This is a genomic window from Flavobacterium sp. GNP001 (genome assembly GCF_054343775.1).
The window spans coordinates 2,537,546-2,652,888 of the sequence record NZ_JBTGUX010000001.1 but is presented as its reverse complement, the minus strand read 5'-3'; the positions used below and the strand labels follow the sequence as shown (position 1 = coordinate 2,652,888).

General features: G+C 35.5%; 89 protein-coding genes and 2 tRNA genes (2 of these 91 running past the window's edge). 63 read left to right on the top strand and 28 right to left on the bottom strand.

What is annotated here, in order from left to right:
* Window positions 1–379 carry the 3' portion of a leucyl/phenylalanyl-tRNA--protein transferase gene (gene aat, locus ACXX8U_RS11310; RefSeq protein WP_458565931.1) on the top strand. The gene continues 260 nt to the left of window position 1, outside the view, so the window shows 379 of its 639 coding nt (coding positions 261–639); its start codon lies beyond the left edge, outside the window; the stop codon is at window positions 377–379.
* Window positions 380–491: 112 nt separating this feature from the next.
* On the opposite strand, the gene ACXX8U_RS11305 is transcribed toward aat, so the two are convergent.
* From ACXX8U_RS11305 to rplM, 7 genes are all read right to left on the bottom strand, one after another.
* Window positions 492–1,091 carry a DNA-3-methyladenine glycosylase I gene (locus ACXX8U_RS11305; protein WP_458565930.1) on the bottom strand — a complete coding sequence of 200 codons (600 nt, stop codon included), beginning with the start codon at window positions 1,089–1,091 and terminating at the stop codon, window positions 492–494.
* Window positions 1,088–1,741 (bottom strand): queuosine precursor transporter, encoded by a 654-nt coding sequence (locus ACXX8U_RS11300; RefSeq protein WP_458565929.1) that lies wholly within the window; start codon window positions 1,739–1,741, stop codon window positions 1,088–1,090. Before ACXX8U_RS11300 ends, ACXX8U_RS11305 begins: the two co-directional genes overlap by 4 nt.
* A gap of 388 nt (window positions 1,742–2,129) precedes the next feature.
* Window positions 2,130–3,503 (bottom strand): S8 family peptidase, encoded by a 1,374-nt coding sequence (locus tag ACXX8U_RS11295; RefSeq protein ID WP_458565928.1) that lies wholly within the window; start codon window positions 3,501–3,503, stop codon window positions 2,130–2,132.
* A 457-nt stretch (window positions 3,504–3,960) separates the two neighbouring features.
* Window positions 3,961–4,923 (bottom strand): translation elongation factor Ts, encoded by a 963-nt coding sequence (gene tsf / locus ACXX8U_RS11290; protein ID WP_306263978.1) that lies wholly within the window; start codon window positions 4,921–4,923, stop codon window positions 3,961–3,963.
* A 125-nt stretch (window positions 4,924–5,048) separates the two neighbouring features.
* The gene (gene rpsB, locus ACXX8U_RS11285) at window positions 5,049–5,828 is read right to left on the bottom strand and encodes a 30S ribosomal protein S2 (protein ID WP_236362603.1); all 780 of its coding nucleotides are present in this window, start codon (window positions 5,826–5,828) and stop codon (window positions 5,049–5,051) included.
* A gap of 220 nt (window positions 5,829–6,048) precedes the next feature.
* The gene (rpsI, locus tag ACXX8U_RS11280; RefSeq protein ID WP_166133017.1) at window positions 6,049–6,435 is read right to left on the bottom strand and encodes a 30S ribosomal protein S9; all 387 of its coding nucleotides are present in this window, start codon (window positions 6,433–6,435) and stop codon (window positions 6,049–6,051) included.
* Complete coding sequence (gene rplM, locus ACXX8U_RS11275) at window positions 6,435–6,890, bottom strand: 50S ribosomal protein L13 (protein WP_166133019.1); 456 nt, start codon at window positions 6,888–6,890, stop codon at window positions 6,435–6,437. Before rplM ends, rpsI begins: the two co-directional genes overlap by 1 nt.
* Window positions 6,891–7,233: 343 nt before the next feature.
* Here rplM and ACXX8U_RS11270 point away from each other — a divergent pair, with 343 nt between their 5' ends.
* Window positions 7,234–8,256: a LacI family DNA-binding transcriptional regulator gene (locus tag ACXX8U_RS11270; RefSeq protein WP_458565927.1), complete on the top strand. Its 1,023-nt coding sequence runs from the start codon at window positions 7,234–7,236 to the stop codon at window positions 8,254–8,256.
* A gap of 69 nt (window positions 8,257–8,325) precedes the next feature.
* Here ACXX8U_RS11270 and polA read toward each other — a convergent pair whose 3' ends face one another.
* Complete coding sequence (gene polA / locus ACXX8U_RS11265; RefSeq protein WP_458565926.1) at window positions 8,326–11,163, bottom strand: DNA polymerase I; 2,838 nt, start codon at window positions 11,161–11,163, stop codon at window positions 8,326–8,328.
* Between the two features lie 317 nt (window positions 11,164–11,480).
* Between polA and ACXX8U_RS11260 the strand changes: the two genes are divergently transcribed.
* From ACXX8U_RS11260 to ACXX8U_RS11250, 3 genes are all read left to right on the top strand, one after another.
* Complete coding sequence (locus ACXX8U_RS11260; protein WP_458565925.1) at window positions 11,481–12,974, top strand: phage tail-like protein; 1,494 nt, start codon at window positions 11,481–11,483, stop codon at window positions 12,972–12,974.
* A gap of 265 nt (window positions 12,975–13,239) precedes the next feature.
* Complete coding sequence (locus ACXX8U_RS11255) at window positions 13,240–14,472, top strand: metallophosphoesterase (protein WP_458565924.1); 1,233 nt, start codon at window positions 13,240–13,242, stop codon at window positions 14,470–14,472.
* Between the two features lie 73 nt (window positions 14,473–14,545).
* Complete coding sequence (locus tag ACXX8U_RS11250) at window positions 14,546–14,842, top strand: thioredoxin family protein (RefSeq protein WP_236362613.1); 297 nt, start codon at window positions 14,546–14,548, stop codon at window positions 14,840–14,842.
* Window positions 14,843–14,857: 15 nt separating this feature from the next.
* On the opposite strand, the gene ACXX8U_RS11245 is transcribed toward ACXX8U_RS11250, so the two are convergent.
* Window positions 14,858–15,499, bottom strand: a complete 642-nt coding sequence (locus ACXX8U_RS11245) for a polysaccharide deacetylase family protein (RefSeq protein WP_458565923.1) — start codon at window positions 15,497–15,499, stop codon at window positions 14,858–14,860.
* A gap of 140 nt (window positions 15,500–15,639) precedes the next feature.
* The gene (locus ACXX8U_RS11240; protein WP_458565922.1) at window positions 15,640–18,951 is read right to left on the bottom strand and encodes a glycosyltransferase family 117 protein; all 3,312 of its coding nucleotides are present in this window, start codon (window positions 18,949–18,951) and stop codon (window positions 15,640–15,642) included.
* 256 nt (window positions 18,952–19,207) lie between these two features.
* On the opposite strand from ACXX8U_RS11240, the gene ACXX8U_RS11235 reads away from it, so the two are divergent.
* The 4 genes from ACXX8U_RS11235 (at window position 19,208) to infB (ending at window position 24,238) form a co-directional block, all read left to right on the top strand.
* Window positions 19,208–19,278, top strand: a tRNA-Gln gene (locus ACXX8U_RS11235).
* A gap of 241 nt (window positions 19,279–19,519) precedes the next feature.
* The gene (rimP, locus tag ACXX8U_RS11230; protein ID WP_187038231.1) at window positions 19,520–19,984 is read left to right on the top strand and encodes a ribosome assembly cofactor RimP; all 465 of its coding nucleotides are present in this window, start codon (window positions 19,520–19,522) and stop codon (window positions 19,982–19,984) included.
* A gap of 13 nt (window positions 19,985–19,997) precedes the next feature.
* A complete protein-coding gene (nusA, locus tag ACXX8U_RS11225; protein ID WP_210787906.1) occupies window positions 19,998–21,251 on the top strand; it encodes a transcription termination factor NusA in 1,254 nt (417 codons plus the stop codon).
* Between the two features lie 113 nt (window positions 21,252–21,364).
* On the top strand, window positions 21,365–24,238 hold the full coding sequence (gene infB / locus ACXX8U_RS11220; protein ID WP_458565921.1) for a translation initiation factor IF-2: 2,874 nt from the start codon (window positions 21,365–21,367) through the stop codon (window positions 24,236–24,238).
* A 353-nt stretch (window positions 24,239–24,591) separates the two neighbouring features.
* Here infB and ACXX8U_RS11215 read toward each other — a convergent pair whose 3' ends face one another.
* Window positions 24,592–24,981: an SPOR domain-containing protein gene (locus tag ACXX8U_RS11215; RefSeq protein ID WP_458565920.1), complete on the bottom strand. Its 390-nt coding sequence runs from the start codon at window positions 24,979–24,981 to the stop codon at window positions 24,592–24,594.
* A 215-nt stretch (window positions 24,982–25,196) separates the two neighbouring features.
* On the opposite strand from ACXX8U_RS11215, the gene ACXX8U_RS11210 reads away from it, so the two are divergent.
* The 10 genes from ACXX8U_RS11210 (at window position 25,197) to queG (ending at window position 38,644) form a co-directional block, all read left to right on the top strand.
* On the top strand, window positions 25,197–26,540 hold the full coding sequence (locus ACXX8U_RS11210; RefSeq protein ID WP_458565919.1) for a c-type cytochrome: 1,344 nt from the start codon (window positions 25,197–25,199) through the stop codon (window positions 26,538–26,540).
* Between the two features lie 29 nt (window positions 26,541–26,569).
* A complete protein-coding gene (locus ACXX8U_RS11205) occupies window positions 26,570–29,626 on the top strand; it encodes a TAT-variant-translocated molybdopterin oxidoreductase (protein WP_458565918.1) in 3,057 nt (1,018 codons plus the stop codon).
* Window positions 29,627–29,663: 37 nt separating this feature from the next.
* Complete coding sequence (nrfD, locus tag ACXX8U_RS11200) at window positions 29,664–31,067, top strand: NrfD/PsrC family molybdoenzyme membrane anchor subunit (RefSeq protein ID WP_458565917.1); 1,404 nt, start codon at window positions 29,664–29,666, stop codon at window positions 31,065–31,067.
* Window positions 31,060–31,584, top strand: a complete 525-nt coding sequence (locus ACXX8U_RS11195; RefSeq protein WP_306263946.1) for a DUF3341 domain-containing protein — start codon at window positions 31,060–31,062, stop codon at window positions 31,582–31,584. Before nrfD ends, ACXX8U_RS11195 begins: the two co-directional genes overlap by 8 nt.
* Window positions 31,585–31,591: 7 nt before the next feature.
* Window positions 31,592–32,137: a c-type cytochrome gene (locus tag ACXX8U_RS11190; RefSeq protein WP_210787901.1), complete on the top strand. Its 546-nt coding sequence runs from the start codon at window positions 31,592–31,594 to the stop codon at window positions 32,135–32,137.
* Between the two features lie 27 nt (window positions 32,138–32,164).
* On the top strand, window positions 32,165–33,547 hold the full coding sequence (locus tag ACXX8U_RS11185; RefSeq protein ID WP_458565916.1) for a quinol:cytochrome C oxidoreductase: 1,383 nt from the start codon (window positions 32,165–32,167) through the stop codon (window positions 33,545–33,547).
* Between the two features lie 19 nt (window positions 33,548–33,566).
* Complete coding sequence (locus ACXX8U_RS11180) at window positions 33,567–34,724, top strand: cytochrome c oxidase subunit II (RefSeq protein ID WP_210787899.1); 1,158 nt, start codon at window positions 33,567–33,569, stop codon at window positions 34,722–34,724.
* Window positions 34,725–34,753: 29 nt separating this feature from the next.
* The gene (locus ACXX8U_RS11175) at window positions 34,754–36,550 is read left to right on the top strand and encodes a cytochrome c oxidase subunit I (RefSeq protein WP_306263939.1); all 1,797 of its coding nucleotides are present in this window, start codon (window positions 34,754–34,756) and stop codon (window positions 36,548–36,550) included.
* 112 nt (window positions 36,551–36,662) lie between these two features.
* Window positions 36,663–37,685, top strand: coding sequence for a Holliday junction branch migration DNA helicase RuvB (gene ruvB / locus ACXX8U_RS11170; protein ID WP_166133055.1), 1,023 nt, complete (start codon window positions 36,663–36,665; stop codon window positions 37,683–37,685).
* A gap of 35 nt (window positions 37,686–37,720) precedes the next feature.
* Window positions 37,721–38,644, top strand: a complete 924-nt coding sequence (queG, locus tag ACXX8U_RS11165) for a tRNA epoxyqueuosine(34) reductase QueG (protein ID WP_458566405.1) — start codon at window positions 37,721–37,723, stop codon at window positions 38,642–38,644.
* A gap of 2 nt (window positions 38,645–38,646) precedes the next feature.
* Here the strand turns inward: queG and ACXX8U_RS11160 are convergent, their stop codons facing one another.
* The 5 genes from ACXX8U_RS11160 to ACXX8U_RS11140 form a co-directional block, all read right to left on the bottom strand.
* Window positions 38,647–39,675 (bottom strand): LacI family DNA-binding transcriptional regulator, encoded by a 1,029-nt coding sequence (locus ACXX8U_RS11160; RefSeq protein WP_458565915.1) that lies wholly within the window; start codon window positions 39,673–39,675, stop codon window positions 38,647–38,649.
* A gap of 192 nt (window positions 39,676–39,867) precedes the next feature.
* A complete protein-coding gene (locus ACXX8U_RS11155) occupies window positions 39,868–40,887 on the bottom strand; it encodes a LacI family DNA-binding transcriptional regulator (protein WP_458565914.1) in 1,020 nt (339 codons plus the stop codon).
* 204 nt (window positions 40,888–41,091) lie between these two features.
* Window positions 41,092–41,979 (bottom strand): carbohydrate kinase family protein, encoded by an 888-nt coding sequence (locus ACXX8U_RS11150; protein WP_458565913.1) that lies wholly within the window; start codon window positions 41,977–41,979, stop codon window positions 41,092–41,094.
* 8 nt (window positions 41,980–41,987) lie between these two features.
* Window positions 41,988–43,310, bottom strand: a complete 1,323-nt coding sequence (locus ACXX8U_RS11145; protein WP_458565912.1) for a sugar porter family MFS transporter — start codon at window positions 43,308–43,310, stop codon at window positions 41,988–41,990.
* 42 nt (window positions 43,311–43,352) lie between these two features.
* The gene (locus ACXX8U_RS11140; protein WP_458565911.1) at window positions 43,353–44,942 is read right to left on the bottom strand and encodes a glycoside hydrolase family 32 protein; all 1,590 of its coding nucleotides are present in this window, start codon (window positions 44,940–44,942) and stop codon (window positions 43,353–43,355) included.
* 243 nt (window positions 44,943–45,185) lie between these two features.
* Between ACXX8U_RS11140 and ACXX8U_RS11135 the strand changes: the two genes are divergently transcribed.
* The 28 genes from ACXX8U_RS11135 to ACXX8U_RS11000 all read left to right on the top strand — a co-directional run bounded on the left by ACXX8U_RS11135 (window position 45,186) and on the right by ACXX8U_RS11000 (window position 88,394).
* Complete coding sequence (locus ACXX8U_RS11135) at window positions 45,186–47,144, top strand: kojibiose hydrolase (RefSeq protein ID WP_458565910.1); 1,959 nt, start codon at window positions 45,186–45,188, stop codon at window positions 47,142–47,144.
* A 552-nt stretch (window positions 47,145–47,696) separates the two neighbouring features.
* Window positions 47,697–50,672, top strand: a complete 2,976-nt coding sequence (locus tag ACXX8U_RS11130; protein ID WP_458565909.1) for a SusC/RagA family TonB-linked outer membrane protein — start codon at window positions 47,697–47,699, stop codon at window positions 50,670–50,672.
* 10 nt (window positions 50,673–50,682) lie between these two features.
* The gene (locus tag ACXX8U_RS11125) at window positions 50,683–52,230 is read left to right on the top strand and encodes a RagB/SusD family nutrient uptake outer membrane protein (RefSeq protein ID WP_458565908.1); all 1,548 of its coding nucleotides are present in this window, start codon (window positions 50,683–50,685) and stop codon (window positions 52,228–52,230) included.
* 157 nt (window positions 52,231–52,387) lie between these two features.
* Entirely contained in the window at window positions 52,388–55,705 is a 3,318-nt protein-coding gene (locus tag ACXX8U_RS11120; RefSeq protein ID WP_458565907.1) for a VCBS repeat-containing protein, read from the top strand.
* The gene (locus tag ACXX8U_RS11115) at window positions 55,698–58,958 is read left to right on the top strand and encodes a VCBS repeat-containing protein (protein ID WP_458565906.1); all 3,261 of its coding nucleotides are present in this window, start codon (window positions 55,698–55,700) and stop codon (window positions 58,956–58,958) included. The genes ACXX8U_RS11120 and ACXX8U_RS11115 overlap by 8 nt, the downstream gene beginning before the upstream one ends.
* Window positions 58,959–58,962: 4 nt before the next feature.
* A complete protein-coding gene (locus ACXX8U_RS11110) occupies window positions 58,963–60,348 on the top strand; it encodes a vanadium-dependent haloperoxidase (RefSeq protein WP_458565905.1) in 1,386 nt (461 codons plus the stop codon).
* Window positions 60,348–61,265 carry a GyrI-like domain-containing protein gene (locus ACXX8U_RS11105; RefSeq protein WP_458565904.1) on the top strand — a complete coding sequence of 306 codons (918 nt, stop codon included), beginning with the start codon at window positions 60,348–60,350 and terminating at the stop codon, window positions 61,263–61,265. Before ACXX8U_RS11110 ends, ACXX8U_RS11105 begins: the two co-directional genes overlap by 1 nt.
* A gap of 134 nt (window positions 61,266–61,399) precedes the next feature.
* A complete protein-coding gene (locus tag ACXX8U_RS11100) occupies window positions 61,400–62,704 on the top strand; it encodes an MFS transporter (RefSeq protein ID WP_458565903.1) in 1,305 nt (434 codons plus the stop codon).
* Window positions 62,705–62,720: 16 nt separating this feature from the next.
* Complete coding sequence (locus ACXX8U_RS11095; RefSeq protein ID WP_458565902.1) at window positions 62,721–63,647, top strand: carbohydrate kinase family protein; 927 nt, start codon at window positions 62,721–62,723, stop codon at window positions 63,645–63,647.
* Between the two features lie 5 nt (window positions 63,648–63,652).
* A complete protein-coding gene (locus ACXX8U_RS11090; protein WP_458565901.1) occupies window positions 63,653–65,389 on the top strand; it encodes an alpha-amylase family glycosyl hydrolase in 1,737 nt (578 codons plus the stop codon).
* Between the two features lie 25 nt (window positions 65,390–65,414).
* Complete coding sequence (locus tag ACXX8U_RS11085; protein ID WP_458565900.1) at window positions 65,415–66,629, top strand: MFS transporter; 1,215 nt, start codon at window positions 65,415–65,417, stop codon at window positions 66,627–66,629.
* Entirely contained in the window at window positions 66,626–68,494 is a 1,869-nt protein-coding gene (locus tag ACXX8U_RS11080) for a trehalase family glycosidase (protein ID WP_458565899.1), read from the top strand. Before ACXX8U_RS11085 ends, ACXX8U_RS11080 begins: the two co-directional genes overlap by 4 nt.
* A gap of 62 nt (window positions 68,495–68,556) precedes the next feature.
* On the top strand, window positions 68,557–68,982 hold the full coding sequence (locus ACXX8U_RS11075; protein WP_458565898.1) for a CBS domain-containing protein: 426 nt from the start codon (window positions 68,557–68,559) through the stop codon (window positions 68,980–68,982).
* Window positions 68,983–69,139: 157 nt separating this feature from the next.
* Entirely contained in the window at window positions 69,140–71,437 is a 2,298-nt protein-coding gene (locus ACXX8U_RS11070) for an NADP-dependent malic enzyme (protein WP_458565897.1), read from the top strand.
* Window positions 71,438–71,524: 87 nt separating this feature from the next.
* A complete protein-coding gene (gene ruvA, locus ACXX8U_RS11065) occupies window positions 71,525–72,106 on the top strand; it encodes a Holliday junction branch migration protein RuvA (protein WP_166133092.1) in 582 nt (193 codons plus the stop codon).
* 24 nt (window positions 72,107–72,130) lie between these two features.
* Complete coding sequence (gene sov / locus ACXX8U_RS11060; RefSeq protein WP_458565896.1) at window positions 72,131–79,276, top strand: T9SS outer membrane translocon Sov/SprA; 7,146 nt, start codon at window positions 72,131–72,133, stop codon at window positions 79,274–79,276.
* 93 nt (window positions 79,277–79,369) lie between these two features.
* On the top strand, window positions 79,370–79,750 hold the full coding sequence (gene gcvH, locus ACXX8U_RS11055; protein WP_306263891.1) for a glycine cleavage system protein GcvH: 381 nt from the start codon (window positions 79,370–79,372) through the stop codon (window positions 79,748–79,750).
* Window positions 79,743–80,126 carry a VanZ family protein gene (locus ACXX8U_RS11050; RefSeq protein ID WP_458565895.1) on the top strand — a complete coding sequence of 128 codons (384 nt, stop codon included), beginning with the start codon at window positions 79,743–79,745 and terminating at the stop codon, window positions 80,124–80,126. Before gcvH ends, ACXX8U_RS11050 begins: the two co-directional genes overlap by 8 nt.
* Window positions 80,127–80,301: 175 nt before the next feature.
* Window positions 80,302–81,045 carry a deoxyribose-phosphate aldolase gene (gene deoC, locus ACXX8U_RS11045; protein ID WP_458565894.1) on the top strand — a complete coding sequence of 248 codons (744 nt, stop codon included), beginning with the start codon at window positions 80,302–80,304 and terminating at the stop codon, window positions 81,043–81,045.
* A gap of 19 nt (window positions 81,046–81,064) precedes the next feature.
* A complete protein-coding gene (remB, locus tag ACXX8U_RS11040) occupies window positions 81,065–83,188 on the top strand; it encodes a gliding motility outer membrane protein RemB (RefSeq protein ID WP_458565893.1) in 2,124 nt (707 codons plus the stop codon).
* Between the two features lie 105 nt (window positions 83,189–83,293).
* Entirely contained in the window at window positions 83,294–84,196 is a 903-nt protein-coding gene (cyoE, locus tag ACXX8U_RS11035) for a heme o synthase (RefSeq protein ID WP_458565892.1), read from the top strand.
* Between the two features lie 2 nt (window positions 84,197–84,198).
* Window positions 84,199–84,786, top strand: a complete 588-nt coding sequence (locus tag ACXX8U_RS11030) for a cytochrome c oxidase subunit 3 (protein ID WP_166133103.1) — start codon at window positions 84,199–84,201, stop codon at window positions 84,784–84,786.
* A 42-nt stretch (window positions 84,787–84,828) separates the two neighbouring features.
* Complete coding sequence (locus ACXX8U_RS11025; RefSeq protein ID WP_458565891.1) at window positions 84,829–85,806, top strand: cytochrome c oxidase subunit 3; 978 nt, start codon at window positions 84,829–84,831, stop codon at window positions 85,804–85,806.
* A gap of 18 nt (window positions 85,807–85,824) precedes the next feature.
* Window positions 85,825–86,175 carry a cytochrome C oxidase subunit IV family protein gene (locus ACXX8U_RS11020; RefSeq protein WP_458565890.1) on the top strand — a complete coding sequence of 117 codons (351 nt, stop codon included), beginning with the start codon at window positions 85,825–85,827 and terminating at the stop codon, window positions 86,173–86,175.
* A 78-nt stretch (window positions 86,176–86,253) separates the two neighbouring features.
* Window positions 86,254–86,895 carry a hypothetical protein gene (locus ACXX8U_RS11015; RefSeq protein ID WP_458565889.1) on the top strand — a complete coding sequence of 214 codons (642 nt, stop codon included), beginning with the start codon at window positions 86,254–86,256 and terminating at the stop codon, window positions 86,893–86,895.
* A 12-nt stretch (window positions 86,896–86,907) separates the two neighbouring features.
* Window positions 86,908–87,594: an SCO family protein gene (locus ACXX8U_RS11010; RefSeq protein ID WP_458565888.1), complete on the top strand. Its 687-nt coding sequence runs from the start codon at window positions 86,908–86,910 to the stop codon at window positions 87,592–87,594.
* Between the two features lies 1 nt (window position 87,595).
* Window positions 87,596–88,138: a DUF420 domain-containing protein gene (locus ACXX8U_RS11005; RefSeq protein ID WP_458565887.1), complete on the top strand. Its 543-nt coding sequence runs from the start codon at window positions 87,596–87,598 to the stop codon at window positions 88,136–88,138.
* Entirely contained in the window at window positions 88,128–88,394 is a 267-nt protein-coding gene (locus tag ACXX8U_RS11000; protein ID WP_458565886.1) for a CAMCR motif-containing small membrane protein, read from the top strand. The genes ACXX8U_RS11005 and ACXX8U_RS11000 overlap by 11 nt, the downstream gene beginning before the upstream one ends.
* A gap of 23 nt (window positions 88,395–88,417) precedes the next feature.
* Here ACXX8U_RS11000 and ACXX8U_RS10995 read toward each other — a convergent pair whose 3' ends face one another.
* Window positions 88,418–89,815: a DUF4403 family protein gene (locus ACXX8U_RS10995; RefSeq protein ID WP_458565885.1), complete on the bottom strand. Its 1,398-nt coding sequence runs from the start codon at window positions 89,813–89,815 to the stop codon at window positions 88,418–88,420.
* Between the two features lie 190 nt (window positions 89,816–90,005).
* On the opposite strand from ACXX8U_RS10995, the gene ACXX8U_RS10990 reads away from it, so the two are divergent.
* From ACXX8U_RS10990 to tsaB, 3 genes are all read left to right on the top strand, one after another.
* On the top strand, window positions 90,006–91,442 hold the full coding sequence (locus ACXX8U_RS10990) for a TolC family protein (RefSeq protein ID WP_458565884.1): 1,437 nt from the start codon (window positions 90,006–90,008) through the stop codon (window positions 91,440–91,442).
* 5 nt (window positions 91,443–91,447) lie between these two features.
* Window positions 91,448–92,755, top strand: a complete 1,308-nt coding sequence (locus ACXX8U_RS10985; RefSeq protein WP_458565883.1) for an efflux RND transporter periplasmic adaptor subunit — start codon at window positions 91,448–91,450, stop codon at window positions 92,753–92,755.
* 87 nt (window positions 92,756–92,842) lie between these two features.
* The gene (gene tsaB / locus ACXX8U_RS10980; RefSeq protein WP_458565882.1) at window positions 92,843–93,514 is read left to right on the top strand and encodes a tRNA (adenosine(37)-N6)-threonylcarbamoyltransferase complex dimerization subunit type 1 TsaB; all 672 of its coding nucleotides are present in this window, start codon (window positions 92,843–92,845) and stop codon (window positions 93,512–93,514) included.
* Between the two features lie 19 nt (window positions 93,515–93,533).
* Here tsaB and ACXX8U_RS10975 read toward each other — a convergent pair whose 3' ends face one another.
* The 3 genes from ACXX8U_RS10975 to ACXX8U_RS10965 all read right to left on the bottom strand — a co-directional run bounded on the left by ACXX8U_RS10975 (window position 93,534) and on the right by ACXX8U_RS10965 (window position 96,218).
* Complete coding sequence (locus ACXX8U_RS10975; RefSeq protein ID WP_458565881.1) at window positions 93,534–94,358, bottom strand: mechanosensitive ion channel family protein; 825 nt, start codon at window positions 94,356–94,358, stop codon at window positions 93,534–93,536.
* Between the two features lie 137 nt (window positions 94,359–94,495).
* Window positions 94,496–95,119 (bottom strand): hypothetical protein, encoded by a 624-nt coding sequence (locus tag ACXX8U_RS10970; RefSeq protein ID WP_458565880.1) that lies wholly within the window; start codon window positions 95,117–95,119, stop codon window positions 94,496–94,498.
* A 199-nt stretch (window positions 95,120–95,318) separates the two neighbouring features.
* Complete coding sequence (locus tag ACXX8U_RS10965; RefSeq protein WP_458565879.1) at window positions 95,319–96,218, bottom strand: NifU family protein; 900 nt, start codon at window positions 96,216–96,218, stop codon at window positions 95,319–95,321.
* Window positions 96,219–96,365: 147 nt separating this feature from the next.
* Between ACXX8U_RS10965 and ACXX8U_RS10960 the strand changes: the two genes are divergently transcribed.
* On the top strand, window positions 96,366–97,367 hold the full coding sequence (locus ACXX8U_RS10960) for a PorP/SprF family type IX secretion system membrane protein (RefSeq protein WP_458565878.1): 1,002 nt from the start codon (window positions 96,366–96,368) through the stop codon (window positions 97,365–97,367).
* A 5-nt stretch (window positions 97,368–97,372) separates the two neighbouring features.
* Window positions 97,373–97,894 carry a gamma carbonic anhydrase family protein gene (locus ACXX8U_RS10955; RefSeq protein WP_458565877.1) on the top strand — a complete coding sequence of 174 codons (522 nt, stop codon included), beginning with the start codon at window positions 97,373–97,375 and terminating at the stop codon, window positions 97,892–97,894.
* A gap of 1 nt (window position 97,895) precedes the next feature.
* On the opposite strand, the gene murI is transcribed toward ACXX8U_RS10955, so the two are convergent.
* The 8 genes from murI to ACXX8U_RS10915 all read right to left on the bottom strand — a co-directional run bounded on the left by murI (window position 97,896) and on the right by ACXX8U_RS10915 (window position 106,210).
* Complete coding sequence (gene murI, locus ACXX8U_RS10950; protein ID WP_458565876.1) at window positions 97,896–98,675, bottom strand: glutamate racemase; 780 nt, start codon at window positions 98,673–98,675, stop codon at window positions 97,896–97,898.
* A 103-nt stretch (window positions 98,676–98,778) separates the two neighbouring features.
* Window positions 98,779–99,279 (bottom strand): OmpH/Skp family outer membrane protein, encoded by a 501-nt coding sequence (locus ACXX8U_RS10945; RefSeq protein WP_458565875.1) that lies wholly within the window; start codon window positions 99,277–99,279, stop codon window positions 98,779–98,781.
* 25 nt (window positions 99,280–99,304) lie between these two features.
* Window positions 99,305–100,324, bottom strand: a complete 1,020-nt coding sequence (locus ACXX8U_RS10940; protein ID WP_458565874.1) for an OmpH/Skp family outer membrane protein — start codon at window positions 100,322–100,324, stop codon at window positions 99,305–99,307.
* 35 nt (window positions 100,325–100,359) lie between these two features.
* Complete coding sequence (locus ACXX8U_RS10935; protein WP_458565873.1) at window positions 100,360–103,095, bottom strand: BamA/OMP85 family outer membrane protein; 2,736 nt, start codon at window positions 103,093–103,095, stop codon at window positions 100,360–100,362.
* A complete protein-coding gene (gene uppS, locus ACXX8U_RS10930; protein WP_166133143.1) occupies window positions 103,028–103,768 on the bottom strand; it encodes an undecaprenyl pyrophosphate synthase in 741 nt (246 codons plus the stop codon). The genes ACXX8U_RS10935 and uppS overlap by 68 nt, the downstream gene beginning before the upstream one ends.
* A 3-nt stretch (window positions 103,769–103,771) precedes the next feature.
* The gene (gene porG / locus ACXX8U_RS10925; RefSeq protein ID WP_458565872.1) at window positions 103,772–104,446 is read right to left on the bottom strand and encodes a type IX secretion system protein PorG; all 675 of its coding nucleotides are present in this window, start codon (window positions 104,444–104,446) and stop codon (window positions 103,772–103,774) included.
* 169 nt (window positions 104,447–104,615) lie between these two features.
* Window positions 104,616–105,500, bottom strand: a complete 885-nt coding sequence (locus ACXX8U_RS10920) for an NAD kinase (RefSeq protein WP_458565871.1) — start codon at window positions 105,498–105,500, stop codon at window positions 104,616–104,618.
* A gap of 50 nt (window positions 105,501–105,550) precedes the next feature.
* Window positions 105,551–106,210, bottom strand: coding sequence for a CBS domain-containing protein (locus ACXX8U_RS10915; protein ID WP_458565870.1), 660 nt, complete (start codon window positions 106,208–106,210; stop codon window positions 105,551–105,553).
* A gap of 115 nt (window positions 106,211–106,325) precedes the next feature.
* On the opposite strand from ACXX8U_RS10915, the gene ACXX8U_RS10910 reads away from it, so the two are divergent.
* The 11 genes from ACXX8U_RS10910 to clpP form a co-directional block, all read left to right on the top strand.
* Window positions 106,326–107,039: a pyridoxine 5'-phosphate synthase gene (locus tag ACXX8U_RS10910; protein ID WP_458565869.1), complete on the top strand. Its 714-nt coding sequence runs from the start codon at window positions 106,326–106,328 to the stop codon at window positions 107,037–107,039.
* 148 nt (window positions 107,040–107,187) lie between these two features.
* Window positions 107,188–107,967 carry an alpha/beta fold hydrolase gene (locus ACXX8U_RS10905; protein WP_458565868.1) on the top strand — a complete coding sequence of 260 codons (780 nt, stop codon included), beginning with the start codon at window positions 107,188–107,190 and terminating at the stop codon, window positions 107,965–107,967.
* A 40-nt stretch (window positions 107,968–108,007) separates the two neighbouring features.
* Entirely contained in the window at window positions 108,008–108,352 is a 345-nt protein-coding gene (locus tag ACXX8U_RS10900; protein ID WP_458565867.1) for a phage holin family protein, read from the top strand.
* A 723-nt stretch (window positions 108,353–109,075) separates the two neighbouring features.
* Window positions 109,076–109,462, top strand: a complete 387-nt coding sequence (locus tag ACXX8U_RS10895) for a heavy-metal-associated domain-containing protein (protein ID WP_458565866.1) — start codon at window positions 109,076–109,078, stop codon at window positions 109,460–109,462.
* Between the two features lie 84 nt (window positions 109,463–109,546).
* Window positions 109,547–110,017 carry a TlpA family protein disulfide reductase gene (locus tag ACXX8U_RS10890; protein WP_458565865.1) on the top strand — a complete coding sequence of 157 codons (471 nt, stop codon included), beginning with the start codon at window positions 109,547–109,549 and terminating at the stop codon, window positions 110,015–110,017.
* 5 nt (window positions 110,018–110,022) lie between these two features.
* Window positions 110,023–110,538: a heavy-metal-associated domain-containing protein gene (locus ACXX8U_RS10885; RefSeq protein ID WP_458565864.1), complete on the top strand. Its 516-nt coding sequence runs from the start codon at window positions 110,023–110,025 to the stop codon at window positions 110,536–110,538.
* 6 nt (window positions 110,539–110,544) lie between these two features.
* Window positions 110,545–111,348, top strand: a complete 804-nt coding sequence (locus ACXX8U_RS10880; RefSeq protein ID WP_458565863.1) for a hypothetical protein — start codon at window positions 110,545–110,547, stop codon at window positions 111,346–111,348.
* Window positions 111,349–111,583: 235 nt separating this feature from the next.
* Entirely contained in the window at window positions 111,584–112,318 is a 735-nt protein-coding gene (locus ACXX8U_RS10875) for a DUF3347 domain-containing protein (protein ID WP_458565862.1), read from the top strand.
* Between the two features lie 217 nt (window positions 112,319–112,535).
* Window positions 112,536–112,607, top strand: a tRNA-Glu gene (locus tag ACXX8U_RS10870).
* Between the two features lie 435 nt (window positions 112,608–113,042).
* On the top strand, window positions 113,043–114,368 hold the full coding sequence (locus ACXX8U_RS10865) for a trigger factor (protein WP_458565861.1): 1,326 nt from the start codon (window positions 113,043–113,045) through the stop codon (window positions 114,366–114,368).
* Window positions 114,369–114,788: 420 nt separating this feature from the next.
* Window positions 114,789–115,343, top strand: partial view of an ATP-dependent Clp endopeptidase proteolytic subunit ClpP gene (gene clpP, locus ACXX8U_RS10860; RefSeq protein WP_166133171.1) — the 5' portion only. It continues 120 nt past the right edge of the window; the window shows 555 of its 675 coding nt (coding positions 1–555); its start codon is at window positions 114,789–114,791; its stop codon lies off the right edge, out of view.

Below are 115,343 nucleotides of genomic sequence, written 5' to 3'. Positions count from 1 at the left end.
TCAAAATTTTAGAGACGTGATTTCCTACTGTCAAAAAGTAAAACGCGACGGTCAAAACGGAACTTGGATTACTAATGACATGATTGATGCTTATTGCAAATTGCAAGAATTAGGCATTGCAAAATCAGTTGAAGTGTGGCAAGATGACATCTTAGTTGGCGGTTTGTATGGCGTTGATTTGGGTCATGTTTTCTGCGGCGAAAGCATGTTTTCGTTAGTTTCTAATGCTTCCAAAGTGGCGTTTATTGCTTTGGTAAACCACTTGAAAAATGAAAATTATAAGCTGCTCGATTGCCAAGTGTATAACCCACATCTCGAAAGTTTAGGTTGTCGAGAAATCCCTCGAAATGAGTTTATGCGAATTTTGCAGCAGCAGTAGGGCCTATTTCCAGCTGTTTGTTACAAGTCCTCCTTCAAAGGCTTGTTTTTTCTAAAGCCATCAAAGGAGCTTCCTGCCGATCGCTCTTTGCTGTCTCGAAAAAATAGCCTTTTCAGTCCGGGCTTTTCACGTTCATCTGGGGCAGTACGTTTCGTTTCCAACAATTTTCTACATGATCATCAACCATGCCTGTGGCTTGCATGAAGGCATACATAACGGTGGAACCCACAAATTTAAACCCTCGTTTTTTTAAATCTTTACTTATAGCATCAGAAATTGGGGAAGTAGCAGGAACTTCTTTTAAGTTTTTTGGGGAGTTGTTAACCGGTGTGTGATTTACAAAAGCCCAAATGTATTGCGAAAAGCTGCCAAATTCTTCTTGAATTTTAATGAAGTTTTGAGCGTTGGTCACAGCCGAATAAACTTTGAGTTTGTTGCGAATAATACCTGCGTCTTGCAATAATTCACGAATTTTGTCATCTGAATAGTGCGCAATCATGTTGTAATCAAACTGGTCAAAAGCAGTTTTGAAATTTTCTCTTTTGTTCAAGATGGTAATCCAACTTAGGCCTGCTTGAAAGGTTTCAAGGAGTAAAAATTCGAATAGAGTAGTGTCATCATATACGGGAACGCCCCATTCTTCATCATGGTATTTCATGTATAAAGCACTAGAATGACACCAGCCACAACGTATTTTATCAGCGGTAATCATTCTTTTTCGGTGGCTAAATAATTTTTGATCATGTAGTGACCTAGATAAATTAAAGGAGTCAAGAGTATGGCCGTTCCAAGCTTAAAAGTGTATCCTGTTAATGCTGAGGTTAGGAAGGTTTCAAAGTTCATTTTACCTGGCAACCAAAAAGCAATTCCTAAAACAATAAAAGAATCAAACAGTTGTGAAATGATGGTGGAACCCGTAGCTCTTAGCCATATTTTGTTGTTTCCAGTTCGATTTTTAAAAAACCAAAAAACAGTAACGTCTATTAATTGCGATACAAGAAAAGCGATAATACTACCCACAATAATCCACATGCTTTGACCGAAAACGGCGGTAAATTGGGCATCGTTCACAGGGCTAATTCCTTTAGCAGCTGGAATACTCATGGCCAGCAGTAAAATAATAAACGAGTAGGCAATTAATCCAGCAGTAATCAGGGATAGTTTTTTTACTCCTTTTTCGCCAAAATAATCATTAATTAAATCAGTAGTTAAAAACACAATAGGCCAAGGTAAAATACCGATGCTCATTACAAACGGACCTATTTGAATAAGTTTCCCACCGATCAATTCAGCAGTAACAGCATTAGTGATAAATATTCCAGCAAGGATGATAAAGACAAGTTCTTTTTTGGTTTTGAACATAGAATTAACTTTTGCCAAATTTAATCATTTAATTGAATTTTCAGATGAGGGTATTTTCAATTAAAAAACCCCATTTCAACAAAATTGAAATGGGGTTGTATTTTAATTTGATCGCAAGTATGATTGCATCAAATATATTTATTACCCTAAAGAAGCTCTTTTGAAACCTATTGCAATAGGATCTGTTTCTTAAAATTTAGATAAGCAGCAAGGTTTACTTTGTTATCGTTGAAAAAATCTTGGTTTACTAAAATAGTAGTAGCAAACAACACACGGGTTACACTATTATAAATAATTTAGATTTTATCGATGATTCATACCTCTGCTCTTGACCATAAAAAAAAGAGTACAACTAGTGTACTCTTTTTGTGTTATTATAGTTAAAACATTAGAAACCGCTTACGTTTAATCGGCCGCCTGTTGCACATTTTCCTGAAAGTGAAGCAGTAGGTGTAGCGGTATTTAAAAGTGCTGCTTTAATTTGCGCTGCCGTTGCTCCAGGGTTTAATGATGCGTATAAAGCAGCTGCTCCAGAAACATGTGGCGTTGCCATAGAAGTTCCGTTATAACTTGCGTAGCCAGATATATTCTTACCTTTAGATCTCACAGGAACTGTTGACCAAATTCCTGAACCAGGAGCTCCAACATCAACAGATGTAGCACCATATTGAGAAAAACTAGATAGGGCACCAGTGCTTGTGATAGATGCGACCGCAATAATATTTGCATTAGGGTAACTTGAAGGGTAACTTGGTGTAGCATCATTGTTAGTTCCGCTATTTCCTGCTGCAGCAATAAACAATATTCCAGCAGAATTGGCTCTTTCAATTGCATCCTGAAGGGCTTGTGAGAATCCTCCTCCTCCCCAAGAGTTATTAGTAGCCACAATGTTTAAGCCTTGTCTTGTTTTCAAATCAGTGAAATAGTCAACTGCCTTTATTGCATTTGCAGATGTACCACCTGTTGATCCTAAAAATTTAGCATTTAGCATTTTAACGTTCCATACAACTCCAGCAACTCCTTTTCCATTACCACCTACAGCTCCAATGGTTCCTGCAACATGCGTTCCGTGGTCGTCGTCAACTCCGTCAAAAACACTGTTGTTGTTTCCTGCAAAATCCCAGCCATAGACGTCATCAACAAGTCCATTTCCGTCATCATCAATTCCATTTGCAGCTACTTCTCCAGGATTTTTTCCAGCATTTGCTGCTAGATCTTCGTGGTCATACATATAGCCTTCATCAATAATTCCAATATATACAGTTCCTGATCCTAACTTATTGTTTGCCCAAGCAACGGCTGCATTTGAACCAAATTGATTTGATGGAGTAGTTGTAGATCCTAACATCCCCCAAAGAGAACTATTGGTATAGTAGGTGTCATTTGACACTGCCTGGTGATTGTAAATCCAGTTAGGTTCTGCATATTCTACTTCTTTTAGGTCTTTAATTAGTTCAATGGCCTCCATTGTCCCAAGATCTGAATTTACCAATAAAAGTTTTCCATCCTGGCCTTTTGTCTTTGCATTAAAAGACTGCATAGATTTGGTACTAATTACCTCAACTGTTGATCCACCAATGAGAGACAGCACGGTACTAGCTGTTCTGGCACCTTTTTCTGTAGGTTTGAATTTAATAAGCAATTGGTTTGCGACGTAAGCAGGTTGCACCTTGTTTTGAGCTTCTGCTGTAGTGTTATTGTTTTCGTCACTACAAGAGGAAATAGTAAGTAGGGCTAAGGCGCCCAATAATAATTTTTTCATAATTTTATGATTTGGTTAACAGTGGTAAATGTATTAAAAAAAAGATAATAACAAAATATTGGCAATAAAAATGTTGATTATCCCTATAAAATTAAGTAAAATTTTGATTTTTAATCAATATTTGATTACAGATAATAAATTCAACAAGGGGAGTAAAAATTGAATTTTTACATTTGTTTGGTAAAAATGTACGTTGATGCCGTTATGTATTGACTCATTGAAATTGCAGTTTATTGAATATTTTTCTATGGTTACTTTATTCTAGTTTTAAGGTGGGATTGTGAATGTGCCGAGAAATAGCTAGTAGATCTACAATGTTCCCTCACATGCTTAATAATGTTCGAAAAGGCAAATTTTGATTCTGTATAAAAAAAAGCCCCATTTCAAATTAATTTGAAATGGGGCTTTGTATTAAAAAATTGAAATCAAATAGCAACTACTCGAAATCAAATTGTGACTATCCTAAAGAAGCTCTTTTGAAACCTGTAATTTCAACATTGAAACCTTTAACATAATCACCTACTTTTTTACTGTCATCTTTGATGAAGTTTTGATCAAGTAAAGCTTTTTCTTGGTCTAAAGTAGTGTTGTCAGAGATAAAACGTTGGATTTTACCAGGAATAATTTTGTCCCAAATTTGCTCTGGTTTACCTTCAGCTTTTAATTCAGCTTTAGCATCTTCTTCAGCTTGTTTGATAACTTCTTCAGTTAATTGAGAGAAAGAAATGTATTTAGGAACATTTTTTAAAGTTTTTCCTAAACGTTTTGCTTCTTCATTTTCTTTTTCAATGATCGCAATACGAGCAGCCAATTCAGACTCAACAAAAGCAGGATCAAAATCTTTGTAAGATAATGTATCAGCTCCCATTGACGCTACTTGCATAGAGATATCTTTAGTCAAAACTTCAGCATTTGGTACAGCTGCAGAAATAGCAGTTAATGCAGCAATTTTGTTTACGTGAACATAAGATCCAACAAAAGCACCTTCTAAAATTTCAAAACCACCGATTTCGATTTTTTCACCGATAACACCAGTTTGCTCAATTAATTTTTCAGCAACAGTAATTCCATTGAAATCTGATGCTAAAAACTCTTCTTTAGATGAGAAGTTGATCGCTTTTTCAACTAATTCTTTAGCCAAAGTAACGAAAGATTCATTTTTACCTACGAAATCTGTTTCGCAGTTTAAAGTGATGATTGCTCCTTTAGTTTTATCAGCATTGATAAAAGAAACAGCAGCTCCTTCAGAAGACTCACGGTCAGAACGGTTAGCAGCAACTTTTTGTCCTTTTTCTCTAAGGTTTTGGATTGCTTTATCGAAATCTCCCTCCGCTTCAACTAAAGCTTTTTTACAGTCCATCATTCCGGCACCTGTAGTTTGTCTTAATTTGTTTACGTCTGCAGCAGTAATTGTTGCCATAATATTTTGAATTTTAATGTTAAAAGTAAAAATTCCAATTTTCAAATCCCAAATTCCAATGTTATCAGAAAGTTATTTTCTGATTTTGGAATTTGGAATTCAAAATTTGGAATTCAAAATTTGATTTATTCTTCAGTTGCAGTTGCAGCTGGAGCCTCTGCAGTTTCAGTAGCTGGAGCAACAACTTCAGCAGTAGCTTCAGTTTCTTTTTCAGTACCTCTATCAGAAAGACCTTCGATAATTGCAGCAGTTACTAAAGTTAAAATTTTATCAATTGATTTAGAAGCGTCATCATTTGCAGGAATAACATACTCTACTTCACGTGGATCAGAGTTAGTATCAACCATTGCGAAAACTGGAATGTTTAATTTTTGAGCTTCTTTTATAGCGATATGTTCTGCTTTGATATCTACTACGAACAATGCAGCCGGTAGTCTAGACATGTCAGCGATTGAACCTAAGTTTTTCTCTAATTTAGCACGAAGACGATCAACTTGCAAACGCTCTTTTTTAGATAAAGTCATGAAAGTACCATCTTTCTTCATTTTATCAATAGTAGCCATTTTTTTAACAGCTTTACGGATAGTTACAAAGTTAGTTAGCATTCCACCAGGCCATCTTTCAGTGATATAAGGCATGTTTGCAGCTTTTGCTTTATCAGCAACGATATCTTTTGCTTGTTTTTTGGTAGCAACAAATAATATTTTTCTACCTGATGCAGCGATTTTTTTCAAAGCTTCATTAGCCTCTTCAATTTTTGCTGCTGTTTTATATAGGTTGATAATGTGAATACCATTACGCTCCATATAAATGTAAGGAGCCATGTTCGGATCCCATTTTCTAGTCATGTGTCCAAAGTGAACACCTGCTTCTAGTAAGTCTTTAACTTCTATTTTGTTTGCCATTTTTGTTCTAGTTTACGTTCTGTTGATTAGCAATAAGCTTCTTTGATACGACTTTCAGACTTGTGTCTGCCTGACTTTCAGCTTATTTAGATGCTAAACTATTTCCTACCTCGGTAGGAGAGCAACAACAACTGTGTTTTTAAATGTATACTGAAATTTTTCCAGCATTTTTTTAATAATTTCAAGATATATGAAAATAGATCTTGAAACGAATTTGATATTAACGTTTAGAGAACTGGAATCTCTTACGAGCTTTCTTCTGACCGAATTTCTTACGTTCAACCATTCTTGGATCTCTTGTTAATAAACCTTGTGGTTTCAAAATCCCTCTGTTTTCAGCATTAACTTCACACATTACACGTGCTAATGCCATTCTTACAGCTTCTGCTTGACCATTTGATCCACCTCCGTAAACGTTCACTTTTACATCAAAGTTACCTACATTCTCTGTCATAGACATTGGTTGTAATACTTTGTACTGTAAAGTTGCAGTTGGGAAATACGTTTCGAATGCTTTTTTGTTTACAGTGATTACTCCTGTTCCTTCTGAAACGTAAACACGTGCAACAGCCGTTTTTCTTCTACCGATTTTGTGAATAACTCCCATTACTTAAGATCGTTAAGGTTAACTGTTCTAGGTTTTTGAGCGCCTTGTTTGTGCTCTGATCCTACAACAACATTTAAATTTCTAAAAAGTTCAGCTCCTAATTTGTTTTTAGGTAACATTCCTTTTACAGCTTTTTCTACTAATAATGCAGGGTTTTTCGCTTGCAATACTTTAGCAGTTAAACTTCTTTGACCTCCTGGGTAACCAGTGTGACGGATGTATGTTTTTTCATCCATTTTGTTACCTGTAAGGTTGATTTTTTCTGAGTTGATAACAATTACGTTATCACCGCAGTCCACGTGTGGTGTGTAACTTGGTTTGTACTTACCTCTTAAAATCATTGCGACTTTTGAAGCAAGACGACCTAAGTTGTGACCCTCTGCATCTACAACAATCCACTCTTTAGTAACGGTGGCTTTGCTTGCTGACTGTGTCTTGTAGCTTAATGCGTCCATAATATATTTTTAATTAAACATTCCATCCCCAATAAAGGGGTTGCAAAAGTACAATTATTTATTTTAAATGCAAATACCTGAAAAGATTATTTTAGAAACGGTTGTGTGCTGATTATCAAACGGATATTAATTGTCTGTTTGGTTTGCCTTATTTCTTTTTTGTTTTAGGTAACTGCTTTGCATTCAATAGATTTTATTTTTCGTAGTATTTTTTGGTTTTTCGCGTTTTTCTGTGCTAAATCAGTATCAAAAATGGTTATTTTTGTCAATTAGACACATTGTATTTTAATTATTCTTACATTGTGTTCGTTTTTTAAAACTAACTACGCACAATCTAGCTCCTATGAAAGCCAAAGCAACTCTAAAACAAATTGCCAAAGAACTCAATGTTTCTGTTTCTACAGTTTCTAAAGCCTTAAATGATAGTCCGGAGATTAGTGACCAAACTAAGATTAAGATAAAGGAGTATGCCAAGCTTAAAAATTACAAGCCGAATGTGATTGGTTTGAATTTGAAGAACAGAAAAACAAAGACTATAGGTGTTATTATTCCCAATATCTTAAATTCTTTTTTTGCGAAAGTGTTTAGCGGAATTGAAAAAGTTGCTGATGAAAAAGGATACAACGTTATTATGTGTATCTCCAACGAATCGTCAGAGAAAGAAGCACATACACTTGAAATGTTGAGTAATGGTACTACGGATGGATTTATAGTTTCAGTTTCTGAAGAGGCGCAAAAAAATGAAGATTACCAGCATTTTTCTGCAATTATAAATGATGGTACTCCAATTGTAATGTTTGACCGTATTGCCGAAGGGGTCGATTGCGATAAAGTTATTGTAGATGATTTTGATTCTGCACTCAACGCTACGCAACATTTAATTGATTTGGGTTGTAAAAAAATTGCTCTTTTCTCATCTGTAGATAATCTGAGTGTTGGTAAATTGCGTGCCGAAGGTTATTTGAAAGCTTTAGCCGATAATAATATCGCTGTAGATGAATCGATCATCATTCGCACCGATGCGGAAGAAGATTTAAAAAGTAAGGTTGATGCTGTTTTTGCTCAAGGCATTGATGGTATTTTTGCTTTAGAAGAAAATGATTCAGTAGCAGCTTTGCGTTTTGCAGTTAAAAAAGGGTTCCGAGTTCCAGAGGATATTTCGATCATTGGATTTGCTGACGGAATTTTGGCTTCGCGCCGATTATCTCCAAGTTTAACTACTGTAAGTCAGCACGGAATTGAAATAGGAGAAGTAGCGGCTACATTACTAATTGATCGTTTAGAATCAAATGAGGAACATTTGCCTTATGAAACCAAAGTGATTAAAACTAAGCTGAAAGAACGCGAATCTACTCGATTGGCTTAAATTAAAATTTGTGTATTTGATATAAAAAAACTCTAATCAGTTCGATTAGAGTTTTTTTATGTCTGCTTATTAATGTGCTTCGAGCCAATCTTTTCCTTTTCCAATCTCCACTTCTAATGGAACAGTTAGTTGAAAAGCGTTTTCCATTTCGTGTTTAATCATGGGTTGAATAGCATCTAGTTCGTCATTGTGTACATCAAAAACAAGTTCGTCATGTACTTGAAGGAGCATTTTGCTTTTCCAGTTTTCATCGGTCAACTTTTTATGAATGTTGATCATGGCAATTTTTATGATATCAGCTGCGCTACCTTGAATTGGTGCGTTGACTGCATTTCGTTCAGCTCCACCACGAACAATAGCGTTTTGCGAGTTGATATCTTTTAAATACCTGCGACGTCCTACAATAGTTTGCACATAACCATTGTCTCGAGCAAAATCAACTTGATCTTGAATGTATGATTTTAATTTAGGATACGTTTGGTAATAAGCTTCAATCAAATCGGCACTTTCCTTACGAGACAAGTTGGTTTGATTACTCAATCCGAATGCCGAAACACCATAAATAATTCCGAAATTCACTGTTTTGGCATGACTACGTTGTTCGCGAGTCACTTCTTCTAACGGTACATTAAATACTTTTGATGCAGTTGATTTATGAATATCTTCTTTATTTTGAAAAGCTTTTATCATATTCTCTTCGCCACACAAAGCGGCAATAACGCGAAGCTCAATTTGAGAGTAATCCGCCGAAACTAAGGTATAGTTTTCATCTCTAGCAACAAATGCTTTCCTGATTTGGCGACCACGTTCGGTACGAATTGGGATGTTTTGTAAGTTAGGATTGTTTGAGCTCAAACGTCCTGTTGCTGCTACCGTTTGCATGTAATCTGTATGGATGCGTTTTGTAACAAGATCTACTTGATTAGGTAAGGCATCTACATAAGTGTTTTGTAGTTTTACTAGTTGACGCCAATCTAAAATATCTTTTACAATTGGATTGTCGGCGGCTAAATAACTTAAAATTTCTTCGCCAGTGGCATATTGTCCTGTTTTGGTCTTTTTTTGTTTAGCGCCACCTATTTTCAATTTGTCAAATAAAATATCTCCCAGTTGTTTTGGCGAGGCTAAATTGAATTTTTCGCCTGCGGTTTCGTAGATGTTATGTTCTAGCTTTTTTATGTCTTCTGTTAGGTTTTGCGAAAGCGATTGCAAGAAAGCTACATCTACACGAATGCCTTCGCGCTCCATATCGGCTAAAACTTTAACTAACGGAATTTCAATATCGTCAAATAATTTTTTTGTTCCCGTGTTGTCTAATTCGGTTGTGAATAATTCTTTAAGTTGAAAGGTAACATCGGCATCTTCAACAGCATATTCTTTGATTTCCTCAAGCGCCACATCGCGCATTGATTTTTGGTTTTTCCCTTTTTTGCCAATAAGTTCTTCAATTGATTGTGGACTGTATTGCAAATAGGTTTCGGCTAAAATATCCATATTGTGACGCATGTCAGGATTGATCAAGTAATGCGCAATCATGGTGTCGAATAGTTTTCCTTTTACGGTTATACCATAATTAGAAAGTATTTTGAGGTCGTATTTTAGATTTTGACCAATTTTTTCAATGTCTTCGTTTTCAAAAAACGGAATGAACTTGGCGGCAAGTGCTTGTGCTTCCTCTTGATTTTCGGGAAACGGAACATAAAATCCTTTTCCTTTCTCGAACGAAAATGAAATACCTACCAATTCTGCATGCAGCGCATCAAGGCCAGTAGTTTCGGTATCAAAACAAACAGAACTTTGATTTTGTAAATTTTGCAACAGCAAGCGCAATCCTAAATCACCTTGAATGATTTGATAGGCGTGTGGTGTTGTTGCTAATGTGTTATAAAAAGAAGTGCGACTAGTAGCGTCTTCATCTGTTGTTGCTGCTCCAAATAAATCGAATTGGTCGTCGTTTTTAGAGCTTTTTTTGTAGAGCTTTGCATCGTTAGCAACTTCAGTTGTGTTGTTGTTTTGCGATTGATTTTTAAAAATGGCATCAAATTGCTCGGCCATTCGTCTAAATTCTAATTCGTTAAACAGTGCATCTGTTTTTTCAACATCAGGAGTAGATAATTCATAATCAGCCTCGTTAAAGGTAACGGGACAATCTAATAGGATGGTTGCTAGCTTTTTAGAAAGTAAACCCAACTCAGCATTCGCTTCAATTTTGGTCTTGATAGCGCCTTTGAGTTCATGTGTATTGGCTAACAAATTTTCGATAGAACCGTATTCGGCTAAGAATTTTTTAGCAGTTTTTTCGCCCACACCCGGTAATCCTGGAATGTTATCGGCAGAGTCGCCCATCATTCCTAAGTAATCAATCACTTGTTCGGGTCTTTCAATTTCAAATTTTTCAAGTACCTCTGGAATTCCCCAAATTTCAATGCCATTACCCATTCGGGCAGGCTTGTACATAAAGATGTTTTCAGAGACTAATTGTGCAAAATCCTTGTCTGGCGTAACCATATAAACTTTAAAATTTTCTTTCTCGGCTTGTTTGGCTATCGTACCAATTAAATCATCAGCCTCGAAACCCGCTACTTCAATTATAGGAATGTGCATGGCTTTCAGCAATTCTTGAATATAAGGAACGGCAATTTTAATAGCCTCTGGTGTGGCATCCCTATTGGCTTTGTATTCAGGGAAAAGTTCGTTTCGAAGCTCGCTACCTCCTTTGTCAAAAGCTACTGCCAAATGATCTGGTTTTTCTCTTTTGATTACATCCATTAACGAATTCATAAATCCCATAATGGCAGAGGTGTCCATGCCTTTGGAGTTAATTCTCGGATTTTTAATAAACGCATAATATCCTCGAAAGATTAAGGCGTAGGCATCGAGTAAAAAAAGTCTTTTTTGTGCTGACATAAGTGTGAATTTGTAAAGATTCCAAAAATACAAAACTTCGAAGACAAAGTATGGAGCGGTTTGGAAATCTTTTTGGAGGAATTTCAAGATTTGAATTTTTAAAGGGGAGGAATTTCAAAATGATTTGAGGTTGGTAGCCAGTTAAATTCTTAAAATATAAAAACCTCTCCTTTGAATCCTCTACTACTGTAAGAAAATATAGTTGTATTAATAAAATAAGTGCTTTTTATCGTGATTATTTGCATTTTATCGATTTTAATTATTATTTTTGATTGAAAGTTTAGAACAGATTACAAACAACTCAAAATACCTCTGTCATGAAAAAAAAATACTTCTCCTTTAAAATTTTATCTAGCTTTTTTATCTGTTTTATGATTTTTACAGTAAATAGCTATGCACAAGTGGGTGTTGGTACAATTACTCCAGATGCAAGTTCGGTATTGGATGTTTCATCAACCACTCAGGGAATGTTGACGCCAAGAATGACAACGGCGCAAAAAAATGCAATCGCTTCACCAGCGGATGGATTAATGGTGTACGATACTGATTTGAAAGCTTTTTGTTATTACAATCAATCAGTGACTGCTTGGACGCAAATGAATAGTGCAACTACAGGTCGATTAAAATTTAAAAGAATAAAATCTACTGATGTTCTGGCTACTGTTTTGGCAACAGAATTAGCTAATGGTGGCGGCTCCAAATATCTTTTAGATAGTACTACTTATTATGAAATAAATGGTACTATAAGTGTTGATCACTCTATTGATTTAAACAATGCCTATTTAGTTGGACTGGACGTAAATACGGATGTACTATTTAAATCAAGTGGTACCTTGTTTGTTGGTGCGACGGGAGGAACCGTAAAAAATTTAACTATTGCAGGAGGTAGCGCTGTTTTTAATTTGGTTGCTACGGGTAACACACAAAGCTTTATATTTAGAGATTCTATAGTTTCTGGTTCATCAAATGTTGGAACAATAAGTGGTTTTGGATTAGTTTTTTTCTCGGTGATCAATTATGTGGGAAATACTACAGGAATTACTTATGCTAACTCAACTAGAGTTTTATTGAGCAATACAGCATGGTTTGGCGATAATACAGGTACTTTTGAAAAGTTTTCAGGTACGTTCTCTTTGATCCAAAAACAAGGTGGTTTCTGTGAAGTAAATGGTACAGCCGTGGGAGTAGATGTTTTTGATAGTCCAACAATAACGGGAGATGCCGTAATGGAAACGGTTGTTTTTACTGGAACATTATCAACTGGCAAGTATGTAAAGGGCTATAGTTCGGGTAGTTTTTCAGGATATAATTTTAACAACAAATGGAATGTTCGCTGTGCGGGAATACCAACCGAAACAGATGCTGTAGCCACGGGAGAATTTAGTGTTAACCTCACTCCAGGCTTTGGTGTTCCAATTACAGTGAGTAATTCAGGAATTCCGACCAAAATAGCAATCACGACTTCATCTGCAGCTAGTTCTACTTTTAGATTTTCAACTAGTTCTAATGACGGTAAGCTTGTGTATACTGGTCTAAAAAAACGAATTGTAAAATTTACAGGAAGTTTATCGTTTGCTGCTGATAATCCGGGGAAAACGGGGATCTACATTTTTTACATTGCCAAAAATGGAGTTGTAGAAGGTAAATCTAAAATATATTCATACACAGGTTTAACTACCGACACGGTAGCAGTTCCCTTGTCAGCATCTGTAGAAATGAATGCGAACGATTTTGTTGAAGTTTATGTTGATTATTTCACAGGATCAGCAGGTGCAATAAAAATAACTTCATTAACATTAACCGCTTTCTAACGCTATAGAAATTGCATGTCTTTGCTGTTCTTTAGACTTTCTAGATTAGAATTTAAAGGCAAACTAATAGAATTTTCCTAATAGTTACGAAGGAATTGTCGAATATAGCTTTGAGTGTGATGATTTGAAAAAAAACTGAAACAATTTTTGTGTCAGTTTTTTTATGATTGGGGTAAAATATTTTCAGTGAATTTTAGTTAAATTTAAACTAATAAAAATTTATTAATATTTCTTAATTTGTTATTTTGCTGAAAAATAGTCGGTAATGATTCGTCTCGTATTTATAAGTTTAATTCTTTTTATCTTAGAATTATACACCTATCAGTTTCTTAAAACTTTGATTAAAAGCAAACCACTTTTAGTCTCATTACAAGTGTTAAGTGTTCTAATTTTAATCTATATCGTATATGCGCTCACTCAGTTTGATCGTAGTGTGGGGCAAACTCAACAAACAATGTTTACCATGGGTTTGTTGTTGGTAATATATGTGCCTAAGCTACTCATTACTATATTGCTATTGGGTGAAGACGTTTACAGATTGTTTGTGGGGACTATTAATTTTTTTGGAAACTACGATAAAGACGCTGCTTTCTTTGATTCCCGCCGAAAATTCGTTAGTCAGATAGGTTTAGGTCTCGCTGCAGTTCCTTTTCTATCACTAATTTATGGCGTAACTATTGGGAAATATAATTACAAGGTAATTAAACAGCGTATATTTTTTCCGGATTTACCCGATGCATTCGATGGTTTTACGATCACTCAAATTTCGGATGTTCATAGTGGTAGCTTTGATAATCCTGATAAAATACAATTTGCTATTGATTTAGTGAATGAGCAAAATTCAGATATCATCTTGTTTACAGGAGATATTGTCAATACACATGCTAAAGAAATGCATCCCTGGATTGAAACTTTCAATAAAATTAAAAGTCATCCTTTTGGTAAATTTGCAGTACTTGGTAATCACGATTACGGCGAATATGTAACTTGGCCTAACGAGGCAGAAAAAGAAGCCAATTTTCAGGCTATAAAAAAACTATACGGCGACATTGATTTTAAATTGTTGCTAAACGAGCATACGTTTATCAAAAAAGGAGCAGATCAATTGGCTTTGATTGGAGTAGAGAATTGGGGACATAATTTTAAACAAGCTGGTGATTTAAAAAAAGCTTCGGGTTCATTAACCAAACAAGATTTTAAAATATTAATGAGTCACGATCCTTCGCATTGGGACAAAGTTGTTCAACATGACGATAAACACTATCATCTTACGCTATCTGGACACACGCATGGTATGCAGTTTGGTATAGAGATTCCTGGTTATTTTAAATGGAGTTTAGTGCAATATGTGTACGCACAGTGGGCAGGATTGTACGAAAACCTCGGACGATACGTTTATGTTAATCGTGGATTCGGTTTTCATGCCTATCCAGGTCGAGTAGGTATCATGCCTGAAATTACAGTTATCGAGCTAAAAAAAGGTGTAAGTATCGCATAATTGGTTAAAAATGCTACATTTGTAATACAACTAACTTTTTGTAGTTAATTTTCAAAATTAAATTTTTGGTTTTATGTCAAAATTTGGAGAACTAATCAATACTCGAATTCCAGTACTGATAGATTTTTATACCGATTGGAGTGAGCCTTCAGTATCGATGCATCCTGTAATAAGAGATGTGGCGGCAGCGCTTGGTGATAAAGCAAAAGTCATAAAAATTGATGTCGATAAAAACAAAGAGTTGGCAGATGCATTACGCATTAAAGGGCTTCCTACTTTAATGATTTATAAAGAAGGCCAAATGGTTTGGAGACAATCAGGTGAGTTGGATGCCAATACCATAATTAGTTTAGTACAAGAGCAAGTTTAAAATTGGTGTACCGAATCACAACGGTTTACATTTGAAATTATGCTGTTGTAAATAGTCTAAAATTTTTGGTAATACGTACTGTAGATTATTGAATGCTTTTTTGCTATCGTGAAAAACGATAATACTTCCTGGCCGAATTCCGGTTAATACATTTTTTAAGCACTGTTCTTTGGTAATTGTGGTGTCAAAGTCTGCGCTTAAAATATCCCACATTACAATTTTATATCCCAATTGACGAGCTGCCTGAGCTTGGCTCGGTTTTATTTTGCCGTAAGGCGGTCTAAATAATAACGGCAATTGATTTGTAGTGGTTACTTTGTCAAGTTCCATTTGACAACTTATAATATTATCTTCATATACTTTATTTTGAGTTTTCCAGCCGTTTAAATGATTTTGGGTATGATTGCCTATGCGATGACCTGAGTTATTAATTTGTGCAATAATTGCTGGATTTGCAGCCACATTATCTCCAATACAAAAAAAGGTAGCTTTGCTATTGTATTTTTGTAATTGAGCAAGGACCCAAGGCGTAATTTCTGGAATAGGACCGTCATCAAAAGTTAAATAAACTACACGCTCTTTTGTGTCAATACTCCAAACGTATTGGTGAAATAAACGCTTGATAAGCCAATTTGTTTTAATCCAATATAAGTTCATAAGACGCAGTTTGTTTGTGAATTTTGGAAAGACTAAGTTTAAAAGTAAAGTTATAGTAATGCTTTTAAATAAAAAAGAGTGTTTTAGTGATAGTCTCTAAAGGCTATTCTAAAACACTCTTTTGGTATGTGATCTATCTTTTATTCCAAATCACGTTGAAAACGCTCAAACATTTTAATATAAGTGTTAAAGCTAACTTTGTTTTTGTTGTAAAAAGCCAAATCGCCATTTGTTTTCATGACTGTTAACAAACTTCTGTATCGTTCAATATCAGTAATAATTGGGATTGCAATACTTGACTGTTCAGATGATTTTAATCCGCCATAATAATTCAAGTTTTCTTGGTATTTTTTAACCAATTGGTTCAATAGCTGTTGTGCCTTAGCAGTTTCACCAACTTTATAATAACCATCTGCAAAGGGTTCTACTAGTGAGTAATACCCAAAATATTCAAAAGGCATTTTAGTCATCGCTAATTCAATGATGTTTTTTGCCTTGTCTTTTTTGCCTTCAGCAATAAGTTGCAACATAAGTCTAGAAAGATTTGCTCTGTAGGTTATACTGTTGCGTCTGGTTTCTGGATCGTGGTAAATGTTTGGACTTTCGCCATTACCCCAATCCCATTTCATTACTTTGGCATACATATTATCAGTATCAAGCTGACCCATCTCAAGCGGACTAGCATCTTTTGCTAATGCGGTTTTAATTGGAACCAATTTGTAGACCATACCCTCCAATTGAAGGTAATCTTTCAGCCAAAGATAATCTTCGCTATCTGATGAGCCTCCACTAAAATAGATAGGTCGTTTCCAGTTGTTATTAGCAATAAGATCCAACATCATTAACCTATTTTTGTATAACGCGTTTCCTTTAATTTCGATATCTAATGATGATACTATTGAATCATTAAACTTAGGATTAACCACTTTGTTTTTAATGATGACATTTTTGTCTACAGGAATTCTGATTTTGTTTGTTGGATAAAAATGAATAGTTTGTCCATTTTGCATGTCAACTGTTGATTGCGGATTTTTGATAAAACTAATCAAATCCTTTACGTCCCAGCGGCTGTCTACTTTTGGTATATGAGCTACATAATCTAACTTGTCACCTACATAATCATCATGGGTAAACGATATAGGCAATGGGTCCGACTCGTAGGTTTTGGTTTTCATTTGGTCAATATACCAATCCGTCATAAATAGACTTGTGTTTACAATTTTGACATCAGTTCGTATGCCTTCTATTTCTTGGGCATACCAGAGTGGGAAGGTATCGTTGTCACCAATGGTAAATAAGATGGCATTTGGGTCGCACGATTCTAAATACGCTTTTGCCATTGCTACGGCAGTATGTTTGCCAGAACGATCGTGATCGTCCCAGTTTTGTGATGCCATTAATACCGGTGCAGCTAGTAAAGTAGCAGCAATAAGTGCTGGTCCTGCAATTTTTGGAGCTAAATATTTTTGAGCGCTCTCGTACAATGCGTATACTCCAAAACCAATCCAAATAGCAAATACGTAGAATGATCCAACGAGGGCGTAGTCGCGTTCTCTTGGTTCAAATGGTCTTTCGTTTAAGTAAATCTTTAAAGCGATTCCGGTAAATAGAAACAAGGAAAGCAGTACATAAAAGCTTTTACGATCTTTACTAGCGTGATACATCAATCCGATAAGACCTAAAATAAATGGTAAAAAGAAATAAACATTACGTCCTTTATTGTTTAGTACATCTGATGGTAGATTTTCTTGGCTACCTAAATGTAGTTCATCGATAAACGAAATTCCGCTTAACCAGTTCCCGTCTAAATAATCGTAGCGGCCTTGTACATCATTTTGACGTCCTACAAAGTTCCACATTAAATACCTCCAGTACATGTAACCAAATTGGTATTCAATCATGAAACCTAAGTTGTCTGCAGTGGTTGGTTTTTCAACAATTAAATAGTCGCCATAGCTCTTCAGGAATTTTACATAACCTTCGTTATCAATTTGATTTTGAGCATAAGCTTGTCTGAACTCATTTACAATTTTTTCCGTTTCATTTTTTAATTGCGCAATGGCTTTATTGTAATCCTCTTCACTTAACTGACTTGGATCAATACCATATTTACCTAAATCGTCTTCGTAAGGATAGTCAGGATTCAATCTGAACGCTGGCGGATTACTAAAATTCATGTAGTTTTCGATATGACCATCGCTCCACATTCTTGGTAGAATAGTTTTGTGATTGTCATCAGAATTTTGAGCAGCGTTTTTAAAGTTGTTTACAATAACATATTTTCCTGTTTTGTAATCGCGCTCGTAATTAGGAGCTTTATCCAAATAGGGTTTGTCTTTGTCTAAACCAGCAAAATTTTCAGTGTATTGAGGTCCGTAAAACAAAGGGTTTACTCCATATTGTTCTCTGTTGTAGTAGGCCAAAACTTCGCGTGCATCAGACGGTTTGTTTTCGTTGATTACGGTGTTAGCATTTGCTCGAATAGGGAGCATCATCCAGGTAGAAAATCCAATTAAGATAAAAAGAACGCAAAGCAGTACTGTGTTGTAAGTCGCTAATCCTTTCTCCTTGGTGATTTTTAAGCCAAAGTAAAAGAACGCCACCAACAATAAGGTTACAAATATAGTTCCTGAGTCAAAAGGTAATCCCAAACTGTTTACCATGAACACTTCGGTTTTTCCAAAGAAACCCATTGTAAGAGGTAATAAAAGTTTGAAAATGAAGAGTAATATTGCAATTACAATGATGTTTGCTAAGATAAAGTTTTTAATAGTAACAACTTTGTAGTTTTTAAAAAAGTATAAAAAACCAATGGCAGGAATAGTTAACAAGGCCATAAAGTGCACTCCAAATGAAAGTCCAACTACAAGTGAAATGATCAACAACCATTTATTTCCTCGTGGATTATTCATGTCTTGTTCCCATCGCAATCCTAACCAAAATAATAAAGCAATAAATAGAGAGGCCATGGCGTATACTTCGGCTTCAACGGCATTGTACCAAAAACTATCCGAAAAAGTATAGGCAAGTGCCCCTACAAAAGAACTTCCTAATACAACTATATCATTATATTTATGATTATCTTGATTGAATGTGTTACTTGTTTCTGTGGCAGATACAATGCTAATTAATTTTTTTAACAAAAGTGTCGATGACCAAAACATAAATAAGATGGTAAAAGCACTTGAGAAAACAGACATCATGTTAACCATTAACGCCACGTGAGTTGGATCGGTAGCAAACATCGCAAAAAAAGCACCCATCATTTGGTATAAAGGCGCTCCTGGTGGGTGACCAACTTCTAGCTTTGCTGCTGTGGCTATGTATTCGCCGCAATCCCAAAAGCTCATTGTAGGTTCAACTGTCAAAGTGTAGGTTAATAATGCGATCCCAAATGTGAACCATCCTAAAATGGTATTCCATTTTTTGAAATTGAATACTGCTTTATCCATGAACTATTTTTTAATTAAATTGTAGGATACAAAGAAAATGTTTTTTTGTTTAACCTTCGTTGCATTAACATTATTTTCTGGAAAAGAGTATCGATTTAATAACTCCTTGACAATGAATTATTTTGACCTAAGCTCTCGTTTTAGCTCAAAAAAAAATCAATTTTTTTTCATAAAAAGTTGAAAAAAGTTTGCGCAAACTAAAAAATAGTCTAAATTTGCACTCGCTAAGGAACAATAGCGACTTAGTAATCAAATTTGGTCTATGGTGTAATGGTAACACAACTGTTTTTGGTGCAGTCTTTCTAGGTTCGAGTCCTAGTAGACCAACAAATAAAACCTCTCAATTTTTGGGAGGTTTTTTTGTTTTAGAATAATTTTGTTTGAGTAGTAAAATAATATTTTTAGATATTCAGCTCCAATTAAGATGTAATTTTATGAAATATAAGCAATAAGCGCTCTTTTAAGGCGCTCTGTTATTTCAAATTACAAAAAAAAGACTATCTTTGCACCGTTATTTATTAAAATCTAGATAATGAGGGGACTAAATGTCCCCTCTTTTTATAAAAATATGACATTTAAAGAAAAAGTAAATTCCGTATTAAACGAAGCCTTGGCAGAGAAGCCTGCTTTGTTTTTAATAGATCTTGTGATCACCGATGCCTACAAAGTAATTGTCTCGCTTGATGGCGACCAAGGCGTTGTATTGCAGGATTGTATTGATGTGAGTCGTTATATCGATAATCATTTAGATCGTGAGGAGCAAGATTATTCTTTAGAAGTAGCCTCGGTTGGAGTAGGATCTGCTTTGAAAATGGTACGTCAATATAAAAAAAATATTGGTCGTACATTAATCGTAAAGACTGGTACAGAAATAATTGAAGCAGAATTAGTAGATGCTAATGATGATTTTGTAATTTTGTCCTGGAAAGCAAGAGAACCAAAAAAAATAGGGAAGGGAAAAGAAACAGTTCAGAAAGAATTACAACTTTCTTACGCAGACATAAAAGAAGCAATTGTTACAGTAACATTTTAATTAAAGAATTCGCATGGAAAATTTAGCATTAATCGATTCATTCTCAGAGTTTAAAGATGATAAACTTATTGATCGTGTAACGCTTATGGCAATTTTGGAAGATGTATTTAGAAATGCATTAAAGAAAAAATACGGTTCAGATGATAATTTCGATATCATTATTAATCCTGATAAAGGAGATATGGAGATATGGCAAAGAAGAGTAATCGTTGCGGATGAAGATTTAGATTTCGATCACTTAGAAATTACTTTAACAGAAGCTAGAAAAATTGAGCCAGATTTTGAAATCGGCGAAGAGGTTTCGGAAGAGGTGAAATTAATTGATTTAGGTCGTAGAGCTATTTTAGCATTGCGTCAGAATTTAATTTCGAAAATACACGAACACGATAGCACGAATTTATACAAGCAATTCAAAGATTTAATTGGCGATATCTACACTGCTGAAGTGCACCATGTGCGTCCTAGAGTAGTTATCTTGGTTGATGATGAAGGAAATGAGATTGTATTACCAAAAGAAAAACAAATCCCATCTGACTTTTTCCGCAAAGGAGATAATGTAAGAGGAATTATTGAAAGCGTTGAATTAAAAGGGAACAAGCCGCAAATTATTATGTCTAGAACTTCTGAGAAGTTTTTAGAAAAATTATTTGAACAAGAAATTCCGGAAGTTTTTGACGGTTTAATCATGGTTAAAAAAGTGGTGCGTATTCCTGGTGAAAAAGCAAAAGTAGCTGTTGATTCATACGATGATCGTATTGATCCAGTAGGTGCTTGTGTGGGAATGAAAGGATCACGTATTCACGGGATTGTAAGAGAGTTAGGTAATGAGAATATTGATGTAATCAATTACACAACCAACTTGCAATTATTTATTACAAGAGCTTTAAGTCCAGCAAAAGTATCTTCAATTAAAATTAATGAAGAAACAAAAAGAGCTGAAGTTTTCTTGAAATTAGAAGAAGTTTCAAAAGCCATTGGTCGTGGTGGTCACAATATTAAATTAGCGGGATTATTAACTGGTTATGAGCTAGATGTAATTCGCGAAGGAGATGTGGCTGGTGCTACAGCTGATGAAGATGATGTTGAATTAACAGAGTTTTCAGATGAAATTGAGGATTGGGTTATTGAAGAGTTTGCAAAAATTGGTTTAGATACTGCAAAAAGTATCTTAAGTCAAGATGTAGATGATTTAGTGCGTAGAACTGACCTAGAAGAGGAAACAATTCTAGATGTAATTAGAATATTGAAAGAGGAATTTGACAGTTAGTCATTAGTTCTTCAACGATAAACATGCCACTTTACAAAACAATATCGCAGCGATAGGTATCGAAGTGATAGTAAAGTGAGGAATAACAAAAAAGGTAAATATAAAAAGGTTTTATGTCTGAAGAGAGAATTATTAGAATAAACAAAGTTTTAAGGGAATTGAATATTTCTTTAGAAAGAGCTGTGGATTATCTAAAAGATAAGGGAATTGCTATGGAAGCAAATCCAAACGCAAAAATTTCTGGAGAAACATACGATGTCTTGTGCGGTCAATTTGCGGGTGACAAAGGGAATAAAGAAGCTTCGAAAGAGGTAGGTGAAGAAAAAAGAAAAGAGAAAGAAGCTTTACGTTTAGAACGAGAAAAAGAAATCGAAGACAAACGTAAATTGGATGAAGAGCGAGCAAAACAACAAGAGGTAATCAAAGCAAGAGCAGTTTTATCTGGTCCTGTTCAAGTTGGTAAAATTGATTTGAATCCGAAAAAAGCGACCATCGTTCCCCCTGCAAAAACTGTAGAGAACACTGTTCCTGCTGCTGCAAAAACATCAGAGCCGGTAACTCCAAAAGAAGTTCCAGCTGAAAAGGTTGCTGCAGAAAAAACTTTGGATGAAAAACCTACTTCAGACAAAAAAGAGGTAAAACCGATTGCGGGTATTAAAGAAGTGAAAGTAGAGGTTCCTGTTGAGTCAAAATCGGAAGTTAAGCCAGTGGTTGCGAAAGCAGACGAGGCTCCGGTAGAGGAAACTATCACTACCCAATATCAAAAGTTGTCAGGAACTACGCTTACAGGTCAAGTAATTGATTTGTCGCAGTTCAATAAGCCTAAAAAGAAAAAAGAAGAGCCAAAGATCACACCAAATAAACCAGGTGCTCCCGGTTCTGCGGCAGCTAATGCCAATAAAAATAAACGTAAAAGGATAGCTCCTAAGCCAGGTGCGCCAAGGCCTCCTGCTGTTCCGGGTGCTCCAAATCCAAACAAAATTACGCCTAATACTAGTGGAGGTGGTTTTAACGCAAACCGTAGTGCTAGACCTGGTTTCGTAAAAGGAAACAGACCTGCTATTGTGGCTAAAGTAGAGCCAACAGAAGAGGAAGTTAAAAATCAAATTAGAGAGACTTTAGAAAAACTACAAGGTAAAGGTGGTAAATCTAAAGCAGCTAAATATAGAAGAGATAAAAGAGATACGCACCGTCAAAAATCGGATGATGAGCAAAGAGCATTAGACGAAGGAAGCAAAACAATCAAGGTAACTGAGTTTGTTACTGTAGGTGAAATTGCAATCATGATGGATGTGCCAATTACTAAAGTTATTGGTACGTGTATGTCACTTGGAATCATGGTAACCATGAACCAAAGATTAGATGCTGAAACTTTAACTATTGTAGCTGATGAGTTTGGTTACGAAGTAGAGTTTATCACTGTTGACATCGAAGAAGCAATTCAGGTTGTTGAAGACAGAGAAGAAGATTTAGTTTTCAGAGCTCCAATTGTAACGGTAATGGGTCACGTCGATCACGGTAAGACATCTTTACTAGATTACATTCGTAAAGAAAACGTAATCGCAGGTGAGTCTGGAGGTATTACGCAACATATTGGTGCCTACGGAGTAACTTTAGATAACGGTCAAAAAATTGCATTTTTAGATACACCTGGTCACGAAGCGTTTACAGCAATGCGTGCACGTGGTGCTCAGGTTACTGATATTGCTATTATTGTAATAGCTGCTGATGATGATATTATGCCGCAAACTAAAGAGGCTATTAGCCATGCGCAAGCAGCTGGTGTGCCAATTATATTTGCAATCAACAAAATTGATAAGCCAAATGCTAATCCGGAAAAAGTAAAAGAAAGATTAGCAGGTATGAATTTACTTGTAGAAGATTGGGGTGGAAAAATTCAATCACACGATATTTCTGCTAAAGTTGGTACTGGTGTAAAAGAATTATTGGAAAAAGTGTTACTTGAAGCTGAGATTTTAGATCTTAAAGCAAATCCAAATAAAACATCTTCTGGAACTGTTGTTGAGGCTTTCCTTGACAAGGGTAAAGGATATGTTTCTACAATTTTAGTTCAAAACGGAACTTTAAAAATTGGTGATTATATGTTAGCTGGTAAGCATCATGGTAAAATTAAAGCCATGCATGATGAACGCGGAAATGTGGTTACTGTTGCAGGTCCTTCAACTCCAGTATCTGTACTTGGTTTGGATGGTGCGGCAACTGCTGGTGATAAATTCAACATTTTTGAAGATGAAAAAGAAGCAAAACAAATTGCTGCCAAACGTTCTCAATTAATGCGTGAACAGTCAGTTCGTACACAACGTCATATTACATTGGATGAAATCGGACGTCGTATTGCTTTAGGTCAGTTTAAAGAATTGAATATTATTCTTAAAGGTGACGTGGATGGTTCTGTTGAGGCGCTTTCTGATTCGTTCTCTAAATTATCAACTGAGGAAATCCAAATCAATATCATCCACAAAGGAGTGGGAGCTATTACAGAGACTGACGTTATGTTAGCTTCAGCTTCTGATGCGATTATTATCGGATTTAATGTTCGTCCTGCTGGAAATGCGAGACAGTTAGCTGATAAGGAAGAAATCGATATCCGTTACTACTCTATCATTTATGCTGCTATTGATGATCTTAAAGATGCAATGGAAGGAATGTTAGCTCCTGAAATGAAAGAAGAAATTTTAGGTACTGCGGAAATTAGAGAAATTTTCAAAATCTCTAAAGTTGGTTCTATTGCAGGAAGTATGGTTATGGATGGTAAAATCGTCAAAAATGCCAAAATGCGTGTTATTAGAGACGGTGTTGTGGTACATAGCGGTGAGCTAATTGCTTTAAAACGTTTCAAAGACGATGTAAGAGAAGTAGCAAAAGGTTACGATTGTGGTATTCAAATTAAAGGATACAATGATATCGAAGAAAGAGATATTATTGAATCGTACCACGAAGTTGCTGTAAAAAAGAAATTGAAATAATATTTTTTAAGTTATATTTTAAAAATCCCGATTCGTCGGGATTTTTTTATGTCTAAATTTCAACGGAATTGTATTTTAGGATCTTTATTTCTTTTTGTCAATCTTACTAAAAAATAGTTAGTTTGTAGGGGCAAGTTTAGAATTGTGTTTGTGTTGTTACTGCAAGTAAAAGTAGTTTGGCTATTTAGTAACATAGACGTTGGTTTTCTAGTTGGCTTGCCTATAATTAATGGCTCCCACTTTGCTTTTAATTGGTAGTTGTAATTTAATTTTCGGGTACTTTTTTAGGTTAGTTTTAGCTAAAAAAAAACAACCCTATTTGGGTTGTCTTTTTCAATTTGTTGATTCATAAATTATCTGCTTGGTTTAATCAAATGAACCATAGGATACCTTTTTTTTATCTCAAGTAACAGTTGTTCTGCCTCTATTCTGGTTTTAAAATTTCCTACCCATACCTTGTAATTGGGAGTGAAAAACACAATTGTACCATCGATTCCGGGATATTCTTGTCGGAAAGTAGCTAAATTGGTTTTTGCTTTATCGCTTTCACCACTAAAAATTTGAATTTTATAGCGGTCGCTAATTGCATTGTTTGAACCAGTTTTTCTTTTTTCGTTTAAAATTTGTTCAAATCTTGAGTCTTGCTTAATGCTAATACCTTCTGCTTGTGCGGCTGCGAAATGTGTTGTTAGAAAGTAGGTTAGGATTAAATAAAATCCCTTTTTGAACGCTGAAATTTTCATAACTTGTTTGTTTTTAGGCAAAATTAATATTTAATGATAAAAACCACATATAAAACATTATTTAGAATAAATATAAATTGGAAATAAGGCGATTTTAGGGTTTTGAGAATAGTTCTTAAGTCGTATTTTTGTCGAAGTTTTAAAATAAAGGAGTGGTTTTTCATAAAGTTATTATAAAAAACTGTGCCAATTTTACTAGATAATCATTATACAATATGAAAAAGGTGGGTAACCATAATTCGATCTCAAGAAAATTAGTCTTAGGCTTGTCCTTGTCTTTGATTTTCTCTTTAACTTCATTTGCTCAAGAAGCTCCTGCGGCTGATGCAGCTGCGGCTACTACTGATGTTGCTGCCGCTCCCTCTGGTGGAGATGCTGTAAAAGGTAAGGAATTGTTCAATGCAAATTGTGCGGCATGTCATAAATTGGATGCCAAAGCAACTGGTCCTGCATTACGCGGAATTGCGAACAAGCATGATATGCCATGGTTGTACAAATGGATTAAGAATAGTTCAGAATTGATAAAATCTGGAGATGCTGAAGCTGTAAAAGTTTTCAATGAAAACAACAAGGCGGTGATGTCTGCTTTTCCACAATTGTCAAATGCTGATATTGATAACATTATTGCTTATACTTCAGAGCCTAAAGCTGAAGCTGCTGCTCCTGCTCCGACTGGCGGAGGTACAGCTGTTCCGGGTGGTCCGGTCGCTGATAGTGGCTTATCAAATACTTTGATACTTGGTGCATTGGCATTAGTGTTGGCTATACTTGTTGTGATGTTGTTCTTGGTTAATAGAGTACTAACTAAAGTAGCCAAAGCAAACGGTATTGAAGTTGCTCCAAAAGAGCCAACTACGCCAATTTGGAAAGCTTTTGCAAAAAATCAATTTTTGATTTTAGTTACTGTTGTTTTCTTACTCTTGTCAAGTGCTTACTTCGTTTATGGATTTTTAATGCAAGTTGGTGTGGATCAAGATTACGCTCCTATTCAGCCAATTCACTATTCGCATAGAATCCACGCAGGTGATAATGAAATCAACTGTAAATACTGTCACTCTGCTGCTAGAGTAAGTAAGAACGGTGGTATTCCTTCTTTAAATGTGTGTATGAATTGTCATAAGAACATTGCTGAAGTTGCGGAAACTACTGCTACTCCAGAATACAGTAAAGCTTTCTATGATGAACAAATCCAAAAGCTGTACAAGGCTGTGGGTTGGGATCAGGCTACGCAAACATATACAGGAAAAACGGAACCAGTTAAATGGGTTCGAATTCATAACTTACCTGATTTTGTCTATTTCAATCACTCTCAACACGTAACTGTAGGTGGTATTGAATGTCAAACATGTCACGGTCCAGTTCAAGAATATGAAATTCAGAAACAATTTGCTCCATTAACAATGGGATGGTGTATTGATTGTCACAGAAAAACCGAAGTTAAAATGGAAGGTAACGAGTATTATACTAAAATACACGATGAACTTTCTAAAAAGTACGGTGTTGACAAATTGACTGCAGCACAAATGGGAGGTTTAGAGTGTGGAAAATGCCACTATTAATTGAATTATTAAGTTTTTAATATTTATATATGTCATCAAACAAAAAATACTGGAAAAGTGTTGAAGAACTAGACGAAAATAGTTCTATTGTTGAGGCGCTTAGAAATAACGAATTTGTTGAGCCAATTCCTACTGATGAATTTTTAGGTAACGGTGATGCTTTGTCATCTTCTTCAACTTCACGTCGTGATTTTTTAAAGTACGTTGGTTTTAGTACTGCGGCGGCTACGCTTGCGGCTTGTGAAGGACCAGTAAACAAGTCGATTCCTTACGTTCTTCAACCAGAACAAATCATTCCTGGTGTAGCTGACTATTATGCTACTACAGTTTTTGATGGTTTCGATTTTGCTAACTTGTTGGTTAAAACTCGCGAAGGTCGTCCAATTAAAATTGACAATAATACGATCGCTGGTGCAAAGTTTAGTGCAAATGCAAGAGTGCATGCATCTATTCTTTCACTTTATGATAGTATGCGTTTAAAGCAACCAAAGATTGAAGGTAAAAATGCATCTTGGTCTGCAGTTCAAACTAAATTAAAAACGAGTATTGCTGATGCATCTGCAAAAGGTGGTCAAGTAGTATTGTTAACAAATACATTAGCAAGTCCATCTACTGAAAAATTGATAGGTGAGTTTATTGCTAAAAATCCAAATGCTAAGCACGTTGTTTATGATGCTGTTTCGGAGTCTCCAGCATTGGATGCTTTTGAAATGGTTTATGGGGAAAGAGCTTTGGTGGATTATGATTTTTCAAAAGCTTCTTTAATCGTTTCTGTTGGAGCTGATTTCCTTGGAGACTGGCAAGGTGGTGGATACGGTGCAGGTTATGCTCAAGGAAGAATTCCTAAAGCAGGTAAAATGTCTCGTCATTTTCAACTAGAAGCAAATATGACACTTTCTGGTGCTGCAGCTGATAAGCGTGTACCAATGTCTGTGGCTAATCAAAAACAAGCTTTGGTTCATATTTATAATGTTGTAACTGGTTCTTCTGTTTCGGTTTCTCTTGATGAGAAATTCAAGGCAGAAGTGAATAAAGCCGCACAACAATTGAAAGCTGCTGGATCAAGAGGTGTTTTGGTTTCAGGTATTCAAGATAAAAATGCTCAATTGTTAGTTCTTGCTATTAATAAAGCTTTAGCTAGCGAGTCGTTTAATACTTCTGGCGTACGTCAAATCAGAAAAGGATCAAATGAAAAAGTAGCTCAATTAGTTGCTGATATGAAGTCTGGTGCTATACACACTTTAATTATGAGTGGTGTTAATCCAGTTTATACTCTAGCTGATACTGTTGCTTTTCAAGAAGGTTTAAAAAAGGTTAAAACATCAGTTACTTTTTCTTTGAAAGAAGATGAGACTGCATTGTTAGCAACTGTTGCTGCTGCTGCTCCTCACTATTTAGAATCTTGGAATGATCTTAGTTTAACTAAGGGAACTTATAGTATTACACAACCAACCATTCGCCCATTATTTGATACAATGCAATTTCAAGATGTATTGATGGCTTTAAATGGGACTGTTGGTACTTTCTATGATTACATAAAAGGAAATTCAGGATCTATTATTAGTGGATCTACTTGGAATAAAGTTTTGCATGATGGTGTATTTGTAGGTGCTATTCCTGCAGCTACTGCCGGTTCTGCTGATTATAGTGCTGCTGCTTCTGCATTAGCAACTGCTAAAAAATCAGATTCTTTAGAGTTAGTGTTGTACACAAAAACTGGTTTAGGAGATGGACAACAAGCTAACAATCCATGGTTGCAAGAGTTTCCAGATCCTATCACAAGAGTTTCTTGGGATAACTACTTAACAGTTTCAAATGCTGATGCTGCAAAATATGAGTTGAGTAATGAAATTGTAGCTAATGGTGGTTTGAATGGTAGTTACGCTAGCATTACTACAGCTGATGGTTTAAAGTTAGAAAACGTTCCAGTTATCGTTCAACCAGGTCAAGCAGTTGGTACTGTTGGTTTGGCTTTAGGTTATGGTCGTAAAGCGGCTTTGAAAGAAGAAATGATGGTAGGTTTAAATGCCTATTCTTTATATAAAGGTTTCAGTAATGTGCAAAGCATTACTTTGACTAAAGCAGGTGGTGAACATGAATTTGCATGTGTTCAAGGACAAAAAACTTTGATGGGTAGAGGTGATATTATCAAGGAAACTTCATTAGAAATTTTTAACACGAAAGATGCGCATGTATGGAATGAGGTACCAGTTGTATCTTTAGACCACATGGAAGTTGAAGCTACTAAAGTTGATTTGTGGGATTCATTTGATCGTTCTACTGGACATCACTTTAATTTGTCTATTGATTTAAATGCTTGTACTGGTTGTGGTGCTTGTGTTATTGCTTGTCATGCAGAGAATAATGTACCTGTTGTTGGTAAGGCAGAGGTAAGAAGAAGCCGTGATATGCACTGGTTACGTATCGATAGATACTATTCTTCTGAATCTACTTTCGATGCGGATGTTGAAAGAAAAGAAAATATTGCTGGTTTAACTAGTTCACTTTCTACATTTAATGAAATGGAAAAAGCAGGTGATAATCCACAAGTTTCTTTCCAACCTGTTATGTGTCAGCACTGTAATCATGCTCCTTGTGAGACTGTTTGTCCGGTTGCTGCTACTTCGCACTCACGTCAAGGTCAAAACCACATGGCATACAATAGATGTGTTGGTACTCGTTACTGTGCAAACAACTGTCCGTACAAAGTACGTCGTTTCAACTGGTTCTTGTATAACAAGAATTCAGAGTTCGATTACCACATGAATGATGATTTAGGTCGCATGGTATTAAATCCTGATGTAAATGTTCGTTCTCGTGGAGTTATGGAGAAATGCTCTATGTGTATCCAAATGACGCAAGCTACTATTTTGAAAGCTAAGAGAGAAGGAAGAACTATCGTTGACGGTGAGTTCCAAACTGCTTGTTCAAACGCTTGTTCAACTGGAGCGATGGTTTTTGGTGACGTTAATGATAAAGAGGCTGCAGTTACTAAATTGGCTTCTGATGAAAGAATGTACCATTTATTGGAGCATGTTGGAACAAAACCTAATGTGATTTATCATGTTAAAGTTAGAAATACCTAGTACAAAAAAAATTAATTAAGAATCAATATAAAGGATTATGTCGTCTCACTACGAAGCAACCATTAGAAAACCCTTAGTTATAGGTGATAAAACTTATCACGATGTAACTGTAGATGTAGCAGCTCCTGTTGAAGGAAAAGCGAATAAACATTGGTGGATTGTATTTTCTATCGCATTAATAGCCTTCCTTTGGGGTTTAGGCTGTATTGTATACACCGTATCTACAGGTATTGGAACTTGGGGTTTGAATAAAACCGTAGGTTGGGCTTGGGATATCACGAATTTTGTTTGGTGGGTAGGTATTGGTCACGCAGGAACTTTGATTTCTGCAGTATTATTACTTTTCCGTCAGCGTTGGAGAATGGCTATTAACCGTTCTGCCGAAGCAATGACAATTTTCTCTGTTATTCAAGCAGGTTTATTTCCAATCATTCACATGGGGCGTCCATGGTTAGCATACTGGGTTTTGCCTATACCAAACCAGTTCGGTTCTTTATGGGTTAACTTTAACTCACCGTTACTATGGGACGTATTTGCAATTTCTACTTATCTTTCAGTGTCATTAGTTTTCTGGTGGACTGGTTTATTACCTGACTTCGCAATGTTACGTGACCGTGCTGTAACACCTTTTAACAAAAGAATTTACTCTATTCTAAGTTTTGGATGGAGTGGTAGAGCTAAAGACTGGCAACGTTTTGAGGAAGTTTCATTAGTACTTGCTGGTTTAGCTACTCCTTTAGTATTGTCTGTGCATACCATTGTATCGATGGACTTTGCTACTTCTGTGATTCCTGGTTGGCATACTACCATTTTCCCTCCTTATTTCGTAGCTGGAGCAGTATTTTCGGGATTTGCGATGGTTAACACTCTACTTATCATCATGAGAAAAGTTTCCAACTTAGAAGCCTACATTACTTTACAGCACATTGAATTAATGAACATTGTAATCATGATTACAGGTTCTATAGTTGGTGTGGCGTATATTACTGAGCTTTTTGTAGCTTGGTATTCTGGAGTAGAGTATGAGCAATATGCTTTCTTAAATAGAGCTACTGGTCCTTATGCTTGGGCTTACTGGGCAATGATGACTTGTAATGTTTTTTCTCCTCAATTCATGTGGAGTAAAAAATTAAGAACAAGTATCATGTTTTCATTCGTAATTTCTATAGTAGTAAATATCGGTATGTGGTTTGAGCGTTTTGTAATCATTGTGACTTCATTGCACAGAGATTATTTACCATCTTCTTGGACTATGTTTTCGCCAACATTTGTTGATATTGGAATTTTCATTGGAACTATTGGTTTCTTCTTCGTATTGTTTTTATTATATTCAAGAACATTCCCTGTAATTGCACAAGCGGAAGTTAAAACAATTTTGAAAGGAACTGGAGATAACTACAAGAGAGAAAGAGAAGCAAATAAAGATTCACACCATGAGTAATAAAGTAATATACGCCATTTATAATGACGATGATATTTTGATGGATGCGGTTAAGAAAACTAGAGCAGCTCATCATCATATTGAAGAGGTTTTTACCCCTTTTCCAGTTCACGGATTGGATAAAGCAATGGGAATTGCACCAACAAGATTAGCTATCTGTGCCTTTCTTTATGGATGTGTGGGTATTTCGGTTGCAACTGCAATGATGAATTACATCATGATCCAAGATTGGCCGCAGGATATCGGAGGTAAGCCTAGTTTTAGTTACATTGAAAACATGCCAGCTTTCGTGCCTATTATGTTTGAGCTTACAGTATTTTTTGCCGCTCACTTAATGGTTATTACTTTTTATATGAGAAGTAAGTTATGGCCGTTTAAAGAAGCTGAAAATCCAGATGTAAGAACTACAGATGATCACTTTTTAATGGAGGTGGCTGTTAATAATAATGAGGAAGAATTAGTATCTTTCTTTCAAGGAACAGGAGCTGTAGAAGTAAAAGTAATTGATAAGCATTAATCGAGATATGAAAAGCGCACATAAAATAACACTTTTATTTGGTTTAACTATTTTAGTTGCATCATGCAAAGATAATGCTGCACCTAATTATCAGTATTTTCCAAATATGTACGAGTCTGTAGGTTATGAAACTTACGCTGAGTCAGATGCATTTAAAGATGGTAAGGAAGGACAACTTCCTGCTGCAGGTACTGTAAACAGGGGTTTTGAACCTTATGAATACGAAAATTCTACTGCAGGTTATGAGTTAGCTAAGGCTAATTTGAAATCTCCTTTAGATTCTTTAAGCAGAGATGCTGAAAAGGGAAAAGAACTTTATGAAATTTACTGCATAAGTTGCCATGGTTCTGCCGGTAATGGAAAAGGTAAATTAGTAGAGAGAGAAAAGTTTTTAGGTGTTCCTAGTTACAAGGATAGAGTTATCACAGAGGGAAGTATTTTTCATGTCATAACTTATGGTTTGAATTCAATGGGTTCACATGCCAATCAATTAAGCGCCAAAGAACGTTGGTTAGTTACTGACTATGTTCTTAAACTAAAAAGTGAATTATAATTGTTGAACAAACTCATCTTAATAGATATGTATACATTTTCAAGTAAATTAAAAACCTTTTCGTTCATCCTCATGGCTCTTGGAGTTTTAGGTATTGGATATGGTTTTTATAGTGCTCCCAAAGATATTCAACAGGTAGAGCAATTGCTCGCCGCTGAAACTCATGGTGAACATGGCGGTTCAACGCATGCTGAACCAACTCATGGTGCTGAGGCTACCCATGATGAAGCTTCTGCAGAAAAGGCATATGAAGTAGAAGGTCACAAAGCTCCATCACATGAAGTTTCTGCGGATGCTGAGCACAAAGAGCATTTAAATCATGTTTTACACCAACTTCAAAATAAGCCTTGGTCTGCTTTGTATGTTGCGTGTATCTTTTTCATGCTTGTTTCACTAGGTGTTTTGGCTTTCTATGCAATTCAGCAAGTAGCGCAGGCTGGTTGGTCCCCAGTATTATTTAGAGTAATGCAAGGGATAACTTCTTATTTGCCGGTAGGTGCTGCAATCTTTTTTGTAATCTTAGTACTGTGTGGGCTTCATTTTAATCATATTTTTGTTTGGTTAGATCCAGAGGTTGTTGCTCATGATAAATTAATAGCAAACAAATCGGGTTATTTAAACTTTCCTTTTTGGATTGTTCGTGCAGCTATCTTCCTTTCTGGATGGTGTCTTTACCAATATTATTCACGTAAAAATTGTTTAGCTCAAGATGAGGCTACTGATAATTTAATGTACAAAAAGAACTTTAAATTATCAGCTATGTTCTTGGTGTTTTTTATCGTGTCTGAGTCTATCATGTCTTGGGATTGGATAATGTCTATAGATCCACACTGGTTCAGTACATTGTTTGGATGGTATGTATTCGCTAGCTTCTTTGTAAGTGGTGTTACAACTATTGCTTTAGTTACTTTGTATCTTAAGTCTAGAGGTTATTTAGAATTTGTTAATACGAGTCACATTCATGATTTAGCTAAATTTATGTTTGGTCTAAGTGTTTTCTGGACTTATTTATGGTTCTCTCAATTCATGTTAATTTGGTATGCCAACATTCCTGAGGAGGTAACGTATTTTATTACTAGAATTGAAGATTATAATCTTCCTTTCTTTGGTGCTGTGGTCATGAATTTCTTATTCCCATTGTTGATTTTAATTAATACGGATTTCAAGAGGATTTCATGGGTTTTGGTGATGGCTGGTATAGTGATTTTAAGTGGTCACTATTTAGATTTCTTCAACATGGTTATGCCTGGTACAGTAGGTGATAGATGGTTTATTGGGGTTTCAGAGATTTCTTCAGTTCTTTTCTTTTTAGGATTGTTCATATATGTTGTCTTTTCAGCTTTGGCTAAATCTCCTTTATTGGCAAAAAGAAATCCGTTTATAGAAGAAAGTAAACATTTTCATTATTAATATTTAAAGAAATAAACAGATGACAAGTTTGTTGGTAATCATAGTTTTAGTTTTGTTAGCTGTTGCTTTATGGCAATTGACTAAAATATTCGATCTGACGCAAGTTGGCTCAAGTAGTGATAGTTCAGAGGTCGCAACAGATAATGACAATAATATTCAAGGGTATTTAATGTTTGGTTTCTTAGCCTTCATTTATATTTTTACAATTTACGGTTTATTTAAATGGGGTAATCTTGTATTGCATACTCCGGCTTCGGCTCACGGTGCAGAGGTTGATAATTTAATGAACATCACATGGGTTCTTATTTTTACTGTACAAGCTATTACACAAGTATTAGTGCATTACTTCGCTTTTAAATATAGAGGTAAACAAGGTCAAAAAGCATTGTATTTTGCTGATAATAATAAATTAGAAGCAATTTGGAGTATCATTCCAGCCGTTGTTTTGGCAGGTTTGATTCTATACGGTTTGTATGCTTGGACAAACATTATGTTTGTTGATGAGGATGAAGATACCGTTGTTATTGAATTATATGCACAACAATTTAATTGGAAGGCTAGGTATTCAGGTGCTGATAATGTTCTAGGTAAAGCAAATGTGAGATACATTGAGGGTGCAAATGCTGTAGGTGTTGATTTGAGTGATCCTTATGCTCAAGATGACGTAGTTGTTACAGAATTACACATACCTGTTGGTAAAAAGATTTTGTTTAAAATGCGTTCTCAGGACGTATTACACTCTGCTTACATGCCTCACTTTAGAGCTCAGATGAACTGTGTTCCTGGTATGGTTACTCAATTTGCTTTTGAACCAATTTACACAACTGCTCAGTATAGAGAATTACCTTTTATGGTTGAGAAAGTTGCTAACATTAACGCGTTACGCGCTAAAAAGAGTGCAGAATTAGTTGCTAAAGGGGAGCCTGCTTTAGATCCTTACACATTTGACTATTTGTTATTGTGTAATAAAATTTGTGGTGCTTCTCACTATAACATGCAAATGAAAATTATTGTAGATACTCCTGAAGACTACAAAGCTTGGTTGAAAGACAAAGCTACGGTAGTTAATGAAGTTAAAGCTGCTTTAGCTGAGCCTGCTTCTACTGATGCTGCTGTAGGAAGCGATTCTGCTGCTGTTAAAGGAGATAAAGAAGTTGCTGTTACTGCAATGAAATAATTATTAAAGAAAATTTAAAGTAAACATATATGTCAGCAGAAGGTCACGATCACGCATTAGATCACGAACACGAACACCACCATAAGGACACTTTTATTACTAAATATATTTTTAGTATCGATCATAAAATGATTGCTAAGCAGTATTTAATTACTGGTATCATAATGGGAGTTATTGGTGTCTCGTTATCATTACTTTTTAGATTACAATTGGCTTGGCCAGAAGAATCTTTTAAGATATTTAATGTCTTATTAGGCGATAAATTTGCTCCAGATGGAGTTATGGCTAATGATATTTATTTAGCTTTAGTTACTATTCATGGAACCATAATGGTTTTCTTTGTATTGACCGCCGCATTGAGTGGTACCTTTAGTAACTTGTTAATTCCACTTCAACTTGGTGCTCGAGATATGGCTTCAGGTTTTATGAACATGGTATCTTATTGGTTGTTCTTTTTATCGAGTGTAATTATGGTTGGTTCTCTTTTTGTAGAGGCTGGACCTGCTTCGGCCGGTTGGACTATATACCCTCCTTTAAGTGCATTGCCACAGGCAATTCCTGGGTCAGGTACCGGTATGACCTTATGGTTGGTTTCAATGGCTATCTTTATTGCCTCTTCTTTAATGGGTTCATTAAATTATGTTGTTACAGTAATTAATTTAAGAACTAAAGGAATGACAATGACAAGAATGCCTCTTACTATTTGGGCGTTTTTCGTTACTGCTATTATTGGTATTATATCATTTCCAGTTTTATTATCTGCAGCTTTATTGTTGATTTTTGATAGAAGTTTTGGTACTTCTTTCTTCTTGTCTGATATTTATATTGCTGGTGAAGTTCTACATTATCAAGGTGGTTCACCTGTATTGTTTGAGCACTTGTTCTGGTTCTTAGGACACCCTGAGGTTTATATCATTTTGTTGCCTGCGTTAGGTATCACATCTGAGGTTATTGCTACAAACTCACGTAAACCAATCTTTGGTTACAGAGCGATGATTATGTCAATCCTTGCTATTGCATTTTTGTCTACGATTGTTTGGGGTCACCATATGTTTATTTCAGGTATGAATCCTTTCCTTGGATCGGTGTTTACCTTTACCACTTTATTGATTGCTATTCCATCTGCAGTAAAAGCATTTAATTACATTACTACTCTCTGGAAAGGTAACTTACAATTGAACCCTGCAATGTTGTTTTCAATTGGATTGGTATCTACTTTTATCACTGGAGGTTTAACTGGAATTATTTTAGGAGATAGTACTTTGGATATTAACGTTCACGATACATATTTCGTAGTAGCACACTTTCACTTAGTAATGGGTATTTCTGCTTTATATGGTATGTTTGCTGGTATTTATCATTGGTTTCCAAGGATGTTTGGTCGTATGTTGAATAAGAACCTTGGTTATGTACACTTTTGGGTAACCGCAATTTGTGCTTACGGTGTTTTCTTCCCGATGCACTTTATAGGATTAGCTGGTTTGCCAAGACGTTATTATACAAATACTAACTTTCCATTGTTTGATGACTTACAAAATGTGAATGTTTTGATAACTATGTTTGCACTTGTTGGAGGTGCTTTCCAGTTGGTTTTCTTATATAATTTCTTTAGTAGTATTTTCTATGGTAAGAAATCTGTAATGAATCCATGGAAATCAAATACTTTAGAGTGGACTGCACCTGTAGAACATATTCATGGTAACTGGCCTGGAGAAATCCCTGAAGTTCACCGTTGGCCATATGACTACAGTAACCCAAATCATGAGGAAGATTTTGTACCACAAAACGTTCCTATGAAAGAAGGTGAAGAAGTTCTACACCATTAAAAATATCTTGAAGCCTCTACGAAAGTAGAGGCTTTTTTTATTGTCCTATTTATTATTCTCTTTGTATGTTGTTATGGTTTCATTTTAGTGCTCTCTTTACTATCTTTGTTGTATGAATGAAAATTTAGATCCTACTTCTCGCAGTTTTAGTACGGAAGAACTTGATATTGAAAAGAAGTTAAGGCCTTTAAGCTTTGATGATTTTTCTGGTCAAGATCAGGTACTTGAAAATCTCAAGATATTTGTTCAAGCAGCCAATCAACGTAATGAGGCTCTTGATCATACACTTTTTCATGGCCCACCAGGACTTGGGAAAACTACTTTGGCTAATATTTTAGCTAACGAATTACAAGTTGGAATTAAAATAACATCTGGACCGGTTTTAGATAAACCAGGTGATCTTGCAGGATTGTTGACTAACTTGGAAGAAAGGGATGTGTTATTTATTGATGAAATTCATCGTTTGAGTCCTATAGTTGAAGAGTACTTGTATTCTGCTATGGAAGATTACAAAATTGACATCATGATAGAATCGGGTCCTAATGCTAGGACAGTACAAATTAATTTGAATCCTTTTACACTTATAGGCGCAACCACTCGTTCTGGTTTATTAACTGCCCCTATGCGTGCTCGTTTTGGTATTTCTTCACGTTTGCAATATTACACTACTGAATTATTAACTACAATTGTGGAACGTAGTTCAGCTATTTTTCAAATGCCAATTTCGATGGAAGCAGCAATTGAAATTGCTGGTAGAAGTAGAGGCACACCTCGTATTGCAAATGCATTGTTGCGTAGGGTACGTGATTTTGCTCAAATTAAGGGCAACGGCACTATTGATATTGAAATTGCAAAATATGCGCTTAAAGCTCTTAATGTTGATGCGCATGGGTTGGACGAGATGGATAATAAAATCCTAACAACTATCATTGATAAATTTAAAGGAGGTCCAGTTGGTTTGACTACTTTGGCAACAGCTGTATCTGAAAGTAGTGAAACGATTGAAGAAGTGTATGAACCTTTTTTAATTCAAGAAGGTTTTATTATGAGAACCCCACGTGGTCGAGAAGTTACCGATAAGGCCTACAAGCATCTAGGTAAATTAAAAACTAACATTCAACAAGGTTTGTTTTAATTCTATCGTTGTTAAATAATTTATTAAATATTGTTATTATTACTAAATCAACATATACAGCATTTATTAAAGCCGAAGCCAAAAGGTTGGGATTCATGTCTTGCGGTATATCAAAAGCAGGTTTTTTAGAAACTGAGGCTCCTCGTTTGGAGAAGTGGTTAAAATCAAATAGCCATGGTCAGATGTCTTATATGGAAAATAATTTTGACAAGCGTTTGAATCCTACCTTGTTGGTTGATGATGCAAAAAGTGTAGTGTCGTTGTTGTTGAATTATTTTCCAGATCAATCTCAAATTGAAGATACTTTCAAGATTTCAAAATACGCTTATGGGACTGATTATCATTTGGTGATAAAAGATAAATTAAAAGAGCTATTGTATTCCATTAACGAGAATATAGGCGCTGTGTCTGGTCGAGCTTTTGTTGACTCAGCTCCTGTTTTGGATAAAGCTTGGGCGGCTAAAAGTGGTCTAGGTTGGATTGGTAAAAACAGCAATTTAATTACCCAAAAAGTAGGTTCGTTTTACTTTATTGCTGAATTAATCATCGATCTGGAGCTTGAATATGACACCATTACATCTGATCACTGCGGAACTTGTACCGCCTGTATTGATAGCTGTCCGACACAAGCCATTGAAAGTCCTTATGTCGTAAACGGTAGTAAATGTATTTCCTATTATACTATTGAACTAAAGGATAACCTTCCCATTGAGATGAAAGGGAAGTTTGATGATTGGGCATTTGGTTGCGATGTTTGTCAAGACGTTTGTCCTTGGAACCGTTTTTCTAAACCACATAATGAACCGTTGTTTACTGCAAATCCAGACTTGCTTTCCATGTCAAAACAAGATTGGATCGAAATTACCGAAGAAACATTCAGGGTGGTTTTTAAAAATTCGCCAATAAAGCGTACGAAGTATGAAGGTATTATAAGAAACATTAAGTTTTTGGAACAATAGCGCTATTGCTTTTTCATAGTAGATTCTCTCTCAATTATTTTTGTGTCTAATTCTACTGTTCTAGGTTCGAACTTAAGCCCATCCTTATGGCATACCATTTCTTCAAGAAGTAAATTAAATGACTCAATTCCCATTTCGTGACTCGGTTGATCAACAGTGCTCAATTTTGGTGAAATCACTTGCGACATAAACCAATTGCTAAATCCAATAATTGCAATTCTTTTCGGTATTTCAATTTTTTGTTCGTTTAAATAAGCAATTACACCAACTGCTACAAGGTCTGTAACAGCGAATATTCCGTCAACATCTTTGTGATCGTTCACTATTTTTTCTGCAAACTGACGTCCTTCGTCAAAGGTTACGTTTTCGCAGGTGTACACTAAATTAGCATCAAACGGAATGTGATTTTTTTCTAATGCTTTTTTATAACCAATGTAGCGGTCAATTGCATTTTGCGGATTTAATGGGCCACGTATATGGGCTATCCTTTTGCATCCTTTATCGATTAGATGTTGCACTGCATCGAAAGCTGCTTTTTGATCGTTGATAACGACTTTGTTGCATTTTGAAAGCTTGGCGATTTTATCGAACATAACAAAAGGAATATTTCTATTAATAATTTCCTTTATGTGATCGTCGTTGTTTGATTCGTTAGAAAGTGACATAATGATGCCGTCTACCCTTTTGTTAATCAATAATTCTACTTGTTTTTTCTCTAATTCAAGTGTTTCATTCGATTGTAAAATAATAACCAAATATCCTTTTTTCTCTGCTTCGTCAATGATGGCATTTACTACGTTCGAAAAGAAATGATGAACTACTTCAGGAATAATTAATCCTATAGTTTTCGATTCTTTGGTTCTAAGATTAACTGCAAAACTGTTGGGTTTGTAGTGTAATTCTTCGGCGAGTTCCTTTACTGCTTTTTTTGTTTTTTCGCTTACATCTGGATAGTTTTTCAAAGCCTTTGAAACTGTAGTAATTGATATTCCAAGTTTTTCTGCTATTTCTTTCAGTGTAATATCTTTCATGATGATGCTTATGTGGCAGATCTAAAATCAATAGCAATTGATCTTTGATTTGTGTAGTTAGTTTTTGGTTATCTATTGTTATTAATGATTGTTACATCAATGCCAATTTATCAATATTCGAGGTGCTTTAACGATTTATCTTGGTTTAATTACAAGATATAAATAATATGACTTTCCGTTTAGTGAAAAATACTAGGTCGATTCTCTTTCGATTATTGATGTAGCAATTTCTATAAATTGAGGTGTTACTTTTTGATTCGATTTCTTTGCTGCAATTTCATCAAATAAAATAGCAGCTGCCTTTTGTCCGATTTCAAATCCGGGCTGATTGATGGTTGATAGTTTTGGAGTTATAACCCCAGACATGAACCAATTACTAAATCCTAAAAGTGCTATTTGGTTTGGTATTTTGATCCCAGTTTCACTCAAGTATTTCATGGCGCCAATGGCCACCATATCTGTCACGGCAAAAATAGCATCAGTATCAGGATGCAAAGCAATTAATTGTTTCGCATTTTCAAAACCGTCTTCAAAATCTAAGTTGTTTTCACAGGCAAATACTAAGCTAGGATCGTAATTAATTTGATGATCTTCGAGTGCTTTCTTATAACCCAAAAAACGATCAATGGCGTTTTGTGGTAGGTACGAACCCCTAAAGTGTGCAATTTTTTTGTGCCCTTTCTTAATCAAATAAGCCACCGCATCGTAAGCCGCTTTTTGGTCGTTAATAGTAACTTTTGAACACGGAACAACTTTGGCAATTTTGTCAAAAAGAACCAAAGGCGTTTTTTGTTGTAATATGGCATTAATGTGGTTGAAGTCGCCAGTTTCATTGGATAGTGACATGAGTATTCCGTCTACTCTTTTTTGCAGCAGCAGTTCCAGCTGTTTTTTTTCAAAACTTACTTTTTCGTCTGATTGTAAAATAATAACAAGGTAGTCTCTTTTTTCGGCTTCTTCTAAAACTCCTTTGATCACAGTGGCGAAAAAATCGTGTACCAATGTTGGAATAATAAGTCCAATTGTTTTAGACTCTTTGGTTCTCAGGTTCACGGCAAAACTATTTGGCGTGTAATGTAATTGTTGTGCTAAATCAACAACCGCTTTTTTGGTCGCTGCACTCACATCACTATATCCCTTTAAAGCCTTTGATACGGTTGTTATTGAGATTCCGAGTTGGTTTGCAATTTCTTTTAGCGTTGTGTTGTTCATATTGATTGTGGTCCGTAATGCATTGTCGTTGCAAACGAATATACAATTTATTTATCTCCAATTAGTTTAATAATCAGTTTATGTGAATTTTTTACTAATCTTTAAAAAGTAATACTGTTTTACTGAGATTATTTTTTATTAATGATTTAATAATGATGATTTTCTTAACGGAAGATGGATTGATGAATGTTTACATTTCCTGTTCTAGGTTGGGTTTTGAAAGGACTCAATTTTGGATACTTCTAAAGCTGGATTGGCACCTATATGAGTAGCAACTAAGGCTCCTACGGCACATGCAAAATTAACTGCATCTTGAGGGTTTTCTCCGTTTAGTAATTGAGATAACAGTCCGGCTAAAAATGAATCTCCAGCACCAACTGTATCAACAACTTTTACCTTAAATCCGCTGTGGTAATAAAAATTTCCTTCCATGTATAAAACTGCACCATGACTTCCTTTTGTAACACAAATATGTTTGGTATTGGTTTGTTCAGCAATAAAAAGTATGTTTTGCTCTATGGAGTGGAAAGGCGAATTCATAAACTCGCTTATTTCATACAACTCATCGTCGTTAAATTTGATAAAATTTGCTTGAAGCATTAATTGTTGTAGGAGCTCTTGGGTGTAAAAGGGACTGCGTAGATTAACATCAAATACAGCATATTTAGAATAATTGATGAGTTCTAATAAAGTATTGTGGGTCGTTGAATCTCTACAAGCTAAACTTCCAAAAACAAAAGCATCGGAATTTTTCACAGCGTTTTCATCTTCGGCAATACATTCAATTTTATCCCATGCAACAGGATAATTGATCGTGTACGAGGCAGAACCTTTCTGATCTAATGCTACAATAACCTCACCCGTTTTATAAGTTGGGTCTTTTTGAATGGAGCTTGTTGAGACCCCATTATGACTAATGTAATTGAGTATTTCAACACCAAGTGCATCGGTTCCAATGCGACTGATAATTTGTGTTTCGATACCTAGTGAACTAAGGCGCAGTGCTACGTTTAAAGATGCACCGCCAATTTTTGTATGTGTAGGAAACACATCAAATAATACTTCTCCAAAACAAATTACTTTTTTACCCATAGTATTTATTATTTTGATAAACTTTCAGATAATTCTTCTAGTGTTCGTCCTTTGGTTTCGGGCATTTTTATAAAAACCCAAAGGAGTTGTAGTACCATCATTAAACAAAAGATTGCAAAAACGGTAGTTGTTCCTATTTCTTTAAATAAGAACGGAATAAATGACGGAATCAAAGCAGCCAAAACCCAATGCACTGATGTGCCAAAAGAGCTTCCGGCTGCTCGTAGTTTATTTGGAAAAAGTTCAGAGATAAATACCCAAATTACTGCGCCTTGCCCTATGGCATGTGATGCGATAAATAGGAAGAAAAATAGAGGAACAGCCATTCCTTTCCATTCGTAATAGAAAGCAGTAGTCACAAGTCCTAGTGAGATAATATAACCTACAGAGCCAAGGTACATGAGTGTTTTTCGTCCGAAACGGTCAATTAAAGCAATTCCTATCATGGTGAATATTAAATTGATAATTCCAATTCCAATACTGCTCAAAAACGAAGCTGATTTTTCTAATCCGGCAAGTTCAAATATTCGGGGTGCGTAATATAAGAACGCATTGATACCTGAAAGTTGATTAAAGAAAGCAATAAAAAAGGCTAGTAGAAGTGGTTTTCTATATTTTTTCATAAAAATAGATTCGTTTTTGTCCTCTTGCTGTGTTTCTTTTTCCATCGCACCTATTGCCGTAGCAACTGCTTCTTCAGAATAAATTTGTTTTAAAATGGCTCTAGCTTTATTAACGTCCTTTTTATATTCTAAAATCCAACGCGGACTTTCAGGAATCCAAAAAATAAGTAAGGTGTATATTAGCGAAGGAAAAGCTTGAATGCCTAGCATCCATCGCCAAGAATTAGCACCAATATCTTGCAAGTAATAGTTGGATGTAAAAGCAATTAAGATTCCAAAAACGATATTGAATTGATAGAGCGCAACCAACTTTCCGCGATCCTTTGCAGGAGCAATTTCTGAAACATAGGTTGGCGCCGCAATAGTTGAGGCTCCTATACCAATACCACCTAGAAATCTAAAAATTGAAAACAAAAATGGGTCATTTGCAAAAGCCGTTCCAACAGAGGAAACAAAAAATAATATACCAATAAATAGCAGCGTATTTTTTCTGCCCAAAATATTGGTCGGAAAAGCACCAAATACAGCTCCAATTACAGTTCCCCAGAGGGCTGATGACATCACAACTAAACCGTGAAATAAGTCACTAGAACCCCATAATTGCTGCAATTGTTTATCAGCGCCCGAAATAACAACAGTGTCAAAGCCAAATAGGAATCCCGCAAAAGCAACAATAACAGACCAGTATAAGATTTTCTTTTGATTCATTTTTTTAGTTTTAAAAAATTAATGTGTTTTTTTAAGTATCGGTTACCAAATACTATTGATTTTTGAAATAGAAAACTCCTTTAAGCATTGATCGTTCTTTGAGCTTATGCTCAGTTTTGTATACGGCTGATTCGGGAAAATTTGTGCGGTAAAACTGTAGGTTCCATCTCCCAGAAAAAGTTCAATTGATGACCAATCTAAAAAGATTTGATAGTGAATATTCTTTGATTGCAGTAATGGTGTTTTGGTATTTTGGCTTTGTACTCCAAACGATTTTTCAAATTTTACCTGTCCTGAGTTTCGTCTATCTAGTGTAAAGCTCTTCAGTTGAGCATCGTAATAAACGACCAGAGAATCCTTTACATCATTAGAGAATACTAGTTTTAAATCCTCATTTTTTGCCTCAAAATCGATTTTAGATTGGTTTAGTAAAGCGTAAGTAAATGTTTGTGGTTTATCTTTTTCAATCGTCACTTTGTCTCTCTCAAATGCTACTTTTTCGGATGATTTGAACTGCGAAACAACTTGGCTTTGTAAATTGTAAACTCCATTAGTTTCTGTCAAAGCGAGCGTTCTAGGAAAAGTCATGGCGCTTCTCCAGTTTTTAGTAGGAGTATTGCGAGCATAGGACCAATTGCTCATCCATCCTATAAAAACACGCTCGCCATTTGGTGTATTGTTGTAGGTAACGCCAGCATAATTATCAGTTCCATAATCTACCCATTTAATGTCTTTTTGATCGGTTGTAAAACGTTTTCCGTCGAAATCACCTACAAAATACTGTGTTCCTGATCCACCATTTGGTGCTCCGGGATTGATACTAATTAATAAAACCCATTTTTCTTTATTTGTTCCATTGACCTTTAGTTTAAAAAGATCAGGGCATTCCCAAACTCCGCCATGTGCTCCTACATTTGAACCAAATTCACTTTCGAAATTCCATTGAATTAAGTTTTTAGAGGTATAAAATTGTGCTCTATCGCCAGCAACTAGTGCCATATTCCAAAGTTTCGTTTCAGCATTCCAAAACACCTTGGGATCTCTAAAATCTTTTAAACCTGGATTTTTTATAATTGGATTTTGACTGTATTTTTTCCAGGATTTTCCTTCATCCAAGCTGTAGGCCAAGCCTTGTGTTTGGTAGTCAGTTTTACCAGCTTTCTCTCCATCCATATCATGATAGGTAAAAATAGCTATCATTGGTGGGTTTTGAATACTGCCTAAGCCCGAGCTGTTTTGTGTATCAATAACGGCACTACCCGAAAATATAAGTCCGTTTTGGTCAGGATATAAGGCTATTTTTTCAGGTTTCCAGTTTATTAAATCAGGACTTGTAGCGTGTCCCCAGTGCATCGGTCCCCAAACAATATCCTCTGGATAATATTGATAAAACAAGTGGTAAACGCCTTTGTAATAGACTAAACCATTGGGGTCGTTCATCCATTTTTTTTCTGGTGAAAAATGAAATTGTGGACGGTATTTTTCTTTATATTTTTTTGAATCATCACTTTTTAGGACCTCAGAAGAAGCGCTATCAATAGTTGTTTCCGAATTGTTTTTGCTACAAGAAAAAGCAATAATTAACCAGCTTAAGATAAGTATTCGACTTGCTTTTTCTGTTATCGTATTCATAATGAATTGGTTTTAAAATTAAAGTATTTGTATAAAAATAGAATTCTATTTTGGAAATGTTAAAATATTCCTTTGGAAATTTTGATTTCAAATGCCGAAAACGTTTTCGATTCAATTATGAGCTACTTTCTGTTTTGTTTCATTTTAGTGCAACCTATTTTCTTTAAATTTGAGTGAAAAAGCAAATAAAACCATATGATTACAAGATGCCTTTTGTCACTTTATATTTTCTTTCTAACCTCCATGGCTTGCGCGCAAACGCAAGGTGATGAGTGGAATTTAGTTGCAACCTCGCGCTTCAATTATTTTGGAGTTGCTATGGCAAATGGGCAAATAGGAATTGTAACTGACGATACCCCTTTGCGAACCAAAGAGATTATCTTGAATGGAGTTTATGATGGCAGTCCTGAAAATGGGATTAGCAGAATTGTTCGCGGTATTGAATTTTTGAATCTCAGATTATTTTTAGATCAAAAAGAAGTGCAATCAAGCACAATCGATAATTGGAAGCAAGTAGTGTCTATGAAAAATGGGACTTCCACAACTTCTTTCTCCTTTAATAATGTTGCCCAAGTTACTTATACAATTTTAGCCAATAGAGCAGTTCCTTTTTCTGCAATGGCAATTGTAGAAATCATTCCTTCTAAAGATTTAGATCTAAAAGCAAGCAATTATGTGATTGTTCCTGAAGAATTGAAAGAAGCTAAAAGTCAGTTTAGAATTTTAAAGGATAATCAGTATCGAATGCCAATTTTTAGTACCATTGCAAAAACGCGTACGGGGAAATATACTGTAGCGGCAGCTACAACTTTTTTGTTTGATCAAAAAGCTGAAGATTTGCAGCAAACTGGCAACGAAGTTGGTTTTACTACAATATTACGCAAAGGTCAAAAATACCGTTTTGCCGTGGCAGGAGGTATTTGTACTTCTAAAGATGTAACAGATCCTGTTAATGAATCTGAAAGACAGCCTATCTATGCATTACAAGAGGGAATTGATAAGTTAGTTTCAAAACACCAAAAAGCATGGTCAGTACTTTGGGATTCTGGGGATATTCAAATAGAAGGAGATCTTGATGCGCAACAAAGAGTACGTTTTGCTTTGTTCAACTTGTATTCCTACATCAGATCTGGTACAAGACAAAGTATTGCTCCGATGGGATTGTCATCGCAGGGCTACAATGGTCATATTTTTTGGGACACCGAGTTGTGGATGTTTCCAACACTTTTGGCATTACAACCTGATTTGGCTAAATCATGCTTGGATTACCGTTCCGATCGATTAGAAAAAGCCAAGCAAAAAGCTTTCATTTATGGCTACAAAGGCGCAATGTACCCTTGGGAATCCGATGATACTGGCGAAGAAGCTACACCAACGTGGGCGTTAACAGGTATTTTTGAACAACATATTACATCTGATGTTTCTATCGCATTTTGGAATTATTATGCTTTAACACAAGACAAAGTTTGGCTGCAAAAGGAATGGAATGTTTTAAAAGAAACTGCTGATTTTTGGGTAAGCCGAGTAAGTGAAAATGCTGATGGTAGTTTTTCTATTCTAAATGTAGTAGGAGCTGATGAATATGCTCAGCATGTAGATGACAACGCTTTTACCAATGCTGCTGCTATTGAAGCATTAAAAAATACTATTAAGGCAGCTACAATTTTAAATGAACCAATTGATCCAAAATGGAAAACAGTTGCAGAAAAATTAAAAATTCATTCTAAAGATGGTATTACACAAAATTATAAAGGTTATGATGGACAAATGATAAAACAAGCCGATGTAAATTTGTTAGCTTATCCTTTACATGTGATCACAAATAAAGAACAAATAGAACGTGATTTAGCGTATTATTCAGAAAAAATCGATAAAAAAGATGGTCCTGCTATGGCTTCTGGAGTATTATCTGTTTTGTACGCGCGCTTGGGTGACCGAGAAAAAGCATACGATTATTTTGTAAAATCATATTTGCCTAATAGTCGCCCTCCTTTTGGAGTTTTCTCTGAATCGGCAAACAGCAATAATCCTTACTTTGCAACAGGTGCAGGAGCTATGTTACAAGCGGTAATTTTTGGATTTGGTGGAGTTGAACAAACAGATATAGGCTTTAGGTATAATAAAGGTTTGTTACCTAAGCAATGGAAATCTTTAAAAATTATTGGTTTAGGTACCGATAATAGAACGATTAAGATTAATTAAAATTGTTGTTTTTTGTTGTAAATACAATGTTTCCTGTTGTCCAAGCGGGAAATGTTGTATTTTTTTTGCGGTATTTAGCATCAAATAAAATGTTAGGCAGTACTTGATGCTCTGTGATAAATTTGATAGTTGGGTTATGATATTTAGTTATTCGTAGTAATTTCTTGCTGCTTATATTTTTCTAATTGTTTTATCGACTGATACTTATAAAAATTTAACTTCCTTTTTTTAAAAGTAAACCTTCTTTTTTTTTGAATAATTCGCAATGATTTTGCAAAACTCAAACAGTTTTTGAAGTTTGTGTAACGTTTTTCGTCATTGAAAGAGAAAATTTTAATTATATCGATTTTTTTTACTAGTAATTTTTAAATTTTATTCATTTTTAGTATTAATTTATTGCGGTATCTATTTTAAAATCGAAAACGTTTTCGGCATAACGAAAACGTTATAGTTTGTGAAAATCCTAAATTTATCATAAAATTATAATTATGTTTGATAACTAATATTAAACAAACCAGTAAAACAAATTATTAACCAACTTATTTATTACGTATGAAAAATAGTCTAATTAAAGGCTTGATGTTGTTTCTGACGATACTTTGCACAAGCTTGACCTATGCTCAGGATGTGTCAGGTACGGTTTCTGACAGTAGCGGTCCTCTTCCAGGGGCTTCTGTGTTAGTAAAAGGAACAAAAAACGGAGCTCAAACTGATTTCGATGGAAAATTTACAATCAAGAATGTTGGACCTAATGCAGTCTTAGTTTTTAGTTACATTGGTCTAAAAACACAAGAGATAACTGTAGCCGGCAAAAGCACAATGAATGTGGTAATGAAAGAGGATTCAGCAGAGCTTAAAGAAGTTGTTGTAATCGGTTATGGATCTGTTAAAAAGAAAGATGCAACAGGTGCGGTTGATCAAATTAGCGCCAAAAAATTTGATAATGTAGCATCTCCTTCACCGGCACAACTTTTACGTGGTAAAGTAGCAGGTGTGCAGGTTACACAGTCAAGTGGTGAGCCAGGGGGAGCTATTTCTATTCGTGTTCGTGGTAACACCTCCGTAAGATCTGGAAATGGTCCTCTTATTGTTGTAGATGGTGTACCTCTTGATGGGGGAAATATCTCTGCTAGTGGAGACGGTTTACTTGGAGGGTCAACACCAAGGAATCCCTTAAATTTTGTTAATCAAAACGATATCGAAAGTATGTCTGTTTTGAAAGATGCTTCGTCTACCGCTATTTATGGTGCTCGTGGAGCAAATGGAGTAATTGTAATTACTACTAAAAAAGGAAAATCTAAAGAGCCTGAATTAGCTTATTCAACTTCGGTACAATTCAGTAAAATCGCTGGAGATTTTGGTGTAATGTCAGGTGATCAATTTGCCGCAGCAGGTGGAGATGACCAAAACTCAAGATCGTATAACTGGAAAGATGCTGTTTTAAGGTCAGGAATTACTAAAAACCATGATTTATCTTTCAGTAAATCAACAGAAAACTCAAATACAAGACTTTCTTTAAGTGCCACAGATACAGATGGTATTGTTAAAAATACTGGGTTAGGAAGATATACAGCATCTCTTTACAATTCTAATGACTTTTTTGGAGGAGCATTAAAAGTAGAAACAAGATTAATATATGCTGGTATCAAAGATCAAACTACATTGATTTCTAATGATGCTGGTTTTATTGGTAACATAATCGGATCAGCATTATACTGGAATCCAACTTCACCAATCTACAACCCAGATGGTACTTTTAACGTTATTAGTAACACGTTTTTGAATCCTGTTCAATTGTTAAACTCTTATAATGACTACACTAATACTAGTAAGTTATTTGGTAGTTTATCGGCAACCTACAAAATTAACAGCAATTTTAGCTACAAGTTTCTATTCGGTGTAGAAAATTCAACTTCTACCAGAAAGAGTCAATTGTTGCCAACTATGAATATTCAAGGAGATCAATTTCAAGCTACGGATCCTGCGGATAATACCGTTAAAAGAGGAACTGCTTTTATTTCGACACAAAATAAGTTCAATAGAACTTTCGAACATACTTTAAATTACAACAAAGAATTTACTGAGAATTTTGTATTCGATGCATTGGCAGGATATTCATTTTATGAATATGGTTTTGACGGATTTGGCTCTAGTGCAAAAGGATTCAATATCAATCAGACTAATTTAATTGATAATATGGAGGGTGCACTTTCCAGAGAATATAGAGTTTCATCTGGTCGCAACAAAGTTGATTTACAGTCTTATTTCGCTAGATTTAACGCTACCCTTATGAAAAAATTATTGGTTACAGGAACGATTCGTGTTGACGGCTCTAGTAAATTTGGTGCCAACAACAAATATGGAACGTTCCCATCCGTAGGAGTTGGGTATAAGTTTATAGAGGCAAAGTCAGGACTCGTGAATGATCTAAAACTTAGAGGAAGTTATGGTATTACAGGTAACCAGGAATTTGCTCCTAACTCAGCGGTATCGGCAGGTCAGTTTGGTTTAAATGGTACTCCGGTGACCGTGAATAATGCAAATCCAGATTTGAAGTGGGAAACTACTTCCTCTGTAGGAGCGGGAATTGATTTTGAATTATTAAATAACAGATTGACAGGTTCTTTGGATTACTATAATAAGAATACTACTGACCTTATTTTCCCTAATCAGCCAGATGGATCTCAGCCAGGGACTTATTTTCCTCGTTTGTTAAATGCAAAAGGCAATTTAATAAATAAAGGTTTTGAGATTTCATTGAACTACAAAGTTATGGAGTCAGATGATTTTACCTGGGATGTTTCAGGAAATGCGTCTTTTAACACTAATAAATTCACCAATTTTGCTGGTTTTGTACAAACCGGAGGTTTAAGTGGGCAAGGTTTATCTGGGGCTTACGCACAAGTTATAACAAATGACAAGCCTTTATATTCATATAATCTTTATGAGTGGAGAGGTTATGACGCTTCTGGAAATTCAATTTATGCTGATGCTGCTGGTAATGATACAGGGTTAGGTAATGCAGCTAAAAAAATTCTTGACAAGCAACCGTTACCGAAAGTGAATGTAGGTTTTTCTACAAGCTTTACGTATAAAAATTTCGATGCTTCAGCATCATTTTATGGAGCTTTTGGTCATTATATTTATAATAATACCTCTAACGCATACTTTTTCAAAGGTGCTTTCCTAGGAGGTAGAAACACTACCTTAGAGGCTGCAACATCACCGCAAGCACAAGGTGACCCGAATTCACCAAGTACTAAATACTTAGAAAAAGGTGATTTCTTAAGAATGGGCAACTTAACTTTTGGTTACACATTTAAAAATAATATGATTGAGAAATTAAGAATCAAATCAGCAAGGTTATTTGTTAACGGTTCTAATTTATTTATAATTACTAAATATTCAGGAACTGATCCAGAGGTTGATACTGACAAGTCTTTGAACGGTGTCCCTTCAGCAGGTATGGAATATTTATCTTACCCAAGAGAAAGAAGTCTTGGTATTGGACTTAATGTAACATTTTAATTATAAGACGATGAAAAGAATTAATATTATTAAAGGCATCTTATTGTCTGGTACTCTAGTACTAGGAATAAGTTGTACCAATCTCGAAGAAGAGGTATTGGATGGTTATGCAATTCCTGAGGACGCTAGTACCGGAGCCATCGATCCAGTGCAATTTTTAGCAACTTCGTATGAAGGTTTAAGAAACTTTCAGGGGCAAGGGACTATGTTTGCATTAAATGAAATGTCTTCTGATGCACTAGTTGGTCCTACAAGAGGTGGTGACTGGGATGATGCAGGTGTATGGAGACAAATTCATACGCATACTTGGGGACCAGATCACAATGAAGTACGAGGGGCTTGGAATCAATTATTATCCCAAGTTAATAACTGTAACTTAGTAATTTTTAGCGGTAGCGGAACGGCAAGTCAAAAGGCTGAAGCGCGATTTTTAAGAGCTTTTTATTACTACCATGTAATTGATTTATTTGGTCAAGTACCTTATCGTGAAGCTGGTGAGTCTTCTTTAGCAGATCCTAAGGTTTGGAGCAGATCACAAGCAACTGATTTTGTAATTCAAGAGGTAGAAGCTGTTCTAAGTGCTTTGCCAAATAGAACCGCTGGAAATGCCAATGTTGCAAATAAGGATGCAGCTCATTTTTTATTAGCTAAATTATATTTGAACAAAGGAGTTTTCACTGCAGAAGATGCTGCTGGGCCTTACACATTTGCACCAGCAGATATGACAAAAGTTGTACAAAATGTAGATGCTATAAACGCAAGTTTAGCACCTGACTACTGGGATAACTTTAAGCCAGATAATAATACTTCGCCAGAGATATTATTTTCTTCTAGAAATAGTCCAGGTAATGGAGGAAACATTCAATGTTTTTGGAGAATGGGTATGCACTACAACCAAACACCTGATGGATGGAATGGTTTTGCAACTGTTGCGGAATACTACGATAGATTTAATCCGAACGATAGAAGAGCAAAAAATGCTGACCCAGCTATTATTGCAAACTTCGGTAATCCTGTAGGTTTTCAAGTAGGTCAGGTTTATAAGCCAGGAGGGGCTGTTAAAGTTTTAGATAGAATTAAAACAACAGCTAATCCTAACGGGCAGCCTTTAGTATTTACAAAAAATTTGACTTTAATTACGAGTGGTGCTACTTTAGAGTCTGCAGGTATTAGAGCTCAAAAATATATTCCAGATGTGAGTAGTTTAGGTTCTCCAAACAATGATTTTGTTTTGATGCGTTATTCAGATGCGTTACTGATGAAAGCTGAGGCTATTTTGCGTGGGGGTACGGGAGTTAACGATGCGGCGAAATTTGCACAGTTAATCTCAAGAACAAATGTGGCTGGTACACTTCCAACTACTCTAGATGCAGTGTATGCAGAAAGAGGACGTGAATTGTGGTTTGAAGAGTATAGAAGAAACGACATGATTCGTTTTGGCAAATTTTTACAAGCAAGAGAGCTTAAAGCTTATGTTTCTGATAAAAAATATGCTTTATTCCCTATACCATCCGCTGCTTTATTTAATCCAAACTTAAAGCAAAACCCTGGATATTAAGAGTTGTTTATAATTAATTATTTTTTTGAGTTAGTCATAAAGAGGGTATTTATTACCCTCTTTATTTTTTTATAATTTTATTCGTTATTCTACTAATAATATATAAATTAGGCAATTCTAATACTTACAATTTTCTAATTCAATGTCAAAACCAATTATGTTAAAGCGCTTAGTTGCAAGCTGTATTCTCGCTGTTGCTTTTTTAAATTGTTCCGATAAGAAGCAAGGTGAAGAAGGGTTGTTATTCACTAAGATGAGTAGCTCAGAAACAGGAATTTCATTTCTTAATGAAGTAAAGAATGGAGCTGATATGAACATCTTTAAATACCGTAATTTCTACAATGGCGGAGGTGTTGCAATTGGTGATATTAATAATGATGGTTTTTCTGATGTTTATTTTACCTCAAATTTAGGACCTAATAAACTGTATTTAAACAAAGGTAATTTCAAATTTGAAGACATTTCCCAAAAGGCAGGTGTTGAGGGAAAAAAATCTTGGTCTACGGGTGTTGTAATGGTAGACTTAAATGCAGATGGTTTTTTAGATATTTATGTTTGTAATGCTGGAAATAACTTAGGCGATCAACAAAAAAACGAACTTTTTATTAATAACAAAAACGGAACATTTACAGAGAAAGCAGAAGAATACAACTTGGCCGATACTGGAATTACTACTCATGCTACTTTTTTTGACTATGATAAAGATGGAGATCTCGATGTGTATATCCTAAACAACAGTTTTATACCTGTAAGTAGTTTGAATTATTCAAATAAAAGGGAATTACGCGATAAAGATTGGGATGTTGCCGAAATTTTAAAAGGTGGCGGAGATAAATTATTACGAAATGACAATGGGAAATTTACTGATGTAAGTGCCGATTCTGGAATTTATGGTAGTCTCATTGGATTTGGATTAGGAGTTACTGTTGGTGATGTAAACGGTGATTTATATCCAGATATCTATGTTTCAAACGATTTTTACGAGAGAGATTATTTGTATATCAATAATAAAAACGGAACTTTCACTGAGGAAATTAAAGGATGGACTTCGCACATCAGTCAATCGTCAATGGGAGCTGATATGGCTGATATAAACAATGACGGTAAAGCTGATATTTTTGTAACTGATATGTTGCCTGAACCTGACGAGCGTTTAAAAACTACAACCAATTTTGAAAATTACGATTTATTTGTTCGTAAAGTAAATTTAGATTTTTATCATCAATACATGCAGAATACTTTGCAAGTCAACAATGGGGAAAATCAGTTTTTAGAAATTGCCAATTATGCAGGAGTAGCAAAAACCGACTGGAGTTGGGGTGCCTTATTATTTGATATGGATAATGATGGCTACAAAGATATTTTTGTGTGTAATGGTATTTACAATGACTTAACTAATCAAGATTTTGTTGATTTTTTTGCGAATGAGTTCATGCAAAAAATGGTGGTCACAGGTAAAAAAGAAGAAATTCAAACTATTATTAGTAAGATGCCAAGTACTCCTATTGCTAATTATGCCTACAAAAACAATAAAAATTTAACCTTTAGCAATCAGGCTACAAATTGGGGTTTGGATACGCCAAGTTTTTCTAATGGTGCGGCCTATGCTGATCTCGACAATGACGGAGACTTAGATTTGGTTGTAAATAATGTTAATATGGAAGCGTTTGTTTACCGTAATAACGCGGATAAAAATGCCAAAAACCAATATGTAAAAGTGAAACTAAAAGGGAACGGTCAAAATACTTTTGCAGTTGGTAGTGTGGTGGAGCTTTTCGCAGGATCTGAAGTCATCAGACAAGAATTGATTCCGTCCCGAGGTTTTCAATCGTCAATTGATTACACAATGACATTCGGAATTGGTGATAAAAAAATTGATTCATTGCGTGTTATTTGGCCAAATGGAACAACAGAAACCGTAAAAAAGATTGCTAAAAATGCTGTTTTGAATTTAGATATTGCTATAGCAAAAGGTACTTTTTCACCTAAAGCAAATTATCAAAAAACTCAATTTTCAGCTGTTAATTCCTCTTTTGTTGCGCACAAAGAAAATAATTTTATCGATTTTGATCATGAAGGTTTAGTCTCGAAAATGCTTTCGCAAGAAGGTCCTTCAATGTCTGTGGCGGATGTTAATGGAGACGGCAATGACGATGTCTTTATTGGTGGAGCCAAAGGACAATCTGGTAAAATATACCTCAATTCCGGAAATGGTAATTTTAAAATTTCTTCACAAAAAGACTTAGACCTCGATGCTGCTTTTGAAGATACTGCCGCAAGTTTTTTTGATGGTGATAATGATGGTGATGTTGATTTATTGGTTGGCTCAGGCGGAAACGAAAAAGCAGATCAAGCCAATTACAAGAACAGATTGTATTTGAACAATGGCAAAGGTGTTTTTACTCGAAGTGAAACTGTAATCCCTACCACTTCCAATAATGTTGCTGTTATTGCGGCTTACGATTTTGATCTAGATGGTGACACTGATGTCTTTATTGGTAGCCGAAGTGTTCCCGGTGTGTATGGTATTGATCCTAAACATTTACTTTTAGAAAATGATGGTAAAGGGAATTTTAGGAATGTGATAGATAAAAAAGCTTTTAAAATCAATAACATCGGAATGATTACCGATGCCATTTGGGAAGACATCGACAACGATTCTAAAAAAGACCTGATTTTAGTAGGTGATTGGACTGCACCAATGATTTTTAAAAATAACGGGCGCCGTTTGGTAGAATATAAATCGAATTTATCTACCTACACGGGATTTTGGAATTCGGTATCTTGTGTTGATTTGAATAATGATGGTAAAAAAGATTTAGTCCTCGGCAATAAAGGGACCAATACCTCTTACAAACCAAGTCAAAACAATCCTTTGAAATTATTCACTAACGATTTTGATAATAACGGCACAATCGAACAAATTGCAACTCGATCTATTAACGGGAAAGATTTGCCGATCAATTTAAAACAAGAATTAGCCAAGCAAATTCCGTCTATCAAAAAGAAAAATTTAAGCTACGCAGCTTATGCTACTAAGAATTTTCAAGATTTATTTAGCAAAGAAATAGTTGAAAACTCGATTCAGAAAACGGTTGCTTATCAAGAAAGTTGTGTGGCAATTAATACCGGAAATGGAAAATTTGTAGTTACCGCATTGCCTGCTCAAGTTCAATTTTCATCAGTGAATACCATTGCAACGATGGATGTAAATAACGATGGTTATCTCGATCTTATTTTAGGAGGAAATCAATACGAGTTTAAACCACAATACGGCAGACTTGATGCCAATTATGGTAGTATTCTTTTGGGGTCTAAAAAAGGAACTTTTATAAAAAGTAACAGCACTTCATCTGGATTTTTTGTGAGAGGCGAAATCAAAAAGATACAACTGATAAAAAATAAAAATAAAAAAACATTTCTATTAGCAGCTATTAACAATGATGTTCCAAAACTTTTCAAACTCAATGAATAATATTTTTAGACTCGCCATTGCATCACTTTTAGTTGTGAGTTGCACTAAAAAAGAGGGGCAATTGTTTGATAAATTGCCACAAGAAGAGAGCAATATTGCTTTTAAAAACGAATTGATACCGTCTAAAAATATTTCCATCTTAGACTATTTGTACTATTACAACGGCGGCGGTGTAGCTTTGGGAGACATAAATAACGACGGATTAGTCGATATTTATTTTACATCAAACCAAGGGAAAAACAAACTCTACCTGAATAAAGGAAAAAATAAGTTTGAAGATATCTCTGAAAAAGCCGGTGTGGAAGGCAATAGCGACTGGAATACGGGTACCGTGATGGCCGATGTAAATGGCGATGGTTACCTGGATATTTATGTTTGTGCGGTTGTTGGTATCAATGGTTTTGAAGGTCAAAACGAATTGTTCATCAATAATAAAGACAATACGTTTACGGAAAGTGCAACACAATACGGCTTAGATTTAGATAACTACAGTTCTTCTGCCGCTTTTCTCGATTATGATTTGGATGGCGATCTTGATATGTACCTGCTCAATCACGCGGTGCACAGCGAGCTTTCTTTTGGTAAAGCCGAAACACGCAAAAACAGAAGTTACGAATCAGGAGATAAATTATTTCGCAATGACAACGGTAAATTTATTGATGTAAGTGAACAAGCTGGCATTTTTGGTGGAGCGAATGGTTACGGATTGGGTCTAGCTGTTGCTGATTTTAATTTAGATGGTTATCCAGATATTTATGTAGGTAACGATTTCCATGAAGACGATTATTACTATTTGAACAATGGTGATGGTACTTTTACCGAGAGTCTCAAACAGTTTTTTGGGCATACTAGTCGTTTCTCTATGGGCGTTGATGTTGCCGATGTAAACCACGATGGATTTCCGGATATTCTAAGCTTAGATATGTTAGCAGAAGATGAAAAAGTCCTCAAAGCTTCCTTAGGTGATGACAATATGCAAATGCTAAAGTTGCGAACAGAAAAATTGGGTTATCACAATCAGTATGCGCGTAACATGTTGCAAATAAACCAGGCAGGAAAACATTTTACAGAGACCGCTTTGTTGAGTGGCATAGCAGCGACCGATTGGAGCTGGAGCACGCTCTTTGGCGATTATGATCAAGATGGCGAACAAGATATTTTTATAAGTAACGGTATTCCAAAGCGACCAAATGACTTAGATTATGTAAAATATTACTCTAACGATCAAGTCAAGAAAAAAATAAGCTCGACTAAATTGTTAGATAAAGAAGCTTTAAAGCGCATGCCAGCAGGAAATGTAACTAATTACGTTTTTCAAGGTGCTGCTGATTTGCAATACAAAAATAGATCTCAGGATTGGATAGAAAACGATTCAATTATTTCAAACGGTAGCGCTTATGCAGATCTTGATAACGATGGAGATTTAGATATTGTAACCAACAACACTAACGCTGTTGCATCGCTTTATATTAATTCGACCAATTCAAAAGCCAATTATTTAAAAGTAAAATTGCGTTTTGCGGGTAAAAACTCCTTCGGAATAGGAACTAAAGTAATTACTTATAACAAGGGTAAAAAACAATTTAAAGAGTTACAAACTACACGCGGATTTCAGTCGTCCTCAGAGCCTGCGATTCATTTTGGATTGGGTACTCAAAAAAGTATAGATTCGTTAGTAGTTATTTGGCCTGATAAAACTTTTCAAACGGTTAAGAATGTAAAAGTGAATCAAAGTCTTACTATTACCGCTAATAAAGACAGACGTGCGTTCAATTACTCGAAATTACAACCAACCGCACTGCCTATTTTTAAGAAAGTAGATGGTAATTTAGGTATTGATCATTTGCAACAAGAAAATGAGTATATCGATGTTTTGGTACAAAAATTAATCCCTTTTCAACGCTCTGATCGTGGCGCAGCAACTGCCGTGGGCGATCTAAACGGAGACGGGCTTGATGATATTTTCTTTGGTGGTGCCAAAGGAAAACAAGCAGCTGTTTATTTCCAAAACACAAATGGTTTCAGTTTGAAACAAGACAAGTTACTGGCAAAAGATTCAATTTTTGAGGATGCTTCGGCGGTTATTGGCGACTTTAATCAAGACAAAATCAATGATTTATTTGTTGTTTCAGGTAGCGGTGAAAACGCATCTGATTTGCAAGACCGTTTGTACTTAAATGATAATAAACAATTCAGCCCAGCAACACTTCCCAAACTGGCACAGAATGCCTCAACAGTTCAGGTTTTTGATTATGATAAAGATGGTGATTTGGATGTATTTGTAGGTAACAATTCGGTTACCAATAGGTTTGGTTCGATGCCTGATTGTTATTTGTTAAACAATAATAAAGGAGTTTTTACAGTCGTGAAAAATCCAGTATTTGAGAAAATGGGCATGGTTACAGCAGCCGTTTTTACCGACTTTAATGCTGATGGCACAACGGATATTATCGCTGTGGGTGAATTTATGAAACCAACTTTTTTAGCCAATAAAAATGGAAAATTTACCAATGTAACCGAAACTGTTTTTCCGGAAAAAAACAACGGCATATGGCAGGCAATTATTCCGTTTGATATTGATCACGATGGCGATTTGGACTATTTGGTAGGCAATTGGGGATTGAATTCTAAGTTCAAAGCTTCAACTACTTTCCCAATGAAAATGTACTACGATGATTTTGACAAGAATGGAACCTATGAAACCATTGTAACCATTGAAAAAAATGGTAAATACTACACCATTCATAGTTTAGATGAATTGGTAGAGCAATTTAGTGGTGTGCTCAGAAAGAAATTTAATACCTACAAATCATTTGCAGGAAAAACGGTCGAAGAAATTTTTGATCCTAAAATGTTAGCAAAAGGCGCTTTTTTTGAAGTGCATAATTTAAAGTCAGGGTATTTGAGAAATGACAAAGGCAAGTTTGTATTTGTTCCTTTTACCAATAAAATGCAGGTAGCACCAATTACCACTTTTGTAAAAGCGAAGTTTGATGCTAGTTCTAAACCAGCTGTATTTGCCGCAGGAAATTATTTTGGAGTGACACCGTATCACAGTAGGTTTGATGGTTTTTCTGGAGCATTGATTAAAAGTGATAAAACTATTTTCTTAGGCCATCAAATTGGTATCGATTTGACTAAAAAAGCAGTGAGACATTTGGATATGATTACGGTTAAAGGGAAAAAATACCTTATAGTTACTAGTACGAATACAAAAACAGCCGTGTATCAATTGCCTTTATTAAAAAATTAATATAATGAAACGACAACATCTTATTATATCTCGAAGTAAGTCCATGATGATTGGACTAGTTGTTATTTTAACAGCATTAAGTTCTTGCAAGAAAAAAGAAAGTATAGAAGTTACCACCGATGATTTTTGTGCAGCGGTCGATACCGTAACAGGCATAATGGTTCATGATATCTTTTCACCACCTGTGGCTAGTCGTATTTATGTGTACCCAAACGTTGCTGCTTATGAGATTATAGCGCAAAACAATAGCAATTATAACAGTTTACAAGGTCAGTTGAACGGTCTTGATTCAATCCCAGTTTTAGACCCAAAAAGTGGTGTCAACAAAAACTTGGCAGCCATAATTGCACACATGGAGCTGAGCAAGCAATTGATTTTTTCTGAAGAAGCACTCGAAAAATACCGCGACAGTTTGTACACTAAATGGAGTGATGAAAATTCCGAGGAGTTTGAAGCTTCTAAAACCTATGCCTTGAAAGTAGTAGAGCGTATTGCCGCTTGGATGGCCAAAGACAATTATAAGCAAACTAGAACTTTTTCTAAATATTCAGTAAATGCGGATGAGCCGGGCCGTTGGCAACCTACACCGCCATCATATATGGACGGAGTGGAGCCACACTGGGGAGAAATAAGAACTTTAGTAATGGATTCTGCGGCACAATTTAAGCCAAAAGCGCCATATCCTTTTTCAACGGATAAAAATTCTGCATTTTACAAAGATGCTCTAGAAACCTATCAAATAGGAAATACAATTTCTGAAAAATTACTCGCCATTGAAAAAAACAGAAAAGGAGTTATTCCTGAAGAGTCTGACATTGCTTCATTTTGGGATTGTAATCCGTATGCAACGGTGGTGCAAGGTCACATGATGTTTGCCAAAAAGAAAAACACACCCGATGCACATTGGATTAATATCACCAAAATTGCTCTCAAAAAAACAAAGGCGGATTTTGAAACTACTGTTTTTGCATACACAAAGGCGTCTATTGGTATTTTTGAAAGTTTTATCAGCTGTTGGAACGAAAAGTACCGAAGCAATGTCATTCGCCCAGAAACCTATATCAATCAAAACATTGATGAAAATTGGCGTCCGCAACTACAAACGCCTCCTTTTCCAGAATATACCAGCGGTCACTCTGTTGTTTCGTCTTGCTCTGCTATAATTTTGACTTCTATTTTCGGAGATAATTTTAGTTATGTTGATGATTCAGAGGTGCCTTTTGGCTTACCAAAGCGCTCTTTTAAATCTTTTCAACAAGCTGCAGATGAAGCATCAATTAGTAGGTTGTATGGCGGAATTCATTATCGTGCAGCTATTGAAAATGGAGTCGTTCAAGGTAAAAATATCGGAGATTTTATTACTAGTAAATTAAAAATGAAGACAAAATAATGAGTATTAAAAAGAAAATTTGGATTGGATGCAGTGTGTTTTTTACGGCTTTTTTAGGATGGTACTTTTTAATTAAACAATCAGATTATACCATTCATTTCAAGGTAGAAGCTGCACGAGCAACGGTACAACAAGGAATTAAAGAATGGGCAGCTAGTCGAGAACAAAAAGAAGGAGTGAAATATGTATTAACCCAAAAAAGCGGCTTTTCTCAAGTAAGTTATACCCTAACCCAAGGACAAAAACAAGTGGTTTACGATTGGGAAGTGGTTTCGAAGAATGATTCGGTTGTTTCCGTCAATGTTGGCATTACAGAAATAAAACAGAGTTGGTATAATAAACTGACAGTTCCTTTTTTTGAAACTGATTTTAAGAAAGAGCAGTTGGAAAAAATCACTGATTTTAAAAAAGGTCTTGACGCGCATCTTAAAAATTTTAAAGTAAAAATAGAAGGTCCGGGGAATTCTAATGAGGAATTCGTGGCATACATTGCTCTAAAAAGTGTAGTACAGGAAAAAGCCCAAACCATGATTGCTAATGATGCGATCATAACTGGATTTTTATACACAAACAAAATTAAGATAACAGGAAGACCATACGTTGAGGTAACCAATTGGGATCAAGAAAAAGAAACTCTTGAATTTAACTACTGCTTTCCGGTAGCAAAAAATACCAAGATAATTCCTCACAGTACGGTTAAATTTAAGACCTTGCCAGTAATCAAAGGTTTGAAAGCTACCTATTATGGGAATTTTAGAACGTCAGACCGCGCTTGGTTTGCCCTGCAAGATTATGCAGAGCGAAATAATTTACAGCTAGAACATAGTGTTTTGGAGCATTTTTTAGCTAATCCATTTAATGGTGGTGATGAACTAAAATGGGAAACAAAAGTGATTATTCCTTTTCAAAAAAAATAGCATAACTTTTTTACTTGTTTAATAGCAGTCGAAAACGTTTTCGGGTCTTCCGAAAACGTTTTTTTGTTTATTCTGTTTTTATTTGGCGATTTTAAAATTAAGTTTATGAAAAATTAACAAATTAAGCAACCAGAATGAATTTAAAAGTAAAATTAAGTTTTTGGCAAATTATCAATATGAATGTTGGTTTTTTTGGCATTCAGTACAGTTTTGGTTTGCAACAAAGCGCCGTAAACCCGATATACGACTTTTTACACGCTAGTCCTGATGAAATTCCAATTTTAAATCTCGCTGGTCCGCTTACAGGATTAATCATTCAACCCATAATTGGAGCAATGAGTGACAAAACTTGGCATCCAAGATGGGGTCGACGCAAACCTTACTTTTTTATTGGAGCGCTAGTATGCAGTTTGGCTTTGTTCTTATTTCCGTTTAGTAGTTCACTTTGGATGGCGGCTGGTTTACTTTGGATTCTAGATGTAGGTAACAACACTGCAATGGAGCCTTATCGTGCTTTCATAGCTGACACGTTGAATGAAGAGCAGCAACCTACCGGTTTTCAAGCACAAAGTTTTTTTACAGGCTTTGGGCAATTTTTAGCTTATATATCCCTGTTTTTGTTTCCAATAGTTTTCGTGGGTTACACGGGATCATTACCCACTTGGATTTACGCATCCTTTTTTCTAGGTGCAGTTTTGTCTATTACTTCTATTTGGTGGAGTATGAGCAAAACTCAAGAAATTCCGCCAACTCAGGAAGAATTAGCAGCTTTGAAAGCAGAACCTCTAAATGTTTTTTCACCTTTTATAGATATTTACAAAGCAGTTTTAGAAATGCCAAAAGTGATGTGGCAGCTGTTTTTGGTCTACCTTTTTCAATGGTATGCCATGATGTGTTACTGGCAAAATAACTCTAAAAGTATCGCACTTTCAGTTTGGAATGTTACACCAAGTAATCCTCAAGGATACGAAAAAGCGGTAGAGTGGAATGGGTTAATTGGTGCGTTTGGATTTATAGTGACTTTTTCAATTGCTTTTTATTTAGCCAAACTCGCTAAAAAACATGGTGCCAAAATGATTCATTTTGTCTGCTTGCTGTTTGGTGCAGTTTCGCTTTTGTGCTTTCCATTAGTCCAAAATCAATATTTGTTTTTTGCGGTTGTAATAGGTTATGGAATTGCATGGGCTAGCATGATGGGAATTCCTTATTTAATGGTAGTAGCGGTTATTTCAAAAGAGCGCTACGGAGTGTATATGGGAATCATAAACATGATGATTGTGATACCAATGATTATTCAAAACGTTTCTTTTGGATATGTGCTGCGTAATTTTTTAGATAATGATCCGCGCCAAGCCATAACATTTGCAGGAGTTTTACTTGTTCTAGCAGCATCATCAACTCTTTTAATTAAAGTTAATAAAAATAAGATTCTCGAATAATACAACGATTTATATAATGAAGAAAATAGACATTCTCTGTGTAGGCGAGGTTCTTGTTGATTTTATTGGTCATCAAGAAGGGGTGATGATAAACGAAACTAGAGACTATCATCGGTACTTAGGAGGTTCGCCTACTAACGTAGCGATGAATGCAACTCGATTGGGATTAAATACCATAATGGTTGCTACCGTTGGGAATGACGGTTTTGGGACTTATATTGCTGAGCGCTTGAATGAAGTAGGAGTAAACACTAATCATCTTTCTGTTTTAGATGACAAATCAACAAGTGTGATTTTTGTATCAAGGTCTGAAGGTACGCCTGATTTTATACCCTATCGCTCTGCCGATTGTTGTATTTATGAGCAACAAATCACCAAAGATATTTTGGCTAACACCACTATTTTTCACACCACTTGTTTTGCTTTGAGTAAAAATCCAGCTCAAAAAACCATCCTGAAAAAAGCGCAAGAAGCGTATGATTTGGGTTGTAAATTAAGCATCGATTTAAACTATGCGAGCAAGTTGTGGAAAAGCCAGAAAAAAGCCTTCAAAGTTATTGATGCGTACTGCCAATTTAATCCCTTGATTAAAATAAGCGAAGATGATATGCTACGACTTTTTGAAAAAGAATTGCCACATGAAGAAATTTTTAAATTTTTTCATGATAAAGGAGTCGATACTGTTTGCCTCACTTTAGGTAGTAAAGGGGTAAAGCTTTCGCAAAAAGGTCATCAAATTATTCAAATGCCAGCTATTAAAATTGATAAAGTAATGGACTCTACTGGGGCAGGTGATGCTTTTTGGTCGGGTTTCTTATTTGCTTATATCAAAGAAAAATCAACGCAAGAATGTTTAGATATTGCACTTAAACTGGCAGCTTTGAAATTACAAAATGTGGGTCGTTTGCCAGATAATATTAATATTCTTTCCAAACTATTATAAATATCATGCAGCACAATAGTCCTACAATTAGCAACGGAGTAATGCTCAATGTTTATCCAGATAGTATTGGGGTAAAACTGAGTGATTCTATCTCGATGCTTAAAATGACAGAGTTCAAAGATGTTTTTTCGTTGCTCTACGTTTTGCCAACCTTTTTTAATAGTGATTTAGATCGCGGTTTTTCTATTATTGATTACAATATCAATAAAGAATTAGTCTCTACAAATGATTTAAAAGAACTGGAGGAACTCAATATAAAATTAAAATTCGACATCGTTCTAAATCACCTGTCGGTCGCGTCTCCGCAGTTTAAAGATCTTTTGCAACATGGAAAAGATTCCAAGTACAAAGATTTTTTTATCAATTGGAATGAGTTTTGGCAGCACGACGGCGATTTAAATGAGGAGGGAATCCGAATTCCGAAACCAGAATTTCTCAATAAATTATTCATGAGAAAGTCAGGTTTGCCTATTTTGAAAGTTCGATTTCCTGATGGTTCTGACCAACCGTATTGGAACACTTTTTATCAGCAAATCACATACAATCCGATAACAACCGAAGATTTACAAGCGGTTCAAAATTTACCACAGGAGCAGTATGCAGATGTCTTGGCTGTAGCCAATGAGGCAATTGCAGCACAAAAAGACTTGGCAACTATTAATTTTAAAAATGCTGCTAATTTTAGCTCGCAAATTGTACAAATTATTGAGCAAAAGCGCTCTTACTTGGGGCAAATGGATGTAAATGGAGCTTCAGAATTGGTGTGGCAATTTTATAATGAAACTTTAGAAAAATTGAAGGATTACGGTTGTACAATTCTTCGTTTGGATGCCTTTGCTTATTTGCACAAGCAAGTAGGTGAATCCAATTTTTTTAATAAACCCGGTACTTGGGATTACTTAGAGCGAATCAACCAAATTGCTAAAAAAAATAATTTAATGCTATTGCCAGAAATCCATGCGGAATACGGCTTGCATTTGCATGACGAAGTAGCTACAGAGGGTTATTATATTTATGATTTTTTCCTACCAGGACTCACCTTACACACTATTGAAAATAAAAACAGTGGCGCCTTAAACCGATGGGCCAAAGAAATTGTTGCCAAAGGTTTTAAAACCGTGAACATGTTGGGTTGCCATGATGGTATTCCGGTTTTGGATTTAAAAGGAAAAGAAGTTAATGGCGTTTACAATAAAGGCTTGCTCGAAGATGCTGAAATCGAGTCGATCATGAATACAATCATGGAACGTGGCGGGCGTGTTAAAAATTTATACGATCCATCCGGCAAAAAAATCTCTTACTATCAAATCAACGCTACTTTTTATAGTGCTTTAGGCGAAGACGATCAAAAATTACTTTTGGCGAGAGCCATCCAGATGTTTGTTCCTGGAATTCCTCAAGTATGGTACTTGGATATTTTTGCTGGTAAAAACAATTATGCAGCGGCTGATGCAGGCGGTAGTGCCGGTCACAAAGAAATTAACCGAACTACAATTACTCTTGATGAGGTTAACGAAGGTTTGAAAACTACTGTTGTCCAAAAACAACTTGAAATTATTCGTTTACGAAATACCGCTCTTGCCTTTTCAGGACAAGTGCAAATTGACGATTCTGATGTCACAAAAATTGATATTAGATGGGTAAAAGATCAATCTGTTGCTCATTTAAAAGCTGATTTATTAACGCTAAGTTTTACTATTGAGCATCAAGAAAATGATGCAACGCACATCTTAAATTTTTAACTAAAAAAATATACGAGTTTAGACTATGAAAAAAAGTACAATCAAGTTAGCCATGTATCTCAATTATTTTGTGTTTGCCATCTTGCTCAACAGCGTGGGTATCGTGATTTTAAAAGCCCAATCCAATTATGGTGTTGATGAGGTGCAGGCCAGCGTTTTGGAGGCTTTCAAGGATTTGCCAATTGCAATTGTCTCGTTTTTTATTGCTTCTTTTTTACCTAGAATAGGTTATAAAAAAGCCATGCTTATTGGTCTGGCCTTGGTGACACTGGCGTGTATTGGAATGTATTTTGGAAATTCATTTGCTGCAGCAAAAATTTTATTTGCCACAGTGGGCGTTTCTTTTGCATTGATCAAAGTTTCGGTCTATTCCTTAATTGGTACCATTACAGATAATCAAAAAGAACACAACAGCTTGATGAGTAGTATTGAAGGTGTTTTCATGATTGGTATTGCCTTGGCTTACTTTTTATTCCCAGCCTTTAATTCTACAGCCAATCCTGATGCATGGCTAAATGTGTATTGGTTACTGGCGGGTAGTGCGTTACTCTCGTTTGTTTTTTTGTTTCTCGCCAAGTTTGAAAATCCAAAAGAAATAGCCGGTGTAAATCTTGCTGATGATTTTAAACAAATGTTCCAATTATTAGCCAAACTATTGACCATTGTTTTTGTAATTAGCGCCTTTTTGTTTGTCATGATTGAGCAGGGAATCATGTCGTGGTTGCCTACCTTTAATAACAAAGTACTTCATTTGCCAGAAAACATTAGCATCATGATGGCTAGTATTCTGGCGGTTTCGTTAGCGGTTGGTCGTTTATTGGCAGGTTTTTTAACTCAAAAAATAAATTGGATTTGGGTGCTAAGTTCCTGCATTGTTTGTGCCATGTTGATAGTAATTTTTGTTTTACCCAAAGCTGTTGGCTTGCAGGTAAATGAAGTGACAAGTTTAGGCGATATCCCTTTAATTGGTTTTGCATTTCCACTCGTAGGCTTGTTTATTGCGCCAATTTATCCGTTATTAAATTCGGTGGTTTTGAGTGCTTTGCCAAAAAGTTTGCACAGTTCAATGACGGGTTTAATTGTTGTTTTTTCAGCACTTGGTGGTACTTTAGGCTCCCGAGTGATTGGTTATTTATTTAAAAATCAAGGACCAGAAAATGCGTTTTATTACACATTGATTCCAATGGCTTTGCTTTTGATTTCATTTTTCATTTTAAAAAAATTAACGGTTAGGTCATGAAAATCTTATTGAATGTTGATCAGGTATTTAGTGCTTTATTAGCACAAGAAGATACCGATAAAGATAAAAAAATCACCAAAGACGATATTGGTCCGAAACGATTTGTATTGGTTGATGAAATTACGAAAAATGAAGTAGTCATTGAGGGTACCTATCATTTATCCAATTTATTACAAGAGTTAGCGGAGCTAAAAAACGTAAAGTCTGTTTTGGGAGAAGTCGATCTCAATCGAATTCAAGAAGATCCAGTCGAACGGATTTCAAGAAAAATTCGTGACGATTATTGGAATGAATTAACCCGAACTATTGATAAAAAAGGATTAGCTCAAATTCTTGAAGACGAAAAAACTTCAAGTGCTTTAGCAACGCTATATGTGGCAGCGACTGATGCTCAAGGTGTAGCTTATTTTAAAGATTTAGAAACTAAGTTTTCTAATTTTCAAGTAACGGTTTTACCTGAAGGATATTCAGTCGATCATGTTGCAACTTTAGATAAAAGTCCAGGTGTTTTGGCGCTTGCTTTACAGCAGAAATTATACAGTTTACAAGGGGTTCCTTTCGTAGTTCCTGGCGGTCGCTTTAACGAAATGTACGGTTGGGATAGTTATTTTATTGGTGTAGGGTTACTCATTGACAATCATTTTGAGAAGGCAATTGCAATAGCAGATAATTTTCAGTACCAGATAAAACATTACGGGAAAATACTAAATGCTAACCGAAGTTATTACCTAACACGCACGCAACCTCCATTGTATTCTTCATTGCTAATCGACATTACAAAAAAACGCGCCGTTCCCAAAGAGTGGTTGCGCTCTCATCTTGAAACGGTGATTTTAGAGTACGATTCGGTATGGATGGTGCAAGGAAATCGGCTTACACCTACAGGTCTAAACCGATATAAAGCCGATGGTGTTGGAATGCCTTTTGAGGTAGAACCAGGCCATTTTGACGATATTTTAGAACCTTATGCCAAAAAATACGGCTTGCCGATTCGCGAATTCGAGCAAAAATATTTAGAACGTACTTTAGTTGATGAAGATTTGGATGAGTACTTTGTTCACGATCGCAGTATGAGAGAGAGCGGGCATGATACTACCACTAGGTTTATCAATACTTGCGCCAACTTGAATTCGGTTGACGTCAATAGTTTTTTATACAAATACGAAAAAGATATTGCGTATTTGATCGCGACTCATTTCGAAGGTGTTTTTGAAACTGCTTCGGCTGTTTATACCACAGACGATTGGGAACAGAAAGCACATTTCCGAAAAGAAAAAATGAACGAGCTTTGTTGGAACGAGGCGGCAGGAATGTTTTTTGATTACGATTTTGTCAATAAAAAGCAATTTCCTTTTGAGTCAGCTACTACATTTTTTCCGCTATGGGCAGGCTTGTGCACTCAGGAGCAAGCCAAGCAATTGGTAGAGGTAGCGCTTCCGCAATTTTTACAAACGGGCGGAATTACAGGCAGCACAAAAGCAAGTAGCGCGAACCTTTCGGCAGATGCTCCACAACGACAATGGGATTATCCTTTTGGCTGGGCACCGCATCAAATGTTGCTTTGGGAAGGATTACTGCGTTACGGTTACCGCGAAAAAGCCAAAGAAATGGTGTACCGTTGGCTGTGGTTGATTACCAAAAATGCCGTCGATTACAACGGTACAATTCCTGAAAAATTTGATTTACAAATTAGTTCTCACAAGGTTTTTGCTGAATATGGTAATGTAGGGACCGAATTTAATTACATCGCTAAAGAAGGTTTTGGATGGGTTAATGCCTCCTATCAATACGGTTTACAAATTTTAACTCCAACCATGCGTGCCGATCTAAGTAAACAAATTTCGCCAGATTTGCTTTTTAAATAAATCGTATTTTGTAATTGCAATCTATTTTTTCATAACTTTATAGTTCACTAAATGAATAAGTTATGACAGTTGATCAAATTTTAAGCAGCAAAGGGAAAGAAGTAATTTCTATCCTATCGACTAATACGGTTTATGAAGCACTCACCGTGATGAGTGAAAAAAACATCGGTGCCATTCTGATAATTGAAGATGCCGTTTTAAAAGGAATTCTATCAGAGCGTGATTATGCTCGAAAAATTGTTCTAAAAGACAAGTCATCTAAAAAAACCTTGGTGAGTGAAATTATGGAAACCACGGTTATTACGGTACAACCTTCAGATAATTTAGACTATTGCATGGAGTTAATGAGCAGCAAACGCATCAGACATTTGCCAGTTCTTGAAAATCAAACTGTTATAGGGTTGATATCCATTAGTGATGTGGTAAAAGCCATCATCGAAATTCAAAAAGACACCATCAATCATTTGAATACCTATATTTCACAATAGGATCTTTTGCATAATCAATAAAAAAAGCCTCTGATTACAGAGGCTTTTTTTATTTTTAAGACTTGTTAATCATGCATTTTTAGAAAAGAATAGGATAAAAGCTGACTTTTTAAACCAAGTCTTCTATCTTTGTAGGCTAGAATAAAATCTAAAAAAAATGGACAAAAATAGTAGAAGAAAAGAAGCATTATTATACCACGCGAAACCAACGCCTGGAAAAATTCAAGTAGTTCCTACAAAGAAATATGCAACACAAAGAGACCTATCGTTGGCCTATTCTCCAGGTGTAGCAGAGCCTTGTTTAGAGATTGCAAAAGACATTAATAACGTTTATAAATACACAGCAAAAGGAAATCTTGTAGCAGTAATTACCAATGGTACTGCGGTTTTAGGACTTGGGGATATTGGTCCCGAAGCATCAAAACCTGTAATGGAGGGAAAAGGATTGCTGTTTAAAATTTTTGCCGATATCGATGTTTTCGACATTGAAATTGGGACAAAAGATATCGAAGAGTTTATCCAAACTGTAAAAAACATTGCCCCAACTTTTGGAGGTATCAACCTTGAGGATATTAAAGCTCCAGAGTCGTTTGAAATTGAACGTCGTTTGGTTGAGGAATTGAATATTCCGGTAATGCATGATGACCAACACGGTACAGCTATCATTTCATCTGCGGCTTTGTTAAACGCTTTGGAATTAGCTGGTAAAAATGCTGAGGATGTGAAAATGGTCGTGTCAGGTGCGGGTTCAGCTGCATTGGCGTGTGCTGATTTGTACGTTCTTTTGGGCGTAAAAGTCGAAAATATTTTAATGTTCAACAGTAAAGGTTTATTAACCAAAGACAATCCGAGTTTGTCTGAATTACAATTGAAATACGCAAAAGATATTCCGTCGATGTCATTGGCTGAGGCTTTGGTAGGATCGGATATTTTCTTGGGTCTATCAACAGGAGGTTTAATGTCGCCTGAAATGTTATTGACCATGGCAGACAATCCTATTGTTTTTGCAATGGCCAATCCAGACCCTGAAATTGATTATAATGTTGCCCTCGCTACGCGCAAAGATGTAATTATGGCCACAGGAAGATCAGATTTTCCTAATCAAGTAAATAATGTTCTTGGGTTTCCTTACATTTTTAGAGGAGCGTTAGACGTGCGTGCTACCAAAATTAACGAAGCTATGAAAATGGCTGCCGTAAAAGCTTTAGCACTTTTGGCAAAAGAGTCGGTTCCAGAGCAAGTAAATGTGGCTTATGGCGCTACAAAATTAGTGTTTGGTCGCGATTATATTATTCCAAAACCATTTGATCCACGTTTGATCTCGATTGTGGCACCGGCTGTAGCCAAAGCTGCTATGGAATCAGGCGTAGCACTTAATCCGATTACAGATTGGAAAAAGTACGAAGACGAATTGAACGATCGTTTGGGTAACGACAATAAAATGGTGCGTTTGATTACCAATCGCGCTAAAATGGATCCAAAACGAATTGTATTTGCAGAAGCAGATCATTTGGATGTATTAAAAGCAGCTCAAATTGTACACGAAGAAGGTATTGGTTTCCCAATTCTTTTAGGAAATAAAGAAATTATTTTAGAGTTGAAAGAGGAAATTGGTTTTGATGCTGATGTTGAAATCATTGATCCAAAAATCAACGAAGAAAAAGAGCGTAGAAATCAGTTTGCAAACACATATTGGTCTTCAAGACAAAGACGAGGTATTTCGTTACTTGATGCTCAAAAATTAATGCGTGAGCGCAACTATTTTGCAGCAATGATGGTGAATGAAGGCGAAGCTGATGCTTTGGTTACGGGACATTCAAGAAGTTATCCATCAGTTGTAAAACCAATGATGCAGTTAATTGATAAAGCGCCTGGCGCTTCAATCATTGCAACTACAAATATGATGATGACCGCACGTGGACCAATGTTCTTGGCCGATACGGCAATTAACATCAATCCTTCGGCTGATGATTTGGCTAAGATTGCAGTAATGACCGCTAAAACAGCTAAGATGTTTGGTGTAGAGCCTGTAATTGCAATGGTTTCGTTCTCTAATTTTGGATCGTCACCAAGTGATAGTGCAGCAAAAGTGCGCGAGGCGGTAGCTTATCTTCATAAAAATCATCCAGACATGATTGTTGATGGTGAAATTCAAGTAGATTTTGCGCTTAATGCAGAGATGCTTTCAGCTAAATTTCCGTTTTCTAAATTAGCAGGAAAAAAAGTAAATACTTTAATTTTCCCTAACTTAGATGCAGCTAACATCACTTATAAATTGTTGAAAGAATTGAATAAGTCTGACTCCATAGGGCCAATCATGCTAGGAATGGGCAAACCAGTTCACATTTTCCAGCTGGGTGCAAGTGTAGAAGAAATGGTTAATATGGCTGCAATTGCAGTTATTGATGCACAAGAAAAGGAGATGAAAAAAAGCAAATCCAATTCAATTAAATAAGCACCAAATAATTAGCATCTGTTAAAGTGCCGTTTTCGGTTCAAACAGATGCTAATTTTTTTATATTTGACACAATTTTAAACCGTCATGATAGCACATTTACAAGGAAAACTAGTCGAAAAGTCGGCAACACACGTAATTATCGACTGTGGCGGCGTGGGCTACCATGTTAATATTTCGTTGCACACCTATTCGTTACTGCCAACCAATGATTTGATAAAGTTGTATACGCATTTGCAAATTAAGGAAGATGCGCATACGCTTTTTGGTTTTATGGAAAAATCAGAGCGCGAAATTTTCAGACTTTTATTATCTGTTTCCGGAATTGGTGCTGGTATCGCACGTACGATGCTTTCGTCATTAAATCCCAAACAAATTACCAATGCAATTGCTTCAGGTGATGTAGGAACCATTCAATCTATTAAAGGAATTGGTAGTAAAACTGCGCAACGCGTGATCCTTGATTTAAAAGAAAAAGTGCTCAAATTGTTTGATTTAGATGAAGTTTCAATGTCGCAAAGCAATACAAATCGTGATGAGGCGTTATCAGCTTTGGAGGTGTTAGGATTTGTGCGTAAAAGTGCTGAGAAAGTCATCGAAAAAATTGTTAAGGATGATCCCGAAGCTTCTGTAGAATCCATCATCAAACAAGCGTTAAAAAACCTATAATAGTAGTCAAGAAACCAGCGATATATGCATAAAATTTGTACTTTTTTACTTGTTTTATTTTGTGGATTTTCAGTCCATTCTCAAGTAGAACAAGTGGCTCAGGATACAGTTAAAACTGGGTTTTCTGTTGGAAAAATTCAATTAAAAAACCCACCAAGTATTCGTTCTGCTTACACCTATGATCCTGTTACAGATCGTTATGTTTATACGAGTTCTTTAGACGGTTTGTCTATAAATTATCCCATTTTCTTAACACCAAAAGAATACGAAAAATTGATTCTTAAGGAATCAATGAGGGATTATTTTAAGAAAAAAGTTGACGCTATTGAGGGTAAAAAAGAAGGTAGCGACTTGGCTAAAAAAGATCTTTTGCCTCGCTACTACGTTAAATCAGGCTTGTTTGAATCTATTTTTGGTAGCAATACTATTGATGTTAGACCTACTGGTTCAATTGAAATGGATTTAGGAATACGTTACACCAAACAAGACAATCCTTCATTTTCGCCTCGAAACAGATCTAATTTATCTTTTGATTTTGATCAACGTATCAGCATGAGTTTAATGGGTAAAGTAGGAACCCGATTGAATGTAAATGCTAATTACGATACGCAATCTACTTTTGCTTTTCAAAATTTAATTAAACTCGATTACGCTCCAACCGAAGACGATATTATTCAAAAAATTGAAGTGGGTAACGTGAGTATGCCACTTAACAGTTCCTTAATTCGTGGCGCACAAAGTTTGTTCGGGGTAAAAACCCAATTGCAATTTGGTAAAACAACGGTAACGGGTGTGTTTTCTGAGCAAAAATCTCAGACTAAAAGTTTAGTAGCACAAGGCGGCGGTACGATTGAAAATTTTGAGATGTTTGCCTTAGATTATGACAGTGACAGGCATTTCTTTTTATCGCAATACTTCAGAAATAGATACGATAAAGCTTTAGCAAATTACCCATTTATTGACAGTAGGGTACAAATTTCGAGAATAGAAGTTTGGGTAACCAATAGGCAAAATAGAGTAACTACTACTAATAATAACTTGCGTAATATTATCGCGTTACAAGATTTAGGAGAAGGGCAGCTGTCTGACACACCGGATACTGAAGTTGTAGTTTTAAATCCATCAACAGGAATCTTTAATAATCCGGTAGATACGCCTGCCGACAATACGAATAATGATTACGATCCTGCACAAATTAATGCTGGAACGGGTTTGTTAAATCCAAATATTCGTGAAATTGCTACAGCCAATTCTGGTTTTAATAGAACTGTAAACGAAGGACAAGACTACTCTAAACTTGAAAATGCTCGTAAATTAAATCCAAACGAATATACCTTTAATCCGCAATTAGGTTTTATCTCTTTGCAACAACGTTTGGCTAATGATGAGGTTTTAGCAGTAGCCTATCAGTATACTATTGGTGATCAAGTTTACCAAGTTGGAGAGTTTGGTAATGATGGGGTAGATGCTACTGTAGTTACAGGGAATACGCCTGCAACACAAGCCATTATTTCGCAAAGTTTGATTTTGAAAATGCTGAAAAGCAATTTGACAAACGTGACCAACCCGGTTTGGAATTTGATGATGAAAAATATTTATCAAATTCAGGGAGGGTATCAACTTACTCAAGAGGATTTTAGATTCAACATTTTATACACAGATCCATCACCATTAAATTATATTACAGAGGCAAATGGAACTCCATTTCCTGCCAACCCAACAGCTGAAAATAAAGTAGCCGAAACACCATTATTGAAGGTTTTTAACTTAGATAAATTAAATTATAATAACGATCCCCAAGCAGGAGGTGATGGTTTTTTTGACTTTTTACCGGGATTAACAATTGATGCACAAAATGGTCGTATCATGTTTAGTACTAAGGAGCCTTTTGGAGAGTTGCTTTTTAAAAAATTATCCAATCCGAATAGTGGTGAAAACTATAGCAATCCTTCAACTTATAATGAAAATCAGCGTAAATATGTATTTAGAAGCATGTATCGCAGTACGCAAGCGGGCGCTTTACAAGACAGTGATAAAAACAAATTTTTATTGCGCGGTAAATACAAATCTAACGGAAATGATGGAATTCCTATTGGTGCTCTAAACGTTCCTCAAGGATCAGTAGTGGTAACCGCCGCTGGACGAGTATTAGTGGAAGGCGTTGATTATAGTGTGAATTATCAATTTGGTAGAGTACAAATTTTAGACCCATCTTTGCAAGCCTCAAATACGCCAATAGAAATTTCATTAGAAAACAATTCTATATTTGGTCAGCAAACCAGACGTTTTATGGGATTTAATGTGGAGCATAAAATTTCGGATAATTTTGTAGTAGGTGGTACTTTCTTAAAAATGTCAGAGCGTCCTTTTACACAAAAATCAAGTTTTGGTCAGGAGTCAGTAAACAATACCATCTTCGGTTTTAATACCAATTTTTCTACCGAGGTGCCGTTCTTTACACGATTAGTAAACAAACTGCCTAATATTGATACTGATGTTCCTTCAAATTTATCTATAAGAGGTGAAGTTGCATTCTTAAGACCAGACACTCCAAAGGCTGATCAATTTGAAGGCGAATCTACCATTTACGTAGATGATTTTGAAGGCTCACAATCTACCATTGATTTAAGGTCACCTTTTGCTTGGAGTTTGGCCTCGGTGCCAGAGCGTAATACAGCAAGTCGTTATGATTTTGGCGGAAACGCTACCGATTTAAGATATGGTTTCAAGCGAGCAAAGTTGGCTTGGTATGCTATTGACCCAATTTTTTACACCCAAAAACCCGCAGGTATATCAGATGATGATTTATCATTTAATAAAACCCGTCGTATTTTTAGTAGAGAATTATATCCTCTTACTGATATCGCTCAAGGGCAAACACAAGTTATAAATACTTTAGATTTAACTTATTTCCCTACAGAGCGAGGACCTTACAACAATGATTCAAATTTTGCTACCAATCCAAGTGACAACTTTGGGGGAATCATGCGCTCTTTGAATTCCACCAATTTTGAACAAGGAAATGTAGAGTATATTCAGTTTTGGATTCTAGATCCGTACGTTGGTAACGGTCCTGCACCGCAATCTAATACAGGCAAAATTTATTTTAACTTAGGCGAAATTTCTGAGGATATTCTAAAAGACGGTCGTAAGCAATATGAGAACGGTTTAGGTACTGATCAACTTTTGGTGAACCCAAGACCCATTTGGGGAGACGTACCAGCATCACAATCGTTAATTTATGCTTTTGATACCAATACAGCTAATAGAAGAATTCAAGATATTGGTTTAGACGGTCTATCGAATGATTTAGAAGCTCAAGTGTATACTAATTTTGCATCAGAACTAGACCCTGCAGCTGATGATTATCGTTTTTATTTGAATGCAAATGGCGGAATAATAGATCGTTACAAACAATACAACGGTACTGATGGCAACTCTGCCGTAGATATTAACGATGCTAACCGTGGTGCTACAGCTGCTCCTGATGTTGAAGATATTAATCGTGACAATACAATGAATACCATAAATGCCTATTACGAGTACAGTATAGATGTGCAACCGGGTATGCAGATTGGTCAAAATTACATCACAGATATTCGTAACACACAAGAAACTTTACCAAACGGTTCTACAACTTTGGCACGATGGATACAGTTTAAAATTCCGGTTTCGCAGCCAGAAAACACAATTGGAAGTATTTCTGATTTTAGATCGATACGTTTTATGAGAATGTTCATGACGGGTTTTAATGAAGAAGTTACCGTTCGTTTTGGAGCGCTAGATTTAGTTCGAGGAGAATGGAGAAGGTATACCAATACACTTGACTTTAATGATACAAATCTTGCTGACGATAATACCATTTTAGATGTTTTGGCGGTAAATGTCCAAGAAAATAACGAGAGATGCCCAATCAATTATGTAGTTCCGCCGGGAGTACAAAGGGAGCAATTGTTTAATAACAATACCATCATCAATCAAAACGAACAATCGCTGGCATTAAGAGTTTCGGGGAATGGATTAGAGCCACAAGATTCAAGAGCAGTATTTAAAAACGTAAGTATTGACATGCGTCAGTTCAATAAACTTAAAATGTTTTTACATGCTGAGTCTTTACCGGGTGAGATTAGTTTACAAGATGGCCAAATGAGTGGTTTCATTCGTTTTGGAAACGATTTTAATCAAAACTTTTATCAAGTAGAGATCCCTTTAAAAGTTACACTTCCAAATGGGGTATCTAATTCTGATTGTACACCTTTAAACGCAGAGGCTGTTTGGCCTACAGAAAACGAAATCGACTTGCCACTAGATTTATTGACTAAGTTGAAAATTCTGGCCATGAGTATTGACCCCACAACTTTACCACTTGATGGAGTTTATTATCCTGACTTAGATCCTTCAAAACCTGATGGTGATGGTAGTGCTAATTTGCGAATTGGTATTAAAGGGAATCCAAATTTTGGTTTGGTACGCACCTTAATGGTAGGGGTTAAAAACAATGATTTACGAAACGATATTCAAGGCGAAGTTTGGTTTAACGAATTGCGCTTGGCTGATATGGATAACAAAGGCGGGATGGCCGCTGTACTTAATATAGATACTAATTTTGCTGATTTTGCAACTGTTTCGGCAAGCGGAAGAAAAAGTACAATTGGCTTTGGTACTTTAGAGCAAGGACCTAACGAACGCAGTCGCGAAGATGTGCAGCAGTACAATATCGTTACTAATGTAAATATGGGTAAATTGCTTCCGCAAAAATGGGGAGTGAATTTACCATTTAATTATGCCGTTGGCGAGGAAACGATTACGCCAGAATACGATCCTTTTAACCAAGATATTAGATTAAAACAACTTATTGCCGAAACGCCGGAACAAAACAAAAAAGATAACATTCGCAATCGCGCAATTGATTATACCAAACGAACTAGCATCAATTTTATTGGAGTTCGAAAAGAGCGTCAAGCTGAGCAAAAACAACATGTATATGACATCGAAAATTTTACTTTTTCGCAATCGTATAATGAAGTAGAGCGTCATGATTTTGAAATAGAAGAGTATGTTGATCAGCAGGCTAATTCATCCATTGATTATTCTTATGCGTTCAAATCAAAACCTGTTGAGCCTTTCAAGAAAAATAAAATGATGCAAAAAAACAATTATTGGAAAATGTTGAGTGATTTCAATTTCAATTACTTGCCTTCTACAATCAACTTTAATACTAATATCAACAGGCAATACAACCGTCAGCAATTTAGACAAGTAGAAGTAGAGGGTATCGGCTTAGACCCATTGTACCGACGTAACTTTGCTTTCAATTATCAATACGGTTTTAATTATAATTTGACTAAGGCATTAAAATTAAATTATACCGCATCGTCAAGTAATATTGTCAAAAATTATCTCAACGAAAATAACGAACCTATTGACAGTTTCACAATTTGGGATAGTTATTGGGATATGGGTGATCCTAATCAGCACCTGCAACAGTTGGTTTTAAATTATGAAATCCCAATTAATAAAATTCCGCTGTTTGGTTTTGTAAAAGCGAATTATACCTATACCGGTGATTACAGTTGGCAGCGTACCTCAAATGCGTTGTCACAAATTAGTATTGACGGCCAGGATTTCAATTTAGGAAACACGATTCAAAATGCAGCATCTCATAATATTAACGGAACATTCAATATGGAGACGCTTTATAAATATTTGGGTTTATCTAAAACAGCCAAAAAACCAGTTGCTAAACCTAAAACCGCTATTCCTAAACCTGGAGAAAAAATAGTTAATACAGCTCCAAATGTTGCCGATAAAAAGAGTCCATTTGTAGATGGTTTACTCGGAATTTTAACCAGTGTAAAAAACATTCAAGTAAATTATACGCACAATAGCGGAACTGTTTTACCAGGATACACACCAGGAGTTGGGTTTTTGGGTTCGTCTAGACCATCACTTGGGTTTATTTTTGGAAGCCAAGATGATGTTCGTTTTGAGGCAGCCAAGAATGGTTGGTTAACCACATACCAAGATTTCAATCAAAATTACAGCCAGGTCACTAATAAGGTTTTAAAGGCTACTGCCAATGTTGATTTGTTTCCAGATTTTAAAATTGATTTAACATTAGATAGGTCTTATTCGGATAATTTCTCAGAACAATATGATGTTTCTAATGGAATATATAATGCAAGATCTCCATACAATACAGGGATTTTTTCAATATCTACAGTATTAATAAAAACTTCTTTTGCAACTAGCGATCAAAATAATTCTAGTGCTTTTGATGATTTTAGAGCCAATAGGTTAACAGTAGCGAATCGTTTAGCGACGGAGCGCGGAATTGATATTACCAATCCCGCCAATCTTGATCCGGAAGGGTTTCCTAGAGGGTTTGGTAAAAACAATCAAGCAGTGTTATTACCCTCGTTTTTGGCTGCTTACAGTGGTGGCAATGCAACTGATGTTTCTCTAGGAATTTTTAGAAGTTTTCCAATACCAAACTGGGCCATTAAGTACAACGGATTGATGCGTTACGAAATTTTCAAGAAAGCTTTTAAACGTTTTTCATTGCAACACAATTACCGCGCATCGTATACAATCAATGCTTTCCGTTCTAATTTTGAGTTTGATAAGGATCCTGCCGGTTTAGATGCCAGCGGAAACTTTTTTAACAAAACGATCATGTCTAATATCAACTTGGTGGAGCAATTCAATCCGTTAGTTCGTATGGATTTTGAGTTGAAAAGTTCGTTAAAAATTCTAACCGAAATTAAAAAAGATCGCGCTTTGTCAATGAGTTTTGATAATAATTTGTTGACAGAAGTTAAAGGTGTAGAGTATGTTGTAGGGCTTGGATATCGTTTTAAAGATGTAATATTCTCATCGCGCTTGGCTGATAATCCGACCGGAATCATCAAAAGTGATATCAATTTAACAGCCGATGTAACTTATAGAAACAATGAAACATTGGTGCGCTACTTGGATTACGACAACAATCAATTAGCAGGAGGGCAAAATATTTGGACAATCAAACTTAAAGCAGATTATGCATTTAGTAAAAACCTAACAGCTATTTTCTATTACGATCACTCGTTTTCTAAAGCGGTAATTTCAACAGCATTTCCATTAACAAACATTAGATCTGGATTTACACTCCGATATAATTTTGGAAATTAATTTTTGAAATCTGATCAGAATTTCTGTAGAAGATTGTTACATTTGTCTCATAAAAAATCAATTACTAATAACTATTTATCAATTACAAATTAGATGAACATACCAGCAAATTTAAAGTATACAAAAGATCACGAGTGGGTTAGTATCGAAGGCGATATCGCAACAGTAGGAATCACTGATTTTGCACAAAAAGAATTAGGAGATATTGTATACGTTGAGGTGGAGACTTTAGATCAAACACTTGAAAAAGACGAAGTTTTTGGAACGGTTGAAGCTGTAAAAACGGTATCGGATTTATTTTTGCCTATAGCAGGTGAAATTATCGAATTCAACGATGCGCTTGAGAGCACTCCAGAAAGTGTAAATTCAGATCCTTACGGTGCAGGTTGGATGATTAAAGTGAAAATTGCAAACCTTGACGAAGTAGCTACTTTGCTTTCAGATGCAGATTACAAAGCATTAATTGGTGCTTAAAAACATTTATTTTTTCAGCACAATAATTTGGGCTGCAATTATATCTGTGTTTTGCTTAGTCCAATTTAAAAGTGTTCCATTAGGAACTGTATCGCATTTGGATAAAGTAGTTCATGCATTCTTTTATTTTGTGCTTACATTTTTGTTGCAATTATTTCTTAACGAATCGAAGGCCAATTGGTCAAAGAAAGTAGTAAAAACTTATTCCTTTGTAAGTGCTATTTTATTTGGAATAGTCATCGAGTTAGTGCAGGAGACTTGTACAGCAACAAGGCATGCCGATGTATTAGATGTATTAGCAAATACTACAGGAGCATTACTTTCTATAGGAGCATATTCGATGTATGAACGTATCAAATTAAAACATAAGTACTAGTTACGAATTGAAATCCCGCTTCGGCGGGATTTTTTGTTTTGTGCTGTTTTTTTAGAAAATAAAATTCATCGTTTTTTTTATCCTCCGTATTGATTATTACAGCTAGACGCTAACCTTATGTAAAGATAAAATGTATTTTTGTAGAACTAAGCACAGCTTTCCAAAAACCAAAAAAATGGACATCAAGAATTATTTAGACAGCACCTATTTAAAAACAGCTTTGCAGGCAGGAATTTCTGAAGAGCAAAATGATCTATTGGTAGTAAACTGTATTCAAGAAGCAATCGATGAGCAATTCAAGCTCGTTATGATTCGTCCAGAAAAAGTTTCATTGGCATACCACATGCGAGCAGACCAAGAATCTCAAATAAAAATAGGAACTGTAATTGATTTCCCAGGAGGTAAAGCAAGCATTGACGAAAAATTAGATGAAGCCAAAGACGCTATTGCTGCAGGTGCTGATGATTTAGATTTTGTATGCAATTACCAAGCGTTTAAAAATGGGCAAGTAGATCTCATAAAACGTGAAATACTCCTTGGTACACAATTGGGTTTAACGCATCACAAAGTGGTAAAATGGATTATTGAAGTCGCGGCACTCACCGATAAAGAGATCATTCAAATTTGTAGTTTGATTAAAAATGTGGTTGTAAAACATTTTAATCAAGAACAATTGGCTAGTGTTTTTGTAAAATCGTCAACAGGTTTTTTCAAAACCCAAGATAATTTGCCAAATGGAGCGACTGTGGCTACCATAAAAATGATGTTAGAAAATGCAGCACCTTTGCCTGTTAAAGCGGCAGGTGGCGTAAGGACTTATCAAGAAGCGGTAGCGATGATTGACCTTGGGGTAAAGCGAATAGGGACTTCGGGAGCTAAAGAAATTGCCTCAGGTCAAATAACCAAAGATGAATATTAAAAATATAAATACCACCCGCATGAATAAAATTTTAGTAGTAATAGCTCTTTTGGGTACTATTTTCTTTACTTCAGCACAAGAATCTAGCCGAGTAAATCCTCAAGAAGATGCTACTGCAGACCGCTTTCCTGTTTTTACTAATTGTCAAAATTTTCAGGGAGAACAATTAAAAAAATGTTTTTACGATCAAGTACAAGATTTTGTGAATGTTAATTTTGTGGTACCACAAGACTTGATTCAAAATGATTTTAAAGGTAATGTAAAGGTATTGTTTGAAGTGAATGCTGACGGTGTTTTCAAAGTTATTTATACTGATGCCGTTAATGAGCAATTATTACAAGAAACCAAACGTGTGTTTTTGTCTATGCCAAAAGTTTCGCCTGCTACTTACAATGGAAAGCCTACTTATTCAAGGTTTACGATGACAATTCCGATTCCGCTTCAATCTAGAACTGAAACAGTAACAAGTATAAAAGCTGTGTTACCTAATGTGGTAAAAAAAGAGGTTGTACTTACTGAATTGGATAGTATTGTGTATAAAAAATTCGATAGTCCTGAGTTTGAAAGCAATCTTAATATTCCCTTTTCTCATAGTTATTACGCGCAGTTTGATGCAGCGATGAACCAAATGGGTAGTAATAATCACACGGCCTCTAAGCCATTTACCTATGCTCAAGTAGCTAAATATTATGATTTTAAGTCTGTTAATCAATCTTTGCAAAAGAATACAAAAAGTTGGTGGGCAAAGAAATTGTGGAACGAAAATTTAGTACAGATAAAAGGCGAAGATTACTGGTTTACGTTAAATCCGATTCTAGATTTGCAAGTTGGTAGCGCTTCAGATAGTAAGGCATCATACACTTATACCAATACAAGAGGAATTAATTTTAGAGGAGGTTTGGGTAAAAACCTTCATTTTACCACTACAGTTTTTGAAAGCCAAGGTCGTTTTGCGGATTATTACAACAACTACGCCATTTCTATTCGTCCTGACGGAGGAAATCCAGCAATCATTCCAGGAATAGGAATTGCTAAAGAATTCAAGGCTGATGCTTTTGACTTCCCTTCGGCAGATGCTAATTTGACTTTTACGCCAAGTAAATACCTAGACATGCAGTTGGGCTACAGCAGAAATTTTATCGGTGATGGATATCGCTCTTTGTTAGAAAGTGACGGTGCCAGTCCTTATCCTTATTTTAAATTAAACACCAATTTTTGGAAAATTAAATATACCAATACCTATATGTGGTTGAAAGACGTGCGACCTGAGGTGACTACCGAGAGGACTTATGCAACAAAATTCATGGCTAATCATTATTTAAGTTGGAATGTTTCCAACCGACTGAATTTAGGTTTTTTCGAATCGGTAGTGTGGACTAATACAAACGATCGTGGATTTGATGTGAACTTTGTAAATCCTATAATATTCTATCGTTCGGTTGAGTTTACGTCATCTGCGCGAAGCGGAAACGCTATTCTAGGACTGACTTTTAAATACAAATGGAACAATGCCATTAATTTTTATGGGCAGTTTATTTTAGATGAATTCTCGCTTGGCGATGTGAAAGAAGGAGATAATAGTTGGAAAAATAAGTATGGTTACCAAATAGGTGCTAAATATTACAACGCTTTTGGTGTTAAAAATTTATTAGCTCAAGTTGAGTATAATCACGTAAGGCCTTATGTTTATTCGCACAGTGCTGTGATTACAAATTATGGTCACAACAATCAAAGTTTAGGACATCAATGGGGTGGTAATTTTAGGGAGCTAATCGGAATTGCTCGTTACCATCAAGGTAGGTTGTTTGCTGATGCAAAAGTTATTTTGGGTACTCGTGGATTTGATTTTAATACTGCAACCGACTCTTTTAATTACGGAGGAAATATTTATAAAAATTACGACGATCAAAGACCTTTTGATTCTGGTGTAAAAGTTGGTCAAGGAAACAAAACAACAGTTTTTATCGCTGATCTTCAAGCGGGCTATTTAATTAATCCCTCAACTAATTTAAAGCTATTTGGTAGTTTGATTTATCGAAGTTTTAATCCTGATGTTGATACTGTTACCACCTTCAAACAAAATACAACTTGGTTTAGTATGGGGGTTAGAGCAGATATTTTTAATTGGTATTTTGATTATTAATCGCTACCGTATTGATTTTTATACTTTTTTGTGAATTGTTTTTTGTCAAATCCCTTTTGTTAGTCTACTTTTGCAAAAGTTTTTAGAAACAAAATATTACTAGCTTTGAGCGCAACATCCAGTACACTTTCATTAAAATCTGTTTATATCGATTTCAGAGAAATCACTAAAGCGCGTCTAGCTGTAAGTGTGGTTTTTTCGTCAATAGCTGGTTTTATATTGGGTATTTACGATTGGAATTCACTTAGTTGGATGGTTTTGTTAAAGTTGGCTATTGGTGGCTACTGTATGGTAGGTGCTTCTAATGCATTTAATCAAGTTATCGAAAAAGATCTTGATGCTTTGATGGATAGGACAAAAGATCGTCCGGTTCCGGCAGGCAGAATGACTGTTACTTCAGCATTAATAATTGCCAGTTTGCTCACTGTGATTGGTTTAGTTTTGTTGTATACCATCAACGAAAAAACCGCCATGTTTGGTGCTATTTCGATCTTTTTATACACCAGTGTGTATACGCCTCTAAAAACAATGACTTCTTTATCAGTTTTTGTTGGGGCTTTTCCAGGCGCTATACCTTTTATGCTGGGTTGGGTTGCTGCTACTGGTGAATTTGGTATCGAAGCTGGAACTTTATTTTTGATTCAATTTTTTTGGCAGTTTCCGCATTTTTGGGCTATTGGTTGGTTCTTGTATGAAGATTACGAAAAGGCAGGATTTTTTATGTTGCCTACAGGTAAAAAAGATAAAGGAACTGCTCTGCAAGTAATATTGTATACCGTTTGGCTAATTTTGGCTTCATTATTACCTGTTTTTGGTTATACTGGACGTTTGTATATTACGCCTGTCACAGCAGTGATTGTCTTTTTGTTAGGAATATGGATGTTGTTCTATGCTGTAAAATTGTATAAAGAACGCACAGCAAAAGCGGCACGAACCTTAATGTTGGTAAGTGTTTCTTACATTACTTTGTTGCAATTAGTGTATATTATTGATAAATTTTTAAGATAGATATGAATATGACGATGACCGCAGAGGAGCAAAAAGCACGTAGCAATAGGTCGTATAAGCTGATCTTATTGTTTGCTATGGTAAGTATGACCATGATGTTTGCTGGACTTACCAGCGCGTTTGTAGTGAGTAAATCAAGAGCAGATTGGTTGAAAGATTTTGAATTACCAAGTGCATTTTATTACAGTACAGTTGTTATTATTGCTTGTAGTGTAACTTTTCATTTGGCTAAAAAAGCAATACAACGAAACAATCAAAGCGCTACGACAGGTTTTCTTTTGGGGACTTTAGCATTGGGACTTTTATTTGTATTTTTACAATTCGAAGGCTTTGATCAAATCGTACAAAGTGGCTATTATTTCACTGGTAGCGGAAGTTCAATTACAACAACATTTTTATATGTTGTGACTGTTGTACACTTGTTACACCTTGCTGGTGGTGTGATTTCGCTACTAATTATAATTTATAATCATTTTAAACAAAAATACAATTCATCTCAAACCCTTGGTATAGAACTCGGTGCAATGTATTGGCACTTTTTAGACTTATTGTGGGTTTATTTGTTTTTGTTTTTATATTTCTTTAAATAAGAAAAAAACGTAAATTTGGGAACTTTTTAACGAATAACTTTTATGGAAGCGACAGTTACTACTGCAAATAGTGAAGAAAAAACTTGGGGAGGCGGCAATGAGCCAATGGGAGCAAGTTATGGTAAATTAATGATGTGGTTTTTTATCGTATCAGATGCCTTAACGTTCTCTGGATTTCTAGCGGCTTACGGTTTTTCTAGATTTAAATTTATTGAAACTTGGCCAGTGGCTGATGAGGTGTTTACACACTTTCCGTTCTTACACGGAGTTTCAGCGCCTATGTATTATGTGGCGTTGATGACGTTTATTTTGATTTTCTCGTCTGTAACAATGGTATTGGCTGTTGATGCAGGTCACCAAATGAAAAAAGACAAAGTAGTTATCTACATGTTTTTAACAATCATTGGTGGTTTAATCTTCGTAGGATCTCAAGCTTGGGAGTGGAAAAACTTCATCAAAGGAGAATATGGCGCTGTTGAAACTAAAGGTGGTAGTTTACTGCAGTTTGTGGATAAAGACGGTAAAAGAGTTGCTTTAGCAGAATTTGCGGCTACTCTTCCTGAGGAGAGAGAACAACTAACTCGTAATAAAGCAAAGTGGTTTATGGATGAACCTACTTTACCTTCTTATTCAGTTGCTGAAGTTCAAGCTGGTTTCAAATCGCATCCAGATATCTTGATTCGAACTGAAGTATTGAATGAGAAAAAACAAAAAACAGTTCTTTCTAGAAAAGAGTCAGAGGCTAGATTAGCTGATGCACATTATGTTGTAGAAGGAGCTAATTTGATTAGAAACGAGTACGGAAGTAAATTGTTTGCTGACTTCTTTTTCTTTATTACAGGTTTCCACGGTTTCCACGTATTCTCTGGAGTGATTATTAACATCATCATCTTCTTTAATGTGTTATTAGGGACTTACGAGAAAAGAAAAAGTTATGAAATGGTAGAAAAAGTTGGATTATATTGGCACTTTGTCGATTTAGTTTGGGTTTTCGTATTTACAGTTTTCTATCTAGTTTAATTTCAAAAAGTAATTATCATGTCACACGATCACGTATCAAATACTGGTAGAATCTGGAAAGTTTTCGGAATTTTATCTGCAGTAACAATTATTGAGGTTATTCTAGGTATCTTGAAGCCAGAGTCTCTTCACATGAACAGTTTAATGGGTATGAACTTGCTAAACTGGATTTTTTACGCTCTTACTTTGTATAAAGCGTATTATATTGTTTGGGCATTCATGCACATGGAAGGCGAAAAAAGTTCTTTGAGAGCATCAGTAGTTTATCCAGTTATCTTTTTAGTATTATACCTTCTTTTTATTCTTTTAACAGAAGGCGATTATATTTATGAGGTTTTTAAAAATTCAACAATTAAATGGAATTTTTAACAAGATATTAATTCATGAAAAGGGTACGCATTGCGTACCTTTTTTTATTTTTGTACTCTAATAAAAGTATCTCATTCAATGAAAAAAAATATAGTTCTTTTTGTTCTTTTTATCCTTCCTATCGTAGCGTATTTGTTTTTTGCTTCGGGTGTAAACGGATATACTAAATTACCGACAATAACTCCAAATACTGCTGATTTTGGAAAATGGGAGACTTTAGATGGTAAGCCTATTACGCTAACAGGTAAGGTAACTATTTTAGGTTTCTCAGGTTTTGAGTTGTTAAAAAACAGAGGGAATCTATTTAATTTGAATCAAAAGATATATCAACGTTACCATGAGTTTAAAGATGTGCAATTTGTAATATTGTGCCCAAAAGGAACAGAGCAAGATGCTAAAAAGGTAATTACTGCGTTGGGTGCATTTACTGATGTGGCTCAATGGCGTTTTGTGTTTGCTACTCCAGAGGAGATCTCTAAATATTATGCACAGTTAAATTTGGTTGAAAAACTTGATGATAAGTTTGGTACACCAAAAGTATACATCATTGATAAAAAACGAAATTTGCGTGGTCGTAAATTGGTAAAAGATGAGATGGAAGGATACAATACATTTCATCCAGCTGAATTAAGTAATGAAATGTTAGATGATTTTAAAGTCATTTTGTATGAATACAGAGCTGCCTTGAAAAAGAATAACAATGCTTCTCGCAAAATTTAACACCTCTCTTTTATGTTTAAAAATAAATCGTACATAGGTATTTCATTTATAATTTTGATTTTCGGTATATACGCTATTCCTAAGATTGTACAGCGTATAAAAACAGATAAAGTGGTACAAGGTGATCGTTTAGATCGTGTAAATCCTGTTACTGCCGATGATGATAAGTTGATTAAAATTGGGCCCGCACCTCGTTTTGAATTAATTAATCAGGATAACAAAAAGATAAATAATGACACGTATAAAGGGAAGGTCTATGTTTTAGAGTTCTTTTTTGTGAGTTGTCCTACTATTTGCCCTAAGATGAATGAGAGTATGTTGCTCATTGAAAAAAAGTTTTTTGGAAATCCTAACTTTGGAATAGCATCCATCACTATTGATCCCGATCATGACACTGCTGAAGTTTTAAAAGATCATTCTAAATTGCTAGGCGTGCGTTCTTCTAATTGGCATTTTTTAACGGGTAAAAAAGACTATATTTTTAACCTGGCCAATAAAGGATTTAATTTGTATGCTGGCCAAAATAACAAAGTAGGGGGTGGTTTTGAACACTCGGGTCTTTTTGCTTTAATTGACAAAAACGGGAATATCCGTTGTAGAAATGATGAGTTCGGTAATCCAATATTGTATTACGACGGACTTGATAAAATGGGAGTAAGAAACATTCAGCAGGATATAAATATTTTATTAAAAGAGTAAAATGGAAAATAGAACTTTAGAACAAAAATACAACAAGTGGATAATCATAGTGTCAATTGTTATTCCCGTAGTAGTGGCAATTTTATTTGGTGTTAAATTAAAAGATTTTGGTTATAATGTGGAGCCTTTGTCTTTCTTGCCACCTATTTACGCCACAACTAATGGTTTAACATCTCTATTGCTTGTTGCTGCTGTTATGGCTATCAAAAACGGAAATAGAAAGTTACACCAAAGTTTGATGACGGCAGCTATCGCATTATCATTAGCTTTTTTAGTGATGTATGTTGCTTACCATATGACGGCAGATTCAACTAAATTTGGCGGTGATGGAGCCATTAAAGCAGTTTATTATTTTATATTAATTACGCATATTGTTTTATCTATTGCTATAATCCCAATGGTATTGATTACTTACGTGCGTGCGTTATCTCAAAGATTTGATGCGCACAAAAAAATTGCGAAAATAACTTTTCCTATTTGGTTGTACGTAGCGGTAACAGGTGTAATTGTTTATTTAATGATCTCTCCTTATTATGTACATTAATTCTCAAAAGGCAGAAAATAGCGCAGCTGTAAAAGGATTGCGCTCAAGTACACTAGTATTAGCATTTCTACTCTTCTTATCGTCTAATATAGTTGCTGCGCAATGTGCTATGTGTAGAGCCGCATTAACAAGTGATGATAATACTACTCAAGCAGCTGCCGTTAATGATGGTATTGTTTATTTAATGATAATACCATATTTGTTAGTGGCTGTGATTGGTTTTTTGATTTACAAAATGAAAAAGAAAAAAGCATAATTAAAACATGCTTTTTTGTGTAATTATTCAAATCCATCAACTGTTATTTGTACGTTACCGTTTAATTTTAAGTAAGCTAAAATCGCTTGATTGGTAAGTGCTACCTTTTTAAATTCGATGTCTTGCATTTTACCATTGACAAAAACTCCCGGCATTGGTGAATAATTCATCAAGTAATTTTTAATATTTTGTTGTGCTTCGTCTAAATTCGGTTTTATTGAATACTTGCAACTTTGCTCGATTTTTTTCAAAATTAGTCCTTGTGCCAACCAATTGGCGGTGCGGGTAAGTTTGTTTTGAGTGTCAAGGGCATAGTCTAAATTCTCAAAGTAGATTTCTTTTTTTTGCTCATTGTACGCTGGGATTCCGGCCAAATATAATGTACCATTTACAGTGCCTTGAACTTCTAAAGCAATAATCATTTTGCCGTTTTTGTGCCAAATGTCTACCTTGTTTACTTTTACTTTTTTATTGCCAGATCCAAATTCTTGACCACTAAAATTTTTAGTCATTAATCGTGATGCTTCTTGGTATCCTGAAATGGCAACAATGTTAGCTGAAAGTTGCTGAGGAATTTTTGGGACAGTTTTTAGTGCGATTTTGTTGGCATTGAATTTAGAATCGGGCTTTTTGCCAATTATGGTTTCCATATTGCACTTTAAACCCATATCTAATAAAATGTTTCCGTTTTTTAGTTTTGCAGTTGTTGTATATAATTCGAGTGGTGCAATTTGTAACCAACTTTCATAAGTTTCGCTCAACTGAAATGGTTGGCAAATTTTCTCTAGGGCAGCTAAAACATTAGGTTTAAAATCGAGTGATTTAGCGATAGCATCATCAATTTTCTTTTCGATTTTTGATTTAAAGAGTTGAACTGTTGGGTTGATTAAATAGGTAACTGGAACATTTTTACCTAAAACAACCATGCTCGGACTTTCGGTCCAATCTAATGATTTTAAGGTGGTTTTGGTGTTTAATTTCCAATTCACCAATTGCACATCACTTTCTAATGTTACGATTCCATTCAGGTTAAATTCACGCGTATCATAAAGTTCAATCCCCATTTTTTTAGTTCCAAGTCGATACTTGATGTTTGCTTTTAGTGGTAAAATGGTTTTTATTTTTCCAAATGCATCTGTAATTTGAATTGGAGCTTGTTTCCACACTTTCATTTCAATATCGTCATCATCGATTAAATTGTCTTCATAGATCAGTCCATTTAAGCTTGAATTAGTTTGCTTTTCGATATCTCTCAGTTGTACCGAAATGGGTAAATTGATATACGAAATCTGGCTTTCGTATTGCAATGGAGCAGCATCATCAGGTTCTGGTTTAAGTGTATTTATTTTTGAGGTACTCGCGCAAGATGCTGCAAAAAATATAAAGGTTAATGCTACTAATGTCTTCTGAATTGTTTTCATAAAAGGGAGTTGTTGTAGCAAAATTAAGCAATCTATTCTTTTTTTAATTTTTTTTGTAACAAATGCTTACTTGCCAAGTCTAATTGAAGAATTACAGTTGTAGTGTTGCATATTGTTAAGCATTGATTTCGCACAAGAACTAAAATGTTAAATTTTTTTTGCAGTTGTCCTGCAATTTCATTCGAATTATATGAAAAATAAAAGTTGTATCGGTTTCATTTGTATGGCATTACTCAGTTTGTCAGCTCATGCGCAAACTAAGAAATGGACCTTACAAGAATGTGTCAATTACGCCATTCAAAATAACATTTCTATCAAACAATCGGAGTTAGATGCCAAAACTGCTTTGATTGATAAGCGAGGTGCCATTGGTAGTTTTTTACCGTCAATTAATGCAAGTACTTCGCACTCTTGGAATATTGGTTTGAACCAAGATATTACAACTGGTTTGCTTCAAAATCAAACTACACAATTTACTTCTGCTGGGGTGAATGTTGGAATTGATATTTATAAAGGTTTACAAAATCAAAACCGATTACGTAGATCCAATTTATCTCTTGTGGCTGCAAAGTATCAATTGGTCAAAATGCAAGAGGATATTGCTTTGAACGTAGCCAATGCTTTTTTACAAGTGCTTTTTAATAAAGAAAATTTGAAAGTGCAAAAAGAACAATTAGATATTAATGAAAAACAATTCTCTCGCTCAGAAGCTTTGGTAAAAGCTGGTTCGATACCAAGAGGCGATTTGTTAGATATTAAAGCTACTGTTGCTACTAATAATCAAAACATCATTGCAGCTGAAAATGCATTGTTGATTTCTAAATTGAGTTTGTCTCAATTATTACAACTTAAGGAATTTGAAAATTTTGATATTGTTGATGATACCGATGTAAAGGATGAAAATAATATCATGATGCAAACTCCCAATGCCATTTACAGTAAAGCTCTTGAAGGTAGAACAGAATTAAAAATTGCAAAAACCAATTTAGAACTTGCAGAAAAAGACGTAGTTATTGCAAAAGGAGCCTACCAACCAACTATTCAAGGTTTTTATAGCTTTAATTCAAGGGTTGCATATAGTGAAAGAGTTGTAGGCGTGGTACCGAATTCGTCAAATCCTACTTCGCAAATTGGTTTTGTTGAAGGAACAAATCAAAATGTTTTAGCTCCTAATTTTACAAGAGTTTTAGGAAAGCCCGCTCCATTTTTCGATCAGTTTAGTGATAACAAAGGTCATTCTTTTGGAGTGCAATTGTCAATTCCTATCTTGAATGGCTTATCCGTTAAAAATAATGTTGACCGTTCTAAAATTAATGTTGAGCGATCTAAGATTGCTGTTGAGCAACAAGATTTAGATTTGCAACGCAATGTATATACCGCTTTCGCAGATGCAAAAGGAGCTTTAAAATCATACGAATCTGCCATTACAGCTGTAGAGGCTAGACAAAATGCGGTTGATTTTGCTAAAGAGCGTTTCAATGTGGGTTTAATGAACTCTTTTGATTTTAATCAAGCACAAACATTGTTGACGAATGCCCAATCAGAAGTATTGAGAACCAAATACGATTATATATTTAAAATTAAAATTTTAGAATTCTACTTTGGAATTCCTCTTATCAAAAACTAATTATTATGTCAAAGAAAACAGTTTATATTTTAATAGGTGGAGCAGTAGTTGTTATTGCTAGTTTGGTTATACTTTCTAAAACAGGTGTAATCGGTAAGAAAGATGTAGGAACCGAAGTGGAGATTGCACAAGTAAATCCGTTAACAATTACTGAAACCGTTTCGGCAACAGGTAAAATACAGCCTGAAATTGAGGTGAAAATTTCTTCTGAAGTTTCTGGAGAGATTATTGCACTTAATGTAAAAGAAGGTCAAGTTGTAAAAAAAGGAGATTTATTGGTTAAAATTAATCCGGATTTATATACTTCCGGTTACAATAGATCAGTTTCTAACTTATCAGGAACAAAAGCGAATTTGAACCAAGCCGATGCGTCTTACAAAGAGGCAAAAGCCAATTATGATCGTAATAAAACTTTATTCGACAAAGGAATTATTTCTAAATCAGATTGGGATAAAGCTATAGCATCGTTCGAAGTAGCAAAAGCAAGCAAACAAAATGCGTACTATAATGTTCAAAGTGCCTCAGCAACTGTAAACGAAGCCAAAGATAATTTGGGTCGTACGACAATTTACGCACCGGCAGATGGAACAATTTCGATGTTAAATGTTGAGCTAGGTGAGCGTGTATTAGGTACGCAGCAAATGACGGGTACTGAAATATTACGAGTAGCAAACTTGAATAATATGGAGGTTGAAGTTGATGTAAATGAAAATGATATTGTAAAAATAAAAGTAGGAGACGAGGCAAATGTAGAAGTTGATGCTTATTTGAAAAAACAGTTCAAAGGAATTGTAACTAGTATTTCTAATTCGGCAAGTTCAGCACTTACAGCAGATCAGGTTACAAATTTTAAAGTAAAAGTGCGTATCTTAAAAGAGTCTTATGAAGATTTATTAGAAGGTAAGCCTGATACCTATTCCCCTTTTAGACCAGGAATGACAGCTACAGTTGATATTATCACAGAGCGTAAGGCGAACGTTCTTTCGGTGCCAATTAGTGCAGTAGTTGTAAAGTCAGATACAACAGCAGTAAAAGATATCGTGGTAGCAGACGTTGACGAGGAGCAAAAAGAAAAAGCTCCTAAAAGTGATAAAAAGCTAGAATGCGTATTTGTAAAAGTAGGGGATAAGGCTAAAATTAGAATTGTTAAAACCGGAATTCAAGACGATACCAACATCGAAGTTATATCAGGTTTGAAAAAAGGTGACGTTGTAATTACGGGTCCTTACGCAACCGTTACCAAAGAATTAAATTCAGGTGACAAAGTTGCATTGATGACAGATAAAGAGAAAAAAGGCGATAGCAAAAAATAAAGCAGTTGTTTTAAACTAGCATTTTGAAATCACAATCATAAAATCTAATTTTGTGATTGTGATTTTTAATTTAATAAACACCCAACTTTGAGCTACATTCTAAATATTGAGACCGCTACTAAAAATTGTTCTGTTTCTATTTCAAATAATGGGCAGACCATTGCATGCAGAGAGATCGCTGAAGAAGGATATTCACATGCTGAACGGTTACACGTTTTTATAGAGGAATTGATCAATGAAGCCGGAATTAGTTTTAAAAATTTAGTAGCAGTGGCAGTAAGTCAAGGTCCTGGTTCTTATACCGGTTTACGAATCGGCGTTTCGGCAGCAAAAGGATTGTGTTTTGCTTTAAATATTCCTTTAATTGCGGTAGATACTTTGCAAGTGTTAGCCTCGCAAGTAAAGCAAACAGATGGGTACATCGTGCCTATGCTTGATGCGCGCAGAATGGAAGTGTACAGTGCGGTTTATGAAAGTAACAAACAATCAAAAAGGGCCATCAAGGCTGAAATAATTGAGGAAACATCTTTTGAAGAATTACAAGGAACCGTTTATTTCGTGGGCGATTGTGCGGAGAAATGCCAGAAGGTTTTGACTAAAAGTAATTTCGTTTTTTTAGAAGAAGTAAAGTTTCCTTCTGCCAAAGACATGAGTGCCTTTAGTTTTGAAAAATTTCAAAAACACGATACCGTAGATGTAGCCTATTTTGAGCCTTACTATTTAAAAGATTTTATGGTTACTACACCAAAAATTAAGTAATTGATTAGCTTTACCTGGTTTAGTTTTGCAGCGAAGCCTCTTTAACATAAGGTTGAATTACAATACCTGCAGTATCAAACTTTTCTTTACATTCTTGTAAAACTTCTGCAGTCATATCGCCAAAATCTTCATTTAATGCCCAAGGACGAACTGCCAATTGGATAGAGTTGTCTGTTAGGTTTTTGACGCTTACATTGGGAGCAGGATTTTTCAATACTTTTGAATTGTTTTGAAGTACTTTCTCGATAATTTCAATCGCTGTTTTAATATTGGTTTCGTACGAAATGGCAATTGTCAAATCAGCACGACGTGTTTTTTCAATTGAATAGTTGATAATATTTCCGTTTGAAAGTGAACCGTTGGGTACAAAAATAGTTTGGTTATTTGCCGTAATTAACTTAGTAACAAAAATCTGAATGTCGGTCACTGTACCGGTTACGCCCTGTGCCTCGATGGTATCATTAACGCGAAACGGCTTGAATAAAATAATAAGCATTCCGCCCGCAAAATTGGATAAACTTCCTTGTAATGAAAGACCAACAGCCAGACCCATAGCTCCTAGAATGGCTACAAATGAAGAAGTTTCGATACCTAATTTGGATATAAAAGAAACAAAAAGAATAACGCGCAAAACCCAAATTAAAATGTCAGATAAAAAACGTGTCAAAGTAGGGTCAAGGTCTCGACTTACCATGATTTTATTGATAAAGCGGTTGATCAATCGAATCAAATACAAACCTACAAAAAGGATGATAAATGCCGAAATCAATTTGGGGGAATAATCTACCAAGACGGTTATGAAATTTTCAAAATACGAACTAAGTTTATTGGTATCTACTATCATTATTAAGCTAAAAAAACCTTCTCGATGTTGAGAAGGTAGGTTGTTTGCAAAAATACGAATTAATTTAGAGTATCAAAATAAGTCTTTCTTCGCACAGCTCCGTCGCTTTCAGAATGGTTTGATTTTTTTTAACCAATTTACAGTTCTTCGGCTTTATCTTTAAGCGTTTCAGCTGTATCAATAATCTTGTTTTCTGCAGTATTGATTTTGACCTCTGCTGCTTCTGCATTTTCTGCGACTGTTTCTTTGAGCTGTTCTGCAGTTTCGCTTGCTTTGTCTTCAATTGTTTCTAAAGTATCTGAAGTCGCTTCTACTGCTTTTTCTTTAACTTCTTCTAAAGTGGCAGTTGCTTCATCTGCTTTGTCACTGAATTTTTCTTTGATAGCGTCAATTCCATCGCTGATTTTTTCCTTTGTTACATCAGCAAATTCCTCTGCTTTTTCAACATAAGGTGCGGCTGATTCTTTTACTTTGTCTATAGTTTCACCAACAACTTCTTCGGCTTTTTCTAAATATGGTTCAGTAGTTTCTTTTACATTCTCTATTGTTTCTGATACAAAAGTCTCAGCTTTCTCCACATAAGGTGCTGCACTTTCTTTTACATTGGCGGCCGTTTCGGTAACAAAAGCTTCGGCTTTATCCAAGTAGGGCTCTGCAGCTGCGCTTACTTCTTCTAGTTTTGATTCTGCTTGCTCTACCAACTCAGTAGCACTCTCTTTGGCACTGCCAAATAAATTTTTAAAAAAGCTTGATAATCCCATGGTTTAAGTTTTTGATTAATAGCACAATAGTACACTTTTTTTTGGCAAATACGAAACTTCCTTGGTTAATATATTGTTGGCAGAGCAATGATTACGCTATAAGTATTAGTTGGGGGAAATAGTGTTGGGCTTTTTTAAATAAAAAATGGAAGCTCTCCTTAGAAAACTTCCATACTTTAATTTTGAAACAGGCGAATTATTATGCGTTAATCGCTTCTACCTGAATAGCATTATCGTTTAACATGCTTTTCAACATATTTTCAATTCCACTTTTAAGGGTAAATGTTGATGACGGACAACCGCTGCAAGCACCTTGCAATATTACTTTTACAACTTTGTCACTTTCGTTATACGAGTCAAATGCAATATTTCCACCATCGGCTTGAACGGCTGGTTTTACATACTCTTCCAGAATGTTGATGATTTGTTGTGAAGTGGCATCCAAATGATCAAATTCTTGTTCTTTGATACTCTCGTTTGCAGTTACAGCTGCCACATAATTTTCATCTAACACTTGACCACCATTTTCAATAAATTGTTTTATGAATGATCTAAGTTCTAATGTGATTTCTTGCCAATCATTGATTTCGTATTTGGTTACCGAAATATAATTTTCATCGATAAAAATTTCTTTTACATAAGGAAATTTAAACAACTCTTTAGCTAGAGGAGACGAGGCTGTTTGATCGATATTTTTAAACTCAACTGCAGTTTTGGTAAGCATTTTACTTACTACAAATTTCAAAGCAGCTGGATTTGGAGTTGATTCTCCATATACGTTTACTGGTTGCTTTTTGGTACGATTTTCATCTTCAATGATGATTTTACCGCCATCGGCCACAAATTTTTCAATTTGCTCCGCAACAGCGTCTTGTACATCAGTCCATTCAACAATACTGAAACGTTCAATAGCAACAAAATTACCTGATATGTAAACCGTTTTAACAAACGGTAAATAAAACAATTGTTGTGCTAGTGGTGATGATTTTGCCTCATCGATGTTTTTGAATTCAAAGTTTTCATTTTGTGTAATAAATTCTTGAAATTCAAATTTTAATATAGTTGGGTTTTGTGTTTCTTTTATGGTAACTTTGTTCATGAGTGTTCAATTTTGTGCAAATTTACTAAAGTTATTTTCTACGAATACCTATATTTGGTTTTTTAATGAATAAATTAACTTTAGTTTAAATCAGTTGATGTAATGAATAGCTGTTGATAGCTAAAATTAGATCATCTTAAAGCAATAATGATGTGTAAACAATTAATATCATTTTTATCCCTACTATTTTTTACTCAAATATCTTTTTCGCAAGAAGGAATTCCTGTTTACTCTGATTATTTGTCTGATAACTATTACCTAATTCATCCCTCAATGGCAGGTGCCGCTAATTGTGCTAAAGTGAGACTTACAGGGCGCAAGCAATGGTTTGGTCAGCAAGATGCGCCGGAGTTACAAACTTTAAGTTTTAATGGTCGTGTAGGTGAGAAAGCAGGGGCTGGAGTCATACTATTTAACGATGTTAATGGCTATCATTCTCAAAAAGGAGTAAAGTTTACTTATGCTTATCATTTGATGTTTTCTCGTGATGAAATCGATTTAAATCAATTGTCATTTGGAATGAGTGCTGGGTTTATACAAAGCCAGTTAGATGAAACTTCTTTTTTACTCTCAGGCGATTTTGACCCGAATATCAATGGTACTATTGTTCAAAAAGATGCTTATTTTAATTTTGATATAGGTGCCTCTTATAATTATTTAGATTTTTATGCGCACGCGACGGTAAAAAATGCAGTAGAAACTAGGCGATCAATATATACCGAATACGAGAGTGACAATTTACGAAAGTACCTTTTAAGTGCAGGATATGTTTTTGGAGATAAAAACAAAATTTTATGGGAACCGTCTTTGTTATTTCAAATGGTCGAAAAAACTCAAGAAAAATCCATTGACATAAATTTAAAAGCCTACAAAAATATGGATTTCGGTCGTTTGTGGGGTGGTTTGTCCTACCGACGCAGTTTTGATGGAGCAGAGTTCTTGAATAATGGCAGTGTTGCTTCTCAAAAGCTACAATATATTACACCTATTGTTGGTGTTAATTTTGACTCGGTAATGGTTGCCTACACTTATTCTCAGTTGTCAGGAGCGGTAAAATTTGATAATGGAGGCTATCACCAAATAACTTTGGGGATTGATTTATTTTGTAAACCAGTCAAATACGAATGCAATTGCCCTGCGATTAACTAAATCATATGAAAGTTATAAAAGCTGTTAATGGTAAATTCCCTGTAATTCCTGAGGACTGTTATGTTGCCGAAAACGCAACAATTGTTGGTGATGTTCGTTTTGGATCGCAATGTAGTGTTTGGTTTAATGCGGTGTTGCGTGGCGATGTCAATTCAATTCAAATAGGGAATAAAGTCAATATTCAAGATGGTGCCGTAGTGCATTGTACCTATCAAAAACATCCAACTGTAATTGGTAACAACGTTTCAATTGGTCATAATGCCATTGTGCATGGTTGTGTTATTCATGATAATGTGCTTATTGGTATGGGCGCCATTGTAATGGACAACTGCGTGGTAGAAAGTAATGCGATAGTTGCTGCAGGTGCTGTGGTTACTCAAAATACAGTGGTCCCTTCGGGAACCATTTGGGCAGGAGTTCCAGCCAAAAAAGTAAAAGATATTGATCAGTCTGATTTTGCAGGCGAAATTGAACGTATATCTAATAATTACGTTTTGTATTCCAGCTGGTTTAAATCGGAAGAATAATTTAAAAATCTTTTGCACTAACCTTAAACGGTGCGCCTATAATTTCCTGTAAAACTCTTGGGTTGGTATTCGTATAAAATATTGGCTCGGGTTTGTGTAGGGCAGATAATCCCACTTTTTCTTGAAGTACAAACTGAGTCTGACGCGCTACAGCTTGACCAGAATCAATAATTTGTATGTGCGCTGGTAAAATCTTTTTGATTTGCGGTATTAAGTAGGGGTAATGACTGCAACCCAATACAAGATAATCTATGTTAGCAGCAATCATCGGGCTGAGATACGATAATAAAAGTGCTGTCATCTCCGGCGAATTCATAGCGCCACTTTCTATCAAAGGGACTAGTCCGTGGCCTACCTGTTCAATTATTTTAGTGTTTTGGTATTTGGCTACCGTGCTGTGAAATAAATCGCTATTTAGCGTGCCTTGCGTTGCTAGTATTCCTATTACTTGTGTTTTAGAATGAGTCACGGCTGGTTTAATAGCTGGCTCAATCCCTATAAATGGAACGGTGTAGCGCTGGCGTAATTCTTGGATGGCATTTGTCGTTGCGGTATTGCAGGCGACAACAATCAATTTGCAATTAAGGTCTAAAAGATACTCGGTGTTTTTTATACTTAAAGCAATAATTTCCTCCTTCGATTTTTGTCCGTAGGGTGCATTTTTACTGTCTGCTAGGTAGATAGTCTGTTCGTTGGGTAATAACTCATGTACGGCAGACCATATAGAAGTCCCACCTACTCCTGAATCAAATATTCCGATCGGTTGATTGTTGCTATTCATGAAAGCAAAGTTACTGTTTGTAGTAACATTTGCAATATGGTTATAAAAAAAACTGCTCTTTTCTCATAGAGAAAGAGCAGTTTTTATTCATATTGTCAGATTATTAAAAACCTAAATCTTTTTTAACGTCTGCAGTCAAGTTTGGTCCGTCTGCAAGTAAAAGTGAAGATCCGTCTAGGATGTATTGGAAACCTTTAGCTTTTCCTACCTTTTGAATAGAAGCTCTCACTTTTTCCATTAATGGCTTCATGATGTCTGATTCTTTTTGCTGTAATTCTTTTTGTGCATTGTCTCTGTATGCTACAATTCTAGATTGCATTTCTTGAACTTCTTTAGAACGCTCTCCATTTACAACCTCAGTTACAGTAGCAGCTTCAGCTTCGTATTTTTTTAATTTACCTTGGTATTCATCTACCATTTTTTTGTAATCAGCGTCGTATGTAGTCGTCAATTTTTCTAATTGTTTTTGACCATCCAAAACTGCAGGCATTTTTGTCATGATCTCACTAACATCAACGTGAGCTGTTTTTGCTTGCGCATTAATTGTCTGGTTTGCTCCCATCATTAAAACTGCAGCAATTAATAGAGTTTTGATTTGTTTCATCGTTTTTAAAATATTAAGTAAGTAATTAATTATTGGTTGATTTTTCTTTTAATTGTTCTTCTTTTGCTTTTTTCGCTGCTTCGCGATCTTCTAGTACTTTCTTTCTTTTTGCTTCAAAAGCTTGCTTGCGATCTTCAATTACCTTTTTTCTCTCTTCGATCAATTTGGCACGATCGGTTGCAGCTTTTTGTTTTGCCTCTTCGGCTGCTTGCTTCGCACTATCAACTTTAGAATTCGTGTCAGTAGCTGTTGTACTAGCCTCTTTTGCTACATTTGCAGAAACCGTGCCATTTTTTTTGGCAGCTCTTGCTTCTAGCATTTGCTTGCGTTTGTCATCGAACTCTTTTTTCTTTTGTTCTTGTAAGGCCTTACGATCTTCAATAAGTTTGTCTCTCGCTGCTTTCTTCTCTTCTAGTGCTTTTTGTCTCTCCGCTAATACCGGATTGTCGTCAATTGCGTCTTCTTTGCTCTCTCGAGCCTCGGCTTCTTTTTGCTGCTTTTTGGTAAGTTGCTCTCTCTTTTCTGATCGTGTTAAAGAACGTAAAACTTGGTCACTAATGTCAAATCTTTTCGCTGAGAAAAGCATGGTCAAATCAGATGTTTTGTCAAATATAAAGTCATACTTCAAGCGTTCTGCAATGTCTTGTACTGCTGTGAAAACTTGATCTTGTATTGGCTTAGCTAAAACTGATTTTTGATTAATTAAGTCTCCATTTGCTCCAAAGCGTTGCTGCTGGTAGTCAGAGTTTTCTTTTTCTAAAAAACGAATTTCAGTTTCTCTTTCTTCAATTAGTTCCTTTGTTAATAAAGCTTTTTCAGCTTTCAAAGCCTCTTTTAATTTGTTAATTTCATTGGTTTTTGCATCAATTTCTGACTTCCATTTTTGAGCTTTTATTTCCAATTGGTTTTTTGCTTCGGTGTAATCAGGTACATTTTGCAAAATATACTCCATATCAATATAACCAATCTTTGTACCTCTTGTTTGTGCAGAGGCTGTTTGCGCTAGTACAAAGGCTAAAAAAAGTAACAAAAATTGTTTTTTCATATCAATATTTTATTAAATGATGGGTGTTATCAGTTCTAAAACTGTTGTCCAATGATAAAGTGCGTTTCCCATCCGTTTGCTTTTGCTTGTCCTGGTAATGCATCAAATCCGTGTCCGAAATCAATACCTAATAAACCAAAGGCTGGCATGAACACGCGCAGACCAATACCTGCTGAACGGTTTAACGCAAATGGATTATAGGTTTTAAAATCACTAAATGCTGCTCCACCTTCTAAGAACGCTAAAGCATAAATAGATGCAGAAGATTTCAATGTAATAGGATAACGTAACTCCAAAGAGAATTTGTTGTACACTGTTCCTCCTATTTGTTCTCCTCTCTCATTAGTAGGAGTAAGGGAGTTGTTAGGATAACCTCTTAATTGAATATTCTCACGACCGTCCATTGCAAAGTTAGCTAAACCATCACCTCCTAAATAGTATCTTTCAAAAGGTACATCTCCACGTGCTTGGTCATAAGCACCTAAGAAACCAAACTCAGACAATACGCGTAAAACGATTTTACCATACAGTTTAGTATAGGTATCTGCTTTGAATTTTACTTTATAATATTCTAACCAATTGAATCGTTTTTGATCTACTTTACTTTGGTCAGCTGCAGCCAAACGGAAGTCTTTTTCTTCTACTTTGTTTCCATTTGCATCTACATAATCCCCAATTGCCACGATGTTTCCATTAGCATCGGGAACATTTTGTCTATCAGTTGTATTTCTTAATTTGTATTCCTTTTGATCACCTAGTGTAGCATAATCCACTCCATTAAACAAAGAGTATGGTGGTGTAACTTTTGCCGAAAGGCTAAATTCTGAACCATAGGTTGGAAATATCGGGTTGAATCCTTTACTATTTCTAGTTAAAGCTACTGTGTACGCTAAATTACGAGAAGTTCCGTTACCAAAGGTAAAAAGACCTGTGTTGTAATTGTTTAATGAGTAGTGTTGGTAACTTACAGATTGTGATAGTACAAAGAAATCATCTGGAACTGTTAGCCTTTTTGCTAGTCCTACAGATAAAGTAAGAATGTCAAAACTTCTGGTTCTATCCGCTCTTTGAGTGATAAAGTTATTCAAAAATTGTTTACTATAAGACAATGAAGTACTGAAAGAAACGGGTTTTTTACCTCCAAACCATGGCTCAGAAAATGATAAACTGTAGGTTTGAAAAAAGGTACTTGCTTGCAAACGCAGCGATACTTTTTGGCCGTCTCCCATAGGTAATGGTTTATAGGCTTCCTTATTAAACATATTTCTCGCTGAGAAGTTGTTGAATGATAGTCCGAGTGTTCCAATAAATCCGCCGCCACCGTAACCACCTTGTAGTTCGATTTGGCTAGATCCTTTTTCTACTAAGTTGTATTCAATGTCTACTGTTCCTGCGCCAGAATCTACATTTTTAAATTTAGGATCAATCGCTTCTGGATCAAAGAAACCCAATTGTCCGATCTCACGAATTGTACGAACCAATTCTTCCTTACTATATTTTTCTCCAGGTTTGGTTTTTAATTCGCGGTAAATTACGCGGTCATTTGTTTTATCGTTACCTACTGCTGTAATTTTGTTAAAGTAAGCAATCGGCCCTTCGGTAATCCTAATTTCAAAATCGATAGTATCATTTGCCGTTTTTACCTCAACAGCATTTACATTAGAGAATAAATAACCACTGTTTTGATATAGGTTGGTAATGTCTTCACCGTCTGGTTTTGTTTTGTCAGCGATTCGTTTTTCAAGTAATACACCGTTGTAGGTATCACCTTTTTTAATTCCAATTAGTCTTGATAAACCTTGATCAGTATAAATTGTATTACCTAAAAATTTAATATCTCCAAAGTAGTATTTGTTTCCCTCTTCTAATTTGATTTTGATATCTAAAGCATTTTTTTGTTCGTTGTAAACAACAGAATCAGATACAATTCTGGCATCACGAAAACCTCTTTCTTTGTAAGAAGCAATTACTTTCTCAAGATCAGTTTTGTATTTGTCTTTGATGAATTTCGAAGCTTTTAAAAATCGAATCGGATTTTTTTGCTTCGTATCTTTCATGGCCTTGCGAAGTTTTTTATCAGAGATTTTGTTGTTGCCTACAAAATCAATCGAGCTGATTTTAATTTTTGCGCCTTTATCAATGCGAACTAGCATGTTTACTTGGTTTGTCGCGCTAGTATCTTTAGTGGTGTTGATGTTTACTTTTGTATTAAAAAAACCATCTTTACGGTATTTATTTTCGATATAATTTTTAGTAGTAGTAATTAAATTTTCGTTTACTACTTTTCCTTTATTTAAAGAGTTGTCTTTAATAAGGCCTTCTATCTTACTTTTTTTAACACCAACAATTTTAACTTGGTTTAATTTAGGCAGTTCAACAATATTTAAGTCTAAATAGATACTGTCGTTTTGTACTTTATTTACGTAAAAAGAGATTTCGTCAAATAATCCTAGTTTGCCTAATTTTTTAATTGCTGCACTAATTTGCTCGCCCGGAATTGTTATTTCCTGACCTTTTTGCAAACCGGTAAATGTAACTACCGTTTGGCTATTAAAACTTATGTCACCTACTACAGCTACATCTGCTAAAATGTATTTTTTTCCTTGATCAAACGGAACACGATCTTGTGCTTGAGATTGAAAAAAACTGATAAAAAATAAAACGCTAAGTACGGTTTTGATGCTCTTATTTAACACTAAAAAATTATTTAATTTGTTCACTTGTTTTTCCAAATCTACGTTCTCTTTTTTGATAACTAATGATAGCCTCATATAAATCCTGTTCTTTAAAGTCTGGCCACAATATATCAGTAAAATATAACTCTGAGTAGGCTATTTGCCACAGCAAGAAATTACTTATTCTATGTTCTCCACTTGTTCGTATTAATAAATCTACGTCGGGTAAATTTTGCGTGTAAAGATGCTCATTAATAATTGAATCGTCAATACTGTCTATTGAAATTATATTATTTTTAACTTTACTACAAATCTTCTTCATTGCAGATACTAGCTCTTCTCTGGAACCATAACTAAGGGCCAAAGTTAAGGTCATTTGGGTGTTGTTTTTTGTTTTTTCCATAACATCCAACAACTCTTTTTGCGCAGATTTTGGCAGCATTTCTAAATTACCAATTGCGTTGAGTTTGATGTTATTTTTTTGCAGGGTAGTCAATTCTTTTTTTAGTGAATTGATTAAAACTTTCATCAATGTTTCTACCTCAAGTTTGGGTCTGTTCCAGTTTTCTGTCGAAAAAGCGTAAAGCGTTAAAAACGGAATGCCCAATTTTGCAGTTGCTTCAATAATCACTTTCACAGATTTTGTTCCGCTTTGGTGTCCTAGAGCTCGAAGAAGCCCTTGCTGTTTTGCCCAACGTCCATTACCGTCCATAATGATGGCAAGATGTTGTGGTAATCTTTCTTTATTGATCGTTTCTACTAAATTCATTTTTTATTCTGCACAATAACAGGGCGACTTACCAAAGGTGTAGGTAAGTGTTAGTCCTGAAAAAACGTACCAATCATTATTATTTATATTCCCAAATTTTTCATTAAAACTTCCGTCCATGTTATCGCTTTGGCTGTATCTTGCTCCTGCTTCTATCGCCAAGATAAATTGGGGCATTACGGTAGCTTTCAGTCCAACAATCATCGGAATCGCAATTGATTTTTTTCGTCGGCTTCTTCCCGTTATTTTTACATCCGCAAAGTCATTTGTCAAAGTAAAACTATCAAAAAAGTAACTTAAGCCTGATGCAACATAAGGAGTAAGTTTTGGCTGTCCTTCATGCAAATTAAAGTCGAAAAAATTAAATTCAAGACCTAAAGACAATTCTTTTACATCATTTTCTAAGTTGAAGCCGCGTTCGTACCTACTTGCTTCCTTTGAGTCAAAGTCTCTAGAGCTAATTTGCGACTGTACATATGAAATTCGATACGAGTGTCTCGGACTTTTATTCCACTTATACAAAATTCCAATTGCAGGTTCATTGGGATTGATGTAAGTCGTTGGCCCGATGTCACCTATGTAATTACTCCCGCCTAGAAAAACGCCAATCTCATGAATTTGAGCTTGTAGGTTTGTCAAGGAAAACAGACTTAGAAAAATAATAAAAATCTTCTTCATTAAATCAAAAATTGCGTGCAAATATAATAATAATCACTTCGATACAATGCCCAATCTGTTAAATGTGCGTTTTTTTAATAATTAGTACTTTAAGCGCTTTTAAATAAAGGGATTGTTTTGTTAAAACGTCAAAGATTGAGAAAATTGTATCTACGCAGTTTATTTCGACTTAATTGCGTTTGTCTTGTCCCCAAAGTAATTTGTTTCTAAGGGTTTTTAGGAATGTTTCGCCGGGAATTTCGACCATGTTTATGTAAAAAGGAGTTTTCTTTAAAGTCAGTATAGATTCGTTTTTTATTGAGGTGACTCTTGAATCTAATGAAACTAAATAATTCTCCTCGCGACCAGATACTTTTAGTTTTATTTCTGTTTCGTCAGGAACAACTAGTGGTCTTGCGGTTAAGTTGTGTGGTGCAATTGGCGTAATAACAAGGCTTTTTACATCGGGGGTTAAAATGGGTCCGCCACAACTTAAAGAATAGCCTGTGGAGCCAGTAGGTGTTGATATGATTAAACCATCAGCCCAATACGAATTCAAGAATTCACCGTTTAAATACGTATCTATGGTAATCATAGAGGTAGTGTCTTTGCGGCTTACCGTAATTTCGTTCATGGCAAAATTCATTTCTTCGATTGCTTCATTGCTTGGTGTGCAGTGCAAACTTAGTAAAGCGCGTTTAGAGAGCGTATATTTTTTATCAATTACAAATTGCATGAAAGAGGCAATATTTTCTTTTTGAACCGTAGCCAAAAAGCCGAGTCTCCCTGCGTTTATGCCTAAAATAGGGATTCCTGAGTCGCGAACCAAAGTAGCGGCTCTTAATATGGTACCATCACCACCAATACTTATCAGCATATCAAAGCTACTGTCTAGTTCGTAGTGATTTGAAAATGTTTTGTACCCTGCAGCCACTAATTTCTTTTCATCAAGTATTTGCATGAAGTTTGATTCAATAATCAACTCGACATTATTCTTGTTGAAAAAATCAAAAATGTCGTTTATAATAGGTTCCGTGCTGTTTTGATAATATTGACCGTAGATTGCTACTTTCATGATTTTATATGTCGGGTTTAAAGCTGCGCTTGTTGTTTTTAAGGTGCTCCTTATATATTTAAATACTTATCTAAATAATCAGAGCGTTCCTTTAAGTTATTAATGTAATTGTCTTCTTGATGGTCTGACAAAATCTCGTAATTGTATCGTCTAAAGGTTTGAATGATTTCGTTCATGGCGCCCAAAGAAATTTTTAAGGTAACGACTATGCTATCAACTGCCGATTCCGAAACGAATAAGCCAAGAAGTTTACCATTATTACTTTCCACAATTTGAGTGATCTGACTCATCGAGTATTCTAAAATTGGTTTTTGAACTACAATGATTCCACCCGGTTCTTTCAAAAATGGTGTCTCGTGAAAAAATCGCATGACATCCTCCATTTCGTAATAACCAACATAGTTATTATTTGGATCTAAAACGGGTACCAAATTAGTATGGTTTTTGGCAAAAACTTCTAAAACATCTAGCCAAATAGTTGTAGTTCGTACAAAAAAGCCTTCGAGAGTAAAACGGTAATCAATGATTTTTTTATCACTGTCAAAGGTCTCGCTATCCTCGGCAGCAATACAGCCCAAATACACGCCATCTTCTACCACCGGAAAGTGAGAGAACGCAATATCACTAAAAAAGTCCTGAACCTCCGCAATAGTTTCTTGGCTGTCAAGGGCTTTATAGTCGTTGTTGATAAATTGGAGTAGTTCTGTCATAAGTTTGCAAGCAATATTTCATGCAAAATAATCAAAAAATAGCAAAATCTCCTAAGTTTTACTTTGTATTTTTGCTTTCAATTAAACACTAGTAAATCAAACTAAACCTGTATTCATGACAAAGTTAAGTGTAAACATCAATAAAATAGCAACTTTACGAAATGCTCGCGGTGGCAATGTGCCTGATTTGTTAAAAGTCGCTACCGATATTCAGCGATTTGGCGGTCAAGGAATCACCATTCACCCAAGGCCTGACGAACGACACATCAGGTATCAAGATGCGCGCGATTTAAAACCGATTGTTTATACCGAGTTTAATATCGAGGGTAACCCGCAGCATAATTTTATCGATTTGGTTTTAGAGTGTCAGCCTACACAAGTTACCTTGGTACCTGATGCCATTGGAGCTATCACTTCTTCGGCTGGCTGGGATACGGTTAAAAATCAAGCTTACTTGACCGAGATGATTCAGGAATTTCAACGCCACAACATTCGGACTTCTATTTTTGTAGATCCACGACTCGATATGATCGAAGGCGCAAAAAAAACAGGTACTGATCGAATCGAACTCTATACCGAAGCTTTTGCACACCAATACAGTTTGGGTAATACTTCAGCCATTGAACCGTATATCGCTGCGGCCGAATTGGCCAATGAATTGCAGTTGGGTATCAATGCCGGACATGATTTAAGTCTGGATAATATTCAGTTTTTCAAACAAAATATCCCGGGACTTTTAGAGGTTTCTATTGGACATGCTTTAATTTCTGAGTCTTTGTATCTCGGACTAGAGAATGTCGTTAATATGTATCTTCAAAAATTAAAATAAAATAATTGGGGCGTGACCCTGCTTCCACTAGCGTTGCAGCAGGGTCGGGCTATCCGCTACAAGTCCTCACAAAACTGCATTGCATTCCGTTTTGTTCCGGGCTTTCTGCTACTATCCCTCACGCGAGCCCACCAAACTCTTGACTTTTATGGCTACAACACCGCTTTTACATAGTGTTATTTTAAACCCTACGGCAAGTCCAGTGCTCCTTATTTTACACGGATTTTTAGGCATGTCAGACAATTGGAAAACCCTAGGAGCCCAATTTGCTGAGCAATATCAAGTACATTTACTCGATTTGCGCAATCACGGCCGTAGTTTGCACACCATGGAATTTAGTTATGATTTGATGGCGCAAGATGTAGTGGCTTATTGCCAAGCGCACAATATACAAAACGCTACTATTTTAGGACATTCCATGGGAGGAAAAGTAGCTATGCTACTCGCTTGTTCGCAGCCTGATTTGGTTAATAAATTAATTGTTGCTGATATCGGACCTAAATTTTACCCACAACACCATCAAGATATTTTGGCAGGACTCAATGCGGTCGATTTTTCAACCCAACCAAGTCGCGCAGCTGTCGAGGCTATTCTTGAAACGTATATTCCTGATTTCGGAACGCGTCAATTTTTAATGAAAAGTTTGTACTGGCAGCAACCTGGGCAGCTCGGCTTTCGATTTAATTTGGCTGCTTTCAATGCCAATCTTGAAGCGGTTGGTGTACCATTAACAGAGTCTGCTCGTTTTGAAAAACCTACATTGTTCCTTCGTGGTGGAAATTCAAAATACATTTTAGATAGCGACATCGAAAACATTCAAGAACATTTTCCGCAATCTACTATCGAAACGATTCCTAATGCTGGTCATTGGTTGCATGCCGAAAATCCTGCAATGTTTTACCAACTCGTTATTAATTTTTTATCATAATCAAAAATCAATTAACCCAACCTCTTAAAAACAAACAAAAATGAATTTACTCATAAAAATTATCGTTACTGCGCTTCTTGTTGTCATCTTGTCGCACTTTATGCCGGGTGTTCGCATTGCCGGTTTTACAACAGCGCTTATTGTTGCTGTAGTGCTAGGATTGTTGAACATCTTTATAAAACCAATAATTGTGTTCTTCACCTTGCCGGTAACTGTGCTTACTTTAGGTTTGTTTCTATTAGTCATCAATGCATTAATGGTATTGCTTTGTACAAAAATTGTTGGCGGTTTTCAGATTGATGGTTTTATAACAGCCTTTTTGTTTAGTATCATATTATCGGTTTTACAATCAGTGATGAACCTTATTTTAGGTGTTAAAAAATAAATTAGGGCCATAATCAGGAGTTTTTTTGGCTACTTAGCCGTTTTTGTATCTAATGATTTGAATCTCGATGCGTGGCTGTTTTAAAACAGTGTAGGTATCGAGATTTTTTTTAACTGCATTTTTAACAGCTATTTAGCAGTTAATAACTTGTTCGCACGTGTCTTTTTAATACTTTTGTACTGTTGAATTTGTAACATGACAAAAAGAATTTACATTTTGCTCTTCCTAGTTTTTGGCTTCTTGATGATGCCGAGTGACGCTATGGCTTGTAGTCAAAAAGTCGAAATGTCCTGTTGCAAAAAGAAATCAGCAACATCGTCAACTGACAAAAAGTGTTGTAAAAAACAATCCTCTGCGTCAAAAGATTCTTCTAAAAAGTGCAATGGTGCCTGTAAAGATTTATCTTGTGGTACTTCAAGTTTGGTTCTAGGCCTGACTAACGCTATTGATTTTGATTTTAAGTCGATAGTATTTGGTTTTTCAACAAAACAAACTCCTCATTTTTACACTAAAGTGTTTATTTCAAATGATTTTAGTGCTATTTGGCTTCCACCCAAAATAAGCTAAATTCTTTTGGCAACAGCCAAAAGTGTGTTTTCTTCGTATATCCTTAAAAGGGTTCGAGTATTTTCAAAAAAGAATGGACGGATTTATAACTATTTGGCTGTCGCCTTATCTTGTTATTTCCCTATTCTAAATTTTCAATTATTTAAAATCAAAACAATGAAATCAATTCAAAGAATATTGATGGCAATAACTTTATTGTTATCTGTAGTAGGTGCTAGTGCGCAAATTAAAAATTCAGTTACCGAGAAGGTAAAAATCAACGGAAATTGCGGTATGTGTAAAAGCAATATCGAAAAAGCGGGTTCTGTTAAAAAAATTGCAACCGTAGTGTGGGATAAAGACACTAAAATGGCAACGCTAACTTATGACAGCAAAGTAACATCACAAGATGAAATTTTGAAACGAGTAGCGGCTGCTGGTTATGATAGTGCTCGTTTTAAAGCTGCAGATGAGGTGTACAATAATTTACATGGCTGTTGCCAGTACGATCGTGAAACAAGTTTAGATACTGCTCCAGCTGTGAAAAAGGAGTTTGAAAACTAAAAAAACAACTTTTAATTTAAAAACTAAAGTTGTGGTAAGGTTATTGGGATTATTCAATAAATTGAAATTTAAAAGAAAAGAATTATGAAAAAATTAGTGATAATGTTGTTTGTAATACTAGGTATGACAACAGCGAATGCGCAATTAAAAATAGGAGATGCAATGCCGAGTTTTCAACTTTTGAATCAAAAGGGAGTAAATGTTTCGGGTGCGTCTTTCAAAGGTAAGGTGATTTTGGTTGATTTTTGGGCATCATGGTGTGCGCCATGTAGAATTGCTAACAAAAAATTAGGGCCTTTTTACAACGCCAATAAATCAAAGAATTTTGAGATGATCGGAATTTCGATTGATACTAAAAAAGACAAATGGTTGGCCGCAATCACAAAAGACAAGTTGTCAAATGTACAATTGATTGATCCAAATGGTTTTGAGGCAAAGGTTGCGGCGCTTTTTGGCGTAGAGCAATTACCAAGTGCTTTCTTGTTTGATAAAAACGGAAAGTTAGTAGCAATAAACCCGAGTTTGGATGAAATTTCAGCTCAATTAAAAAAATAAAAGTGATGAAAAATAGTAAAATAAAAATCGTTTTAACCGCTATGCTATTTGTTTTAGCTGTGGTTCAAGGTAACGCGCAAATTTCAAAAGCGGAGATTATAGCAACAGGATTAACGTGTTCGATGTGTTCTAATGCTATCAACAAGCAATTGAAATCAATGCCTGAAGTAGAAAGTGTATCGACTGATTTGAATACCAATACGTTTACGGTACAATTAAAAGCAAATAATACTTTAACGCCAAAAGCGTTGAAAAACAGTATTGAGAAAACTGGTTTTTTTATTGGTTCGTTAGTATTAACTGTTGATTTGGGTGCGGTAAATACACAAGAAAATGAAAAAGTACAAAGTAAATCAGGAACCTACGTGTTTGTAGAAAAAGGTAAAAAAGCTACAGGACCTATTCAAATGCAGGTGCTTAACGAAGGTTTTGTAACTAAAAAAGAATTCAAAAAGTCGGCAAAAATGCTCGCCAAGTACGCTGATGTTTTAGCACAAGAGAATACGTACTTGGTAAAGTAAATGTAAATGAAGTATTCTATTTTATTGGTGCTGGCCTTTTTCACGATACAAATCAATGCACAAGAATTATTTGTAATGACAGAGCCGGCCAGCAACATGCCAACAGGAGCAATTGGTGTGCGTCAAGCCTCAATGCTAACTTGGAATAAGCAAGGAGAGACTGATTTTCATGCCATGCCTGAGGTCATGTGGGGAGTTAATAAAAACTGGATGGTTCATGCTACAGCTTTTTTGAATACCACTCAGGAGCAATTCAAGTTACAAGGCGGAAGCGTGTATGCCAAATACCGCTTTTTTTCGAGTGACGATTTGCATAGTCATTTTCGTTTGGCGGCATACGGGAGATTGAGCACTAATAGCGCACCAATTTTTCAAGAAGAAATTGAAACTATGGGAATGAACTCGGGTTACGAAACAGGTTTGGTCGCAACGCAATTGCTAAACAAAACAGCAATAAGTGCTACAGTAAGTTATGAGCGCGCCTTGAATAATGGCGACTTTGTTTTTCCTGCTTTGCAATCTAACAGTGGTTTGAATTATTCCTTATCAATTGGTCAATTGTTGCATCCTAAAAAATATACTAGTTTTGAGCAGACTAATATTAATGCAATGGTTGAGTTTTTAGGTCAGCGCCTAAATGAGAATGGTAAATCTTATCTGGATGTTGTGCCGTCAATTCAATTTATTGTGAATAGTCAGGCCCGAATAGATTTGGCGTACCGTCATCAACTTTATAGTGACATGAGCCGAATGGCAACCAATAGTGTGTTGTTGAAATTAGAGTATACTTTTTTTAACACCACCAAGTAAACAGGTAAAGTAGTTAATTAGAATAATAATATCCGCTGGTTGAAATTATTAAAAACGTCAGTTCGTGTGTTTTTTGTGTAGTAAAACGGAACAAAAAAAGTATCGAGAACCGTTTTTAATGAAATTTTTCTTGTTCTCGATACTTTTTTCTATCGAAAAAAACTCGAACTGACGAAAAATCATAATTAAAAACTAATTGCATCCAACGGGCTAATAAAATCAAACATAAAAATAAATGAAAAACACAATTATAGCAGTCTTACTAGGGGCAATAGTTACTGTTTCCTGTAATCCTAAAAACAATTCGGCAACAGAAACTAAGGAATCTAAATCAGAAAAAAGTGCGGAATTATACGCGTGTCCGATGCACCCGAATGTAAAAGGCGAGAACGGTGCCGAGTGTCCGGAATGTGGCATGGAACTGACGGAGAAAGTAGAAGTGAAGGCTGCCTCAGATAGCACCGTCATTACTGAAGACACGTTGGAAGATGAAGTTTCGTTACGAAAAATTAAGACTCGCGGTGAAAAACAACAAGCTTTCCCGACGGATCAAATAGTGGCTGATTATTTAAAAGTGAAAAATGCACTAACAAAAGACGATTCTGGAAATGCAGCGGCACTAGCAAAAAGTATGAAGGCTAATTTAGACAAAGCAAAGTCGAGCTCTACTGATAAAAAAGCAGCGGCTGAATACGCTAAGTTGGTAAAAGAAATGAGAGAAAACGCTAGTTATGTAGGAGGTTCTTCAGGAGGCTTAAAGGAGCAGCGAGAATATTTTGCAAAACTAAGCAAAAACATATTCGATTTTATTAAAGCTTACGGAACCTCGCAGGTTTTATATCAAGATTATTGCCCAATGTACGAGAATGGTAAAAGCGGCTATTGGATAAGTGAAACAAAGGATGTGGTCAATCCGTATTTTGGTGCAGAGATGTTGAATTGTGGCCGAAGAATTGGTGTTGTACAGTAATAAATTAGTAATGCTACTACAAGAAGCTGGTTTGATTGAATAGCCAGCTTCTTTAAGGTAGTGCAAAATCAAATTTATTTTTTGCTAAAAGAAATACATTAGCTAGCTTATTTACAGCGAATTGTATTTTTTGGGTGAAAAAAAAGTAGATTTTTTTTTAAAATGGTGTTGCAACATTCAAAAAAAGTTCTAATTTTGCACCCGCAATACAAAACAAGGCCCGTTCGTCTATCGGTTAGGACGCATGGTTTTCATCCATGTAAGAGCGGTTCGATTCCGCTACGGGCTACAAAAACGCAAGTATTAAGAAAGATTATCTGTATTATTTTGCAACTGTACGCAATTAGTTAAAGCCTCAAGAAGTAATTCTTGAGGCTTTTTTTATTGTGTTAAATTGAATTTTCTGGTATTTTGGAAAAGTGTGCGAATAATTTTTCTTGATTTTAGTAAAGTCGTGTTCGGGAATTTTGCCGCGTGAAGGATGGCAGTTGAGCTCTTTGGGGTTTTGTCCCGCAGGGCAAAACCCCAAAAGCGGGAACGAACAGCCTGACGCACCATAGAGAAACGGCGGTGCGGCACGCCCAAATGAGTCGAATTATCATGAGTTGTATAAGTGAAAAGATAGTGAATTTCAGGGCTAAAGGTTGGTTGTGAAAAACTTGGTTAGCGTGTAAAAATTTTATAATTTTGCCAACCGAATTTCTAATGTAAAGTAAAGAACAAGATGGATATCAAAAGAGTAGCAATAGACGCAGTAAATGAGAAAATTGTAATGACAGTTGTACACATGGATTACAAAGGTCAAGTAGCAAAAAGAATCAACGAGAAAATGCCTTTGGCTACTGTAAAAGGATTTAGAAAAGGGCAAGTTCCTAAAGATCTTGTCGAAAAACAATACGGAAAAAAAATCAAACAAGAAGAAGTACAAAAAGTAGTTGACTTGGCGCTAGAGCGTTTTGTGCAGTCTGAAAGATTGAACCTTCTTGGAACTCCACTACCAATCGCTAATGAAAACTTTGATTGGGATGCTGAAGAATTAACTTTTGAGTACGAAATTGGTTTAGTGCCAAATTTCACTTTAGACTTAGAGGCTAAAAACGAAATCGTAAAATATGTAGTTACTGCTGACGATAAATTAATTGATGGTCAAGTAGCTAGAATTCAAAAACAATTTGGTACTGCTATTCCACAAGAAGTTGTAGCGGCTAACAGCGATGTTACTGGTACTTTTGTAAATGAAGAAAAAGGAATCAATAATAGTACTACAATTGCAGCAGATCTTTTTAAAGATGCAGCTACATTTGAATTGTTTATTGGTAAAAAAGTAGGTGATGTTGTAACAGTAAACACTAGCGGTTTATTTGAAGATGATCACCAATTGATGGATGTAATGAAAGTGGCTCATGATGACGTTCACGGTTTAGCAGTTGATGTTCAATTCACTATTGAGGCGATCAACACAGCTGAATTGGCTGAATTGAACCAAGAGCTTTTTGATAAATTATTTGGTGCGGGTGTAATTTCTACTCTTGATGAGTTGAAAACTAAAATCAAAGAAGATGCTGAAAGCCAATTCGCGCAACAAGCAGATCAAAAATTATTAGGCGATGTTACAGAATGGTTAATTGAAAACACAAAATTCGATTTGCCAGCTGAATTCCTAAAAAGATGGTTGCAAACTGTTGGTGAGAAAAAATTAACTCCAGAAGAAGCTGAAGTTGAATATGCACGTTCTGAAAAAGGATTGCGTTTTCAATTGATCGAAGGTAGAGCTATGGCACAATCTGACATCAAAATTACTTTTGAAGACTTGAAAACGTTTACTACTAAAAACATTCGTTTGCAAATGGCTCAGTTCGGACAAACAAATCCAACTGACGAAGAAGTGCAAGGTATTGTAGCTCGTGTTTTATCAAACCAAGACGAGGTAAAAAGACTTTCAGACCAAGTTGTTGCTGAAAAATTATTAGAATTATTCAAAGAAAAAGCAAACCCAACTACTAAAGAGGTTACTTACGAAGAGTTTATTGCTGCTTCATACGGAGAATAAATCCTAGTCGTAAAGTCAAATGTCATAAAGTCAAAAGTTGAAAAATCGGAAAACAATTTCGTTTTTTGTTTCAAATTTTAAGATTTTATTACAAATGCAAAACAATAAAAAATAGTTATATTTGAGCGTCAGAAAATTTTTTTTGGCGCTCTTTTGTTTGAAATGAATAGCTTATTTTTTCAGGAGCCAATCCAGCTTTACGTTCTAAGTTTTTTCTTCCGTTTCGGTTTTTTTAAATTCCTGCAAGAGCTTCCTTTGGTCGCTTTGCATGAATAAAAAAACTAAAAAACGGAATTCAAAAAGCTTTCCACTTCAATCTGGGCTAAAAACAAGACATATTGGCACCAATTCGAAAGAGGTACAACCTTTGCGTTGTTTACAATTCAAACATTAGACTTACAAACTTTTAAACCTATACAAATGAATTACGGTAAAGAATTTAAAAAATTTGCTACAAAGCACCAAGGGGTAAATGCCATGTATTACGATAAAATCGTTGCAGCAATGAACCCAACAAATATGACACCTTATATTATTGAAGAGCGTCAATTAAACATTTCACAATTAGATGTTTTTTCTAGATTGATGATGGACAGAATTATCTTTTTGGGAACTGGAATTGATGATCAAATTGCAAATATTGTACAAGCACAGTTGTTATTCCTAGAAAGCGCCGATGCTTCAAAAGACATTCAAATTTACTTGAATTCTCCTGGAGGTAGCGTTTATGCTGGTTTAGGAATTTATGATACCATGCAGTACATTAAGCCTGATGTAGCTACAATTTGTACAGGTATGGCAGCATCTATGGGTGCAGTATTATTGTGCGCTGGTGCCGAAGGAAAACGTTCAGCATTGCCACATTCGCGTGTTATGATTCATCAACCATCAGGTGGAGCACAAGGTGTTGCTACTGATATGGAAATCAATTTAAGAGAAATGTTAAAACTAAAAGAAGAGTTATACAATATTATC

Bases quoted from the DNA above. Each gene is read 5' to 3' on its own strand.
- ACXX8U_RS11305 (WP_458565930.1), bottom strand. From the start codon at position 1,091: ATGATTACCGCTGATAAAATACGTTGTGGCTGGTGTCATTCTAGTGCT.
- ACXX8U_RS11300 (WP_458565929.1), bottom strand. From the start codon at position 1,741: ATGTTCAAAACCAAAAAAGAACTTGTCTTTATCATCCTTGCTGGAATA.
- ACXX8U_RS11295 (WP_458565928.1), bottom strand. From the start codon at position 3,503: ATGAAAAAATTATTATTGGGCGCCTTAGCCCTACTTACTATTTCCTCT.
- tsf (WP_306263978.1), bottom strand. From the start codon at position 4,923: ATGGCAACAATTACTGCTGCAGACGTAAACAAATTAAGACAAACTACA.
- rpsB (WP_236362603.1), bottom strand. From the start codon at position 5,828: ATGGCAAACAAAATAGAAGTTAAAGACTTACTAGAAGCAGGTGTTCAC.
- rpsI (WP_166133017.1), bottom strand. From the start codon at position 6,435: ATGGGAGTTATTCACAAAATCGGTAGAAGAAAAACGGCTGTTGCACGT.
- rplM (WP_166133019.1), bottom strand. From the start codon at position 6,890: ATGGACGCATTAAGCTACAAGACACAGTCAGCAAGCAAAGCCACCGTT.
- ACXX8U_RS11270 (WP_458565927.1), top strand. From the start codon at position 7,234: ATGAAAGCCAAAGCAACTCTAAAACAAATTGCCAAAGAACTCAATGTT.
- polA (WP_458565926.1), bottom strand. From the start codon at position 11,163: ATGTCAGCACAAAAAAGACTTTTTTTACTCGATGCCTACGCCTTAATC.
- ACXX8U_RS11260 (WP_458565925.1), top strand. From the start codon at position 11,481: ATGAAAAAAAAATACTTCTCCTTTAAAATTTTATCTAGCTTTTTTATC.
- ACXX8U_RS11255 (WP_458565924.1), top strand. From the start codon at position 13,240: ATGATTCGTCTCGTATTTATAAGTTTAATTCTTTTTATCTTAGAATTA.
- ACXX8U_RS11250 (WP_236362613.1), top strand. From the start codon at position 14,546: ATGTCAAAATTTGGAGAACTAATCAATACTCGAATTCCAGTACTGATA.
- ACXX8U_RS11245 (WP_458565923.1), bottom strand. From the start codon at position 15,499: ATGAACTTATATTGGATTAAAACAAATTGGCTTATCAAGCGTTTATTT.
- ACXX8U_RS11240 (WP_458565922.1), bottom strand. From the start codon at position 18,951: ATGGATAAAGCAGTATTCAATTTCAAAAAATGGAATACCATTTTAGGA.
- rimP (WP_187038231.1), top strand. From the start codon at position 19,520: ATGACATTTAAAGAAAAAGTAAATTCCGTATTAAACGAAGCCTTGGCA.
- nusA (WP_210787906.1), top strand. From the start codon at position 19,998: ATGGAAAATTTAGCATTAATCGATTCATTCTCAGAGTTTAAAGATGAT.
- infB (WP_458565921.1), top strand. From the start codon at position 21,365: ATGTCTGAAGAGAGAATTATTAGAATAAACAAAGTTTTAAGGGAATTG.
- ACXX8U_RS11215 (WP_458565920.1), bottom strand. From the start codon at position 24,981: ATGAAAATTTCAGCGTTCAAAAAGGGATTTTATTTAATCCTAACCTAC.
- ACXX8U_RS11210 (WP_458565919.1), top strand. From the start codon at position 25,197: ATGAAAAAGGTGGGTAACCATAATTCGATCTCAAGAAAATTAGTCTTA.
- ACXX8U_RS11205 (WP_458565918.1), top strand. From the start codon at position 26,570: ATGTCATCAAACAAAAAATACTGGAAAAGTGTTGAAGAACTAGACGAA.
- nrfD (WP_458565917.1), top strand. From the start codon at position 29,664: ATGTCGTCTCACTACGAAGCAACCATTAGAAAACCCTTAGTTATAGGT.
- ACXX8U_RS11195 (WP_306263946.1), top strand. From the start codon at position 31,060: ATGAGTAATAAAGTAATATACGCCATTTATAATGACGATGATATTTTG.
- ACXX8U_RS11190 (WP_210787901.1), top strand. From the start codon at position 31,592: ATGAAAAGCGCACATAAAATAACACTTTTATTTGGTTTAACTATTTTA.
- ACXX8U_RS11185 (WP_458565916.1), top strand. From the start codon at position 32,165: ATGTATACATTTTCAAGTAAATTAAAAACCTTTTCGTTCATCCTCATG.
- ACXX8U_RS11180 (WP_210787899.1), top strand. From the start codon at position 33,567: ATGACAAGTTTGTTGGTAATCATAGTTTTAGTTTTGTTAGCTGTTGCT.
- ACXX8U_RS11175 (WP_306263939.1), top strand. From the start codon at position 34,754: ATGTCAGCAGAAGGTCACGATCACGCATTAGATCACGAACACGAACAC.
- ruvB (WP_166133055.1), top strand. From the start codon at position 36,663: ATGAATGAAAATTTAGATCCTACTTCTCGCAGTTTTAGTACGGAAGAA.
- ACXX8U_RS11160 (WP_458565915.1), bottom strand. From the start codon at position 39,675: ATGAAAGATATTACACTGAAAGAAATAGCAGAAAAACTTGGAATATCA.
- ACXX8U_RS11155 (WP_458565914.1), bottom strand. From the start codon at position 40,887: ATGAACAACACAACGCTAAAAGAAATTGCAAACCAACTCGGAATCTCA.
- ACXX8U_RS11150 (WP_458565913.1), bottom strand. From the start codon at position 41,979: ATGGGTAAAAAAGTAATTTGTTTTGGAGAAGTATTATTTGATGTGTTT.
- ACXX8U_RS11145 (WP_458565912.1), bottom strand. From the start codon at position 43,310: ATGAATCAAAAGAAAATCTTATACTGGTCTGTTATTGTTGCTTTTGCG.
- ACXX8U_RS11140 (WP_458565911.1), bottom strand. From the start codon at position 44,942: ATGAATACGATAACAGAAAAAGCAAGTCGAATACTTATCTTAAGCTGG.
- ACXX8U_RS11135 (WP_458565910.1), top strand. From the start codon at position 45,186: ATGGCTTGCGCGCAAACGCAAGGTGATGAGTGGAATTTAGTTGCAACC.
- ACXX8U_RS11130 (WP_458565909.1), top strand. From the start codon at position 47,697: ATGAAAAATAGTCTAATTAAAGGCTTGATGTTGTTTCTGACGATACTT.
- ACXX8U_RS11125 (WP_458565908.1), top strand. From the start codon at position 50,683: ATGAAAAGAATTAATATTATTAAAGGCATCTTATTGTCTGGTACTCTA.
- ACXX8U_RS11120 (WP_458565907.1), top strand. From the start codon at position 52,388: ATGTTAAAGCGCTTAGTTGCAAGCTGTATTCTCGCTGTTGCTTTTTTA.
- ACXX8U_RS11115 (WP_458565906.1), top strand. From the start codon at position 55,698: ATGAATAATATTTTTAGACTCGCCATTGCATCACTTTTAGTTGTGAGT.
- ACXX8U_RS11110 (WP_458565905.1), top strand. From the start codon at position 58,963: ATGAAACGACAACATCTTATTATATCTCGAAGTAAGTCCATGATGATT.
- ACXX8U_RS11105 (WP_458565904.1), top strand. From the start codon at position 60,348: ATGAGTATTAAAAAGAAAATTTGGATTGGATGCAGTGTGTTTTTTACG.
- ACXX8U_RS11100 (WP_458565903.1), top strand. From the start codon at position 61,400: ATGAATTTAAAAGTAAAATTAAGTTTTTGGCAAATTATCAATATGAAT.
- ACXX8U_RS11095 (WP_458565902.1), top strand. From the start codon at position 62,721: ATGAAGAAAATAGACATTCTCTGTGTAGGCGAGGTTCTTGTTGATTTT.
- ACXX8U_RS11090 (WP_458565901.1), top strand. From the start codon at position 63,653: ATGCAGCACAATAGTCCTACAATTAGCAACGGAGTAATGCTCAATGTT.
- ACXX8U_RS11085 (WP_458565900.1), top strand. From the start codon at position 65,415: ATGAAAAAAAGTACAATCAAGTTAGCCATGTATCTCAATTATTTTGTG.
- ACXX8U_RS11080 (WP_458565899.1), top strand. From the start codon at position 66,626: ATGAAAATCTTATTGAATGTTGATCAGGTATTTAGTGCTTTATTAGCA.
- ACXX8U_RS11075 (WP_458565898.1), top strand. From the start codon at position 68,557: ATGACAGTTGATCAAATTTTAAGCAGCAAAGGGAAAGAAGTAATTTCT.
- ACXX8U_RS11070 (WP_458565897.1), top strand. From the start codon at position 69,140: ATGGACAAAAATAGTAGAAGAAAAGAAGCATTATTATACCACGCGAAA.
- ruvA (WP_166133092.1), top strand. From the start codon at position 71,525: ATGATAGCACATTTACAAGGAAAACTAGTCGAAAAGTCGGCAACACAC.
- sov (WP_458565896.1), top strand. From the start codon at position 72,131: ATGCATAAAATTTGTACTTTTTTACTTGTTTTATTTTGTGGATTTTCA.
- gcvH (WP_306263891.1), top strand. From the start codon at position 79,370: ATGAACATACCAGCAAATTTAAAGTATACAAAAGATCACGAGTGGGTT.
- deoC (WP_458565894.1), top strand. From the start codon at position 80,302: ATGGACATCAAGAATTATTTAGACAGCACCTATTTAAAAACAGCTTTG.
- remB (WP_458565893.1), top strand. From the start codon at position 81,065: ATGAATAAAATTTTAGTAGTAATAGCTCTTTTGGGTACTATTTTCTTT.
- ACXX8U_RS11030 (WP_166133103.1), top strand. From the start codon at position 84,199: ATGAATATGACGATGACCGCAGAGGAGCAAAAAGCACGTAGCAATAGG.
- ACXX8U_RS11025 (WP_458565891.1), top strand. From the start codon at position 84,829: ATGGAAGCGACAGTTACTACTGCAAATAGTGAAGAAAAAACTTGGGGA.
- ACXX8U_RS11020 (WP_458565890.1), top strand. From the start codon at position 85,825: ATGTCACACGATCACGTATCAAATACTGGTAGAATCTGGAAAGTTTTC.
- ACXX8U_RS11015 (WP_458565889.1), top strand. From the start codon at position 86,254: ATGAAAAAAAATATAGTTCTTTTTGTTCTTTTTATCCTTCCTATCGTA.
- ACXX8U_RS11010 (WP_458565888.1), top strand. From the start codon at position 86,908: ATGTTTAAAAATAAATCGTACATAGGTATTTCATTTATAATTTTGATT.
- ACXX8U_RS11005 (WP_458565887.1), top strand. From the start codon at position 87,596: ATGGAAAATAGAACTTTAGAACAAAAATACAACAAGTGGATAATCATA.
- ACXX8U_RS11000 (WP_458565886.1), top strand. From the start codon at position 88,128: ATGTACATTAATTCTCAAAAGGCAGAAAATAGCGCAGCTGTAAAAGGA.
- ACXX8U_RS10995 (WP_458565885.1), bottom strand. From the start codon at position 89,815: ATGAAAACAATTCAGAAGACATTAGTAGCATTAACCTTTATATTTTTT.
- ACXX8U_RS10990 (WP_458565884.1), top strand. From the start codon at position 90,006: ATGAAAAATAAAAGTTGTATCGGTTTCATTTGTATGGCATTACTCAGT.
- ACXX8U_RS10985 (WP_458565883.1), top strand. From the start codon at position 91,448: ATGTCAAAGAAAACAGTTTATATTTTAATAGGTGGAGCAGTAGTTGTT.
- ACXX8U_RS10975 (WP_458565881.1), bottom strand. From the start codon at position 94,358: ATGATAGTAGATACCAATAAACTTAGTTCGTATTTTGAAAATTTCATA.
- ACXX8U_RS10970 (WP_458565880.1), bottom strand. From the start codon at position 95,119: ATGGGATTATCAAGCTTTTTTAAAAATTTATTTGGCAGTGCCAAAGAG.
- ACXX8U_RS10965 (WP_458565879.1), bottom strand. From the start codon at position 96,218: ATGAACAAAGTTACCATAAAAGAAACACAAAACCCAACTATATTAAAA.
- ACXX8U_RS10960 (WP_458565878.1), top strand. From the start codon at position 96,366: ATGATGTGTAAACAATTAATATCATTTTTATCCCTACTATTTTTTACT.
- ACXX8U_RS10955 (WP_458565877.1), top strand. From the start codon at position 97,373: ATGAAAGTTATAAAAGCTGTTAATGGTAAATTCCCTGTAATTCCTGAG.
- murI (WP_458565876.1), bottom strand. From the start codon at position 98,675: ATGAATAGCAACAATCAACCGATCGGAATATTTGATTCAGGAGTAGGT.
- ACXX8U_RS10945 (WP_458565875.1), bottom strand. From the start codon at position 99,279: ATGAAACAAATCAAAACTCTATTAATTGCTGCAGTTTTAATGATGGGA.
- ACXX8U_RS10940 (WP_458565874.1), bottom strand. From the start codon at position 100,324: ATGAAAAAACAATTTTTGTTACTTTTTTTAGCCTTTGTACTAGCGCAA.
- ACXX8U_RS10935 (WP_458565873.1), bottom strand. From the start codon at position 103,095: ATGAGGCTATCATTAGTTATCAAAAAAGAGAACGTAGATTTGGAAAAA.
- uppS (WP_166133143.1), bottom strand. From the start codon at position 103,768: ATGAATTTAGTAGAAACGATCAATAAAGAAAGATTACCACAACATCTT.
- porG (WP_458565872.1), bottom strand. From the start codon at position 104,446: ATGAAGAAGATTTTTATTATTTTTCTAAGTCTGTTTTCCTTGACAAAC.
- ACXX8U_RS10920 (WP_458565871.1), bottom strand. From the start codon at position 105,500: ATGAAAGTAGCAATCTACGGTCAATATTATCAAAACAGCACGGAACCT.
- ACXX8U_RS10915 (WP_458565870.1), bottom strand. From the start codon at position 106,210: ATGACAGAACTACTCCAATTTATCAACAACGACTATAAAGCCCTTGAC.
- ACXX8U_RS10910 (WP_458565869.1), top strand. From the start codon at position 106,326: ATGACAAAGTTAAGTGTAAACATCAATAAAATAGCAACTTTACGAAAT.
- ACXX8U_RS10905 (WP_458565868.1), top strand. From the start codon at position 107,188: ATGGCTACAACACCGCTTTTACATAGTGTTATTTTAAACCCTACGGCA.
- ACXX8U_RS10900 (WP_458565867.1), top strand. From the start codon at position 108,008: ATGAATTTACTCATAAAAATTATCGTTACTGCGCTTCTTGTTGTCATC.
- ACXX8U_RS10895 (WP_458565866.1), top strand. From the start codon at position 109,076: ATGAAATCAATTCAAAGAATATTGATGGCAATAACTTTATTGTTATCT.
- ACXX8U_RS10890 (WP_458565865.1), top strand. From the start codon at position 109,547: ATGAAAAAATTAGTGATAATGTTGTTTGTAATACTAGGTATGACAACA.
- ACXX8U_RS10885 (WP_458565864.1), top strand. From the start codon at position 110,023: ATGAAAAATAGTAAAATAAAAATCGTTTTAACCGCTATGCTATTTGTT.
- ACXX8U_RS10880 (WP_458565863.1), top strand. From the start codon at position 110,545: ATGAAGTATTCTATTTTATTGGTGCTGGCCTTTTTCACGATACAAATC.
- ACXX8U_RS10875 (WP_458565862.1), top strand. From the start codon at position 111,584: ATGAAAAACACAATTATAGCAGTCTTACTAGGGGCAATAGTTACTGTT.
- ACXX8U_RS10865 (WP_458565861.1), top strand. From the start codon at position 113,043: ATGGATATCAAAAGAGTAGCAATAGACGCAGTAAATGAGAAAATTGTA.